We start from the raw sequence: 115343 nt of genomic DNA on the forward strand, positions 1-115343 counted from the left end.
CGATTCTCATCTTCTTTGACCCAGGCCAGCAGCTCGCCGACCGGCGCACCATAAATCGACTCCCAGGTTTTGGTCAGCTCACGAGCCAGCACGACGTAGCGCTCAGGCCCCAGCTCACTCACCATATCCTGCAGGCTGTCGATTAAACGATGGGTTGATTCATAGAAAATCAGCGTGCGTGGCTCCTGCACCAGTGCTCGCAGGGCATCGCAACGGCCTTTGGTTTTTGCGGGCAGAAACCCTTCGTAACAGAAACGATCGGATGGCAGTCCTGCGGCGCTCAATGCGGCAATGGCGGCACAGGCGCCCGGTAGCGGCACTACACGAATGCCCGCTTCACGGCAGCGGCGCACCAGATGGTAGCCCGGATCGTTAATCAGCGGCGTGCCAGCATCGGAAACTAAGGCTATGCTTTGACCCTCTTGCAGCTTCGTCAGCAGCAGCTCAGCCTTATGCTGCTCGTTGTGGTCATGAAGTGAGAAGAGTCGCGCATTGATGGCGAAATGTTGTAGCAACAGCCCGGTATGACGTGTATCTTCCGCAGCGACCAGATCGACGCTCGAAAGCACCGTCAGCGCCCGCTGGGTGATATCACCCAAATTACCAATCGGGGTTGGAACGATGTAGAGCGTGCTGGCAGAAATCTCTGCCCGATCGAGTTGTTTCATTGTTTCATCCGAATTGCCGATTTAATATTGAGCATCTTGAAAAAAACATCACTGGATACAGTATGCTTCCTTCAAAAGTCGTTCGTCATAAAGCAGGACGCTTTCTGCCTGTCATTCTTGCCGGGCTGATTTTAGCCGCATGTAGCGGTCAGGCGCCGCAAACCTCAACCGTCAATATTCAGGGGCCAGCCACCGCCAGCTCCGCTTACTATCTGCAGCAAGCGCAGCAAAGCAGCGATGATAGCAAGACCGACTGGCAATTACTCGCAATCCGCGCCCTGTTGAAGGAAGGAAAGTATCCCGAGGCCACTCAGCAACTGAGCCAGTTGCCGCAGCAGCTCTCTGAGACGCAGCAACAGGAATCTCTGCTGCTGAAAGCGCAGTTGTTGATTGCCCAGCAGAAATCCAAAGACGCTGAACCGCTGTTAGCAGCGGTAAAGACCAGCGCACTGTCGCAGGATCAGCTGGCGCGTTACTACAGCCTGCAAATTGCCAGCGCGCAGGGCCGCCCTTCACTCTCACTGCTGCGCAACTATATTGCTCAGGAACCGCTGCTGAAAGACGCCGATCATCAGAGCAATATTGACGCTACCTGGCAGACCCTGACGCAGATGTCGCCACAGGAAGCCAGCAACCTGGTGATCAATGCCGACGAAAATGTGCTGCAGGGCTGGCTGGATCTGCTCGCGGTCTGGCGTGCTAATGCCCAGGATGCAGAAATGCTGAAGTCCGGCATCAAAGACTGGCAGACTCGCTATCCGCAGAACCCGGCGGCCAAAACGTTGCCGACGCAGCTGAGCCAGATGCAGAACTACACCAAAGCCTCTACCAGCATCATCGCGCTGCTGCTGCCGCTGAATGGCCAGGCACAGGTGTTCGCGAATGCCATCCAGAAAGGCTTTAACGACGCGAAGAACGGCGTATCCGCGCCGGTCGCACAGCCTGCGGCGGCAACTGCCCAGCCTGCCGCTGCGGATGCAACAGCCAGCGCGCAACCTGCCGCCGCTGCGGGATCGTCTGCCGATCCGATCAGCGCACCGCAGCAGTCTGCCGCCACCACACCACAGCCACAGCCTCAATCTCAGCCTGCTGCTGCCGCACCGGCCAGCAACGCTCAGATCAAGGTCTATGATACCAGCAGCCAGCCGATTGAGCAGGTGATGCAGCAGGCACAGCAGGATGGCGCCACTATCGTGGTTGGCCCACTGCTGAAGAGCAACGTTGAGAAGGTCGCCAACAGCCAGACCCCCTTAAACGTGCTGGCGCTCAACGAGCCGGAAAAGATCCAGAACCATCCGAATATCTGCTACTTTGCGCTTTCTCCTGAAGACGAAGCACGCGATGCCGCGCACCATATCTGGGACCAGGGCAAACGTCAGCCGCTGCTGCTGGTTCCGCGCAGCGGCCTGGGCGATCGCGTTACCAACGCTTTTGCACAGGAGTGGCAGACGCTGGGTGGCAGCACCGTCATGCAGCAGCGCTTTGGCTCGACCGCTGAGCTGAAACAGGGCATTAACAGCGGCGCGGGCATCAGCCTGTCAGGTACGCCGGTCAATGCGGCACCTGCTGAGCCGCAGGGCGTTTCCATTGCGGGCCTGACCATTCCGGCACCGCAACAGAGTACGCCTGATGTGGTCAGCACCAGCAGCGGCGGTGGCATCGATGCGGTCTACATCGTCTCGACCCAGGATGAACTGCAGCTGATCAAACCGATGATCACCATGCGCACCGGCAGTCGCAGCAACATCTCGCTCTACGCCAGTTCGCGCAGCGCGCAGGCTGGTGCCGGCCCGGACTTCCGGCTTGAAATGGATGGCCTGCAGTTCAGCGATATTCCGCTGCTCTCCGGCAGCAATCCTGGCCTGATGCAGCAGACATCGAAGTCATTCAATAATGACTACTCGCTGGTGCGCCTCTATGCCATGGGTATGGATGCCTGGACGCTGGCGAACCACTTTAACCAGATGCGCCAGTCACCTGGCTTCACGCTGGATGGCAATACCGGCAAGCTCAGCGCCGACACGGATTGTGTGATCAACAGGAAGTTGACATGGAACCAGTATCGCCGGGGCGAAATCGCACCGGCCAACTAAATCGCCGTCAGATTGGCGCCGGACATGAAGAAGATGCCCGGCGCTATCTGGAGCAGGCTGGCCTGATATGGGTCGCCAGTAATGTTCACTTTCGCAATGGTGAACTTGACCTGATTATGCGTGACGGGCACTGTTGGGTGTTTGTTGAAGTCCGCTACCGACGCGATGCGCGTTATGGTGGCGCGCTCGCCAGCGTAACCCGGAATAAACAACAAAAGCTGCTGCGCGCTGCCGCTCTCTGGCTGGCGCAACGCGGCGGCAGTTTTGAAACAGTGAATTGCCGTTTCGACATCATCGCCATTACCGGCACGGCGCTCGAGTGGCTGCCGAATGCCTTTAATGCAGACGTTTAGAACCAGGTGGTCGTGTGCAGGAAAGAATTAAAGCGTGTTTTACCGAAAGTATTCAGACTCAGATTGCCGCAGCCGAGGCGTTGCCCGATGCCATCTCCCGCGCGGCCATGACGCTGGTGCAGTCGTTATTGAATGGCAATAAAATCCTGAGCTGTGGCAACGGTGCCTCATCCGCCAATGCCCAGCACTTCGCCGCCAGCATGATCAATCGTTTCGAGACCGAACGCCCCAGCTTACCGGCGCTGGCGTTAAGTGCCGACAACGTGATGCTGACCGCGATTGGGAATGATCGTCTGCACGATGAGATCTATGCCAAGCAGGTACGCGCGCTGGGACACGCAGGTGATGTGTTACTGGCCATCTCGACCCGTGGCAACACCCGTGACATCGTTAAGGCCGTAGAAGCAGCGGTGACACGCGATATGACTATCGTTGCGCTTACCGGGTATGATGGCGGAGAGCTCGCCGGACTGCTGGGTCCGCAGGATGTGGAAATCCGCATTCCGTCGCACCGCAGCGCCCGTATTCAGGAGATGCATATGCTCACCGTGAATTGCTTATGCGATCTGATCGATAACACTCTCTTTCCCCATCAGGAATGACTGAAGGAGCACGAATGAAAGCATTGAATGCTATAGCTATTCTGTTAACCGCCATGCTACTGCAGGGCTGCGTGGCGGTCGTCGCTGGCGGCGCAGCTGTTGCCACCAAAACGGCCACGGATCCCCGCTCGGTGGGTACACAGGTTGATGACGGCACGCTGGAGCTACGCGTCACGAACGCGCTGGCAAAAGATCAGCAGATTAAAACCGATGCCCGCGTTGTCGCCACCGCCTATCAGGGCAAAGTGCTGCTGACCGGTCAGGCGCCTTCGCAGGAGATCGCCAATCGTGCCAAACAGATCACCATGGGCGTTGATGGCGCAACCGAGGTCTATAACGAGATCCGCATCGGCCAGAAAGTGACGCTGGGCACCACGTCGTCAGACACCTGGATTACCACCAAAATCCGCTCGCAGCTGTTGGGCAGCGATCAGGTGAAATCCTCCAACGTGAAGGTGACGACGGAGAATGGCGAAGTGTTCCTGCTGGGTCTGGTGACACAACAGGAAGCGCAGGCCGCGGCTGATGTCGCCAGCCGCGTCAGTGGCGTGAAACACGTCACCACCGCCTTTACCATGCTGAAGTAACACGCTAAAACGCAAAAAGGCGGCTATGGCCGCCTTTTTTATTGCCCGATTTTCAGACCGGAATATCGATGACCAGCGCGCGGGTCGCGGTTTTCGCCTTCAGCTGCAACAGCTTCTCTTCCTGCAAAAACGCACCATCGCCACAGCCCAGCTTTTCCTGATGATCCGTGCCGGACATCGCCTCCAGCGAACCATGAATTGACTGCAGATAGGCGCGTGGCCCCTGTATCCGCAGCGAGTGCTGTTCGCCCGGCGCCAGCTCAACCTGATGAATCCACACCTGCTGACGCAACTGCAGACTGTCATCTATCCCATCCGGCGAGGCGATCAGCTGAGACAACCGGCCTTCCGTCAGGGCAATCTTTTGCATCCGCGGATTTTCGCGCTCAGGACAGGCTGACAGCCATAGCTGCATACGTGTCAGTGGACGATCTTTGCTCAGGTTAATTTCGGTGTAACTTACCCCCTGCTGGGCAGAGAGCAGCAGCGCCTCTCCTTCCCGCACGCTGATGGTGTTGCCTTCGCTGTCGCGGTATTCAGCTTCACCCTGCAGCACGATGTTCAGCACATCGACCTGAGGATAGGTACGCGGCTGAAAAGCCGCACCCGGTGCCAGCACTTCCTGGTTCAGAACACGCAGCGATGCGTAACCCATCAGTTTAGGATCAAAATAGTGGCCAAAAGAGAAACTGTAACGCCCCTGCAACCAGCCGAAATCGGCCTGACCACATGCGGACGCACTGCGTGTCGTTATCATTATTTACCTCCGGCATCCGGTGACGAGGATCGGCCACGGACTTTATGCACCCATGGTAAAAGTCTGGACGCCGGATTGTTAGCCAGTTAATCTGCCCGGCATGTTCAAATTTCCTGACAGAGAACCGGGATGGCCAAAGAGCGTGCATTAACCCTTGAATCTTTACGCGTTATGGATGCGATTGATCGACGTGGCAGTTTTGCAGCAGCAGCAGATGAACTGGGGCGTGTCCCTTCAGCCCTCAGCTACACCATGCAAAAGCTGGAAGAGGAGCTGGATGTGGTGCTGTTTGACCGCTCCGGTCACCGCACTAAATTTACCAACGTGGGACGCATGCTGCTGGAGCGTGGCCGGGTACTGCTGGAAGCGGCCGATAAGCTCACCACCGATGCGGAAGCGCTGGCGCGTGGCTGGGAAACCCATCTGACCATCGTTACTGAAGCGCTGGTGCCCATTGATGCACTGTTTCCGCTGGTGACAAAGCTGGCTGACAAAGCCAATACACAATTTTCGCTGGTTACCGAAGTATTGGCAGGCGCGTGGGAGCGGCTGGAACAGGGCCGTGCCGATATCGTGATCGCCCCCGATATGCACTTCCGTGCCTCCACCGAGATCAATACCCGTAAGCTCTACACCATGATGAGTGTTTACGTCGCCAGTGCTGACCATCCAATCCATAACGAGCCTGAACCTCAGTCTGAAGTGACGCGGGTGAAATACCGGGGCATTGCAGTGGCAGATACCGCGCGTGAGCGCCCGGTGCTGACCGTGCAGTTACTGGATAAACAGCAGCGCCTGACCGTAAGCAGCATGGATGATAAGCGCCGTGCCCTGCTGGCGGGGCTGGGTGTCGCAACCATGCCCTATTCACTGGTGGAGCAGGATATCGCGGAAGGCCGTCTGCGCGTGGTGAGTCCGGAATACACTCGCGAGGTTGATATTATTATGGCGTGGCGGCGCGACAGCATGGGCGAAGCCAAATCCTGGTGTCTGCGCGAGATCCCCCGCCTGCTGGCGAAGAAAAACTAAAAGCCTATGGCCGACTCAGGCAATCCATCGCCACCGCCCTGAAGCAGGTGAAATCGGTGCAGTCCCGCAGCCGGGTCATCGCCCTTTCACGCAGGAACGTCACAAACAGATCGTATATCGCCATCGCCTCTTCATATTCACTTTTGCTGATCGCCAGCAGGAAGATGACATAGGCGGTATCGTCTCCCCAGGGAATACCGTGTGGGGCCAGCACGGTATAGACCACGGTTTTCTTTGCCAGGAGTCCCAGCGAGTGCGGCAGCGCAATGCCTTCGCCCAGCATCGTGCTGACAATCGCTTCACGCTCTTCGACCGACGGATAGAACGCCTCATCCACAAACCCCTCCTCCTGCAGCTGATCGCTCAGCTGGCGAAACAGCTCAGACCGGGTTATTGGCTTGTCGACGATATGAAAGTGCTGGGCATCAAAAAATTTCGCCAACATATAGGGCCGGGTACGATCGACCAGCACCAGCTTGCCAATCTGCTCCAGCTGAAAACCGGTGGGAAACGGTGACATCACCACCACGGGTTTCTCTTTTTCGCTGAGCCGGATGGTTGAGATGACAAAATCTTCGTCAATGCGACTGCGCGCCTCATACTCGCGCTGTGACAGGCGGGCCGTGACCTGCAACTGCGGATATTTCCGCAGCAACATCGCTTCAATCATGCGCAGCGTGGAGTTACCGCTGTCGCACACCAGCAGCACCTGTGGATGACGCTGATAGCCCACGTCATAGTGGCGCTCCAGTCCGACACCAATATGCAGCACCAGAAAGCCAATCTCATTCTCGGTAATGACGTAAGGCGTATATTTTCCCCAGCTGGTCACCGCCGCCAGGGTGACATCATAGGCCATCGGATAGTGCTGCTTGATGTTGCTGAGCAGCGGGTTAGGGATGTGAATCTGATAGCGCACCCGGGTAATCATGGTTTTGATGTGGGTAAGCAGATCGGCTCGCAGCTGTTGATCGTTTTGCAGATTGAAGTTGTAGTGCGTGTTGATAAAGCTGAGCAGGTAATCCACCAGCGCGTCGGCGTCATCGGCATTGATGGCGCTGGGAGCGATCGCCTGAATGCGCCGCGCGGCAATGTTAACCCGCAGCCAGTTTTCTTCAGCGGGTGAAATTGGTTTGCTGACCAGGGGACGCATCAGATTAATCAGCTGATGTGCCGCTTCACGCACCTCATCGCCAATCTCCTCAGCACCGGGATCGTTAAGCGGATAACCTTCGCTGATGCGACGCACAGCAACGGCGCAATAGAGCCGCAGATAGCGCTCGCCCTCATCACTGAGGCGAATGTTGTGCTGCGCAAAACAGCTTTGCAGCAGCGGACGCAGCGTCTCCAGCATGCCGCTGTTCAGCGCTTCAATAGTCAGCAGCGGACTCTCTGGCATCGCCTGATCGATTTGCCATAACAGGTCGGTGAGACAGGTCCGAATCGCCACTTCGCTGCCAAATAGCTTCATGCCGTAGTGCGGTTTACTCTCAATGGTGAGGTGATAGCGACCCAGCCACTCGCGCACCTCGGCCATATCGTTCTGCAGGGTCGCGCGGCTGACAAACCACTCTTCCGCCAGCTCTTCAAGTTTCAGTGAATAGGCAGCGGTAAGAAAACGGGTCAGGAGGTAGCGAACCCGGTCCTGCGAGGTACGCGGCACCCGCAGCGGCGACGCGGTATGCTGCTGCAGATGCTGAAAGCGCTGAGCATCCTCGATCTTCAGCTGATAACCTGCGCCACGGCTCAGGATAAACTGCGCACCATGATCTGCCAGCAGCGCATTCAGCGCCGTAATATCGGTACGCACGGTGCGTGTCGAGACGGCAAAACGCCGCGCCAGCTCATCCTGAGGCAGCGTTTCGTTTTGCAGGGCATCGAACAGTTGCGCAAGGCGCTGATTGGGAAATCTCACAAGCGTTACCTGTTTGCTGACAGAGAGTGAAAACTTCAGCCTACGGCGTTCGTCACGCAACGTCCATGCTGCACGATCTGCCTGTCAAAGGCAGATCGTGTCGATCACCGGGCCAGTACTGTTTTACAGATGGCCAGCAGCTGCTTCACATCGTCAATGCGGGTCTCTCCGCTGGCTTTGTCAATGATCGAACTGTAGACGTGCGGGATCACTTTGCTGACGCCCGCGTCCAGCGCAATGCGCATGATCTCGCCGACGTTTTCCAGATCGATGCCGCCGGTGGGCTCCAGCCAGAAATCCTGTTTTGCACAGGCTTCCGCCACAGCGCGGTACTCATCCACCGCCTGCAGACCGCCCATCGGGAAATATTTCACCGAGCTGCCGCCCATATCCTGCAGCATCGCAATCGCCGTTTCGATGGACACAATCCCATCCTGCCGTTTTGCGCTGCGCGGTCCGGTAGAAATTTTTACCTGACCTGGCGTGCCGGTTGGCGAGACCAGACCGTTCACAATAGTCTGTGACTGACCCAACAGCGCACGACTGGTGGCGACACCGGTAAAGACCTGATTCACATGCTGCGGTTGCAGCACCGCCGAAATCTCACTGACCATCTGTGACTGATTTGGATCGCCCGCGCCCAAGCCCACCGAGAGTGCATTATCGATCAGCGCAGCATATTCACGCATATCAGCGATAGCGGCGTCATTGCTGGTGTAGTTTTTTGACAGCACGCCGACCAGCACGTGCCCTTCTGCTGCCTGCCAGATAGCGCGCGCATTCTCTTTTGATCCCGCAAGGACGTTAAGGCAGAGACGATCCTGATAAAAATTAGGTGTCAGCGTCATGCGTGTTTCTCCCCGTTTAACAGTGCCTGAATGCGGGTAAAAATAGTGTGCAGTTGATCGGCGCTGACGCTGCGCACATCCGCTTCAATGATTCCTTCGTTGGCTTTATAGCCGCGGAAATAGATCGCTATATCGCCCTTTTTCAGCGCCTGCACCAGATCGCCGGTGCGTTGCTGGATCGCGGCTTCATCGAACTTAATTTCAGCGCGGGCGATATCGCGTCCGGCACTGTCCCACACGACGCGGGCTGTCACGCCGTTCAGGCTGTTAAGCTGTTCAATAAACGGCGTCATTTTTTCCACCATCTGCGCGCCGCTGATTTTTGGCTGTGACAGATAATTTTCAATCGCCTGGGTCAGCCCCAGAATCCCCTCTTTGCCCACTTTCATTGCGCGGCCAATGCCGTTGGTCTGGCGTTTGACCCACTCAACGTAGTGGTGTCTGCCAATCACCAGCCCGCTGGTCGGCCCTTCAATCGCTTTTGCGCCGCTGTAGATCACCAGATCGGCGCCCGCCTGGTAGTAGCATTGCAAATCCTCTTCTGCTGCCGCATCGACGATAAGCGGGAGGCCATGCTCACGCGCAACCGTCGCGGCCTGCGCCACATCAAGATGGCTCTTCTGTACGCAGTGGTGCGATTTCACATAGAGGATCGCCGCCGTCTGTGGCGTGATCGCCGCCGCCAGCTGGGCAGGTGAGCATTCGTTGCTGTAACCCGCTTCCACCAGTTGCCCGCCACCCAGCGCCACCATGCTGCCGACCGGCGCGCCATAGTTCACGTTGTGCCCTTTCGGCACCACAATCTGGTGCGGAACGGTCAGCGGCGCGGCGTGCAGGTTATCCACCAGCCAGTCGTTGTCTTTTACAATCACCGCCGCCACGCACTGGGCGATTCCGGCCGAGGCGCAGGAGACCACCAGCGCGTTCTCCACTTTCAGCAGACCGGCGATATACGCACCGGTCTTATCCACCAGATCTTTCATTTCGAAGTAGTGATCGAGGCCATACTTCACCGTATCGACCACGTCACTCGATGGGGTCGATACGCCGAGGATCGTCATACGGCCAGAGGCGTTAATCACCGGCTTCAGGCCATACTTTTCATAAACCGAGGTCATGCGCTATTCCTTCTTCAGTGGCGATCCACGTACCAGCGACCACCGCCGCCAGCGGAACCAGTTGCTTCTCACCGGCGACCTCTTCACCTTCGGAATCGATAAAGGGCCGGGTTTCCTCTTTGATGCTAAAAACAGTCAGATCGGCGTCGTAGCCGACTTTCAGCTGGCCTTTACGCAGCAGGCGCAATCCGGCGGCCGCGTTTATCGTCACGCAGTCGATGACCTGCGGCAACGTCATGCCGACGCTGAAAAATTTCGACATCACATGCGCCAGGCTGTGAACCGGCCCGGCCAGACGATTGCGGCAGTAAATGTCAGAGCTGATGGTGTCGGGCAGAATGCCCTGCGCAATCGCCACCCGGGCGACCTCAAAGCTGAAGCTGGCGCTGCCGTGGCCGACATCAAGTTTTACGCCGCGCGCAATGGCATGTTTAACCGCTGCTTTGAGTTCACCCTGCGGCGTCAGAATGCGGTTGGGTTTGCCATTAAAGCAGTGCGTGATGATGTCGCCCGTGGTGAGCAGATCGGCAATCTGGTCAAGATTGGGCGGATTATTGCCAATATGAACCATCAGTGGCAGACCGCCGCTCGCCTGTTGAATAGCCTTCGCTTTTATCAGTGGCTGGACGCCGTTCTGACCGACCACGCTGCTGCTGATGCGCGCCTTAAGGCCGACGATAAAATCCGGCAGTCGCGCTACAGCCTGCTTCACCGCCTCCCCGTCGATCTGCGTCATGTCGGCCAGCTCATTCTGAGTGACGATGCCGGTGCGGGCGATATTAATCAGCGCATACACCTGGGTCTGTGCTGCGCGCGTCAGCTGGTAGAAATCATCGATGTGCTCTGCGCCGGTGCTGCCTGCATCGACCACCGTGGTGACACCGTGCGCTACGCCAATCGCGTCCGCTTCATCATGATAAAGGGGAGATTTGGGATAGCAGTGAACGTGGGAGTCGATCCAGCCCGCACTGAGGTAGAAGCGAGCCGCCAGATCGCGCTCGCGCCGTGCCGTGCCCTGCACGTTGCCCACGGCGGCGATGCGGCCATCCTGCAGCGCAATGTCGACCACCTGCTCATCGCTAAGGCGCGCATTGCGGATAATCAAGTCGTACATGGTTTCTCCTTAACGGCAGCCCGCTGCCGGGCTGCCGGTGAGATCAGAGAGCAATCGGGAACAGTGCACCCAGGATCATCGCGCCGAGAATCGCACCGCCGGTGATCGGCTTGTTCCAGAGATAGAACAGCAGCGCACCCAGCAGCGAACCCAGACCAATCGGAATCGAGGCCGCCATGGCGGACAGGATAATCAGCGGACCCAGAAAGCGCCCTGAGGCATTACCGGCTCCCATCATCACGTCTGCGCCGTAGGTGGAGTCGCTCTGATTGATGGTGAATTTACGCGCCAGAATAATCAGGTAGCCAATCGCCACACCAATCACCAGGCCCGTCACCAGCGAGGCCGCAAAATTCGCTACCGGAAAGACGATGCCCGCGCCCAGCAGCAGTGCCGGCACGCCCAGGCCGACGCCGGTCTGAATCGCCCCGCCGATATCCAGAATGCCCACCAGTGAACCTTCAATAATGCGGGCAAACAGGAAACTGGCACCAAAAGCGGCGACTGCGCCGTAGACGCCGGTCTCCATGCCTGCGCGCAGCATCGACACAAATGCCACTTCGTTGAACGCGCCGATGCCGTAGAGGTAATACATGTGCGTCCCGGCAAAGACACCCGAGGAGAGCAGGCCAACAAAGATCGGGAAAGACCAGTCGGCATACCAGAAGCCTTTATTTTCGTTCATCGCATCGCCTCTTATTTGCCGCTGACTGAGTTGTGGATCATGTCGAGCCAGCCGGGAATGCCGAGCTGGAAGGACTGCAGCAGCTTCATATCGAAACCACGGAAGAAGCCGCTCAGCACAAACAGCAGCACGATAGCGGTCATCATCACTTTGGTAACCCGATTCCAGCCGCTCTCTTCCACCCCTTTGCCGATCAGAATACCCAGCACCAGCCCAGGCACGGCGTTGCCCATGATTAGCTGTGCCAGACCGCCAAAAATGGTGGCCCAGAAGCCTGACTTTTTACCTGCGTCGATTGCTGCCAGCCAGAAGATTACCGGCATCACCGTGTTCACCAGCAGGTTAGCGGCGGGCACCAGCACTTTGACTGCGGTAACCTGCAGCGCAGCGGGAACAGCTGACGCGGTAGAGTTGAGAAAGGCAACGACGATCATGCCGATAATGCCGCAGGCGATGGCCATTTTTTTCGGGTCGTGCAGCGTCTCTGCCACATTACGATTCTTCACCATCAGCGCGGCCGCGCCCCAGTTTGGGATGATGCGGTGATCGACATCCTGCGTGAATGAACCGGCTGCAACCGACGATGCCCAGGCATTGAAAAAGAAGCCAAGACCAAAGGAGAAATGAGAGGCCGGATCGCCTTCGCACGAGTTCAGCTCGCCCAGCGTACGAAAGGCGCCCATGCCCTGGGTGGTGGGCGCGTGGAACATGCGTGCAGCACCCGCCCCCACACCCACACCGACCAGTCCGCCAATGATCAACGACTTAAACAAAATGATTAAAAACATGTTGTTGTACCTTGTTGTCGTTTTTACCCATCCTGCCTCAGCGCCCGCGTCGCTCCGGTCTTAGCGTCGCGCTATCGCGACAGCTGAGATTCGGTTCAGTAGCGGGCTGATGTAAACAGGTTCTGTTTTACGATGCCGCCGTAAACGTCACCCGTTCGGTGTCGAAAACGGTGACGCTGACAGTGATCTCCAGGGTGACGCTGAAGCTTCGCCGCTGACGTGCCAGAAAGAAGAAGAGAAACTTCTCGGTTTTGACGCTCTCCTGCGCGCACAGCACCCGGACATCCTGCGGTTCGATGCGCAGCAGAATTTTTTGCGTCGCGCGCAGAACCTGGTTTTGCACCCGACTCAGCGCGTCTGCAAAGGCTTTCGCTTTGGTATCGCCTTTGCCTTCGACCGTCACCTGAGTAACGTATTGTTCTTTCATAATCAGCTGCCGTGCTTCTTGTTCCAGGCCTGCACCAGCCGCTCGCCTAACTCTTCTTTATCCATGAAACCAAAACCCAGTACCGTGGCACCTTCATTAATGGCGGTGACGCCCTCATCGATAGAGCGCATACCATGCTTTGCTTTGTAGCCATATTTGTTCTGGGCGGTAATGGCGCCAGCGCCGCCGCTGCCGCAGAAGGAGATACCGAAATCGGCATTTTCTGCCTTCATCACGTCACCCAGTTTCATATCAGCCGCCACACCGGGTACCACAACAGCACGGCCACCTGCTTTTTCGATGCCAATAGCCACTTTCTGGCCTTTACCTAAACGATCGCCAATCACTACTGTTACCATGTTGGCTTCCTCTCTAGTTGTTGGATCGCGCGACTTCAATATGCACTGACAGCAGCCAGGCCTCTTCCCGGGGCAGATTGCCAAACAGATCGACCACCTGCTGCGCCAGTGCCACGGTTTCCGGTGGAATATCTTCAAACAGCTCCGCTTCCACGTCCGGCAGCGGCTCTCCGCTCAGCGAGCGTGACGCCATGGCGCCGACATGGGATTGCAGCATCTGCTGCTGGACCGCGTTGGGCTGAATGCCATGCTGCTGATAGAGCGCCGCAATCTGCGTCATTACGCTGTCAGCCAGTTGCTGCACTTTCTCCGGTGACGCTTCATACACCGGGACGCCCTTATTGCTCACCTTGCTACTCCTGTTAAATCGGATAATTCGCGTTAAAAATAAATTAACGGTCATCACCCCGACTGTGGAGAGGCAACATTTCCAGCAGTAAGTGGAAATTGACGTGAAGGTTGTGCGTCAGATCGCAGCCTGCACGCTTTGTGCGACAGGCGTCGCATAATGCGCAAAATGCGGGTTTTAACAGGTAAAGGCGACGATGTTGTGCGGCGACAGGCGCGTTGCAAGAGGCTTTACGGCGCGGTAATAAGCAGAAGTGATGGTAAAAATCGCCGGTCAGGGTGACCGGCGATCTGATTAACGGAATTTCTTATGGTTGGTATTGCGGATGTCATCAAATTTAGCAGCTTCGCGCTTAGCGCCATCCACGTTGTTGGCTTTCGCCAGTGCACTGACCACGTCGATCTGCGCAATCAGCGAATCGAGGCCCGCCTGATAATCTTTGACCTGCGCGCTGTCAGCAGGCTGACCTTCCAGCTTATCCGGCGTTGATTTTTTGGCATCCTGCGCCGCGGCACGCATTTTGGTTAACGCCTGCTGCATCTCCTGAGCATTGTCACTTTTCTTGACGATTTTCAGGTTCGCATTCAGCGTGTCCATATCCTTTTCCAGATCCGCCGCATAGAGGCTGACGCTGGAGAACAACAGAGAAGCCGACAACATTGCAATCACATGCTTACGCATCATTATTTCCTTTTTATTGTGATGAAAAAAAAGCAGCCTGCAGGCTGCTTCAGAAATCCATCTTATTGTCCCGCTATTTTCATCTCAGGCAGTAACACGGAACCGCACTGGATATTACTGCGGGTTTCAATATCGTCACCAATGGTCACCATGTTGCGCCACATCTCTTTGAGATTTCCGGCGATAGTGACTTCGCTGACCGGGTACTGAATAACGCCATTCTCGACCCAGAAACCGGCTGCACCGCGTGAGTAGTCCCCAGTAATGGCGCTGACGCCCTGGCCCATCAGTTCAGTCACCACTAATCCGGTGCCCATCTGCTTCAGCAGTTCGTCAAAGCTGTGGCCCTGGCCCGCAATGCGCCAGTTATGGATGCCACCAGCATGACCGGTGCTGGTCAGGCCCAGTTTACGGGCTGAATAGCTGGTCAACAGCCAGGTCTGCAGCACACCATTTTTGATGATGTCGCGCGCCTGAGTCCGCACCCCTTCGCTGTCGAATGGCGTGGAGGCGAGCCCTTTCAGCAGATGCGGCTGCTCATTAATAGTGAGCCACTCCGGCAGGATCTGCTGCCCCATGGAATCCAGCAGGAAGGTCGATTTACGGTACACGCTGCCACCGCTGATCGCGCCCACCAGATGACCAAACAAGCCGGTCGCCACTTCAGAAGCAAAAATCACCGGGGCTTTCATGGTCGGCAGTTTACGCGGAGCCAGACGGGAGAGCGTACGGCGTGCGCACTCTGCACCCACCCACTCCGGGCTTTTCAGATCCTCAAACGCACGGCCAATGGTATAGGCGTAATCACGCTCCATATTGCCATCCTGCTCGGCAATGACGCTGCTGGAGAGCGAGTGGCGGCTTGAGCAATAGCTCTGCAACATACCGTGGCTGTTGCCAAAGACTTTGATGCCGACGTGGCTATTGAAACTGCCCCCTTCGGTGTTCGTAATACGCTTGTCTGCACGCAGCGACGCCTGCTCCGCCTGTGCCGCCAGTTCAATGGCGCGGTCGGCGTCAATCTCCCACGGATGGTAGAGATCCAGGTCCGGCGCATCATACGCGAGTAACTCCGCGTCAGCCGGGCCGGCAAACGGATCGGGCGACGTGTAGCGCGCAATATCAATCGCCGCCTGCACGGTGCGTTTGATGGCGTCCGGACTGAGGTCGGTCGATGAGGCGCTGCCTTTACGATTCTGATGATAGACGGTGATGCCCAGCGCACCATCGCTGTTGAATTCGACGTTTTCCACTTCGCCATAGCGGGTGCTGACCCCGATGCCGGTAGTTTTACTTACTGCCACTTCCGCGCTGTCAGTGCTTGCTTTAGCCAGTTCAAGTGCCTGCGCAATGGCCTGCTCCAGGACTTTTCGCTGTTCTGCAACCTGAGTAGATACGTTCATCGACCTGCCCATAATCTTATGTGTGAATGATTTGAGTCTATCAGAGTCAGAGAACAATTTCGCAGTCACCCGATAAACTGGTACGATTAGCCTCTTTTTTTTGGGAGCCCGGAAATGACCAAACAGCCCGATGAGTGGCTCGACGATGTGCCAGATAATGACGAAGAAGAAGATGAAGAGATTATCTGGGTCAGTAAGAGTGAAATTAAACGCGATGCAGAAGAGTTAAAGCGCCTGGGTGCCGAACTGGTTGATCTGGGTAAAAACTCGCTGGATAAAATCCCGCTGGATGAGCGCCTGCGTAACGAAGTTGAACTGGCGCAGCGCATTAAGAAAGAGGGTCGCCGCCGTCAGCTGCAGCTGATCGGTAAACTGCTGCGCAGTATAGATGTGGAGCCGATTCGTGTTGCGCTGGACAAGCTCAATAATCGCCACAATCAGCAGGTTGCGCTGTTCCATAAACTGGAAATGTTGCGCGATCGTCTGATTGAGCAGGGCGATGAGGCGATGGGCGATGTGATCGCGCTCTATCCCGAAGCCGATCGTCAGCAGTTACGCAGCATGATTCGTAACGCGCAGAAAGAGAAAGCGGGCAATAAGCCGCCGAAGTCTGCACGTCAGATTTTCCAGTATCTGCGCGAGCTGGCCGAAGCGAAGTAATGCCATGGCAGACGTGCTCAGACGGCGCACGGCCAGGGCAGGAAGTCTGAGCGGATTTGTAACGGCAAGAGATGAAAGGATTTACCAGGATTTTCCTGCAAAATAAGCGCCCTGTCGGGCGCCTGTCATATCAGGCCAGCCTGTCCAGCAGCTTCTGATGAATACCGCCGAACCCGCCGTTGCTCATGACCAGAATCGTGTCGCCTGGCTGAGCGGCTTTGACCACCATTTCGACCAGGGTATCGATATCCGCACTCCAGTGCGCAGGCGGTATACACGCTTCTGCCACGTCTGAAACCTGCCACGGAATATGGTGAGGCTGGAACAGGAAGACCTCATCAGCCCGCGCCAGAGACGGGGCCAGATCGTTTTTGCTGACGCCCATCTTCATCGTGTTGGAGCGTGGCTCCAGTACCGCCAGGATACGTGCTCTGCCGCCCACTTTACTGCGCAGCGCAGCCAGTGTTGCCAGAATCGCGGTCGGATGATGCGCGAAGTCATCATAGACTTTGATGCTGTTCACTTCACCGCGCAGCTCCAGCCGGCGACGTGCATTAATAAAGGTGTTCAGCGCCTGGCCTGCATCTTCCGGCTTCACACCGACATGCCGCGCGGCCGCAATCGCCATCAGGCCATTGTGCATGTTGTGTTCGCCAACCAGGCCCCAGTTCACTTCCCCGACTTTTTCGCCGTCGAGCCAGATTTCCCAGTGAGAGGCATCGTTGGTCAGCTTCTTCGCCTGCCAGCGCCCGTGCTCGCCAACGCTCTCCTGCTCACTCCAGCAGCCCATCGCCATTACCTGTTTGAGGTTAGGATCATGTTCCGGCAACAGGATCTTGCCCTGACCCGGCACGATCCGCACCAGATGGTGGAACTGCTTCTGGATCGCCCGCAGATCATCAAAGATGTCAGCATGATCAAACTCAAGGTTGTTGAGGATCAGGGTACGCGGACAGTAATGGACGAACTTGGAACGCTTGTCGAAAAACGCGCAGTCATACTCATCCGCTTCAATGACGAAGAATGGACTTTTTCCTAATTTTGCTGAGACATCGAAGTTTCCTGGTACACCACCAATAATGAAGCCGGGTTCAAGGCCGCATGCCTCGAGAATCCACGCTGCCATGCCTGCTGTGGTGGTTTTACCGTGGGTTCCGGCCACTGCCAGTACCCAGCGATCGCGCAGCACAAAATCGTGCAGCCACTGTGGGCCAGAGAGGTAGGGAATGTTGCGTTCCAGTACGGCTTCCACGCAAGGATTACCCCGCGTCATCGCATTGCCGATGATGACTAAGTCAGGCATCGGATCCAGCTGGCTGGCGTCATAACCTTCCGTTAATTCAATGCCTTGCTGTTCGAGCAGGGTACTCATTGGCGGATAAACGTTGGCGTCTGAACCGGTCACCTGATGACCAAGTGAACGTGCCAGCATCGCCAGACCGCCCATAAAAGTGCCACAAATCCCGAGGATGTGAATGCGCATAACATGATCCATTACTCAAAAGTTCGGCGCACAGTGTAACGCCGCTCGCAGACGGAAGAAACGGATTAGGACTATGGTTTTTGAAGTTCATTCGGCTAAACTGCGTACGCATCCGTTGGCAGACTGTTACGCGTGCTGCCACTCCATCGAAGATTCAGGGAATGTGTTATGAAAACGTTGGGCGAATTTATCGTCGAGAAGCAGCACGACTTTCCGCACGCCACAGGTGAACTGACGGCGCTGATTTCAGCTATCAAGCTGGGTGCCAAAATTATCCACCGCGACATCAACAAAGCCGGTTTAGTGGATATTCTCGGTGCCAGCGGCGTGGAGAATATTCAGGGTGAACAGCAGATGAAGCTTGATCTGTTTGCCAACGAAAAACTGAAGGCAGCACTGAAAGCACGTGGCATCGTCGCCGGTATCGCTTCTGAGGAAGAAGACGAGTTCGTTATCTTTGAAGGTGAGGAAAACGGTAAGTACGTGGTGTTAATGGATCCACTGGATGGTTCTTCTAACATCGACGTTAACGTTTCCGTCGGCACCATTTTCTCTATTTATCATCGCGTTAGCGAACCCGGCACGCCAGTGGTTGAAGCGGACTTCATGCAGCCAGGCAACAAGCAGGTTGCTGCCGGTTACGTGGTCTACGGCTCATCCACCATGATGGTTTATACCACCGGCGCAGGTGTGCATGCGTTTACTTATGATCCGTCACTGGGTGTATTCTGCCTCAGTCACGAACGTATGACCTATCCGCCAACCGGATACACCTATTCGATCAACGAAGGTAACTACATTCGTTTCCCGCAGGGTGTGAAGAAATATCTGAAGTTCTGTCAGGAAGAGGATCTGCCAACGCATCGTCCTTATACCTCACGTTACATCGGCTCGCTGGTTGCGGATTTCCACCGTAATCTGCTGAAAGGCGGTATCTACCTCTATCCAAGTACCGCCAGCCATCCTCAGGGCAAGCTACGTTTGCTGTATGAGTGCAACCCGATGGCGTTCCTGGCCGAGCAGGCGGGCGGTAAAGCGACCGACGGTCAGAGACGTATTCTGGATATTCCACCGGTCACGCTGCATCAGCGCTGCCCGTTCTACTGCGGTAACGAGGCGATGGTGAACGACGTTGAGCGTTTCCTGGCTGAGTTCCCGGATTGCCGTCAGGGTTAATCCGGAAGTAGTATAAAAAGTCATGTAGAAAGGGCGCGATTTCGCGCCCTTTCTGTTTTTTACGCCGTCTGCAATCTGAACTGCGCCATCGTTGACTGAAGCTGGTCGGATTGTGCTTCCAGCGACTGAGTCGCAGCCGTTGCCTGCTCCACCAGCGCGGCGTTCTGCTGAGCTGCCGCATCCATCTGCGTGACGGCCAGATTGACCTGCTCAATACCACGGCTCTGTTCGTCGGAGGCCATCGAGATCTCTTTCATCAGTGCCGTGACGCGCATCACCTCACCAGAAATCTCATCCATGGTTTCCCCGGCGCGCGTCGCCATCTCACTGCCCTCTTTCACCCGAGACTGGGAGTCACTGATCAGCGTGCGGATCTCTTTGGCTGCGTTAGCACTGCGCTGTGCCAGCGTGCGCACTTCATTTGCCACCACCGCAAAGCCACGGCCCTGCTCGCCTGCACGCGCCGCTTCCACGGCGGCATTGAGCGCCAGGATGTTAGTCTGGAAAGCGATGCCATCAATCACGCTGAGAATGTCGCCGATACGATTGGCGCTTTCGGTGATCTCATTCATTTTTTCCATCACGTAGCTGACGACCTCAGCGCCGCGATCGGCAGTATCGGAGACCGCGCTTGCCAGCTGGTTCGCCTGCTGAGCATTTGTGGCGTTAAGTCGCACGGTGGCTGTAAGCTGCTCCATACTGGCCGCCGTCTGCTCCAGCGAGGCGGCGGACTCTTCGGTGCGCTGAGACAGATTGACGTTACCGGCCGCCAGTTCACGGCTGCCGATGTCGATCTGCATACTCGCTTCACGCACCTGACTCACTGAGGTCCGCAATGAGTCCTGCATCCCGCTCAGTGCATGGTTAAGCCGGCCCAGCTCATTGTTGCTGGACGGTGGCAGCGCCTGCGACAGATCACCCGCCGCGATCTGCTCAAGATGGACAATCGCCTGGTTCAGCGGCTGCAGCAGCATCCGGCGCAGCAGTTGCCAGGCAAGCACCAGCAGCAGCAACGTTAATATCCCTGCCACACCGATCAGGATTTTCATTTTGGTTTCGTTTTGGGCCGCCTGCACCAGCTGAGCCTGCGTGACCTGGTCAGCAAACTGGCTGAAGTCAGTGACCGCCTTATCGTAACTGGCCGCCAGTGTTGCCAGGTTGCCTTCCAGCAGCTGGTAATATTCGTCGGTATATTGCTTATCCAGCGCGTCCATCATCGGTTTGATGCCCTGGTCGAGATAGGCTTTGTAACTGGCTGAAACCGCATCCGCCAGCATCTTACCGTGCGCCGTCACCGTTCCTGCGTCCACAAAGCGCTTCAGGTTGAGTTGTGATGACACCACATCCGCCTGTGAGAGTTTTGTAACTGCCGCGCCCTCTTCCAGCATACCAATTTCAATTTTACGCACTGCCAGCGCCGCGTTAGCGCGGGCACGCATCAGATCTGAATTGCTCTTATAAAGACTGTTCAGCTCGATCCCCTGAATGCGGTTAACCACATCCAGCGAGCGGTTTCCTTTGTTAATTGCCACGATACCCATAGAACTCACCGCCAACAGCAGCAGTGTCATAAATGCCAGCAAAGCCAGCAACCCCGTGCGAAGTGATAACTGTTTCATCCTGATAGTTTCCGTGTATGTGAAAAGGCGAATTTCAAGCGGCCTCAAAGCGGAGGAATTATCGGCAGTAACGGTCCGAAACTTTAACGCTGATTAGTGTTAACAACTTGATCATCACAGAAACATCCATCAAGCTGATTGCCGCCCATCCGTTATCCGGAGAAAAGAATGAAACCAGGTTTGTTTCTGATGCTGATCTGCCTCAGCACATCGGCGCTGGCAGAGGATATGCCGTCAGACGCTTCGCCTGATCGCTGCCTCAATAATGCCTCAACGACTCTTGCAATGAATCAGTGCTACGCGGCAGCAAGCAAGGTCTGGGATCAGGCGATGAATAAGCAGTACAACAAGCTGATGAAAACGCTCTCCGGCGAACCGAAGAACAAACTGCGTGCCGCTCAGCGTGCCTGGCTGAGCTACCGCGACAGCTGGCTGGAGGCGAGTCGCAGTCAGCTCAGTTCTCAGGGAACACTGGGTAGCGTGGCCCTGAGCGCGCAGCATCTGAGCCTGGTACGTAATCAGGCGCTGATGTTGCAATCACTTTCTAAAGGCAGTTGTGCGAATCCCGATGACTGCTGATCGATAACTGGCTTTTGCACTGGCGGAAGTCAGTGCGTTCCATAACCTTCAGGGAGAAACCATGGCTGCTTACGCCTCGACCATCATTCTGATTTGCCTCGCCGTGCTGAGTTATTTCGTACACAACAATGCGGTCACAATTTCGATTCTGGTGCTGCTGGCGATTAAAATTACCCCGCTGGCGCAGTTCTTCCCCTACGTCGAAAAACAGGGCATTACCTTAGGCATCATTATTCTTACTGTGGCAGTCATGGCGCCGCTGGCCAGCGGCTCATTGCCCGCCTCCGCCTTAATCAAATCCTTTGCCAACTGGAAGTCGATTGTGGCGATTCTGGTGGGGATTTTTGTCGCCTGGCTGGGCGGTCGTGGCGTGAATTTTATGAGCGTACAACCCTCTGTAATCGGAGGTCTGCTGATTGGTACGGTGATAGGCGTCGCGTTCTTTCGTGGCGTGCCAGTAGGGCCACTGATTGCCGCAGGCATTGTTTCACTGTTTGTGGCAGCTAAGTAGCGTTTGGGCGCATTCCGAAACGCCAAAAAGGGGGCATACATTCAGAGTCAGTTGGCTATAATAGCCGACACTCAACATACGACTACTGAAGGAATACCAGATGAGTTTGAACCAGGTGCCAGCAGGTAAAGACCTGCCAGAAGATATCTACGTTGTCATTGAGATCCCAGCGAACGCTGATCCGATCAAATATGAAGTTGATAAAGAGTCTGGTGCCCTGTTTGTAGACCGTTTCATGTCTACCGCCATGTTCTATCCGTGCAACTACGGTTACATCAACCATACCCTTTCTCTGGATGGTGATCCGGTTGACGTACTGGTTCCAACCCCGTATCCACTGGTCCCAGGCTCCGTGATCCGCTGCCGTCCGGTTGGCGTGCTGAAAATGACCGACGAGTCTGGTGAAGATGCCAAACTGGTTGCCGTTCCGCACACCAAGCTTTCTAAAGAGTACGATCACATCAAAGATGTGAACGACCTGCCAGAACTGCTGCGTGCACAGATCACCCACTTCTTTGAACACTACAAAGATCTGGAAAAAGGCAAATGGGTGAAAGTGGATGGCTGGGATAACGCCGAAGCCGCTAAAGCTGAAATCATCTCCTCTTATGAGCGCGCACAGAAGAAGTAATTCTGCTGCCGGTTTGTAAGTCGAAAAAAAAACACCGTCCAAATGGACGGTGTTTTTGTTCAGGCCTCTGGCTCCTCATCACGCTTTAGCCAGTCACCACTCATAATGCGCAGGCGTCCTGCCACTGAGCGTTGATAGACATAAAGCCATGCACTGCCAAACGGCGTCTGAGTCAGAAATCGTTTGTACTCTCCCCCTTTGGTGCGAAGCGCATCCAGCTCCGCCAGGGTTGAGGCATCAATGCGGTACACCTCACAATGTACCGCTCCATTGCCCTCTATTACGCCGGGATAATGGCCCAGACTATACAGCTCAAAGCCTTCAATCTGGTGATCACCCAGCCACTGCGCATTGGTCATCCAGTGACTGTTTCCCTGTTTGCGCCGTAAACTGCCGTAGACAATTATTCGCATTGCTAAAACTCAAACTGATAGAGCAAATCGAGAGCCTGATCCACACCGGACACGGCTTCCAGATAGAGCTTAGGCATCAGGCGGTAACGCAAGGTTAACGTCGCCAGTGAATCAAATATGCCAACACCGTATTTTACCTGCAGACCCGGTAGCACGTAGCCGCTGACCTGCACCTGCTGGCTATCGCCAACACCGGCAGTATCAACGGCGAGATTGCTGACACCGAAGGTCTCTCCGATTTTACCCACAACCTGACCACTTTGTGCAACCCCTAAGCCAACAAGTGCCGACGTTAGAGCGTTACTGTCGCCGTCGCTGCCTAATCCCTGACCACGCAGCAGGTAGGAAAGCGCTTCCTGTTGCGACATCGCCGGATCGGAGAAGACTTCCGCTTTAGGTTCATCGGCAAGGCCGGTCACGCGCAGACCGGCAGTGACGCCATCTTCCGTCGCATCCGGGTTACGAATGGCTTCCAGGTTAACGTAAGGCTGATCAGGCGGCCCGGCAAACTGCAGCTCACCTTTACGCACAATCAGATCCTGACCATAGGCGTGGAAGCGACCGGATGGAATGTTGATCTGGCCGTTTAAGCCCAGTCCTGACTTATCCTGCACCATTTTCAGATCGCCATTCAGCTTCGCTTTCAGACCAAATGCAGACAGGCGCACATCGTTGCCGACGTGGATCACCAGGTTACTGTTAATCGGAATCGCAGCGGTTTGCGGTGCAATTGGCTTCAGCTGTTTATCCAGCATCACCTCATCTGACGAGACGCCCGTCGCGCTTTCCGGCACTTCCTGCACCGTGATGCGCGCCCACGGAATATCGACGCTGCCATCAAGGTTAAAGGCGGCTGGCGTCGCTTCAAATACCAGATCCGGCGAGACATCCATACGCACCATCGGCGGAACGGTGACGCGAACCCGACTGCCCTGCGCCGCGATGCGCGCACGCCAGTTATCGAGCTGGCTCCAGTCGGCGTTACCGCTAAGATTAATGTTGCCCTGTGCAGTCTGGACCAGTCCGTTCAGGGTCGAGCTCATACCGTTGAACACCAGATTCAGGTTGGCGGCGGTCAGATCGACCGGCATAAAGTTGCCATCCACATCCACACCCGTCAGACCCAGCTGCCCAAACACCTGCGGCTGCTGCACACTTCCCCCCAGGCGAAGGCTGCTGTTCAGGCTGCCTTTGATCTTCTCGCCCTGCATCAGCGCAGGATTGATCATCGCCAGCGAGATATTGCGGATGTTCACGTTACCGCCCAGCGTGCGGCGATTTTGCGGATCGTCGATCTGCACGTTGCCATCCAGCTGCCCGTTTTTGGCAATGCGGATCAGCCAGTCGAGCTGTGCGCGACCGTTTCGCAGTGCGGCATTCAGGTTAAGCGTGTCAAAGGCGATCGGCAGGCTGTTGCCCTGAACATCCTGCACCACTTTTACGCCGTTACCCTTCAGCGCCACAGTACCGGTTGGCAGGCTGCCATCCGCCGTCCAGTTAACGCGTACATCGCCACTGAACAGGCCGCTGAGCTGGGTTGCCTCCGGCATAAATGGCTTGACCATCGCAAGGTCAAAACGGTTCAGCACCACATGCGCCTTACCTGCCGGGCCCGCTTCAATCGGCCCCGGTACACAAATTTGTGCATTGGGGTTCTGCCAGCAATGCGGCCCGATGGTCGCCGTCTGACGGCTGTTCAGATAGTCGATGGCCATGGCGCGGGTCAGACGCCACTCGCCCACGGGCGTGTCAAAGCGGGTATCGTTTAGCGAGCCTTTCCAGCGCTCGGTCTGGCGATCAAAGCTGCCGTTGAGCGCCAGCTGACCCGAGACCGGTTTGCCCTGCACAGTCAGCTTCATCTGATGCTGACGCTCATTCCCCTCTGCATTCAGCGTCAGCAGGCCGATGTTCAGCGCATCCTGCTTCAGTTGCTCAACGCGAAGTTGCAGTTTACCGGCGACCTGTTCGCCGGAGCGGACATCGCCATTCAGGGTGACGCGATTAATCTGCATCTGCTGCCAGCGCAGACCACGGGCATTGAGATCGGCCAGCAGCTGCGGTGCCTTCAGAGTGCCACGCGCTTTAATCGTGCCGTTGACCACGCCGCCCAGACCCGGCAGCGCATTGTCGAGCTGTGGCGCATCAATACTGGCATCAAGATCCAGACTGTCGCCCAGCGCCCCTTTGACATCCAGATGGTTGCGTCCCAGCGCCAGCTTAATACCCGGCACCGTCCACTGGTTGTAGCTGTTACCGGTCAGTGAGCCGTCAGCGGTTACGGCATTCTTTTTCACGTTACCTTTTAGCTGAAGCTGCGGCACGCTCAGCTGCCAGGTGCCGCCATACAGACTGCCGCGCGTGGTGATTTTGCCATCCAGCCGCGCGGGCCAGTCAGGATACTGTTTCGCAGTATTGATCCCTGCCAGCGTCAGCTCACTGCGCCAGCTGATTGCCTTACTCCAGTCCACCAGCGCGGTGAGATCGATATTGCCCTGCAGCGCGGCTACGCGCAGGCGATCGAGGCTGAACTGCTCAACGTTACCTTTACCCGTCAGCGAGACATTGGCCGGTGGCACAGATTCGCCCTTCACGGCGGTCTGCAGTGACATCACATAGTCGGTGGCTTTGCCTTTGAACTGATAGTCCAGGTTATCGGCCTGATACTGTATCGGTCCGGTCAGCGGCCAGCGCAGTTGCGGACTGGTCAGCTGCAGTGACAGCGGCAATCCCGCAACAGCCAGTTGGGTCGTCGCATCCAGCTGCGCATTGACCGGACCTGAGAGATTCAGGCCCAGCTTCAGCGTGTCGCGCATCGCGCCGTTAAGTTTCAGCGCCAGCTTTTCGCCTTTAATCGGATCGGTATTGACCGTGCCATTCAGGGAGAAATCGACCGGCCAGTTATCCGCCAGCGTCGCCTGCCCACTCCCCGTCAGATTGCCCAGATTCGAGTCCACTTCCAGCGTCGTTAACTGCATCTGCCGATCGGCGGTTTTGGCTTTCAGCAACAACCGGCTGACAGCGATATCGGTGTCGCCGGTCACGCGCAGCTGCTCGCCCAGAATCTGCTGTACGTCAATATCCAGCGGCAGACGGAAATCAGGCAATGCCGGTAGCAGCGGTTGCGCAAACATCGCCTGCAGCGTTTCGCCCAGCGGTTTCTCAGCGGGATGCGGCTGCTGAACTTTCGGATCGACCACCTCTTCCTTCACCACTTTTGCCGCTTTTGGCAGCGCAATCAGCAGGCTTTGGATATGGGTCGGATTCAGCGTCAGCGCGCGATCCTGCCACTGCAGGCCCGTGGTGAAATCGAGCAGCGAGATCGCGGCGTCATCAACCTTCACATTGATGTTGTGCAGGCCAAGATGACGCAGCGTGATGGGGTATGGTGTGCTGAGGTTAGCGTTGCTACTCTCCTCTTCCGGTGCGGCGGCGGCAGGTGCCATTTTCTTGCTGTCGACGACCACGCTGATATCGCGCAGGGAGACATCGTTGACGCACACGGAGGAGTGCAGCAGGCAGTTGAGATCCACCGCCAGGTGAATCTGCCCGGCATCAACACTGACGCCGGGCATCTCAAAGCGCAGACCGTTAAGGGTCAGGTTACGCCAGCCGCCATCGACCTGTTTGATCGACAGGCCAGGCACCCAGCGCGATGCACCCTTGAGCACTAAATGCAGTCCCGGCGTGGTCCCGATTAAAAATGCCACGCCACCCAACAGCACAACCAGAAAGATCAGAATACCGATCAGGACCTTTTTCCACAGCTTCATAGTTCAGGCCCCAGTCCTACGTAAAATTGCAATCCATGCTCCTCGTCATCCCCGATAGGTCTGGCAATATCAAATTTGATGGGGCCAACCGGTGAAGACCAGCGCACACCGACACCTGCACCGGTTTTGATATTGCTCTGTTTAATGTCGTTAACCGCTTCGCCTGAGTCGACAAACACCGCGCCCCACCATTTACCGGTGACGTTATACTGATATTCCAGCGATCCGGTGGCGAGTTTTGATGCCCCGGTGAGTTTGCCGTCGTCGTCACGCGGTGAAATATTTTTGTATTTGTAACCGCGAATACTGCGGTCACCACCGGCGAAGAAGCGCAGATCCGGTGGCACCTTGTCGAAGTCGTTGGTTTCAATCCAGCCAAGATTGCCGCGCGCCACAAAGCGATGACTGTCACCGAGAGTGCGAATCCAGACGTTTTGCGCCTGCAGAATCAGGAAGTCGACGTCGGAGCCCCATGTCGTATCGGAAACGTCGACGGAGTAGCGCTGTGAGTCGCCCCAGGTCGGCATCAGACCGCCGCGCGAGCGGGTGCGGTTTACGCTGACGCCGGGATAGAGCAGCATGGTGGTATTGGTCACACTGCCCTGCGTAAAGTGATCCAGGCTCCAGCGCAGGTTGACCGCCTTCTGCCAGCCGCTGCTGCTGTCCCAGTTGCGCGACATCGCAAGCGTGGTGGTGTCGGCTTTGGTGTCGTTAAGGTCGGTACGCTTGAGGCCTCCGGAGAAGGTGTAGTACTGCTCCAGTGGGCTCTTCAGTAACGGGACTTTATAGCTGAGGTCGACCTGCTGTTCCGGCGCAGACACGTAGGCGCTGGCTGTCAGGCTGTGGCCGCTGTCGTTGATCCACGGTTTTTTCCACGTTCCTTTCAGCCGCGGACCGACGTCAGTTGAGTAGCCGACGCCGGTTTCAATGGTGTTTTCGGTGCGGGGTGACATCACGGCACTCAGCGGCAGCACTTTAGTCTGTCGTCCCTTGCTGAATTCCGGCGCGACCACCACCGAATTAAACCAGCCGGTGGCGGAGAGGCGGCGATTCAGTTCGGCCAGATCGCGTGAGCTGTAGTAATCCCCTTCTTTAAAGGGCACCAGATTTTGCAGATACTCTTCACGAATCTGCGATCCCTGAAAAGTGACGTCACCAAAGCGATAGCGCTCGCCGCTGTCGTAGTCGATATCCCAGAACGCTTCATGGCGCTCAACCGAGACGCCGAGCTGGCTTTTTTTAAAGGTGCCGTCGAAGTAGCCGTTACGCAGCGCAAGATTAGAGAAGCCGCTTTTAAATTTGTCATACTGCCCGTGGTTAAGCTGCGTGCCCACTTTGGGCCGTCCCTGCTTCACCCAGGCTTTGTAATCAGGATCATTGCGCGCATCACCTTCCACCACAATGGTGCTGCCGCCAATTTTGACAGCCTCGCCCGGCGTCACATGTGCGACTAATACCGGCCGTCCTCCCTTCGCAGGCGCGGGGCGGGATTCGAAATCGATGGTCGGCTCGTAATAACCAAGGGCGCGCAGCCCCTCTTTTATTGCAACAGAGACACGTGCACGAAAACGGCCATCATTCGAGACCTCGTCGCTGCCGATGGTGGAAAGGCGCGCTCTGACATTCTTTTGCAGATCCCCGGTTAAGCCATCTACCTGTAATCGCACGGTCGCCGCCTCAAGGGCGGGCGCGGCAAGCAGCAGGCCAGCTATGCAATAAACATAAAATCGTGGCACCTGTACTCCTGTTAATCATGCCGGCCCCTTTTCCGCGGGGCACTTATTAATCATCTTTGCCCGCACTACCGCAACGGCAACATCCTCATCATAGCCGCACTTTATGGCAAACGGCGGCGCAAAATCGACTTCTAACTCAAATAACGCGGCTATTGTCGGTAAATGGGGGGATTGATACAACTCCTGCAGGCGGGAATGAGCGGTCCAAAATGATTCACTCAGATAAATCTGAGTCGATAACGTACCGTTCTGCCTGCTAATCCTGAGGGAAGCGGCAGATTGCCCTCTGGCGGCCCGATGAGCGCTCCTGCTATAATCTGCCACCACAGGCATTCCGCCTGTTTTCATTTCTGCCCCGACATGTACGTTGTCGAACTGGCGCAGACATTTTTGGCACGGATAGCTCTGTTTCACGGATAAACCAACTCTGTTTGCGCTTACCCACGCTGCCCAGGCCAAAAATGACAAGTGGATAACCCTTTGGATCTCATATGTTAGATAGCTTGCTTGTCATTTTATTGCTGATTGTAATCAGTGCCTTTTTCTCCCTGTCGGAGATCTCGCTGGCGGCCGCCCGTAAGATCAAACTGAAACTTCTGGCCGACGAAGGCAACGTCAATGCCCAGCGTGTGCTGAAAATGCAGGAAACGCCGGGCATGTTCTTCACCGTGGTGCAGATTGGCCTTAACGCTGTCGCCATCCTGGGCGGTATTGTCGGCGACGCGGCATTTTCACCGGTTTTCAGCGGCCTGTTTAACCGCTTTGTTTCGCCGGAACTGGCGGAACAGCTCAGCTTTATCTGTTCATTCACCATCGTGACCAGCCTGTTTATCCTGTTTGCCGACTTAACACCAAAGCGGGTTGGCATGGTCGCACCGGAAACCATCGCGCTGCGCATCATCAATCCGATGCGTTTCTGCCTGTTAGTGATGCGTCCGCTGGTATTTCTGTTTAATGGCCTGGCCAACGTCTTCTTCCGTATTTTCAAGCTGCCGATGGTGCGTAAAGATGACATCACCTCCGACGATATCTACGCGGTGGTGGAAGCCGGTGCGCTGGCGGGCGTTCTGCGCAAGCAGGAGCATGAGCTGATTGAAAACGTGTTTGAGCTGGAGTCACGTACCGTTCCCTCTTCAATGACCTCACGCGAGAATATTGTCTGGTTTGATCTGCACGAAGATGAGACCAGCCTCAAGACCAAAATCGCCCAGCATCCTCATTCGAAGTTTCTGGTCTGCAGCGGCGACATCGATCATATCGTTGGCTATGTCGACTCAAAAGAGCTGCTGCTGCGCGTACTCGGCAATCAGAGCATGGCGCTGAACAGCGGCCTGCAGATTCGCTCTGCGCTAATCGTGCCGGACACGCTGACGCTCTCAGAAGCGCTGGAAAGTTTTAAAACCGCTGGTGAAGATTTCGCGGTGATCATGAACGAATATGCGCTGGTCGTGGGCATCATTACGCTGAATGACGTCATGACCACACTGATGGGCGATCTGGTCGGTCAGGGCATGGAAGAGCAGATCGTGGCGCGCGATGAGAATTCATGGCTGGTTGAAGGCGGCACACCGATTGATGACGTAATGCGCGTGCTGGACATCGATGATTTCCCGCAGTCAGGCAACTACGAAACCATCGGCGGCTTTATGATGTATATGCTGCGTAAGATTCCAAAGCGTACCGATTTTGTGAAGTTTGCTGGCTATAAGTTCGAAGTGGTAGATATCGATAGCTACCGTATCGATCAGCTGCTGGTCACCCGCATTGATGAACGACCACCCGTGCTGAACCTGACCAAAACCGAAGAAGAGTAAATGACTCAGAGCGTGTCCCGGCGGCTATTATTGTCCCAGGCAGTCCTGGATACAGAGCGCGCGGAACAACCGGAACGTTTACGTAGCAGTTGGAGATTGTGGGCACCGTCCGTGTTCGGACAGGCAAAGGGAATAGCCTGATAGGTCATACACTAAGGGCGCCATCGGCGCCCTTGTTATTAGTTGAACTCAAGTTTGAGACGAACGACCTGGCGGTTAATTTCTGACATCACGCTCAGGTGCTGTTTGTCTTTGACGCGAGGGATTAATACTTTCCCTTTATCGAACTCGAACGCGCCCACGTCCTTGATATACAACCTTCCTTTGAACAGCGTTTTTACATATTTCGCTATTTGTAGCGGATTATAGCGCTGGAAGATCTTCATGCTGTTTAACTCCTGTACATTTTTAAGCACGCTTCGCCGTTTCCAAATTTGGTTCCAGCCCATGAAGCGCGAATTCGCGATAACTATAGAACACTAAAACTGACTGATGTTCCTAAAAGTGAATTTTTTTACTGAATTGACACATCATTACAGAACACTCTGTTATCAGGCTCACACAACACAGTATAAACCTTCATTGATTAAGGAATTGTGGCGGCCATAACAAACCTGACACCTTTCCAGGACAGGCGCATCATCCCTGCTTACTATTGCAGTAAAATGACTGACTGGTCTGATCACCTAAGGAAATAACAATGCGTATAACCCTGGCAGCTGTGGCGTTGTCTCTGTTGATACCGGCAGGCGCGATGGCTCATAACCTCAGACTGGATATGCGGGTACCGGCTGTAGGCGTGAATGACAAAGGCGAGCTGTTATTGCAACAGGAGAAGTTTAGCTACAAAAACTGGAATAGCGCGCAGCTCAGCGGAAAAGTTCGCGTCATCCAGCATATTGCGGGTCGCTCATCTGCGAAAGAGATGAACGCGGCACTGGTAGAAGCGATCAAAGCCGCGAAGCTGCCGCATGATCGCTATCAGACCACCACCATCGTCAATACCGATGACGCGATTCCGGGCACGGGCATGTTTGTGCGCAGCAGCGTCGAGACCAACAAGCAGCAATATCCCTGGTCTCAGTTTGTCATAGACAGCAAAGGCAACGTGCAGCACAGCTGGCAGTTACAGCCTGGTGGTTCCGCCATAGTGGTGCTGGATAAGCAGGGCAAAGTGAAGTTTGTGAAGGATGGTTCGCTGACGCAGGATGAAGTGACAAAAGTTATCGCGCTGGTCAACTCACTGCTGAAAGAGTAATGCTGAACACCCGGGAGCGAGAGAATCGCTCGCCGGGCATTTATGCCAATACCGTCTTAAAAGAGCGAAACGCGGAAGCCGGGATTCAGGAAGGATTCGCGCGGCGCATAGTCCAGGGTTTTGCCCTGCCAGTCATGTACATGCGCACCCGCGGCCATCGCCACGGCATGACCCGCGCCGGTATCCCAGATATTGGTTGGCCCGAAACGGGGATAGAGCTGAGCTTTACCTTCTGCCACCAGACAGAATTTCAGTGAGGAGCCGGTCGCAACGGTCTGATGCTCACCCAACTGCTTCAGGTACTCTTTCATCTCGTCGTCGTCACCATGTGAGCGGCTGACCACGACCAGCGGAGGACGTGCGTCACGGACATGAATCTGTTCGCGATGACCGCCCTCTTCTTTCCACGCTTTACCCTCTGCCGCGGAATACATTACGCCCAGCACTGGCGCATAGACGACGCCCATCACCGGCTTGCCCGCTTCAATCAGCGCAATATTGACGGTAAATTCACCGTTACGCTTGATGAACTCTTTGGTGCCATCCAGCGGATCAACCAGCCAGTAGCGTTGCCAATGCTGACGGACATCCCAGGCTGGCGGATCTTCTTCTGAAAGTACCGGTATGTCAGGCGATAGCTGTTTCAGTCCCTCCATGATGACTTCATGCGCCGCGATATCCGCAGCGGTCACCGGCGAATCGTCCGATTTGTGAGAAACGTCAAGCGGCGCGGCACCGTTATAGACCTGCATAATCGCGTCGCCAGCTTCGCGTGCCAGTTGGCAGATTTGCTCTAACATTTTTCACCTCGTTTTTGTCTGTCTGCTGCAGGATCAGCCCATCTTCAGATAGTGACATTTTAGCAGTTCCGCCTGACCAGCCTGTTTACTGGTCCGGCGGCGATTCAATTTATAGATATATCAATATCATAGTTACGTGCTTATCGCCATGCTGACGCCAGTGACCCTTTATCGTATAAGAATGAGTCGCAGGTCGATGCGTCAAAACGTTATACCCATCACGATTTAAAATGACTATCTGTCATGCTTTTACATTATTTTGAGAGCCTGAATTTAATTTGCAGCAGGAGCAAGCATGTTTAAGCCCGGAATGATGTTACTGGCCCTGAGCGTTTCCGTCGCCGCCCAGGCCGCGACGGTCGATTTACGCGTACTGGAAACCACCGATCTGCACAGCAATATGATGGATTTCGACTACTACAAAGATACGCCAACCGAGAAATTTGGTCTGGTGCGCACCGCCACGCTGATTCACGCCGCCCGGCAGGAGGTGAAGAACAGCCTGCTGGTTGATAACGGCGACATCATTCAGGGCAGCCCACTGGGCGACTACATGGCGGCTAAAGGGCTGCGTGAGGGCGAAATCCATCCGGTCTACAAGGCGCTTAATACGCTGGATTACGCTGTCGGCAACCTCGGTAACCATGAATTCAATTATGGTCTGCCCTACCTGAAAAAAGCGCTGGCGGGTGCGCGCTTCCCTTATGTGAACGCCAACGTGATTGATGTGAAGAGCGGCAAACCGCTGTTTACCCCTTACCTCATCAAATCCACGACGGTGGTTGATCGCGAGGGCAAATCGCAGACCCTGAAGATTGGCTATATCGGCTTTGTGCCGCCGCAGATCATGGTGTGGGATAAAGCCAATCTGCAGGGCAAGGTACGGGTGGATGACATCACCGAAACAGCTCGCCGCTATGTGCCTGAGATGCGCGCGCAGGGTGCCGATCTGATTATTGCTATCCCTCACTCCGGCCTGAGCAGCGAGCCGTATCACGCAATGGCAGAAAACTCGGTTTACTACCTCAGCCAGGTGGAAGGTATTAACGCCATCCTGTTTGGTCATGCGCATGCCGTCTTCCCCAGCAAGGAGTTTGCTGGCATCAAAGGCGCAGACATTGCTAACGGCACGCTGAACGGGGTTCCGGCGGTGATGCCAGGCATGTGGGGCGATCATCTTGGCGTGGTCGATCTGGTGCTGAACAATGAGGGCGGACGCTGGCAGGTGAGCAGCGGCAAAGCAGAGGCGCGACCGATCTACGATACTGCCGCGAAGAAATCGCTGGCGGCGGAAGATCCGGCGCTGGTGAAGGTGCTGGCTGACGATCACCGCGCCACGCGGGAGTTTGTGGCGAAGCCCATCGGCAAGTCGGCTGACGTAATGTACAGCTATCTGTCGCTGGTTCAGGACGATCCAACGGTGCAGATCGTCAATAATGCGCAGCGCGCTTATGTGGAGCATTTCATTCAGGGCGATCCGGATCTGGGCCGTTTGCCGGTGCTCTCTGCTGCCGCGCCGTTTAAAGCGGGCGGACGTAAAAACGATCCTGCCAGCTATGTCGAAGTGGAGAAAGGTGCCCTGACCTTCCGTAATGCGGCCGATCTCTATCTCTATCCCAATACTCTGGTCGTGATGAAAGTCACGGGTGCGCAGGTGAAAGAGTGGCTGGAATGCTCAGCAGGCCAGTTTAACCAGATCGATCCGCACAGCAGCAAAACGCAGTCGCTGATTAACTGGGATTTCCGCACCTATAACTTCGATGTGATTGATGGAGTCAATTATCAGATTGATGTGACCCAGCCCGCGCGTTATGACGCAGAGTGTCAGTTGATCCATCCTGCCGCCTCACGCATCCGTCAGCTTACCTGGCAGGGTAAACCCATCGATCCGCAGGCTCTCTTCCTGGTGGCGACCAATAACTATCGCGCATATGGCGGCAAGTTTGCCGGCACCGGAGATAAGTACATCGCCTTTGCCTCGCCAGATGAGAACCGTTCGGTGGTAGCAGCCTACATCAGCGCGGAAACCAAAGCGCATGGCGCAGTTCAGCCGAAGGCGGACAATAACTGGCGTCTGGCACCGATTACCTCATCCACTCCGCTCGATATTCAGTTTGAAACGGCACCGGGCGATAAAGCGACCGGATTTATTAAGCAGCATGCGCAATATCCGCTTCAGCCCAAAGGAACAGATGCGATTGGCTTTGCACTGTGGCAGGTAAATTTACAGCAGAAATAAGGCGGGAGAAAACGCTGCAACCGGGGTGGTTGCAGCGTCTTATCTTACAGGATTTCCAGCAGCTCAACTTCGAAGAGCAGCGTGCTGAATGGTGGGATAGAGGCACCCGCACCGCGCTCGCCATACGCCAGGTTCTGTGGGATCACCAGTTCCCATTTTGAGCCAACCGGCATCAGCGTCAGCGCTTCAATCCAGCCAGGGATAACGCCGCTTACCGGGAATTCTGCCGGTTCGCCACGGGCAACTGAGCTGTCGAAGACGGTGCCGTCGATCAGTTTGCCGGTGTAGTGAACGCGTACGCGATCCTGACGTGATGGGATTGGACCTTCACCCTGAGTAATCACGCTGAACTGCAGACCTGATTCGGTGCTGCTCACGCCTTCACGCTGCGCATGTTCCTGCAGGAATGCCTGACCTTCTGCGGCCATAGCTTCGGTACGCTCACGACGCACGCCTTCCGCGCGTTCGTGCACTTCACGCAGTGCGCGATGAACCACATCAACCGGTACGGCCGGCGAGTTCCCTTCCAGCGCGTCGCGCAGACCCGCGAGCAGTGCTTCTGGTTGCAGACCCTGCAGACCAGATTCCAGCAACTGCTGGCCAACCTGTAAACCAATACCGTAACTTGCTTGTGCTTCGACGCTGTCGAAAGAAGGGGTAGTCATCTTCGTTCCTTTCACTCTCGGATAAATTCGAACCGGCAGCATAGCAGCGCAGGCCGCTGACGTAAAATGCCCTGCGTCGCAGATGACTTTTGCTGATGAAAGAGAAACAATAGCCACGTCAAATTTATCAATGCTGGCAGGCACTTCGCGCCGGTATTGCCCATACTATAACTATCGATGGGGATCACCTCATCTGTAGCACCTGAATAAGAGAGCAAACATGGGCCAGATTGCCCCACGCCGCCGCAGGATGCGTGCAAAACAAATGGTATCCCGGCTGCAGACCTGGCTGGCCGCACGCAGGCTACAGCAAACTGCCGGAGAGGAGGAAACCCGAATGGCTTCAGACACGTCATCCCGCCTGCCGACATGGCTTCAGCGTATCTGGCATTTTACCGACCATATTCGCTGGATGGATCCGCTGCCTGCGCCGCACCGTCGTGGCATTGTGGCGGCACTGCTGGTGATGCTGGTGGCGTTTCTCTGGCCCACCAGTACCCTGCGTTATCCGGTCGAGCAGTCTTCGCCTTCTGCGGAGAAAGAGGTGCCGATGCAGGCGGATATTTATGATAACAACCGTGCCCGTCAGCCTTCATCCTCAGCGTCTCAGCAGACGCCAAAAGCTGATTCTCAGGGCGAATGGCGCAATATGACCATTGCGTCGGGTCAGACGCTGGCGCAGCTGTTTCGTGACAACAGTCTGCCGGTCAATGATGTGTTTGCGATGGCGCGGGTGGAAGGCAGTGACCAGCCGCTCAGCTCACTGAAAAGTGGTCAGCAGGTGAAAATCCGTCAGGATGCGCAGGGTGTGGTAACCGGTCTGACCGTTGATGGCGCAAATGGCCCGGTGCTGTTTACGCGTCAGCCAGATGGCAGCTTTATTCGCGCGCAGTAAGGCCAACAGCAGTTTATTGAAAGGCATAAAAACAAAAACGCCGGCACAAGGCCGGCGTTGATGTCGTGCTCAGTTAATAAAATTAACCAGCAACAACTTTCACGTTCAGTTTAGCGAAGACTTCGCTGTGAACCTGGAAGCTTACTTCATGCTCACCGGTAGTGCGCAGAACGCCGTTCGGCAGACGAACTTCGCTCTTAGCGACTTCAACGCCAGCTGCAGTAACTGCATCAGCGATGTCGCGGGTACCGATTGAACCGAACAGTTTACCTTCATCGCCCGCTTTAGACGTGATGGTTACAGTGCCCAGTGCATTGATTTTCTCAGCGCGTGCAGTTGCTGCAGACTGAACGTCAGCCAGTTTGGCTTCCAGTTCAGCACGGCGTGCTTCGAAGAACTCAACGTTTTTCTTGGTAGCAGGAACAGCTTTGCCCTGTGGTACCAGGAAGTTACGAGCATAGCCCGCTTTAACGTTAACCTGATCACCCAGGGTGCCAAGGTTTGCTACTTTATCAAGCAGAATAACTTGCATTACCTTATCCTCTTAAAGTCGTTAATGGACAGTTGCCGATTACTGATGACGATCAGTGTACGGCAGCAGAGACAGGTAACGCGCACGCTTGATGCAGCGAGCCAACTGACGCTGGTATTTTGCACGAGTACCGGTGATACGGCTCGGGACAATTTTACCGCTTTCGGTAATGTAGTTTTTCAACGTTGCGATGTCTTTGTAATCGATCTCAACAACGCCTTCCGCGGTGAAACGGCAGAACTTGCGACGACGGAAATAACGTGCCATTAGGCTAGTCTCCAGAATCTATCAATTCAATCTGCTCGGCATGGAACACCACTTTGCTCTGGCCATTTCGTGCCTGATGGCAACTAATGAAACCGTCGAGTATGAGTTGCGTGCCGACCGTTATATGTTGAGTAATCACCTGATGGGCGCTGCCGCTAATAATAACAGGCATACGACACCAGGCTTGCCGGTGAAACCCGGCCTCCTCCTGCACTGAGCGGTGCTCAAGCACAAACTGACAGTGAGGAATTCCTGACGGGCTAACTCTTCGAACCGGTGTCTTGCACACAGTGCCAGACAGGCGAAGTCGATTGACCGTCACGATGGATTACTCTTCAGAATCCCCAGCATCTGACTCATCAGCGGATTCGTTAGCAAAATCTTCGCGACGATCACGACGCTCATCTTTCGCTTTAACCATCGGTGATGCTTCAGTTACCGCGTTTTTAACGCGCATAACCATGCTACGGATAACGGCGTCGTTGAAGCGGAAGTTCGTTTCCAGCTCATCGATCGCTTCCTGCGGCGCTTCAACGTTCATCAGAACGTAATGCGCTTTGTGCAGTTTATTGATCGGGTAAGCCAGCTGACGGCGGCCCCAGTCTTCCAGACGGTGAATCGTGCCTTCAGCACCAGTGATAGCACCAGTGTAACGCTCGATCATGCCAGGAACCTGTTCGCTCTGGTCAGGATGAACCATAAATACGATTTCGTAATGACGCATCGAAATTGCTCCTTACGGATTATTCAGCCTCCTGTCGGGGTCAACCGCGGCCCATGGAAGCAAGGAACGTTATAGGCTGTGTCCCACAAAGGTTCGCAGTGACGAGCGTTTGTGGGACACAGCCTGAGAATGCGGCTGAAAAATTGACGCGTAATCATACCGGCGAAGGTGCCTGAACTCAAGCGCACATTTAAACAAATCGCAGGCGTCGTGCCAGATATCGGGGCTTTTTGTGCTAATGACGTAAATACAGCAGGTTGGGCGGCGAAGGTTCAAAAATGCTGACAAAGAGGTTCAGGTGGATGATCTGGCGATAATTTACTCAGTCGCTAAACTGATTAGAGACGTCACGGTTCGCTTAGTGGCGTCACGCAGAGTGTGTTCCCTGAAGTGAGGAGTCGGGCATGAAAACGTTCGTCATCGCCACTTTACTGGGTCTCTTCCTGTCTCCACCCGCTCTTGCCAGCCATGCTGACTGTGCGCAGCAGATGAGAAGTCACAGCAGCGAAGCGGCATCGGGTTATGTTTACGTTAACCGGCTGGATACGCCGGAAAGAAACCCGGTTAATGCGCCTGCCAGCGCAGCAGAAAAAGCGTCTGCGTTCTGGTAAGTGCTGGTAACTTTACGGGCGGCAGAGTCCTTCTCCGCCCGTTCATTATTTATAACTGCTGTCTAAAAAAGCTGACCAGCGCCGTTAATGCAGAGGGCGTGATCTTATGCCCGATCTGTTTTTCCGACAGTGAGGTCAGATGCTGCGCCAGTCCATTGTCACGCAGCGCCCTCTCCAGCCGGACACTCTCCGCCCAGGGCACAACCTCATCCGCTTCGCCATGCCACAGCAGTAGCGGACGGTTAGCCAGTGCCTCCAGATGGTTGCAGGGATCATAGTCCGTCAGGGGAGCCATGCGGGCCGCAAACTGCGCTTTCTGCTCCGGCGTATCAGCCACCAGTGGTGGAAACAGCGATTCGCTCAGTTGCATAAAATAGCCCGATCCCATCATACAGGCGACGCTCTGGATCTGCGGATAACGCGCCATCGCGCCCAGTGCTGTCATGCCACCCATCGACGCACCCGCCACTGCGAAACGCCTGTCAGCGATCAGATTGTCTCTACGCAGCGCAGCCTCCAGCCATGGCAGCTCATCAATGTTCTGTTTCAGAATCTCCCAGAAGCGGCCCAGGCGTGCATTGGCATCACCGTGATAACGCGCGCCGTGCAGCTCCGCATCCGGCATCACCGCCCGAAACCCCGCCTGTGCCAGCGCCACGGCGAAATAGGCGTAGACCTCTTTTGATGAGGTAAAGCCGTGATACAACAGCACGGTTGGCAGTGGCTGATGCCGTTGTCCGGCAGGCGTGGCGTGCAGGCATTCGATACCGGCCAGTGTTTCTGTAGTGAGTTCAATCATGGTCTCTCCTGAGAGGCGGCAAGGCATGCCGATCAAGTCTGTGTTCTGCGGGTTGATTTGCGAAATCACCCGCTCCGCTTAGCTGTCTAACTTCTCCCTAAACTTTTCCCGCACTCTGCCGTTGATCGTGTATGCCCCTAACATGATCAAAGGTAATTTATGAAGCGTCTCTCTCTCAGCGGCCTGAGTCTCGGAGTTAAGCTGTCTGTACTGACGTCTCTCAGCGTTGCACTGCTGTTGCTGGTGCTGACACTGACTCAAAGCCACAACGCCTCGCGCCAGCTGGAAAATCTCGCCATCGATGACATGCACAACCAGGTGCAGGGCATCAGTGAAATGGCCACTATGTTTAATGCCACCCTCACCGAAGAGGTGGCTCACTATACCGATCTGTTTACCAGCTTCCTGCCTAAGCGCTTTAGCCTGGATGAAAGCTCGCGGGTGCAGGTCGGTGCCTTTTCGACGCCAGTGCTGCGTGCCGGGTTGAAAACACTGAATCTCGATCAAACTGCCGTAGACGATTTCACCGAGCGCACCGCCGCCGTGGCGACCATTTTCGTGCGCGATGGCGATGACTTTGTCCGTGTTTCAACCTCGCTGAAAAAAGAGGATGGCAGTCGCGCAATCGGTACGCAGCTTGACCGCACCGGGGCGGCCTGGAAACGTGTTCACCAGGGCGAAGTCTACCGCGGGCTGGCGACGCTGTTCGGCCATCGCTATATCACACAGTATCAGCCGATAAAAGATGAGAGCGGTAAAGTCGTTGCCATTCTGTTCGTCGGTGTGGGTATTGATAAACAGTATGCGCTGATGCGAGAAAAAATCCTGGCGCGTAAGCTGGGTGATAGCGGTCATTTCTTCGTGCTCAACGGCACGCCCGGTAAAACGCAGGGAGCGTATCTGTTCGATCAGCACGACGAAGGAAAACGCCCCGACTGGGATGATGCAACGCTGAAACCGCTGCTGACGGAGCCGAAAGGTATGCAGCAGGTGGAGATCAATGGTGAGATGCAGATTCTGGCCTGGGAGCAATTGCCGGACTGGAACTGGGTGATTACCGGCGAAGTTAACCGCGACAGCCTGCTTGCGCCCATTACGCATAGCCGTAACCTGTTCCTGATTACCGGACTGGTTCTGGTAATCGTCTTTGCGCTGGGCTTTGTCTGGTACAGCCGTCGGGCGATTACCCGTCCGCTGCAGCAGGTGATTCATCTGGCGGAGCAGTATGCCGCCGGCAACCTGCAGGTCCATATGGATACGCTTCGTCGCGACGAAGTTGGCCAGCTGATCATTGCAATTAACGGCATTGGCGATGGCCTGGAGAAAATTGTCGGCCAGGTGCGCGGTGCGGCGCAGGAGATCAGCGACGGCACGGACACCATCGCGGCCAGCAGCCATAACATCAGCGAGCAGATCGGGCGTCAGGCCAGCAGCGTCGAGCAGACCTCTGCCAGCATGGAGCAGTTTGGTGCCACGGTTGAACACACCGCCGAAAGCCTGCGTCAGGCGATGTCACTGGTGGCCGAAGCCAGCAATATCGTCAGTCACGGCAGCAAAACCGTGGTGCGCTCTGTCAATACCATGTCAGCCATTAAGGTTTCATCGCAAAGCATTGCGGATATCACGCATGTGATTGAGTCGATCGCCTTCCAGACCAATATCCTGGCGCTGAATGCTGCGGTTGAAGCGGCGCGTGCTGGCGAACAGGGCCGGGGTTTTGCCGTGGTAGCCGCCGAGGTGCGTGCGCTGGCTCAGCGTTCCGCGCAAGCCGCTAAAGAGATCGACGGACTGATTGCGACCTCTATCAGCAACGTGGCAGAGGGCCATCAGCTCTCTGAGCAGACGCGCGATGCAATGACCAACATTGTGACGCACATCGAGCAGGTGCAGGCACTGATGGGCGAGATCAACGTGGCGGCGCAGGAGCAGGCGGCAGGTATCGGTCAGGTTAATATTGCGATGAACCAGATCAGTCAGGCGACGCACCAGAACAGCGAACTGGTGGCACAGGCGGAAAACAGCGCGCAGAACCTGAGTGATAAAGGGCACCACCTGACCCAGCTGGTCAGCGTATTCAGCCTGAAATCCTGACGTCTTTCAGGGCGATGACGTACACTCATTGTCTCGTCCTGAAAAAGGGTTTTGCTATGCGTTCTGCTTATTTACTGGTGTTCAGCCTGCTGCTGGCAGGCTGTTCGGCGTTTGACACCACGCCAAAAGCCCCGCCTGCGCCGACTCAACAGGCACAGGAGATTTCACGGGCGCAGAGTGGCGGTTTGCCGAAGCTGGGCAATATTACCGTTAACGTACACGGCTCACCGGATGATGCCCAGCGTGCCGTTGCCGCCCAGGCCAATCAGGCCGGAGCCGCTTACTATCAGATCGTGATGGTGAGCGAAACGGTCATGCCGGGCTTCTGGTACGCCAGTGCGATTCTGTACGGCGCATCACCTGCCGCAGGCACGGTCCAGTAAACGATCGGTAATCGCGGCCTCAAGCGGGCGCGAGCCACGCTGGTCGAGCCACTGCTGGCACCATGCATCCGCCAGCGGAGGTTCGGCATATTTCAGTAGCTGTGCACCCATTGCCAGCAGCAGCAGCGTGCGGGTAACCTCACGCGCCTGCTCTTCAGGAACGTGGTTAAGCCTCAGACGCAGCTGACGCCAGCGCGTATCAAAATGGCGGTTACTCCCTTTCACTGCTTCAAATTCCTGACTTAGCATCGCGGTAACCTCTGCCTGACGGGCAAGCACGCGCAGCACATCAAGGCACATCACGTTGCCCGATCCTTCCCAGATGCTATTGACGGGCATGTCACGATAGAGGCGCGGGAGCTCACTGGCCTCGCAATAGCCGATCCCTCCCAGCACCTCCATCGACTCCGCAACGAACGGCGCACCCGCTTTGCAGATCTCATATTTTGCCGCGGGCGTAAACAGGCGGGCAAAAGTGACTTCATGCGGTTTTGCCGGTTGTGACCAGGCGCGCGCCAGCCGCATCAGCAGCGCAGTTTGTCCCTCCAGCTGCAATGCCTGCTGAGCCAGAACCTGACGCATCAGCGGCTGCTCCACCAGATTTTTCCCCATTACCTGACGCTGATGGGCATGCGAGACGGCTACCGAGAAAGCGCGGCGCATCTGACCGTGACTGCCAAGGGCGCAGTCGAAACGCGTCATGCCGCCCATCTTCAGGATCAGCCGCACGCCTTCGCCCTCCTCACCCAGCAGCCAGCCAGTCGCGTCGCGAAACTCCACTTCACAGCTGGCATTGGAACGATTGCCCAGCTTATCTTTTAGCCGCTCCAGCTGGATGGCATTGCGTGACCCATCGGGTAACAGCCGCGGCAGGAAGAAACAGCTTAATCCGGCAGGCGTCTGAGCCAGCACCAGATGCGCATCACTCTGTGGCACGGAGAAAAACCATTTATGGCCCGTCAGGCGGTAGGCTTCACCCGCGCCACGCGCACCCAGCGGTTCAGCGTGGGTGGTGCTGGTGAGCAGATCGCTGCCGCCCTGCTTTTCCGTCATACCCATTCCGATTAGCAGACCCCGCTTCTGGTCGCCGGGCTGTGCATGGGTGTCGTAGCGATCGCTGAGCAGCGGATCGAGCCAGCCTTCAAAGGCGGCCGGCAGATAAGTCTGTAGCAGGGGAATGGCCGCGTGTGTCATGGTCACCGGGCAGAGCGTGCCCGCCTCAACCTGCGCATGCAGAATAAAGCGCGCAGCGCGCGCCACGCTGGCCTGTTCACGAACCGTGGGCTGCCAGCTCAGGTTGTGCAGGCGACTGGCGCAGACACCCTGCATCAGCAGATGCCAGGCGGGATGGAAACGAACTTCATCCATGCGTTCACCACGGGCGTCGTAGCGCAGCAGTTCAGGCGGCTCAGCATTGGCGAGTCGGCCCAGCTCCAGAGACTCGGCGCTGCCCAGCTGACGACCTACCGATGCCAGCCATTCCCGATCCCATCCGGCACCTTCGCGTGACAGTGCCTCGCCAAGCGGCGTATCAGACAGAAACAGATTGCTGTTGCTCAGAGGATGAGGCTGATTAAAAACAGTGTGTGTTGTCCAGGTCATAACGGCTCCTCGCGGATGTCACTCAGTAAGTATACCCGTCGTCTTTCAGGCTGCATGTTTGTTGGCTGCGTTCGCTCACCCGAATCACTTACTCATGTAAGCTCATCGGGATTCGTTCTCTTGCCGCCTCAATGCAACCCGAAATTCTTTGGGTATATACGAATGACGTGCAGTTATGCCTGGTACAGAAACTAATTTGTGGCGAGGATCACATCGGGGATCAGGCGTTGCGCTGACGCACCGCTTCAAACAGGCAGACGCCGGTGGCGACCGAGACATTCAACGAAGAAACGCTGCCCGCCATCGGAATGCTGATCAGCTCATCGCAATGCTCACGGGTCAGACGACGCATGCCTTCCCCTTCTGCGCCCATCACCAGCGCCATCGGGCCGGTCATTTTGCTCTGGAAGACGGTATGGTCCGCTTCACCTGCGGTGCCAACGACCCAGATGTTATATTCCTGCAGCAGACGCAGAGTACGCGCCAGGTTGGTCACGCGGATCAACGGCACATTCTCTGCCGCGCCACTGGCCACTTTTTTGGCGGTGGCGTTCAGGGGAGCGGAACGATCTTTCGGCACGATGATCGCGTGAACACCGGCAGCATCAGCGCTGCGCAGGCAGGCACCCAGGTTATGGGGATCGGTGACACCGTCCAGCACCAGCAGGAACGGTTTGTCCAGGCTCTGCAGCAGATCCGGCAGATCGCCTTCCTGATACTGACGGCCCGGTTTCACCCGGGCTACGATACCCTGATGCACACCGCCTTCAACCTGGCTGTCGAGCCACTTGCGCTCGGCCAGCTGAATAACAATCCCCTGAGCTTCCAGCGCGGCGACCACGGGTTGCAGGCGACGATCGTCGCGGCCTTTGAGGATAAAGACTTCCTGGAAACGTTGTGGGTCACGTTCCAGCAACGCCTGCACGGCATGGATACCAAAAATAATTTCGCTCATCGATCTGCTCAGTGTTTGGAAATGAATAAATGACCGCCCTTTCTCAGGAGAAAGGGCGGGTGCGCGCATCAGTCAGGCTGCGCCTTTTTTCTGGCGCGCTTCGCCCGGGTGGCGGCGGCGATTTTACGGGTTTTTTCCGAGACATTTTTACTTTTATTCGCGGAATCCGCAGCGGCGGGCTTGCCTTTATCACCCCGGAACGCAGAATCCGGCTCGAAGTTAGACTTCCTGCTCGCATTGCGACGGCGTTTCGTTGGGGCGTTATCGTCACGTTTTGCCCGGTCACGCGCGGTTTTACCTTCACCACGGACCTGACGCTGGCTGGAGATCAGAGCAAAGTCGATTTTACGCTCGTCCATGTGGACCGCTTCAACACGCACTTCAACCGTGTCACCCAGACGATAGGTGCGACCGCCCGATTCACCAATCAGACGCTGACCAACCGGATCAAAACGGTAGTAATCGTTGTCGAGCGTTGAAACGTGCACCAGACCGTCGATGAACAAATCGCTTAAGCGGACAAAGAAGCCAAATCCGGTGACGCTGGAGATGACGCCGTTGAAGACATTGCCAACCTGATCCTGCATAAAGTCACACTTGAGCCAGTCCGCGACGTCGCGGGTCGCTTCATCCGCACGGCGCTCGGTCAGGGAGCAATGCAGACCCAGCTGCAGCATCTCCGGCATCTCGTAGTGATAGCCGCCGGTTGCCGTAGTGAGATCTTTGGCATTTTTATCTTTAGGCATCAGGTACTTGATGGCACGTTGAACCAGTCCCTTGCCTTCACCCTGCTCTTTCGCCAGCAGATACTTGATAGCGCGGTGCAGCGTCAGATCCGGGTAGCGGCGAATCGGCGAAGTAAAGTGCGCATAGGACGAGAGTGCCAGACCAAAGTGACCGCGGTTTTCCGGATCGTAAACGGCCTGCTTCATCGAACGCAGCAGCATGGTTTGCAGCATTTCCGCATCAGGACGATCGGCAACCTGCTTCAGCAGCGCTGCATAATCAACCGGCTGCGGTTTATTGCCGCCAGGCAGCGTCAGTCCCAGCTCATTAAGCACGGTACGGAAGCTCTTGATGCTCTCGTCGGTCGGGCGATCGTGATCGCGGAACAGTGCCGGTTCCTGATTTTTCTCAACGAAGCGTGCCGAGGCGATGTTCGCCAGAATCATGCACTCTTCAATCAGTTTGTGGGCGTCATTACGTGATGCACGCTCAACACGTTCAATACGGCGCTCGGCGTTGAAGATGAACTTCGCCTCTTCCGTTTCAAACGAGATTCCGCCACGCTCTTCACGGGCAGCTTCCAGCGCATGATAGAGGTTATTCAGCTCTTCAAGGTCTTTGACCAGCGGTGCATACTGCTGACGCAGCTCTTTGTCGCCCTGCAGGATATTCCAGACTTTGTTATAGGTCAGACGCGCATGGGAATTCATTACCGCTTCGTAGTGCTTAAAGCCTGTCAGCTTGCCCTTGGTCGAAATGGTCATCTCGCACACCATACAGAGACGATCGACCTGCGGGTTAAGCGAACATAAGCCATTCGACAGTACTTCGGGCAGCATCGGAACAACCTGCGACGGGAAGTAAACTGAGGTGCCGCGCTGATGCGCTTCGTCATCCAGTGGCGTGCCAGGACGGACGTAGTAACTCACGTCGGCAATCGCCACCCACAGACGCCATCCGCCACCGCGCTTCTTCTCACAGTAGACAGCATCATCAAAGTCACGGGCATCTTCACCATCGATGGTGACCAGCGGCAGTTTACGCAGATCGACGCGGCCTTTTTTGGCCTCTTCCGGCACCTCTTCTTTCAGCTTACTGATCTGCGCTTCCACTTCTGGCGGCCAGGTGTGCGGAATTTCATGGGTACGCAGCGCCATATCTACGGCCAGGCTGGTGCCCATATCATCGCCCAGAATCTCTGCAATTTTACCGATCGCCTTGCTGCGACGGTTCGGACGCTGGACCAGCTCAACCACCACCACGGAACCCATACGGGCATTCATCGTCTCTTCAGGCGGGATGAGAATATCAAAACTCAGGCGACTGTCGTCCGGTACCACAAAACCTGCGCCAGCGTCGGTAAAGTACCGGCCAACGATCTGATTATTGCGGGGTTCCTGCACGCGAACCACACGCGCTTCGCGGCGGCCTTTGCGATCGGCACCCAGCGGCTGCGCCAGGATCACGTCACCGTGCATACAGAATTTCATCTGTTCTGCGGAGAGGTAAAGGTCATCTTTCTGGCCTTCTGCCCGCAGGAAGCCGTAGCCATCACGATGGCCAATGACTTTACCGCGCAGGAGATCAAGGCGTTCTGGCAGGGCATAACACTGACGGCGGGTGAACACCAGCTGACCATCACGCTCCATAGCGCGAAGGCGGCGACGCAGCGCCTCAAGGTGCTCTTCTTCCTGCAGATTCATCTCTTCAGCCAGCTCTTCACGGCTGGCCGGTTTTTCACGTTTTTCTAGCAGAGCCAGAATAAATTCACGGCTCGGAATAGGGTTTTCGTATTTTTCAGCTTCTCTATCCTGAAATGGATCTTTTGACATAGCGGTTCCTCCGATGTCATTTAATATTTATTGCCACTGGCGATCTGGACAAGATGATCTCATAAAGTGGTGTATTGCCTTCGACCAGGTCTGCCAGGGTATAGTTATCCAGCTCCTGCAAAAATCGCTGCACTGCATCATGTAATGCCTGCTTCAGACGACAGGCTGGCGTGATGGAACAGGAGGCGCAGTCAACCAGTTGTAGTGGCTCCATCTTACGTACCACGTCGCCAATGACAATCTGGCGCGCTGGCATACCCAAACGAATGCCGCCGTTTTTACCACGCGTGGCGGCGACATAGCCCGCCCGGCTCAGCTGATTGATGATTTTGACCATATGATTGCGGGACAAACCATAGGTGTTTGTCACTTCCGTAATATTGGTCTGCTGACCTTCTGGCAACGATGCCAGATAAATCAGGGCGCGTAAGCCATAATCAGTAAAACTCGTGAGCTGCACAGTAACCTCGGTGAACCTTCAGGCGTGCCATTAGGTTATTCGCCTTACGATTGATGTCAGGATTGAATCGGATCGCCATTCGATTAACTACGATGATAAACCAGAGTCTGATCAGCCGTGCGTTTTTTTAGCCAGCACAAGGTTTGACAAGCGAAGGGAGATTAAGTGGCATCTGAGAGTGGAAAAACAAGGGCCGGACAGTGTCCGGCCTGAATGATTATGCGTCAAACGGGTCGCGCAGAATCATCGTTTCACTACGATCGGGACCGGTTGAGATGATATCAATCGGCACACCTGTTACCTCTTCAACACGCTTGATGTAATCACGTGCGGCCTGAGGCAAACCTTCCAGCGTCTTCACGCCAAACGTTGTCTCGCTCCAGCCTGGCAGGGTCTCGTAAACCGGCTCAATGCCTTCCCAGTTCTCTGCCGCCAGTGGCGTGGTGGTCACTTCGCGACCATCAGGCATACGGTAAGCCACACAGATTTTCACCTCTTTCAGGCCATCCAGCACGTCCAGCTTGGTCATGCAGAAACCTGACAGAGAGTTGATCTGAACTGCGCGGCGAACCGCTACTGCATCCAGCCAGCCGGTACGGCGGCGACGACCGGTGGTCGCACCAAACTCATTACCCTGCGCACAGAGGAATTCGCCGGTTTCGTCGAACAGTTCGGTCGGGAACGGGCCTGCACCAACGCGGGTTGAGTAAGCTTTCACAATACCCAGAACGTAGTCGACATAACGCGGACCAATGCCTGAACCGGTTGCAACACCACCGGCGGTCGTGTTGGATGAGGTCACGTACGGATAAGTCCCGTGATCGATATCCAGCAGCGTACCCTGCGCACCTTCAAACATAATCAGATCGCCACGCTTACGCGCGACATCCAGCAGTTCAGAGACGTCAACCACCATGCCAGTCAGGATGTCAGCGACTTCCATCACATCGCTCAGCACTTTATCGAAGTCGACTGCCGGCTCTTTGTAATACTCCACCAGCTGGAAGTTGTAGAAATCGACGACTTCTTTCAGTTTGGCGGCAAATGTTTCTTTATTAAACAGGTCGCTGACGCGCAGTGCACGACGGGCAACTTTATCTTCATAAGCAGGACCGATGCCACGGCCAGTCGTACCAATCGCTTTGGCACCACGGGCACGTTCACGCGCCATATCCATCGCAACATGATATTGCAGGATCAGCGGACAGGCTTCAGAAATCAGCAGACGCTCGCGTACCGGAATTCCGCGCGCTTCCAGGCCTTTCATCTCTTTCATTAAGGCTTCAGGAGAGAGCACTACGCCGTTACCAATGATGCTGGTCACGTTATCGCGCAGAATGCCAGAAGGGATCAGGTGGAGGACGGTTTTTTCACCGTTGATGACAAGCGTGTGGCCCGCATTGTGGCCGCCTTGATAACGCACAACGTAATTCGCGCGCTCAGTCAGAAGGTCTACAATCTTACCTTTACCTTCGTCACCCCATTGGGTGCCCAGTACGACGACGTTCTTACCCATTTCTCAAAATCACCGATTGCTTAAAAAAGGATTCTACCATCTGATCCTATGCTTTTCAGCACTTTTAGCATACGATTGCGCGCTTTTTTGCCTGCGTTTTGCTCACTACAACATATTGGGGATAACGGCGCAAAGAGGCACAATTTAGCCGATCTTCTCCCGGTTTACAGGTTGCCGTGCAGACTCAGCATGCAATAGATCACCATGCCAGCCACCACCAGTCCACCACCAAATCGGTGCAGCAGGCGATCGGGTAAACGGCTCATCGTCAGGATCATGCGTCGCCAGGCGCGTGGCATAAACATCGGTCCCAACCCTTCCAGCACTAATACCAGCGCCAGTGCCATCCAGATGCTCGTTTTCATTCTGATACCCAAAAAAAAGGCCGACAACATTGTCGGCCTACAGGTTATATCAGTTCTTAACGTGTCGCGTTAGAGGGCGCCTTCATATATCGGAAGAAGTCGCTATCCGGACTTAACACCATCACATCCTGATTTTCACTGAAGCTGTTTTCATAGGCGCGCAGGCTACGAATGAAAGCGTAGAAGTCAGGATCTTTGCTGAACGCATCGGCAAACAACCGCGCCGTTTCCGCATCACCATCACCACGTGTAATCAGCGCTTCACGCTGGGCTTCAGCCAGAGTACGTGTCACCTGATAATCGGCCTGAGCACGCAGTTTTTCAGCCTCTTCCTGACCCTGCGAACGCTGGCTACGCGCTACCGCTTCACGCTCGGCACGCATACGGTTGAAGATCGCATCGGAAACCTCAGTCGGCAGGTTGATCTGCTTGATGCGCACATCCATCACCTGAATACCTAATGCCGCCATACTGTTCGGATTGGGTGCCGGCTCGCTGCTGTTGGTTTCACGCTCTACACGAGCCGCTGCACTGGCAATAGCGTCATCGGCCGCAGGCGTTGCGATTTCATCATCGCTGCCAGCAGAACCGGTGTTCAGCGCATCACGGACATCCGTCGTCAGGCGACCACGAGAGTCCGTTACGATATCTTTCACATCCAGACGGCCCATTTCAGAACGCAAGCGGTCACTGAACTTACGTTTCAGCAGCACTTCCGCCTGAGAGACATCGCCGCCGCCGGTAGCCAGGTAGTAGCGACTGAAGTCGCTAATACGCCACTTGATGTAAGAGTCGACGATCAGATCTTTCTTCTCTTTAGTGACGAAGCGATCGGCCTGGTTATCCATGGTCTGAATGCGCGCATCCAGCGTTTTAACCGTTTCCAGGAATGGGATCTTGAAATGCAGGCCCGGCGCAAACACCTGCGGTTTGTTTTCACCATCGCGCAGGACTTTGCCGAAGCGCAGAACAATGCCTCGCTCCCCTTCCTGCACCACAAACAGCGACGCATAGAGCGCCACCAGCACGACAATGATCAAAAATACTATTGGCTTACGCATCGATTACTCTCTCCCTTCGCGCTGGCTGTCGCTGCGCTGAGCATTGGCCCGACGCTGATCCATGATGTTGTCCGGACTGTATGACGACGTGTCATTGCGGCTGGCGCCGCGATCGGAGATAGCCGGCAGCGAAGAACTGTTACTGCCCTTCTGACCGCTCTGGCCCGGTGCAGCCTGGGTGCCACGCATCAGTTGATCCAGCGGCAGCACCATCAGGTTATTACCCCGATCGTTAACCAGGACTTTGCGGGTATGGCTCAGCACACGTTCCATCGTCTCGATATAAAGACGCTCTTTGGTGATTTCAGGCGCGGCTTTATATTCCGGCAGAATTTTGGCGAATCGCGCCACTTCACCCTGGGCTTCCAGAACGGTACGCTCTTTGTATGCACGCGCCTCTTCCAGAATACGTTGCGCACGGCCGTTAGCTCGAGGCTGAACTTCGTTGGCGTAAGCTTCTGCTTCACGGACGTACTGCTCACGGTTTTCGCGTGCCGCAATCGCGTCATCAAAGGCAGACTTCACTTCTTCCGGCGGACGGGCAGCCTGGAAGTTAACGTCCACAACCGCGACGCCCATGTTGTAAGGGCGAATCGTCTCATCGATTTCACGCTGGGTTTCGCTACGCACCACGGTACGGCCTTCAGTCAGAATGCGGTCCATGGTGGAACGACCAATCACGCCGCGCAGCGCGCTGTCAGTTGCCTGACGCAGGCTGTCGTCCGCGCTGGTGACTGCATAAAGATAACGTTCCGGATCGGTCACGCGGTACTGCACGTTCATTTCGACACGCACAACGTTCTCGTCCGAAGTCAGCATGACACCTGAAGCCGCCAGTTCACGTACTGATTCAACGTTAACCGCACGAACCTGATCAATGAATGTAGGTTTCCAGTTCAGGCCGGGTTCGACCAGGTGACTGAACTTACCGAAACGCGTCACTACGCCACGCTCCGCTTCTTTGATGGTGTAGAAACCGCTTGCAGCCCAGATGACTACAGCAGCAACAGCCACGATGCCAACAATTTTGCCACCGCTGCCGGAGCCGCGTTGACCGTTGTCGCTCTGTTTGCCACCGCCCAGTCCACCAAGCTTCTTGCTCAGCTTACGGAAGATATCATCCAGATCAGGAGGCCCGGATTCCCGTCCTCCCTTATTTCCCCCAGAGTTGCCGCCTTGATTATTGCTGCTTCCCCACGGGTCGCGGTCCTGTCCGTTATTTCCGGGCTGATTCCACGCCATGTCTCTACTCCATTTATTGTAATTACGGTTTTTACCCTTCATCTTTCGGATTGCAGCGATGTTGGCTGCCTTCGCTCACCCCGGTCACTTACAGCAGTAAGCACCCAGGGATTCACTCAGTTGCCGCCTTGCTGAAATCCGAAATACCCGGGTAAATCCTGCGTATCTGGCCTGCAACGAAAATGCGACAATCTTCAATTTTGAGGTAAGTGCGTCGGGCAATATCAAACGATGTAACTGGTCAGCGACGGTTCCTGCTTACATAAACGCATCCATTCAATGATGGGCATACGTATCTGCAATCCTACACTGCCGTCTTCTTCATTCCACTCTTTCTCAATCGCCTGCAACTGATAGAAACGGCTACGAAGTCGCCCCGCTTCCGGTGGCAGACGTAACGCATGCTGGGCAATTTCACCCGCCAGACGTTCAGAGAGCGCCTGCCATAGCAGCGGAATACCCACACCGGTCTGAGCGGAGAGCCAGACGCGAATGGGCAGATTCTCTTCGTTACGATCGATACGCGGTTCAAAACCGTCAAGCATATCGATTTTATTCATTACCAGTAACGTCGGGATTTCATCCGCTTCAATCTCTTCCAGTACGGCATCAACAGCGGCGATATTTTCTGTCACGCGCAGGTCCGCGCCATCAATCACGTGCATTAACAGCGTCGCCTGACGCGTCTCCTGCAGTGTGGCTTTAAAAGCGGCAACCAGATCGTGAGGAAGATGGCGAATAAAGCCGACCGTGTCTGCCAGCACCACATCTCCGACATCGGCAACATTCAGGCGGCGCAGTGTGGGATCAAGGGTCGCAAACAGCTGGTCTGCGGCAAAGACGTTGGCAGAAGTCATGGCGTTAAAGAGGGTCGACTTGCCGGCGTTGGTATAACCCACCAGCGAAACCGTTGGCACATCCGCTTTGGCACGAGACTGACGTCCCTGCTCACGCTGTTTTTCAACCCGCTCAAGACGAGACAAAATCTGACTGATTCGTCCGCGCAGCAGTCGTCGGTCTGTTTCTAACTGTGTTTCACCCGGACCACGCAAACCGATCCCGCCTTTCTGGCGTTCAAGGTGAGTCCAGCCACGTACCAGACGTGTCGCAAGATGGCGTAACTGTGCCAGCTCAACCTGCAATTTACCTTCGTGGGTACGTGCACGCTGGGCGAAGATATCCAGAATTAAACCAGTGCGATCTATGACGCGGCATTCGCACAGGCGCTCGAGGTTTCTTTCCTGAGCGGGCGTGAGGGCATGATCGAATAACACGACCGATGCTCCAGTTGTTTTTACCGCATCGGCAATTTCAACGGCCTTTCCTTCACCGACAAAATACTTGGGGTGCGGCGCTTTACGGCTGCCAGTAACCACTTGCAGCGCCTCAACGCCAGCAGAAGAAACCAGGGTTTCAAACTCCTGTAAATCTTCTACTTCTTTGTCTTGGGAGAACCAGATGTGTACCAGTACGGCCTGCTCACCGGCTTCATAACGGTCAAACAAGCTATAACCTCGCTAAATAAAGACCAGGACGGAAAACGTTTGTCTTCCGTGCCTGGCTGTACGATGACGCGTTATTCTGCGCTATCACCGTCTTGTTGTGGCTGTGGCTGCGCAGTTGTGTTGCTGCCGCCCTGATGATAATTGTTGCTGCCGCCGCCGCCGGTATTATTGCTATGGTGAGAAACCGGGCGCGAAGGAACAACGGTAGAAATGGCATGCTTATAAACCATCTGACTTACCGTGTTTTTCAACAAAATGACGAACTGATCAAATGACTCAATCTGACCCTGCAGCTTAATACCGTTAACCAGATAAATCGAAACCGGAACACGTTCACGACGCAGTGCGTTCAAAAACGGGTCTTGTAATGATTGCCCCTTAGCCATTCTATCTTTTCCTTATATGCTTGTTGTTTGTTGCTAGTAGAACCTATGGTTCGAAAAATACTGCGTAAAAATTTGCGCACGATAACCCATCAATTGTACACAATCACCCATGCTTCGCACTAAGAACCTGTAACACTGTATCAAGCGCCAGCCGGGGCTCGTCACTGTCAAGCCAGTGAACATTTTCCCAACCGCGTAACCAGGTTATCTGTCGCTTAGCAAGTTGCCGGGTCGCGCAAATTCCCCGATAAACCATTTCGCTGTGATCGATTTCGCCCGATAAATAAGACCACATCTGACGATAGCCAACACAACGAATGGAAGGCATGTCCGTATGCAAATCACCTCGTGCAAACAGGGCCCGAGCCTCCGCTTCAAATCCTGACGCTAACATCTGCTCAAAACGCAACGCGATACGCTGGTGCAGCAATTCGCGGCTCGCGGGGGCGATGGCAAACTGTTGCACGTCGTAGGGTAACGCTTCACCGGATGTTTTTGTCAGTTCCGTTAAAGTTTTACCCGAAATAAAAAAAACTTCCAGTGCTCGCGAAAGTCTCTGCGGATCATTCGGATGAATACGACTGCCGGCAACCGGGTCGATTTCACACAGCTGGCGGTGTAAAGCATCCCAGCCTTTTTCACGCGCCGTTTGCTCTATCCGCTGACGAACATCAGGATCGGCCGAGGGCAACGGCGACAATCCTTCAAGTAACGCCTTGAAGTAGAGCATGGTTCCACCAACAAGCAACGGTATTCGTCCGGCTGCAACGATTTCCGCCATTTCTGCTAAAGCATCCCGCCGGAACTCCGCTGCCGAATAGGCTTCTGCGGGATCGCGGATGTCGAGCAGACGATGGGGCGCCACTGCTAACTCTTCAGCCGACGGTTTCGCCGTACCAATATCCATCTGACGATAAATAAGGGCAGAATCAACGCTGATAAGTTCCACGGGTAAGTGCTTACGCAACTCAATCGCTAAAGCGGTCTTACCCGAAGCTGTAGGTCCCATCAAAAAAATAGCCTTTGGCCGGCCAGCCTGGTTTAATTCACTCATGCTTCAACGCGTTGACCGCGCTCTCAATCTCTATGGGCTGTAATAAGCCTGAAGGCGGCGATTTCAGCAGCTGTGGGCAAAGCCGTTCAAGCTCTGCCAGCAGGTTGATCGCCTGTGAGTGATTCCAGTCGGAGGACGCTGTTTCCTGACGCTGCGCCAGCCACTGGGCCAGTTGCGTCGCAGTGTTCTCCTGCTGCCGGGCGAGATAGCCTAACAGCTCAGGAATCAAGATTTGTAAATTTTGTGTTCGTAACGGTAAAGGCACCGCGCGCAGCGTCACGTGGTCGCCGTCGATCTGAAGATCAATACCCATCTGATTGAGCAGACTACTGTTTTCTTTTGCTGCCTGTCGTTCACCTGGCGCAATTTTCAGCCTGACCGGAATCAGTAGCGGCTGCGGCTTAAGCCCCTCTTCACCCGGTTCAAGCTGAGCCAGTTTCAGCCAGCGTGCCGCAACCGGCAGCGACATCAGCATTAATGTCTGGTCCTGCTCCAGCAGCGCAAAGTGATTGTGCAAAATCGTCAGCACCCGGCCAAAACTCTGGGCATGGGGGGCCAGCGGCGAGGGTTTCGGGGCCGGACGCGGTGCTGGCTCGCGGGCGCTCAGCAGCGGTGTGGTGCCGGACGAGGGGGTGCCGGAAGGGGTTTTCAGCAGTTGCTGATAAACCGCACCTTCACGCTGACGATAAACATTCTCTTTGTTTTGCCAGGCAGGCGGTGTTTCACGCGCGGACGAGGGTTTTGTCTCACTGGCAGACGCTGCAGGCTGCGCAAAATGATTTCCCCCGGCCGCCTGACGATTTTCAGGCTGCCAGCGTGGCGCGGGTTGTTCGGCCTGCAGCGCGGGTAAGGTGGGTGCCGCCATCGCCTGAAGCGCGCTGACCACGCCCTGATAAATAAAGTCATGTACCAGACGTGACTGGTGAAAACGTACTTCATGCTTGGCCGGGTGAACGTTGACATCCACCTGATGCGGATCGATCTCCAGATAAAGCACGTAAGCGGGCTGCTGGTCATCCTGAAGCTGTGTCTGGAATGCCTGACGGATAGCATGATTGATCAGCTTGTCGCGCATCATCCGGCCATTGACGTAGCAATACTGCAGATCGGTGACCTGTCGCGACCCTGCGGGATCGGCGACCCAGCCACGCAGCGAGAGGTCATCATGTTGCCAGTCAATTCGCAGCGCATGCTGCATAAAGGTGGTGCCGCAGATTGCCGCCAGTCGCCGTTCACGCTGACTCTCCTCACTGACAGCACGGTACTGACGCATCATTTTACCGTTGTGACTTAATGATATCGCCACGTCAAAACGTGCCAGCGCAATACGACGAATCACTTCGTCGATATGGCCGAATTCGGTTTTCTCCGTGCGCATAAACTTGCGGCGTGCCGGGGTGTTATAAAAAAGATCCAGCACTTCCAGCGTGGTGCCGCAGGGATGCGCTGCCGGTTTAACTGTCACCGTCATGTCACGCCCTTCCGCATAGGCCTGCCAGGCTTCAGTTTGATCGGCGGTACGTGAGGTTAAGGTCAGGCGGGAGACCGAACTAATGCTGGCCAGCGCTTCACCGCGAAAGCCCAGACTCATAATCGCTTCCAGGTCATCCAGTGAGGCTATTTTGCTGGTAGCGTGCCGGGCCAGCGCCATCGACAGCTCAGCTTTAACGATGCCGCAGCCGTTGTCACGGATCCGGATAAGCTTTGCGCCACCCTTTTCAATATCAACTTCAATGCGCGTAGCGCCAGCATCCAGACTGTTCTCCACCAGCTCTTTGACCACCGATGCAGGACGCTCAACGACTTCACCCGCCGCAATCTGGTTAGCCAGTTGTGGCGGTAAAATTTGAATCGGCATGGTTTTCCTTTTAACTGGTAGCCCGGCGCAGCGGCCGGGCAAGCAATCAGGATGCAGGAATTTTCAGGTTCTGCCCCAACATGACGTTGGTCGACTTGAGATTATTAGTCTGCATTATCGCTTTCGGGCTGACGCCGTAATGTGCGGCAATGCCAGTCAGCGAATCACCGACCACCACTTTATGGCGTACTACACCGCGTGGTGCCGCGCGCGCAGTTCGACTGGCCACTGCACTGGCCGGGACTTTTAATCGCTGTCCGACCCAAACCACATCACGCTTCAGCGCGTTCATCCCACGCAGCGTGTCCATGCTGACACCATACTTTGCGGCAATGCCGGAAAGTGTCTCACCGCGCGTCACCGTATGACGCTGTGTCACACCGGTGTATTGCGGTACACCGGTCGCCGGATTACTGGCTACGCTGACCGCTGGCGACGAGCCCAGCGGCCGGTTTTCCTCCTTTGGGATGGATTGTAGCGGGTGCGCCAGGAAATAAGTGCGCAGACCTCTGTAGATCGACTGCGCAATCTTATCCTGGTGTGCGCTACTGCCAAGCAGTCGCTCCTCCGAGGAATTACTGATAAAGCCGGTTTCCACCAGCAAAGAAGGGATATCTGGCGAACGCAGCACGCCCAGGCTGGCATGCTCAGGCAGACGTTTATGCAGCGACGTTACGCTGCGTAGCTGCTGTAACACTTTCTGGGCGATGTCATAACCCACGCGCTGCGAGTGACCAAACTGCAGGTCCAGTACCGCCTGGCTGAGGTAAGGATCGGCCTGACTGTTGGCCAGCAGGTCACCTGCGCCGCCCAGCAGCTCAGACTGTTTCTCTTTCTGCTCCAGCCAGTTAGCCATCTCGTTATTTGCGCGACGGTTGGATAATACCCAGACCGATGCGCCAGTGGCCGCATGGCTCGGCGCGGCGTCAGCGTGAATTGACACCAGCACGTTGGCATTGGCTTTACGCGCGACATCAGAGCGGCCCATGACCGAGATAAAATAGTCGCCATCACGCGTCAGCACGCCTTTGAACATCGGATCATTGTTTAGCAACACTCGCAGTTTGCGGGCAATGGCGATTGTGACGTTCTTCTCTTTCAACCCGCGCTGCCCGATAGCGCCCGGATCCTGACCGCCATGTCCGGCATCAATCGCCACAATCACGGTGTCATTCTGGCTGACCGCACGACCTGGACGTACGGTGCTGGCCGTGCTGGTCACTGAGGTCACTGGATTGGAATTAAATGGGTTAACCGCGTCGGCACTCTGTGTCGGCACAGGTCTCGGGGCCGTGACCGGCGCAGGCGCACTGCGCGTAATAGCAGGCGCCTTACCGGTAATGGTGAAGACCACGCTATAGCTATTGCCATTGCGCTGGGTGACCGCTCGGGTTTTACCCGCCTGCGTCAGTTCAAACACCAGCCGCACACTCTGTTTATCTTTAGGGGTGCTGGTACGAATCCGCTTTACGATATTTTCGCCGCTGAAATTGAGTGGCAGTCCCTGAACCACGCCGCTTTGGTTAACATCAAGCACCACACGATTCGGGTTGTGCAGTGAGAAAAAGGCATAGGCAGGCTGTCCTGCAAAGTTCAGGGTGATGGTGGCCTGACTGTCGCCATTGGCCACTTTGATATCTGACAGAGTAGCGGCAAAAAGAGGCGTACAGACCAGCAGCAGCAGCAGTGTTACCAGCGCTATTTTCATCCGTGACATCATGTCTTATCCCTGCTCTGATCAAACAGTTCCAGCCATTTCTGGCCCGATGCCGACTGTGCCGTCAGCTCTGCCTCACGCGCTTCGCCCACGTAGCGCAGCGTTAACGTAAGGTCGGGCGAGGGCAGAAAACCGGCACCCTGCTGCGGCCATTCCACCAGACAGATGGCATCGCCACTGAAGTAGTCACGGATGCCCATGAACTCAAGCTCTTCAGGATCGGCAAGTCGATAGAGGTCGAAATGATAGAGCGTATGGTTGTTAAGCGAGTAAGGCTCAACCAACGTATAAGTGGGGCTTTTGACGTTGCCCTGATGGCCCAGCGCCTGCAGAAAGCCGCGGCTGAAGGTGGTTTTACCCGCCCCCAGATCGCCATAGAGATAAATGACTGCCGCGCTGCCACAGGCGCGCGCCAGTTGAGCGCCCAAATCGAGCGTAGCCGCCTCATCGGGCAAAGAAATAACACAGGTCTTCATGCTTCTTTATTCATCTCAGGATTAACAAATTGCCACAGCAGATCCAGTAAATCAGTTGCCAGCATACCGCGTGTTCCGCGTTCTGCAGCCACCGCATCGGCCGCTGCACCATGTGCCACGCAGCCAGCGCAGGCTGCATCAAACAGCGTGAGTTTCTGACCCACCAGCGAGGCGATAATTCCACTCAGGAGATCGCCCATACCACCAGAAGCCATGCCGGCGTTGCCCACATCCGCAAAGGCCAGTTCGCCCCGCTCACTGGCAATGATCGTGCCGGCACCTTTCAGAACCACTACGCCACCATAATGCTGCGCCAATGTCTGCGCTGCATGTAAGCGGTCACTCTCAATTTCACTGGTCTCGATATTCAGTAAACGCGCCGCTTCTCCAGGATGCGGCGTAATAATGCGATTCTGACGTTTCTCCGCACTGATTGCCAGCAGGTTAAGCGCATCCGCGTCCCAAAGCATCGGCTTTTCACTAAGCGCGACCTGCTCCAGCGCCCGCTTGCCCCATTCACGCTGACCCAGACCAGGCCCAATCGCAATAACATCGGCCCACTCCAGCGCCTCAGTCAGCCGTTCATCGGTCAGCTCATCGACCATAACTTCGGGCCGGGCGGTAAGAATCGGAATGATATTATCTTTGTGAGTAAGTACTCGCACTAATCCGCTGCCGCTGCGTAGCGCGGCTTCTGCGGTCATTCGTACCGCGCCCGCGGTACCGGCATCGCCCCCGACGACCAGCAGCCGCCCATGACTGCCCTTGTGCGAGGTCGGCTTACGCGGTTTTAGCCAGCGGGTTAATGCACTGGCGTCATAACGCGCGATGGGCGCCGCTTCGCCCGCCAGAAAGGTGGCCAGGCCGAGATCGGCATAGCAGAGCTGTCCGATGTAGTCTCGCGCCTTGCCGGTGATCTGACCCGGTTTCAGTGCGACCATACTCAGCGTATGGCTGGCATTAATCACCTCACCAGGTGCGGTGCCGTTGCGGGCGGATAAGCCGGAAGGCATATCAATGGCGAGTATGGGTGCAGCGTGGGCGTTGGCCCGCTGGATAAGTGAGACATAGGGTTTCCCAGGCGCACGATTACAGCCGGTTCCCAGCAGCGCATCAACAATCACATCCACCCGCTCTGGCCAGGCGGCATCGGCCGCATGAATTTCACCGCCCGCATCCAGCCATGCCTCCCGCGCGCGCTGCGCCTCTTCCGGCAACGCTTTTTCACTTTCGCACGCCAGCAGCGTAACGGTTTTCCCAGCCGCCTGCCCCAGCCGCGCCACGACATAACCGTCACCACCGTTGTTGCCGTGACCGCACAGAATCAGCCAGTGGCTGGCATCAGGCCAGTACGCATTCAGATGGTTATAAGCAGCCTGCCCGGCTCGCAGCATGAGCTCATACAGGGTAATTCCGAGTACATCGGCGCCCTGTTGCTCAAGCTTTGGCACAGCCTGCGCAGGCCAGACAGAATATGGTAAACTACGGCTGTTTTTCTTCGAATCCTGGTCACTCATGTCATACCCTCTCGATCTTCATCAACTCGCACAACAGATTAAACAATGGGGATTGGATCTCGGCTTTCAGCAGGTCGGCATCACCGACACCGATCTCAGCGCAGAAGAGCCGCGCCTGCAGGCGTGGCTGGACAAACAATATCAAGGCGAGATGGCGTGGATGGCGCGACACGGCATGATGCGGGCGCGTCCTCATGAACTGCTACCCGGCACGCTGCGTGTCATCAGCGTTCGCATGAACTACCTTCCGGCCAAAGCCGCCTTTGCCAGCACGCTGAAAAATCCTCAATTGGGCTATGTCAGCCGTTATGCACTCGGTCGTGATTACCACAAAGTATTGCGCAATCGACTGAAAAAGCTCGGAGAAATGATCCAGCAGCATTGTGGCGAGCTGAATTTTCGACCGTTCGTGGATTCGGCGCCGCTGCTTGAGCGCCCACTGGCGGCTAAAGCAGGACTGGGGTGGACGGGCAAACATTCTCTGATTCTGAATCGGGAAGCGGGCTCGTGGTTTTTCCTCGGCGAACTGCTCATCGATATTCCGCTACCGTTAGATGCCCCGCAGGAGGAGCAGTGTGGTCGCTGTGTCGCCTGCATGACCATCTGCCCCACCAGCGCTATCGTTGAGCCTTACGTCGTCGATGCCCGTCGCTGTATCTCCTATCTCACCATTGAGCTGGAAGGGGCTATCCCGGAAGAGTTTCGTCCGCTGATGGGCAACCGGATTTATGGCTGCGACGACTGCCAGCTCATCTGTCCGTGGAATCGCTATGGACAACTTAGTGACGAAAGCGATTTTTCACCGCGAGCGGCGTTACATGCACCGGAACTGATCGATCTGTTTCAGTGGGATGAGGCGAAGTTTTTACGCATAACAGAAGGCTCAGCGATTCGTCGCATTGGTCATTTACGCTGGCTGCGTAACATCGCTGTCGCGCTGGGCAATGCGCCCTGGTCACCCGAAATTATTCAGATTCTGGAGCAACGATTGGGTGAGAGTGAACTACTGGATGAACACATTCTGTGGGCAATCGCACAGCAGCAGCAGAAACGCGAGCAAATCGTGGTTGAAGTGCAGCCTGCCCAGCAGAAGCGGCTGGTCCGTGCAGTAGAGAAGGGATTACCGCGTGATGCGTGATTGTACAGCCCGATCGTGAATTATCGTTTTCCACATGCTGTGAATAAAAATAAAAAGCTGTTGTCATTCAAATGCAATAACACTGATTTCGCTGCGAAATAACACATTGAAATATCTTCATTTATCTAAATATCAATAACTTATGTAAAAGTTGTGTTTATTTGATAATGAGGCTATCGCTTCGGTTAAAGCACAAAGCTGTGGATAACTCTGTTCAAAAACAATTTACAGATCGCCGTAAAGGGCGCAGATGATGGGATGCAGTGTTGTGGATAACCTTCAGGAAACAATCAAAACCCCGCGGCGTAAAACAGCCGGAAAACGGACTGAAACAGGGTGATGTAAATCTGGAGCGGGAAACGAGACTCGAACTCGCGACCCCGACCTTGGCAAGGTCGTGCTCTACCAACTGAGCTATTCCCGCATAGAAGGGCACTGCTTAATCAAAACTGGAGCGGGAAACGAGACTCGAACTCGCGACCCCGACCTTGGCAAGGTCGTGCTCTACCAACTGAGCTATTCCCGCAAAGAGGTTACTGCTTACATTTTAAAACTGGAGCGGGAAACGAGACTCGAACTCGCGACCCCGACCTTGGCAAGGTCGTGCTCTACCAACTGAGCTATTCCCGCGCCTTGTACCGTTAATAAATTCTTCACCGGTACGGGGTGCGCATTATACGAGAAATCGTTGCTGCTGCAAGCGTCTGAAAGCAAATATTTTCGCTTTCAGCGCGTTTGATGATTAAAACAGCAAACTGGTGATTTCATGCGCACCCTCAGTGGATTAAAGCTGCAAAAAGTGTTCGCGGTAGTAAGCCAGCTCCGCGACAGACTCACGGATATCATCCAGCGCCTGGTGCGTACCACCTTTTTTGAAGCCAGGCAGGATCTCCGGTTTCCAGCGACGTGCCAGCTCTTTCAACGTACTGACATCCAGATAGCGATAATGGAAATACGCTTCCAGTTCAGGCATGTACTTAAACAGGAAGCGACGATCCTGCCCGATACTGTTACCACAGATAGGCGACGTGTTCGCCGGAACCCACTGTTTCAGAAACTCAATGGTCGCCAGCTCTGCTGCGCGATCGTCAATCTGACTCTCCTTCACCCGCGCAACCAGACCGCTGTTGGTATGGGTGCGGACATTCCACTCATCCATCAGCGCCAGCTGCGCATCGGACTGATGGACCGCCATGACCGGACCTTCTGCCAGAATGTTCAGGTTGGCGTCAGTCACCAGGGTTGCAATCTCAATAATGCGATCGTGCGTCGGATCCAGTCCGGTCATCTCAAGATCAATCCAGATCAGATTCTGTTCATTTCCAGTAGCCATGCTTTTTCCTGCGGTTGCTGTAGTCGTCATTCACGATGAATAAGGTGTATCATAGACGTTTTGCCCAGCCGGGCGAAATCTGGCTAACGCTGTGAGGGTGAGTGAGTAAAAATAAACTGTCGAAGGGCCAACAACGTCGCGTAAGCGCTAACCACGATCGCCGTCTCAACCAACGCAGAGAGCGTCCGGAAGCGGATGACAACATGTTTGGTGAAGCTGCAGATGGGGTCGTTGTCAGTCGTTTTGGCATGCATGCTGATGTTGAGGATAGCGCAGGCGTCACCCACCGCTGCAATATCCGCCGCACGATCCGTTCTCTGGTAACGGGCGACCGGGTGATGTGGCGTCCGGCCACCAGCGGCGGCAAAGGCATTGTTGAAGCGGTGCATGAGCGCACCAGCGTATTAACCCGCCCCGATTTCTACGACGGCGTGAAGCCCATGGCGGCGAATATCGATCAGATCATTATCGTCTCTGCGATCCTGCCGGAACTGTCGCTTAACATCATCGATCGCTATCTGGTCGCCAGCGAAACGCTGGACATCGAACCGTTACTGGTCCTGAACAAAACCGATCTGCTGGATGACAAGGCGCGCGCCTTTGTCGATCAACAGATGGATATCTATCGCAACATTGGCTACCGCGTAGTGATGGTCTCCAGCCGGGCAAAAAACGGCCTGGACGATCTGAAAGCGGCCCTGACCGACCGCGTGAGTATTTTTGCTGGTCAGTCCGGTGTGGGTAAATCGAGTCTGTTGAATGCCCTGCTCGGCTTCGACAAAGAAGAGCAGGTCGCGATTCTGACCAACGAAGTGTCGGATGGCTCTGGCTTAGGCCAGCACACCACGACCGCATCGCGGCTGTATCACTTCCCGCACGGCGGCGACGTGATCGATTCTCCTGGCGTCCGTGAGTTTGGTTTGTGGCATCTGGAGCCGGAACAGGTAACACGCGGCTTTGTCGAATTCCGACCCTTCCTGGGCTATTGCAAATTCCGCGATTGTAAACATGACAGCGATCCGGGCTGTGCCATTCGTGAAGCGGTCGAACAGGGAAAAATCAACCGGTCCCGTTTCGCTAACTACCACCGCATCCTGGAGAGCATGGCGCAGGTAAAAACGCGTAAAAATTTCCCTGATAGCGAAAATTAATCGGTATAACCGCGTCTGAACGGATAAGCCGGCGCTTTTTGCGAAGTGCGTTCCAGTGGTGCGTTCAGGCCGTGCAGCGTGCCGGAAATCGCGTATAGTCGCCATCTGAACGGGGCGCTGCTACAATCCGTCCCCTTTTTTACAACGTCCTGAAATAGCCAGGAGGCTAAGGTGTTTGATCGTTTAAAACTCGGCTTGAATCATATTCTCCCGAAGAAATGGCTGACTGAACTTGCCGGTTGGGGCGCCAGTCGCCGCGGTGGTTGGTTGACCAAACTGGTCATTGACATCTTTGTCTGGTTTTACAAAGTCGATATGGCGGAAGCGCGTAAGCCTGATACCGCAAGCTATCGCACGTTTAATGACTTTTTCGTTCGTCCGCTCAAAGACGATGCGCGTCCGCTGGATGCTGACGCCAGCCTCATTGCCCTGCCTGCGGATGGTGCGATCAGTCAGCTCGGCCATATTCATGGCGATCAGATTTTCCAGGCTAAAGGTCATCACTACACCATTGATGCCCTGCTGGCCGGCGATGAGCGGATGGCCGCTCAATTTGTGGAGGGTGAGTTCGTCACTACCTATCTGGCTCCACGCGATTATCACCGCGTCCACATGCCGTGTAACGGTATCCTGCGTGAGATGATTTACGTGCCCGGAGACCTCTACTCTGTAAATCCGCTGACCGCGCGTAACATTCCTAACCTGTTTGCCCGTAACGAGCGCGTTATCTGCTACTTCGAAACCGATATCGGCCCGATGGTGCAGATCCTGGTGGGTGCCACCATTGTCGGCAGTATTGAGACCGTCTGGGCTGGCACGATAACGCCGCCTCGTGAAGGCGTAATTAAGCGCTGGCATTATCCGGCTGCGGACGACGAAGGCGCCGTGGTGTTGCTGAAAGGTCAGGAAATGGGCCGCTTTAAACTCGGCTCTACCGTCATCAACCTGTTCGCGCCCGGTCGCGTCAAGCTGGCGGAAAGCCTGGAAGCAGAAAGCAAAACCCGTCTGGGTCAACCGCTGGCGATTGCGCTGCCGGTCGCCACAGACATTTCCGACGTCATTGTCGATTAAATTGAGTGTCCTCTGTGCGTTCGATTCTCCTCCTGCTGCTGAGCCTGTGGCTCAGCAGCCCGGCCTTTGCGGCCAGCCTTCCTGACGCCAGCCAGCTCAAACAGCAGCTGGAAGAGATAAAATCGGCCAAAAGTTCTCCGGCTCAGGCCGAACAGATCCAGACAATTGAAGCCGCCTTAAACTTCCTCTCAGAACGTGATGATTCCCTGGAGCGCGCGGCGCAATATCAGCAGGTGATTGATGACTTCCCGCGTCTGGCGCGCGAATTGCGTCAGCAGATTGCTGCGCTGAGTGACAACGGAAAAACGGTGCGAAGCAACATGAGCAGCGCCGAGCTGGATCAGGAGATCCTGCAGGTTAGCAGCCAGTTGCTGGAAGAGGGCCGTCAGGCGCGCCAGGAGCAGGATCGTGCGCGGGAGATCAGTGATTCATTGTCGCAGCTTCCACAGCAGCAGACGGAAGCGCGTCGGGCGATGACGGAGAGTGAACGCCGGCTGCAGGGCGTCAGCAGCAGTTCACCGCAGGGCCAGTTGCAGCTGGCAGCGCGTCAGGCTGAAAGTGCCGCGAATAAAGCACTCGTCGATGAACTTGAGCTGGCACAGCTCTCTGCCAATAATCGCCAGGAACTGGCGCGGATGCGGGCTGAAGCCCACCAGCGCAAAGCCACTCAGCTCGACAACTATCTGCAGGCACTGCGTAACCAGCTCAACGATCAGCGGCAACGCGAAGCGGAAGTTGCACTGGCCCGTACCGAGCAACTGGCGGAAAACAGTGGCGATCTGCCCCCAGAGATTAGCGATCAGTTTCGGGTTAACCGTGAACTCTCGGTTGCCCTGAATCAACAGGCGCAGCGCATGGATCTGGTGGCATCGCAGCAGCGGCTGGCGACTAATCAGATTATTCAGGTCCGTCAGGCGCTCTCTACACTGCGCGAGCAGTCCCAGTGGCTGGGGGCTTCTAATCTGCTGGGCGAAGCGCTTCGGGCACAGGTTGCGCGCCTGCCGGAGATGCCTAAGTCGCAGCAGATTGACAATGAGATGGCACAGCTTCGCGTACAGCGTCTCTATTATGAAGATCTGCTGGAGCGCCAGGAGACGCTGCGCAAGGGACGACAGGCCGATGGTCAACCCTTTACTGCTGAACAGAAGCGTATTCTTGATGCACAGCTACGCACCCAGCGGGAGCTGCTTAATTCGCTGATATCTGGCTGTGACACGCTGATTCTGGAGATTACCAAGCTCAAAGTCGGCAACACCCAGTTGCAGGATGCGCTGACGGAAGTCAAAGACGCGACCCACCGCTATCTTTTCTGGACCGCCGATGTCAGTCCGATCGGTTTAAGTTATCCGCTGGATCTGGCCAAAGATCTTTCCCGTCTGCTGTCGCTGGATACGCTGGGTCAGCTTGGCAAAGCGATGGCGATGATGTTTACCAGCCGCAATTCGGTGATCCCCATTATGGGTGCCTTGCTGCTGGTCGGCTTCAGCATCAGTTCTCGTCGTCACTTCAATGCTTTCCTTGATCGCTCCGCCAGCAAAGTCGGCAAGGTCACCCAGGATCGTTTCCGCCTGACCATCCGCACCGTGTTCTGGTCGATCCTGGTGGCGCTACCGCTACCGGTATTGTGGGGGGCATTGGGTTATGGTCTGCAGAACGCCTGGCCCTACCCTATCGCCGTGGCAATTGGTGATGGTATTACCGCCACGCTGCCGCTGCTGTGGGCGTTTATGATCAGCGCCGCCTTTGCCCGTCCCAACGGACTCTTCATTGTGCATTTCCGCTGGCCGCAAAATCGGGTGGCGCGCGCCATGCGCTACTACTCGCTGAGTATCGGCCTGATTGTGCCGCTTATTATGCTGCTGATCGCCTTTGGCAATCTGGAGGATCGACAGTTCTCCTCGTCACTGGGCCGTCTCTGTTTCATCCTGATTTGCGGGGCAATCAGCATTGTTACCGTCAGCCTGAAACGTTCCGGCATTCCGCTTTATCTCGATAAAGAAGGAAATGGCGAGAACATGGTGAACCGGATGCTGTGGAACCTGATGATCGCCATGCCACTGATGGCTGCCCTCGCCTCTGCTGTGGGTTATCTGGCTACTGCGCAGGCGCTGCTGGCGCGACTGGAGACCTCCGTCGCCATCTGGTTCCTGCTTCTGGTTATCTATCACATCATCCGCCGCTGGATGCTGATTCAGCGCCGCCGTCTTGGCTTTGATCGCGCCCGTCAGCGCCGTGCCGATATGCTGGCTAATCGTGCGCGCAGCGAAGAAGAGAAGGAGCAAGGCTCTCTCAATACCGACGCGATTGAGATCGAAGAGCCTGTGATCGATCTGGATGCGATCAGTGCGCAGTCGCTGCGGCTGGTGCGCTCGATCCTGACGCTGATCGCTCTGGTCTCTGTGATTGTGCTGTGGTCAGAGATCCACTCGGCCTTCGGCTTCCTGGAGAATATTCAGCTGTGGGATGTCAGTACGTCCGTACAGGGCGTCGAGTCGATTCAACCCATCACGCTGGGGTCAGTCCTGATCGCTATTCTGGTGTTTATTATCACCACGCAGCTTGTGCGTAACATGCCCGCACTGCTTGAACTGGCGTTGTTGCAGCATCTCAATCTGACGCCTGGCACAGGTTATGCCATCACCACACTGACCAAATATCTGCTGCTGCTGATTGGCGGACTGATTGGTTTCTCAATGATCGGCATTGAGTGGTCGAAACTGCAGTGGCTGGTTGCCGCACTGGGTGTAGGACTGGGGTTTGGTCTGCAGGAGATTTTTGCCAACTTTATCTCTGGCCTGATTATCCTGTTCGAAAAGCCCATTCGTATCGGCGATACCGTGACGATCCGTGACCTGACCGGCAGTATCACGCGGATTAATACCCGTGCGACCACCATTACCGACTGGGACCGCAAAGAGATCATCGTGCCCAACAAGGCCTTTATCACCGAGCAGTTTATTAACTGGTCGCTGTCAGATTCCGTCACGCGCGTGGTACTGACTATTCCGGCACCGGCGAAAGTGAGTAGTGAACAGGTCACAACCATTCTGATTCAGGCGGCTGAGCGCTGCAGCTATGTGCTGGACACGCCGCAGCCAGAAGCCTTCCTGGTCGATCTGCAGCAGGGAATTCAGTTGTTTGAACTCCGTGTGCATGCTGCGGAGATGGGACACCGAATGCCGCTGCGCCACGAGCTGCATCAGTTGATTCTGAGCGGATTTGACCAGCACGGTATTGAGATGCCGTTCCCGCCATTCCAGATGCGTATGGAGACCCTGGGCAAGAAGGTGCCTGCCAGCAACGGGGCACCTGCAGCCCGCGCCTATAAATCTGGCGGCCTGTAATGCAAAACGCCCGGCAAAGCCGGGCGTTATTACAACTCTGAGCCGTCAGTTACTGCTTAACGAACTCTTCGCCCTGAGCGATATCTTTCTTCAGCGTGTCCAGCATGCCTGACAGCGCCTGCTGTTCGAACGCGCTGAGAGTACCAATTGGCATGCGTTCAGCAATGCCGTTTTTACCTAACAGCAATGGCTGAGAGAAGAAGCGGGCATGTTCACCCTCACCTTCCACGTAAGCACACTCCACCACATTCGCCTCACCCTTCAGTGCACGAACCAGTGATAAACCGAAACGTGCAGCTGCCTGGCCCATCGACAGCGTGGCCGAACCGCCACCCGCTTTGGCTTCCACCACTTCGGTACCGGCGTTCTGAATGCGTTTGGTCAGATCAGCCACTTCCTGATCGGTGAAGCTGACACCTTTGACCTGCGACAGGAGCGGCAGAATGGTTACACCAGAGTGACCGCCAATGACCGGTACTTCAATCTGATCTGGCTGTTTGCCTTTCAGCGCTGCCACGAAGGTATTGGCACGGATGATGTCCAGTGTGGTGACACCGAACAGGCGATTTTTGTCGTAAACGCCATGCTTTTTCAGCACTTCTGCCGCAATCGCAACGGTGGTGTTAACCGGATTGGTAATAACACCAATCAATGCTTCAGGCGCCGTGGTAGCGACCTGTTCGATCAGGTTCCGAACAATACCAGCGTTAACGTTAAACAGGTCTGCGCGATCCATACCAGGTTTACGTGCGACACCCGCGGAAATCAGTACCACATCTGCACCTTGTAAGGCGGGGGTGGCATCTTCTCCACTGAACCCCTGGATAGACACTGCAGTAGGAATATGGCTGAGATCGACGGCAACGCCCGGTGTAACCGGCGCGATGTCATACAGTGAGAGTTCTGAACCTGCGGGAAGCTGGGTTTTGAGCAGAAGTGCGAGCGCCTGGCCTATGCCGCCAGCGGCACCGAGAACGGCAACTTTCATTCTTAACTCCTTATTAAGGTGGGGCAGAGATGGGCCGAAATTCTATCTGTGTCAGACCTTAATCAACTGCTCAGGCGATGATAAATATCCGCTGTTAATTCTACGTGTTTTCACAGTTAATCGCCGGATTCAAAAGTTACTTATCATTGCGCCTGAATGACCGACAACTTTGCCGTCGTCAGACAGAGAACGGCTGTGAGCGTTTTCTGTTGCTATTTCTGTTACTACACCACCAATAATATAACAACTTTGCAACCTTCGCCTTCCGGGGCTGTGACGGGGGTTTTGGTCTGAGCGTATTTATTTGCTATTATCGCCGCCCGCTAGCCGCCCGAACCCTGCTCATCAATCGACCGATTGCATAAAAATGCATTAAAATGCATAATCACCACTCTGCCGCAGGCGGCTGCGCGGTTATTCTCTCTATTTATTGGTAACCTATGCGAAACCCATCGAAACAAGACGATCTGATCAAGGCTTTTAAAGCCTTATTAAAAGAAGAAAAATTCAGTTCCCAGGGCGAAATTGTTCAGGCGCTTCAGGATCAGGGCTTTGAAAATATCAATCAGTCCAAAGTCTCGCGCATGCTAACCAAGTTTGGCGCTGTGCGCACCCGCAATGCCAAGATGGAGATGGTCTATTGCCTGCCTGCTGAGCTGGGTGTGCCGACCACGACAAGTCCGTTAAAAAACCTGGTACTGGATATCGACTACAACGATGCCCTGGTGGTAATTCATACCAGCCCGGGCGCAGCACAGCTGATTGCACGCCTGCTGGATTCACTGGGTAAGTCGGAAGGGATTCTTGGCACCATTGCTGGCGATGACACGATCTTTATCACCCGTGCGCGCGACTTCACGGTTAAGCAACTGCACAGCGCAATCCTGAACCTGTTTGAACAGGAACTGTGATTGCTGACTGACGGCCTGCACTCCCGTGCCAGGTCGTCAGTTTGTTTTCTCTTCTCACCGTGTTACATCACACTGTTCCGCTGCTTAATATGTCATAAGCCCGCTTTCATGCGCCTTACCGTCAGACATATCGCTTACTCTGCTTCACTATTTGCGCTATTTTACACTGCTTTACATCACCGATCCGGTAACATTGCCCGGATCCAGATCAAACTCCAGTCCAATCCCCGCCAACTTTCGCACTAAACGTTAAAGTGATCTATCTCACTGTTTTTGTGATTATAAAACCCTCAAAGGCTACTTTTTAACCCGTTTTTATAACGTTAAGTTATTAAAAGTAGCCATAAGGATAAAGAATCACAAAAAAACATTATTAGCGGAGTATTAATTTCTGTCGTTATTAGTTCTATACTTCTTTTCGTGATGCAAATCACACTAACTAAAAAGATAAAAATAGACGACGAGGAAATATCTATGAACGTAAAAACTACCATCGCTGCCCTGAGCATTCTCTCTGCCCTTTCATTTGGTGCAGTTGCCGCAGAATCTATCGATGCCTCTCAGGCACAGGATCTGCAGGCAGTCGGCACCATCAGTGTCAGCGGCGTTGCCGGTTCACCGATGGATATTAAGCAGCAACTCAGTGACAAAGCCGATCAGCAGGGCGCAAAAGCCTATCGCGTGATTGAGGCTTACAACAACGGCAATTATCACGCTACCGCCGCACTGTATAACTAAGGCGTAGCCCGATAATGCCAGTGGTTCTCCGTCTGACGCGCCCTTTGCGCTCCGGAGTGAAGCAAATAATTCAGGAGATTTGACCATGAAAACGAAATTAGCGATTGCCGCACTGAGTCTGGCTTCACTGTTCTCAGTAGGTGCCAGTGCTGCAAGCCTGGTGTCCAATGAGCAGGCACAGGGCCTGCAATCAATGAATCAGACCATCAGTATTGGTGGACGCAACGGTGACCAGACGCATGTCCGTCAGGTCCTGTCTGAGAAAGCGGACGCACAGGGTGCAAGCCACTATCGCATCATCGAAAACAACCAGGATAACACCTGGCATGTCACCGCTGAGCTTTATAAATAATTAACCGTGATGGCGCCTGAAGGCGCATGAAAATATCGACGACCCGCCTTTATGAGTAACCGCAGGTTGTTGATTGTATTGAGGAGATAATCATGAATATCAAAACAACCATCGCTACAGTCAGTCTGCTTTCCGTTATGGCGTTTGGCGCATCTGCTGCGCAGCTGGTAACCGGCGATCAGACGCAGAACCTGCAGCCTGCGGGCACCGTAAGCATCAGTGGAACCGCGGGTGCACCAATGGATTACCGTGCAGCGCTTTCACAGAAAGCGGATGAACAAGGTGCCAGCGCCTATAAAGTCATTGAAGCGCGCACGGGTGATAACTACCACATCACCGCACAGCTTTATAAGTAATTCCTCGTCAGATTTATGACGAACCCTTTGGCCCCGCTCGCCGGGGCCTTTTTTTATCTGACGTTAAAGTGCAGCCTGCCTTCCAGCTCCTCTTCCGCTTCATCAAATAACAGAATCAGCGCACCATAGCGACGCCGCTGTCCCCTGCCGAGATTTATAAATTCAATCTCCAGTGGCATGGGTAACAGATCGCTCGTCACGACATCCCATAATCCATCCAGGTCGCAGATGCGGCGTTCCTCCAGCGTAAAACGCTCGCTGAACTGGCGGAAAAAATGGGCCTGATCGACAATTTCATTAAAATCAAAACGCTCGATTTTCATGCTGACGGCTCCCATGCTCCGTCTGCGGGCGGCCTTTGCCGCCCCCGTTCATGTCCGCTAGTCCAAGCCGCCCAGATGCAGCGCTTTGACCTCCAGATACTCCTCCATGCCAAGTACCGAGCCTTCCCGACCCAGACCCGACTCTTTAACACCACCAAAGGGTGCCAGCTCGGTTGAAACAGCACATTCATTAATACCGATCATGCCACTTTCCAGCGCCGCTGAAACACGGAACACCCGTTGCAGATTTTGAGTGTAAAAGTAAGCGGCAAGACCAAACGGCGTATCGTTGGCCCGGCGGATGACATCCTCTTCGTCATCAAAGCGGAAACAGGCGGCCACCGGACCAAACGTCTCTTCCTGGGCGAGTTGCATACCTTCGTGTGCCTCGGTAATTACGGTCGGCTGCCAGAAGTTGCCGCCCAGTGCATGACGTTCGCCGCCCGCCAGTAATTTGCCACCTTTCGCTACCGCGTCTTTAACGTGTTGCTCAACCTTCTCCACTGCTGATGCTTCAATTAAGGGGCCGACAATGACGCCCTCTTCCATCCCGTTGCCCACCTTCAGCGCGTTCACTTCGGCGGCCAGTTGTTGTGTGAAGCGGTCATAGACGGCGTTGTGAATGTAAAAGCGATTAACGCTGACGCACACCTGGCCCGCATTGCGAAATTTGTTGGCAATCGCACCCTGAACGGCAGCCTCAATGTCGGCATCGTCGAACACGATATAAGGGGCATTCCCGCCAAGCTCCATCGATACTTTTTTCATGGTTTCGGCGGCATTGCGCATCAGCAGCTTGCCCACCTGGGTAGAGCCGGTAAACGAGATTTTGCGCACCCCTTTGCTGGCCATGATTGCATCGCTGATAGCATGAGTATCACCCGCGACCGCGTTCAGTACGCCATCTGGCACGCCTGCCTGCTTCGCCAGTGCCAGCAAGGCAAAGGCGGAAAGTGGCGTGTTGTTGGCGGGTTTAATAATGCCGGTACAGCCTGCTGCCAGAGCCGGGCCCAGTTTGCGGGTCAGCATTGCCATCGGAAAATTCCACGGCGTGATGGCAGCCACTACGCCAATCGGCTCGCGAGTGGCCAGAATACGGGAGCCTGGTTTTGCGGGTGGAATGATCTCTCCATTAGCTCGTTTCGCCTGCTCGGCAAACCACTGGATAAAACTGGCGGCATACTCGACTTCCCCTTCCGCCTCTTTCAGGGGCTTGCCTTGTTCGGTCGTCATTAGCTGTCCAAGCCAGCGCTTATTCTCAATGATCAACTGATACCAGCGAGTGAGAATGTCAGCGCGCTCTTTCGCCGTCTTCGCCCGCCAGGCAGGAAAGGCTCGTTCTGCGGCGGCGATTGCCTGTTCCGTTTCAGCTTTCCCTGCTTTTGCCACCTGTGCAATCACCTCACCGGTTGCCGGGTTAGTGACGTCAAAAGTGGAGGCAGCCTGATGCCACTGACCGTCCGCTAAATAGCCGGTCCGGAACAGTTCGCTCTCTTGCAGTGATTTCATTGATTCGCTCCTGTCAGTTTTACGCTTCCGTCTGAAGAGTATAGTTGGCAAAAGCGACAGATTTTGTGTCAGGCGGGGATTGCGCTGGCCGCTGCAGGTGACAGCGGCCAGTTTCAGATTTGGATGAGCGTGTTCTGATACTTATCCAGCATCATCGCCAGTCGTTTTACGGGTTCTGTTACGCTGACGGGTGCATCGTAATGGACCAGTTTCTCCTGATAGACATCCAGCTCCTTCAGCAGACGCTCAAAGTAGTAACGGCGCTTGTCGTCGCTGCTGGCGGAGATCACCCGATCTGCGGTGTAACGCAGTTGTCGGTGATACGCAGAGAGGTCTGCGTTAACCGGCACGTCTGCATCACGTAAGCGCTGATGGCCAATGATCAGTGTCAGCGCGATGCGATATTTATTGATATCGCCTGGAAACAGATTCAGCAGCAAAAACAGTTGCTGATAGAGCGCTGGCAAATGGTTTTCACGTCGCCGCGCCTGATTGGTGGTCATGGCGGAGACGGCCGCATACATAAAGCGATTCAGCAGCTTGCGTCCGGTACGCGCCTTTGATTTATCACGAATTAACAGGATCACCATCATCGCCACAAAGCAGCCGATAACCTGTCCGAGCACGTTGTCCAGAAAGACATTGGTGTGAAATTGCATCGGATTATCAAGAACCACGACGTTGAGGGTACCAATTAACGCGCCCAGCGTGCCGATCTGACGCCGCTGAATAAAGATGCCAGCGATAAAGCCCAGCACGCCAATTGCGATGCAGAGCAGCAATGCGCTCTGCTGAGTAGCAGGGAGAACATACATAAAGTAGAGCGCACCCAGCGGAACCGCGACTGTCATGCCGTAGAGAAAATCTTTGGCCATCATCAGTGGATTAGGCATACGCATTGCCAGTGCGGTGATTACCGCCAGCATCACCATACAGCCACTGCCTGAGGTCCAGCCGGTATAAAGCCAGAACAGTGAACCCAGCGCAGTCGCAACGAAGGTACGAATACCGTTGATCATCGCATGATGTGTTTCAGCGGAACGCGCCTGAATCACCACTTCCCGCTGTAAAATCTCCTCTTCCAGCGAGGTGATTCGGCTGTTGCTTTTGATACCATTGAGCAGCAGGAGATATTCGGTGGCAGTGCTAACCCAACTGGCCAGCGTGACCGGCGTCGATTTGCCACTGGCACCGATCACCCGCCGCATCACTTTCATCCGCTTGTGCACCTCTTCAACCGTCGACGCGGGCTTTTCAACCATCAAACGATATTGAGGCGGAATGTAGTCAGGGCGAGAATTCTGAATGAGGAAGGTTTCAGCAGCCTGCGTAATCAGCGTCAGCGACAACGTGTTCAGCATCTGCAAACGGCGGTGACTGTTCTTCCAGCGTGACGACTCCATCATCAGCTGGCTGCGCATGCTGTTCAGGGCTGAAGTGCGACGCACCAGGGCTCCCCATGCTTTGTCGACCTCTTCTTTATCACCATGTGCGACGCAGAGTTGCAGCAGGTGATAATGCGCCACCAGCAGCGAATCCACTTCGGCGTCGATCACTTTTTTGATTGAACGTGGCGAGAAGATCATGTCGGCCAGAATGGCACACAAAATACCGAGAACGATTTCACTGCAACGCTCAACGGCGTATTGCGGTACCAGTGTCAGACCGCCGCTGGCGTTGGCCGTGACCACAATAATGAGCGCCGTGTAGCCCGCCAGTCCCAGTGCGTAAGAGTTTTCAACTTTGATCAGCGACGAGAGCCAGACGCAGAGCCCTGCCCAGATGCAGCACAGCAGCAGCATCACGACCGGCGCACGAACGGTGGCAATCATGATGGTCAGCGCGGCAATACACCCAATGAATGTCCCGATAATACGCAAAACACCGCGATAACGCAGCGCCCCGGAATAGGGATCGCCACCGGCCGCAAACGCGGTGCCGCCCGCCACGATCCCGGCGGTCATTACTGCCCAGCGTGGCGTTTCAAGGTTCAGGTGGAACCCCACCATCAGCGCTAATACCAGCGCAAAGGTGAGTTTTACCGGGAAACGCAGAAACTGGATCATATCGCCCTCTTAACCAAACTCACGCAGGCGATTAAACAGTCGGATCATCGGTGACACCTGTTCAGGCTGACGATCGACCTGGCCCGTTATCACCACCGTTGCCGTGGTTCCTGCCGGGAAGCGATTACCTGGCTGGTCATCCAGCCGAATTCGCACAGGCACACGCTGCGCCAAACGGACCCACTCCAGGTTGGAGTCCACTGTTGCCATACCTTTACTGTCGACCGAGCTGCTGCTATTGGTCACGCCAGCCGCCACACTATCGACCGTGCCACGCAATACAATGTTGCTGCCAAGCGGCGTAACTTCCGCACGGTAACCCTTCTCAACACCGTGCAGCTTGGTCTCTTCCAGGTAAGCCAGTACATAGAAGGAGTGCTGCTGAACCAGCGCTACTGCCACAGAACCGCGGGTAATAAACTCACCCTGGTAGACATTAAGGTTAGTGACCCAGCCGTCGGATGGCGCTTTTACAGTGGTGCGTTCAAGGTCAATCGCCGCCAGATCGCGTGTTGCCACCGATTTCGCCAGCTGATGCTCACTGGTTTGCAGATCGTTATTGGATTGCTCGATAGCCTCGCGCGACATCGCGGAGGTGCCAAGCTGATTTCGTCGTCCGGCTTCGCGACGTTTCTCACTCACCAGTGCCTGATAGTACTCAACATCCGCCTGTGCCTGATCAAGCGCTTTCTGATAGCGCGGCCGATCAACCACAAACAGCGTATCGCCCTTTTTAACCAGCTGATTGTCGTGTACCGGAACATCGGTAATGAGGCCGGTGACGTCAGGCGAAATCGCCACCACGTCTGCCGCGAAACGTGCATCCCGGGTCCAGGGCGATTCGGTGTAGAACACCCAGGCGCGGAAAATGATTACCACAGCGATGATGACCAGCAGAATAGTGATCGCGTAGCGCGCGATTTTTCTTATGAGTGCTTTCACTTCAACCTCAGACTAATAAACGGGAGACAAGGTAAAACACACAGCAGTAAAGCGCTGTATTAAAAAGTGCCGGATGCCAGACAAGATCGTAGATACCGCTCGGCGTGAGCACACGTTTCACTAACCAGAACAGCATCAGTGAAATAATAAGTTCGATGAAAACGGGCGGAAAAGAGAGCCCAAACATGACAAATACCGGAAGCACACTCATCAAAAATCCTTAGTTCGACCTTGCCGGGATACTCCTTTGCCTTTTCAGATTTCGCGGGAAAACCATCTGGCAGCGCTATCCGAACCGCAGCTGGCTTAATAATAGCGTATCATCGAAGGGTATCAGGCAATGAAGAATCACCGGGAAATATCCCGGCGCGCATATAGTAACGCGCCTGACTATACGTTTTCTACAGAATGTGATCTAAATCACTTTTAAGCCAGAGTAAATAATGGAACGACTGAAAGGCATGTCTGTCTTCGCCAGAGTGGTCGAACTGGGTTCGTTTACCGCCGCGGCACGCCAGCTTCATCTTAGCGTCTCATCAATTAGCCAGATTGTCGCGAAACTGGAAGATGCATTGCAGGTTAAGCTGCTGAATCGCAGCACCCGCAGTATCGGGCTGACCGAAGCGGGTAAAATCTATTATCAGGGTTGTCGCCGTATGCTGGCCGAAGCGACGCAGGTGCACGAGCAGCTCTACGCGTTTAATAACACGCCCATTGGCGAGCTGCGAATCGGCAGCTCCTCAACCATGGCGCAGAATGTGTTAGCCGGCATGACCAGCGACATGCTGCGGGAGTACCCGGGACTGAGTGTGAATCTGGTTACCGGTGTACCGGCGCCGGATTTGATTGCGGATGGTCTGGATCTGGTGATTCGGGTGGGCGCACTAAAAGACTCCAGCCTCTTTTCACGTCGTCTTGGTGCCATGCCAATGGTGGTGTGCGCTGCAAAAAGCTATCTGACGCAGCATGGCACGCCCGAGAAACCAGCTGACATCGATAATTTTTCCTGGCTGGAATATAGCGTACGGCCCGACAACAATTTCGAGCTGATTGCGCCGGAAGGCCTGGTGACCCGCCTGTCACCGCAGGGACGTTTCGTGACGAATGATTCTCTGACGCTGATCCGCTGGCTGAAGTCGGGCAATGGCATCGCCTATGTGCCAATGATGTGGGTGATTAATGAGATCAACGCGGGTGAGATCGATATTCTTTTTCCGCAGTATCAGTCCGATCCGCGACCGGTCTACGCACTCTATACCGAGAAAGATAAGTTGCCGCTTAAGGTGCAGGTCTGTATCGATTACCTGACCGGCTATTTTGAACAGGTGGCTGAACAGTATCAGCAGCACCGTAAAAGCTAACAACCCGCCAGGTGGCGGGTTGTTGAGGTCACATCAGGCGGTGCCGCCGATGGTCAGTTTATCCAGCTTCAGCGTAGGCTGACCGACACCGACCGGCAGGCTCTGGCCCTCTTTACCGCAGACGCCCACGCCTTTATCCAGCGCCAGGTCGTTACCCACCATCGAGATCTGCTGCATCGCTTCAATGCCGGAGCCAATCAGCGTGGCGCCTTTCACCGGTTTGGTGATTTTGCCGTTCTCAATCAGATAAGCCTCTGAGGTTGAGAAGACAAATTTGCCGGAGGTGATATCCACCTGACCGCCACCAAAGTTCGGCGCATAGATGCCGTACTCAACACTTTCAATAATATCCTGCGGTGATGATTTGCCTGCCAGCATATAGGTGTTGGTCATGCGCGGCATAGGCAGATGGGCGTAGGATTCACGGCGTCCGTTACCGGTCGGGCTGACGCCCATCAGTCGCGCATTGAGCTTGTCCTGCATGTAGCCTTTCAGCACACCATTCTCAATCAGCATGTTGTACTGGCCGGGAACACCTTCATCATCCACCGCCAGTGAACCGCGCAGCCCTTCAAGGGTGCCGTCATCCACCACGGTACAGAGTTCAGACGCAACCTGCTGACCGATTTTACCGCTGAACACTGAGGTGCCACGGCGGTTAAAGTCGCCTTCCAGACCGTGACCAACTGCTTCATGCAACAGGACGCCAGGCCAGCCCGCACCCAGCACCACCGGCAATGCGCCGGCAGGTGCCGCTACAGCAGAGAGATTAACCAACGCCATGCGCACCGCTTCACGCGCCCAGGCATCAGCGCGCACTTCGCCATTTTCATCTTCATGGAAGAACGTATAACCGGTACGCGCACCGCCGCCGCTTGCGCCGCGTTCACGCTTGCCCTGATCTTCAACCTGAACGCTGATAGAGAGGCGAACCAGCGGACGAACGTCAGCCGCCAGTGTGCCGTCAGTCGCGGCCACCAGCACCTGTTCGTAAACACCGGTCAGGCTGGCATTGACTTCCTGCACGCGCGGGTCAGCCGCACGGGCCACTTTATCAACGCGATGCAGCAGGGCAATTTTATCTTCACGTGTCAGGCTGCTCAGCGGATCGACCGCAGAATAGAGCGAACGGTTCATTACGGCAGAGAGCGTGTGTGCCTTGCCATTTCCCTGTTCACGTACGATGCTACGTGCCGCTTCAGAGGAGAGACGCAGTGCATTCAGTGTGATCTGGTCTGCATAGGCGAAGCCGGTTTTCTCCCCGCTGACCGCGCGAACGCCCACACCCTGATCGATATGGTATGAGCCATCTTTAATAATTTTATCTTCCAGCACCCAGGATTCGTGAAAGCTGGATTGAAAATAGAGATCGGCATAATCCAGACGACGTTCTGAAAGCTGCCCTAACAGGGAAAATAGGTCCTGCTGATTAATGCCGTTAGCAGTCAGTAACTGCTCACTTACCAGGTTCAGAGTCATCGTTTCTCACTCATTATGTGCTCAGATAATCATAGCCTGCGGTAATTCCGGTACGGCGTCAAATTCACTTGTTGTCAGTTTCACGCGGTTTACGCAGTACTTCATTGATTTCCGGCTTATCCAGTGGGCCACTGATGTGATAACGCAGCAGCGATATCTTGTTCCAAAGGGGTCCCAGAACTTTACTGGCGGCAAACACCGCGGCACCAATCACCGGATTGATGGCAAAGGCGGTTGCCACGCCGACTGAAGCGGATATTTCCGGCGCCACCACCGCTTCCATGTCAATCTGACGTTTGACCAGGTCGAGATTGCCCTGCATGGCGATATCGGCTTCCAGCCCATCCACCAGCAGGTTATCGGTGCGCATCCTGCCGTTTTCGATCCAGGCGGTGCCGTTAATCGAATCGAAATAGAACGAGTTGGTAAAGGTGTCGCTGAAGTCGAAGCGCAGCTTGCGCAGCAGCGCATCAAAGCTCACCAGTCGCAGGATTTTTCCCGCTGTGCCTGTGTTGACATCCGCAATCTGGCCTTTGCCAAAGTGGGTCTTCAGGGTACCGCTCAGCGTCTCTGCGGAGGGCTGCCAGGGGGCAGAGCGCCAGTGCAGATCGTAAGAAATATCAAATGGCGCATCGCGCAGCGGCGTGTTGACACCAAACCAGTTGGTCGCGTTATTGACATTCGGGCCTTTAAGCGTCCCCTTCAGCGAGGTGCGCTGGTCATCGGGACGGTTGATCCACTCACCGTTAATTTTAAGCTGCGAACTGCCGGTATCCACTTTACCATTAGTAAGCGCTAACTTATCTCCTTCAGGTTGCAGCGCCGCAGATATCTGACCATATTTTTGGCCGAGCACCCAGCATTCTTTACAGCGTAATTGCAGAGCGGGCCACTGGCTGAAATTAATGTTTTTGGCTTGCTGAGGAGACGCTTTGCCGCCTTTATCGGCATCACCTGCATCATTACCCCACTGCGGATTGTAGTAGAGGTAATCCAGGTTCACTTGCCACGGCGCTTTAGGTGCCATTAGCAGCGCACCACGCAACTCTTTCGCATTGACGCTGACCTGGCTATTGCCGCCTGAACCCTGCGCCAGCGTCGCCTCAACATCATGCCATTGCTGCCCGGCCAGCGTGACTGCCGGACTGCGCAGCGTGATGTTACCCGGCAGCGTGACGCCACCCGTCTGGAAATCGCTACCGCCGCCTGATGCACGTGTCCCGGAAGAACCTCCGGCAGCCATCATCGCCACCCAGGCCTCGCCATCCAGCGCAGGCAGGTTCAGCACCATGCCAGCATGATCGGGCAGAGCCGGCGTTTTCCGGGCATCATTCAGCCAGATGCCGCGGTCAACACGCAACGTCGGCTCCAGCAACCAGCGGCTGTTAAAACGGTGGTCTTCATCAATGCTGCCACTGAGATCGAAATGGTTCAGGTCACCGCTGGCCTGAATGGCAATCGGCATTGCCTCACCGGCATTTTTATCGAGCGGTGCAGGTAAGTGACTACTTACTTCTTTGGCATTACCGTTCAGTACCACGTCATAACGCGCCCCGCCATGATGGGGCAGCGTGATATTCACGTCGCCCTGCCAGGGGAGATGCCCGCCCAGTTGCTTACTGACAGCTGCCGGGACCTCGCTGATTTTAGCGGGTTGCCAGTCGCCCTGAAGTTTGACGTTCACGCCAAAGTCGTCCGGGTTCTCTTTGGTGCTGAAACGGACGCCCATCGGCTGACCAAACCAGTTTGCCCGCAGATCCTCACTCTCCAGATTGCCATTATCGTAACGGAAGCGGCCTGAAAGGTTGTTGATCGTGGTTTTTAACGGCTTGATAAACAGTGAATTATTGTTCAGATCGACATTGCCGCGGGCGTGCACCTGCTGGCCATCCAGTGGAATATCCAGATTCAGATGGCCACCGACGCGGCCTTTGATTTCCAGCTCCGACAGCGCGGCACCCAATGAAGGTTTCAGCGGCGTCTGATCGAAATAGTCAGCGATCTGCGGACCTTCGCCGCTGATATCCCCGTCGATGATCAGTTTTTCTTTAAGATAGTCCGGGATCACCGCCGTGACATTATGCGCGTCCACCTCGCCCAGTCGGGCAATGGGTGCTTTCATCCACAGACCGTCATTCAGGAAGTTAAGGTCAATATCGAGATTGCTCAACGCCGGCCATTTGGGCTGAAACGCATAGGTCGCCTGGCGAAGCGGCACCCAGACCTGGAACATGCCATCATTGTGCTTAAACGGGAACAGCGCCGGGTTACCTGCAAACAGCAGCGTGGCATTGTCCACCCTGCCACCCTTCACTGCCCCACTCAGATAGTGCGTCAGGCTATTGCCCATCAGCGGTACCGGGAAGTAGCGCCAGGCATCGCCCGCATCGGTAAGCCGGATTCCGGCCAGAATATCCAGACGGGGTTCACCACCGCTATTCTGCTGATAGCTGAAATCCCCACGCGCCCAGAGCGAGCGAGCCTGCAGGTCAAGGTTTTCACCCGCCAGCGTGAGGCCATGTTCATCACGCAGCCACCGCACCGCACCGGTCACGCGCTTAATCTCTAAAGGGGCCTGGAACATATCGCCATAGGGAACGGTTGCCGCCCCCATATCTACACTGACCTGACCATTGCTCAGGCTGCCGCGCGCTTCACCGCTTAAATGGCTGATGCCCGGCAACAATTTCCAGTGCTGCCAGCTGAAATCACGCCACTTTACCTGGACGCGGGTTTTTTCAGGCTGCTGTAAGGGAATATCCAGCGCCAGGCCATCGACGGTGCCTTGTGGCTGCAGCGTCTGCCAGTTTTCAAACAGCGCCGGAGAGAGCGGCGCAAACAGCGGAACGATAGGTGCAATATGGCTCAATACCAGTTGTGTCGCGCGAACACGTACTTCCGGCTGACCTTCCGGCCCCAGCAGCTGTTTATCCTCAGGACGCCATAACAGAGAGAAGTGGCCGGCGGGCCATGACTGGCCGTCAGTGCTGAGCCGCGTGTGCGGCACATTGACGACCCAGCCATTCTGGAAGCGTGACAAATGCGCGGTCAGCCCATCGACGTCTATGCGGTGTCGGCCGGTCTCGCCCTGCCAGCTGGCGCCCCCCTTGCGCAGCAGCAGATCACCGGCATAAATGTCGCCATCACGCAGGTTGACCCAGGCTGCCAGGCTGAAGCGGGCGCTGTCCAGGCGGGTGTTATCGCGCACCCAGCGGCCCAGCCATGGACGCATGTCGACGTCGTCGGCCTGCATCCAGATGCGACCATCATTGAGTACGCCGTTGCTGTCATTGAGATCGAGCCGCACCTGAACTACGCCGTGCTGGCCGGTAAAGCTCGACAGACTGACTTCACCCTCGGCCCGGTGGCGGTTGTCTTCGTTGACCCAGGAGAGTCGCGGAATCGCCAGTTCAGCATGCTGGCCGGAAGGGGTGCGGAAACGGATGGTGCTATCCCGCAGGTCGAAGTGGTCAAACTGACGCAGAAAGAGTTCATTAATCTGCGCCGGACGGAAGCTGTTTTTCTCTTTGTCGTTGTCGAGTAAAGGACGATTAGTCTCGAGGTGCAGCTGCCAGAAGGTCAGATCGCGAAACTGCCAGCGCCAGTGCAGCAGGGATTGCCAGACGTCGAGCGCCAGGTTGATGCGATTGATCGAGAGTTTACCGTTCTCATTAAGATCAACGTTGAGATCGCGTACCTGCAGAGTCGGGCCAAAGTTCTCCCACTTGCCCTCTAACTGGCTGGCGTTAACCGGCACACCTGTGCGGTCAGAGATGAATTGCAGAAGGTTGCTGCGATAGCTGTCGAGATGCGGCATCACCAGACGCAATCCGCTGACCAGCAGCGCGACAATCACGATGATTGCCGCGACCAGCAGTAACAAAATCCTCGGCAACTGCCTCACGCACGCCTCTCCTTGTGTTCCGTAAACGACGGATAGTTGGTTCTTAATACCCGACCGTCTTCAGATGAAAGCGTTAAAAGCGCGCATTTTATCTCAAACAAGGGCGATTTTTCAGCCCGATTTCCGAAGAAACCGGTATTCGGACTGGTGTTACATCATCACCACGTCGAACTGCTCCTGAGTGTAGAGCGCTTCGACATGGACTTTGACCTGCTTGCCGACAAAGATTTCAACTTCAGCCAGTGCATGAGACTCGTCGGTTTTTAACGCTTCACCGACCGTCGGTGAAACATAGACCAGGAAACGGTCAGAATCATAGGCGTGGTGAACCCGGACAATTTCACGCATGATCTCATAGCAAACCGTTTCAACGGTTTTCAGCGTGCCGCGCCCTTTGCAGACCGGGCAATCCTGACATAGAACGTGCTCAATGCTTTCACGGGTACGCTTACGCGTCATTTCCACCAGACCCAACGTCGAGAACCCATTGATACCGGTTTTAACCCGATCTTTACTGAGTGCGCTTTCCAGCGAATGCAGTACCCGGCGCCGGTGGTCTTCATTGCTCATGTCAATGAAGTCGATAATGATAATGCCTCCCAGATTACGCAGTCGCAGCTGACGCGCGATCGCCTGAGTGGCCTCAACATTGGTATTAAAGATCGTCTCATCCAGATTGCGATGGCCGACAAACGCACCGGTGTTGATATCGATAGTCGTCATCGCTTCGGTCTGATCGATGATCAGATATCCGCCTGACTTTAGTTCGACTTTGCGATCCAGCGAACGCTGAATCTCATTTTCGACATCAAACAGGTCGAAAATAGGCTGTTTACCGTTGTAAAGCTCCAGCTTGCCGGCCATTTCCGGGATATATTCACCGGTAAATTCCACCAGCATGTCGCAGGTCAGACGGGAGTCGACCCGGATGCGATCCAGCGCAGCGCCGGCAAAATCACGCAGAATACGCTGGGCCAGCGCCAGCTCGCCGTAAAGCAGGCAGCGGGTCTGGTTGCGCTTTTTACGTTCGCTGACTTTGGTCCAGAGACGTTTGAGAAAAGCCGCGTCCTGCGCCAGCTCCTCTTCTCCAATTCCCTCTGCGGCGGTGCGGATGATAAAGCCACCGAGGTCGTCGCAGTAGTCAGCCACCACCGCTTTAAGCCGATCGCGCTCTTTCTCACTCTCAATGCGCTGAGAGACACCAACATGCGATGCGCCCGGCATAAAGACCAGGTAACGCGAAGGCAGGGTAATGTCCGTCGTCAGCCGGGCACCTTTAGTACCCAGTGGATCCTTGACGACCTGAACCACCAGATCCTGTCCCTGACGCACCAGCTCAGCGATATCACGCACGATGAAGTTTTTCTTTTCGTCGCCCGCCACACATTCAGTATGCGGCATGATGTCAGAGGCGTGCAGAAAGGCCGCTTTTTCCAGACCGATATCGACAAAGGCGGCCTGCATGCCGGGCAGAACACGACTGACACGTCCTTTGTAAATATTGCCAACAATGCCGCGCCGCGCTTCACGCTCAATATGTATTTCCTGAAGGATGCCGCCGTCAATATAGGCAACACGCGTTTCAGAAGGCGTGACGTTAACCAGTAATTCAGCCGTCATGTTGACCTCTTACAGCACGCAGTGACTGGAAATGGCTGATCAGCTCCGCTGTCTCAACCAGAGGTAATCCGACCACTGCATGGTAGCTTCCATTAATTTTTCGGACAAAGTTTCCTCCCCTGCCCTGAATACCGTATGCACCCGCTTTATCCATCGGTTCGCCGGTAGCGATATAGTCGTCGATGTCGGTCTCCGTTAAGGTGCGGAATGTCACATCAGTGGTCACAACGCAATCCAGCGCCTGCTGGCTGTCGGCCAGCGCTACCGCCGTCATCACCTGATGTGTATGGCCCGAGAGTTTGCGCAGCATCGCGTGGGCATGGGCGGCATCGCGTGGTTTTTCCAGCACGTCGCCATTCAGCACCACGATGGTATCCGCGCCCAGCACCGGCAGATCCTGCGCGGCCAGTCTGACACCTGCCTGCGCTTTGTCGTTTGCCAGACGGCGGACATAAATTTCCGCCGCTTCATTTGGCTGACGTTGCTCTTCAACGTCAGTCACGATGCGCTCAAATGTCAGGCCAAGTTGAGTTAACAGCTCACGACGACGCGGTGAACCGGAAGCAAGATAAAGGGTTACCATAAATTTCCTTATTGAACAGCGAACTGACGACGAATTTTTCTCATTAATAAGAATAGCCAGGGCCAGAGAATACCGTCGACGACACTGCTCCAGAAAATTTCAGGTCGGAATGAAACGTTGATTACCAGGAACTCTGCCCAGAAGACAATCACATCCATCGCCAGTGACAGCACCATAACCATTAACGCTTGCTGCCACAACGCTAAGTTGCGGAATAACTGGAACTTAAAGGCAATCAGGTAGGCGATGATACTGAGCGCCAGCGCACGCACGCCAAGCGTCGATCCGGCAACCAGATCCATGATGGCACCCAGCACAAATCCAGTACCGACATTGACCCGATGTGGCAGTGCGAGAACCCAATAGATGAGGATCAGTAGCAGCCATGAGGGCCGGAACATATAAATCTCTTCCGGCCACGGCATGATTTGCAGGACTAACGCAACCAGGAAAGAGAGCCAGATGACCCAGCGTCCCTGGCTACGATATCGACTCAAGGCTGGCCCCCGCGTGAACGCGAGGAGTTGCTCTGTCCGCTGCTGCTGGCAGACGGAGCAGGCGGTCCCATCTGAGCGGCTGGCGCTGGCGGGCCCATTTCACCGGCAGGCGGTAAAACCTGCGGCATCATCTGCATCAGACGCTCGTTCGCAACGCGGTGCACTTCATCCTGCGGCAGTGGCATATCGCCATTGCGGTCAGCGCCCCACAGCAACAGCAGGTAACGCAGACGCTGCAGACCGGCGGTCGGATGGGCCTGAATCACCGTGTAAGCGCGCTGGGTGTCCACTTTCACAGAGGAAACCACACCCACCGGATAACCTTCAGGGAAACGACCACCAATGCCAGACGTCACCAGCACATCGCCGACACGAATGTCAGTATTACCCGGCAGATGCTCAAGCTGAAGATCTTCATTACAGCCGTTGCCGGCGGCAATCACACGAATGTCATTACGCAGCACCTGAATCGGCAGGGCATGAGATGCATCACAGATCAGCAGAACACGGCTGGTGAGTTGTCCGACCGCGATGACCTGACCCACCACACCTTTGTCGCTGATGACCGGCTGACCTTCATAGACACCGTTAACGCTGCCTTTGTCGATCACAACCTGGTCGGTGTAAGGATCGGTGCCGGTGGAGATCACCTGCGTCACCATCTTTTGCTCATCCTGACGCAGCGGTGAACCCAGCAGTTCACGCAGACGTGCGTTTTCCTGCTTATATTGCCCCAGCATTAGCAGGTTACTGTTTTTCAGGAAGAGTTCACGACGTAACGCTTTGTTTTCCTGCTCCAGTTGCTGACGCGATGCCAGCGACTCGGACACGCCATCCAACAGCTGACGTGGTCCATTGGCCAGGAAGTAAAACGGACTGACCGACGTATCCAGATAGTTGCGTATTTGGGTAAAAGAACCCACACGGCTGTCGGCAATAATAATGGCAATCGCCACAATTACCGCCAGAAAAAGACGCAACTGCAGGGAAGGCCCCCTGCTAAAAATCGGCTTCATATAATCTGCGTGATCCTCGACAACAGGAGAGGAAGCGACGGCAAAAAACCGTGCTTCCCTGGGCTGAACGCACTGTACCGGCACAGATATCGCCGGTTCACATGCCACTCCCTCGCATGATCATTGCGTTCTCAGCCGGTTGAGGCAATTATTCTTCGCTGAACAAATCGCCGCCATGCATGTCGATCATTTCCAGCGCCTTGCCGCCACCGCGAGCCACACAGGTCAGCGGATCTTCAGCAACCACAACCGGAATGCCCGTCTCTTCCATCAGCAGGCGATCCAGGTTACGCAGTAATGCACCACCACCGGTCAGCACCATGCCACGTTCCGAGATATCTGAAGCCAGCTCAGGCGGACACTGCTCAAGGGCAACCATCACCGCGCTAACGATGCCGGTTAATGGCTCCTGCAGCGCTTCCAGAATTTCGTTGGAGTTCAGCGTAAAGCCGCGCGGTACACCTTCTGCCAGGTTACGACCACGGACTTCAATTTCGCGGACTTCATCGCCCGGGTACGCTGAACCGATCTCATGCTTGATGCGTTCTGCGGTCGCTTCGCCAATCAGTGAACCGTAGTTACGACGCACATAATTAATAATAGCTTCATCGAAGCGATCACCACCAATACGGACTGATGAGGAGTAGACCACACCGTTCAGGGAGATCACGGCCACTTCTGTTGTACCACCACCAATGTCGACGACCATTGAACCGGTTGCTTCAGAAACGGGCAGACCTGCACCAATCGCCGCAGCCATCGGTTCTTCAATCAGAAAGACTTCACGCGCGCCTGCGCCCTGAGCCGATTCACGAATCGCACGGCGTTCTACCTGGGTTGCGCCAACGGGCACGCAGACCAGCACACGTGGGCTGGGACGCATAAAGCTGTTGCTGTGAACCTGCTTGATGAAGTGTTGCAGCATTTTTTCGGTCACGAAGAAGTCAGCGATAACGCCATCTTTCATCGGACGGATAGCTGCGATATTGCCTGGCGTACGGCCGAGCATCTGTTTGGCGTCATGACCCACGGCCGCGACACTTTTCGGCGAACCGGCACGGTCCTGTCGAATAGCGACCACGGAAGGCTCGTTCAGCACGATGCCCTGTCCTTTTACGTAAATCAGGGTATTCGCGGTACCCAGGTCAATGGACAAGTCGTTGGAAAACATGCCACGAAATTTTTTAAACATACTAAGGGATAATCCTGCAAGCTGGGGGCGGAAAATAAAATCCGCTTACTTTACCAACCACACGAAGCTGCCACAAGGCGCAAAAACGTTCTGCTTCGGTGAAAAAAGACGCCTGATTGCGTTTAAGTCATCTGAACCGACGATCTGCAACAGCAGAATGCCGACCAGACGCCATCAGCACTGCTTTTCCCGCGTTTTCCCTGCGCCATGCCCGACATAAAATCTAACATTTCCGGCAGCAAGGTCAGGGATTCAGATGCGGCTAAACATTAAAAAACACCGCAAATTGTCGCTGTTACGACGGCAATTCATTAAATACGGTAACGTTGAGAATATTTCTTCACGTTACTGTTTACCGGAAGCGAAGAGGCAAAAAAGTCTCCCTGTCCGCCTGCGACACCCAGCGCCACTAATGTCTGCCACTCCGCCTTTGTACGAACACCCGTTGCAAACACCTGAATGCCAGTACATTTACAGACTTCAAGCAGGCTCTGCACAAACAGCTGGTTTTCTGTTCGCCGCTCAATATTACGGACCAGACCCGCATCAAGCTTGATCAGTTCCAGCGGCAGCTGTCGTATATAGGCGCTGCTGACCACAGTCAGACCCGCCTGATTGACGGCAACCCGGCAGCCAAAGGCTTTAAGTGCGCGGAATACTGGCGCTAAACGGTTGATGTGTTGACATACATCTGCCTCGGCAAGTTCAAATAAAAATCGTTTTCTTTGTGCTTTCGGACACTGCAACAGCATATTCTGTAGCCAGACGACAAATGGACGCTGCAGGAGCGAGGTTATTGTCACCGGGATGACCAGCGTCTCTTCCGGCCAGAGTTCTGAGAGTGCGGCAATGCGGGTCATCAGTTGGCGATCCCAGGCATCAGCCATCCCCAGTTGCTGAACCAGCGGCATATATTCTGCGGCCAGCACCTCTTTATCGCCATCGAAGATGCGGGTCAGCATCACCCGATGCTGAACTTTACCTTCAATATTAACGGTGGGTTTGTGGTAAAGCCTTGGACCACCCCGGCTGAGTGTGTTCTCCAGCAAGGTTCGCCAGCGCACACTTCCGCGTCCGGCATCCTGAGGATTTCCAGCACCGTTAGTCCAGTTGTTACCGCCCAGCAGTGCCGCTCGTCGGGTGGCCATTTCAGCATTTTCAATGACCTGCGGCACGGTCTGCCCGCTGTGCCAGGCACTGATACCGATGTGGATCAGATCATCACGATTCACCATGCGCATCGGCGGCAGAGAATCGACAGCATTAATAAGTTGATCAGCAATACTGTTAGCCTCTTTGAGGCTGCGATGCGGCAGTAATACGGCAAAATCACTGCGGAAATAGCGTGCCAGTAAAGCGCCAGGGTAGCGCAGCACAAAAGTAGAGAGCATGTTGACGAAATTAAACAGGTACTCCTCAACCAGTCCCTGCTCCAGCCTGTCTTTCAGTGTGTCCAGATCGGGCAGACGCACCATCATCACAACACCGTGAGTGCCGACATTTTCCTGATCCTCCAGCAAAGTCGCGAGCTGGTTGTCAAAGAAAAGTCGGTTATTAAGACCGGTACGCCCGTCCTGTGCGGCAAAGGTACGGATTAGCGTGTCGATACGCAGGCGCTGTTCGCCCGCTTCCTGCAGATCCGCCAGCAAGAGATCCATGGCACGGCTCGCCCTGGGAGGCCACTCATCCGCACCACGGTCTGGCATGATTCCACGCTCACCGTTAATAATCGCCTCTGCCCGTGCTTCAAAATTTTCCATGCCGCGCCACTGCCGACTGAGCCAGCGATGCATCATCAGCAACAACAGACTCATCACCAGCACAACGGTAAACAGAATGCCCAGCGTGTAAGTTCCGGTGATAGAACGTAGCCAGGTTTTAGCAGGATCAAGGGTAACGACCCGCAGCTGTAATCCGGTTTGATGCATTAAAGGCACATCGACCTGAAAAAAACGATTGGGCTCGTCTTCCAGCATCTGATTTTCGTGTCGGGAGAGAGTGAGAAAAGTCTGTTTGCCGTCGTGAAGAGAAATCTGCTCAGCATTCATTATCGGCATCATACGCGTAAGCCAGCCGTGCAACGCTGCAGGCGACTCAGTGAACATCGCCTGATCGACCTCCGTCGCCAGCACCTGCGCCCGATGCTCAACCCGCTGATGGCTGAACCAGAAAACACTTAATGCGCAGCCAGCCAGCATCAACGACATTGCCAGCAAGCTTAAAAAGGTAATAAACGCAGATAATTTTGTGGTTAATCGCATCCCTGTGCCTGTATTACTGCGGTGATAACCGGATCATCCGACCTTGTACCCTTAGCCTGACGAAAACGCGAGCAAAATAGCATAATTTGCCCCTGCCGACAGCGCCTGGACGCATGAAGCCGAAGTATATCCCCGGGATATCATCGCAGGTGTTAATCCCGGCAACTTTCAGTGCATTCTCATCGCCGTGCTCAGCCAGGAAATTTCACATTTTCACAGCGAAACTGGCTGATATCAGCGATAGTCATCATGCTGGATGATGACATCCTGTCTGGAGAAGCCAAATGAAACGCATATCCCACCTGACCGAAGCCGACGTAACGCCGGAAAGCATTTTTAACCTGAAGCGCCGCCAGGTGCTGAAAACGCTGGGACTGAGCGCGGCGGCAATGGGTATGCCGGGCGTGGCGAATGCCGATATTCTCAGTTGGTTTAAAGGTAATGACCGTCCACCCGCGCCCGCTGGCCGGGCGCTGGACTTTACTAAACCGGCGAAATATCAGGCCGATCTGACCTTAACACCTGAGGATAAAGTCTCTGGCTACAACAACTTCTATGAGTTCGGGCTGGATAAGGCCGATCCGGCTGCCAATGCAGGTACGCTAAAAACTGCCCCCTGGAAGCTGACCATTGATGGCGAAGTGGCTAAGCCTGTGACGCTGGACATGGATGACATCTTTAAGCGGTTTGCTATGGAACAGCGAATCTATCGCATGCGCTGCGTAGAGGCCTGGTCGATGGTCGTGCCCTGGATAGGCTTCGAGCTGAATAAGCTTCTTTCGCTGGCGGAACCCACCAGCAAAGCGCGCTTTGTCGCCTTCCAGACGTTGTACGACCCGGAGCAGATGCCCGGCCAGAAAGATCGCTTTATTGGCGGCGGACTCAACTATCCCTATGTAGAAGGTTTACGCATTGATGAAGCGATGCACCCGCTGACGATACTGACCACCGGTGTCTATGGCAAAGCGTTGCCGCCGCAAAATGGCGCACCGATTCGTCTGACGGTACCGTGGAAATATGGTTTTAAAGGCATCAAGTCGATTGTGAAAATCACGCTGACCGACAAACAGCCGCCAACGACCTGGAATCAGATTGCTGCCGACGAGTATGGCTTTTATGCCAATGTGAATCCCCATGTTAATCACCCTCGCTGGTCGCAGGCGACAGAGCGATTCATTGGCCCTGGCGGCAGTCTGAAGGTCGAACGCCAGCCAACGCTGTTGTTTAACGGTTATGCCGAACAGGTAGCGTCACTCTACCGAGGCATGGATTTACGGGAGAATTACTAGGTGGTCCGCCTGTCGCTAAAACAGATCACATGGCTCAAGGTGATCCTGCATCTGGCGGCCCTGTTGCCGCTGGTTTATCTGATTCTGGCCGCAATGCAGGGTGGACTGAGTGCGGATCCGGCAAAAGATATTCAGCATTTTACCGGCCGCATGGCGCTGAAACTGCTGCTGGGGACGCTACTGGTTTCACCGCTGGCACGTTACGGCAGGCAGCCGCTTCTTATCCGCACGCGTCGTCTGCTCGGCGTATGGACCTTTGTCTGGGCGTCCCTTCATCTGCTGAGCTATTACCTGCTGGAGCTGGGCGTGGACAATCTGCGTCTGCTGGGCAGCGAACTGATCTCCCGTCCCTACCTGACGCTGGGTATTATCAGCTGGCTGATATTACTGGCCCTGGCGGTAACCTCTTTCCAGCGCGCTCAGCGCAGACTCGGTAAGCGCTGGCAAACCCTGCACAACGCGGTCTATCTTGTCGCGATCCTTGTGCCGATTCACTATATCTGGTCGGTGAAAATCCTGTCACCCCAGCCACTTATCTATGCCCTTCTTGCTGCGATACTGTTAGCGTGGCGTTACAAAAAATTTCTCAAATGGTGGTCCCGCTAGCGCTTCACCCGTTGTTTTCCTCTGCCGTTTTCTGATAAAAGATGTGGCCCTCAGGCTACATCCGATCATCTTCGCAGATAAGACCAGTATTTTGCTGCGAAATGACACGAAACGGATATAATGCCCGGCTTTATTGCTCGTCGGGTCTTCTTTTTAGCCCCGAAAGGTGACAAATGAAGATTCGCAAGGTATTTTACGCGATGCCTCAATGATTGCGGGAGATGGCAGCACGATGGCGCATAAATTACATATTCTGCTTTTGAACGGGCCCAACCTTAATCTGTTGGGAACACGTGAGCCTGAGAAGTATGGTCATACCACGCTTAGTCAGATCGTGGACGATTTGACGCGTCAGGCAGACCAGCTGAATGTGGAGTTGAGCCACCTGCAGACCAATGCTGAATTTCAGCTGATTGATCGCATTCATGAGGCCAAAGGCAATGTGGATTACATCATCATTAATCCTGCCGCGTTTACCCATACCAGTGTCGCATTACGTGATGCCCTGCTGGCGGTAGAAATACCGTTTATCGAGGTTCATCTCTCTAATGTGCATGCCCGCGAGCCCTTCCGCCATCACTCCTATCTTTCTGATGTTTCTGCTGGCGTGATCTGTGGGCTTGGCGCTGACGGCTACACATGGGCTTTACAAACGGCAGTAAAACGCCTGTCTCAATCTCATTAATCAAACTGAGTACGGAACCCCACTCATGGATATTCGTAAAATTAAAAAACTGATCGAACTGGTTGAAGAGTCTGGCATTTCTGAGCTGGAAATCTCTGAAGGTGAAGAGTCCGTTCGCATCAGTCGTGCCCCTGTCAATACGGGTTACCCGATGATGCAGCAGGCTTACGCTGCGCCGGTTCAACAGCCTGCTCTGGCAACCGCTGTCGCCCCTGTTGCAGCGGCTGCCGAAGCGGCACCGGCTGAAATCAGTGGTCACATCGTGCGTTCACCGATGGTAGGGACCTTCTACCGTACGCCGAGCCCGGATGCGAAAGCCTTTGTGGAAGTTGGCCAGAAAGTGAATGCTGGCGATACCTTGTGCATCGTCGAAGCCATGAAAATGATGAACCAGATCGAAGCTGATAAGTCAGGCGTAGTGAAAGCTATCCTGGTTGAAAGCGGTCAGCCGGTCGAATTTGACGAGCCACTGGTTATCATCGAGTAACGGGGCAGATCATGCTGGATAAAATTGTTATTGCTAACCGTGGTGAGATCGCACTGCGCATTCTGCGTGCCTGTAAAGAGCTGGGCATTAAGACTGTCGCGGTTCACTCAAGCGCGGATCGTGACCTGAAGCACGTGCTGCTGGCAGACGAAACTGTCTGCATCGGCCCGGCGCAGTCAGTTAAAAGTTACCTCAATATCCCGGCGCTGATCTCTGCTGCAGAGATTACCGGCGCGGTGGCGATTCACCCAGGCTACGGCTTCCTCTCTGAGAATGCCGATTTTGCCGAGCAGGTTGAGCGCTCCGGCTTTATCTTTATCGGCCCGAAAGCAGATACTATTCGCCTGATGGGCGACAAAGTCTCTGCGATCAATGCGATGAAGAAAGCAGGCGTCCCAACCGTACCGGGTTCTGACGGTTCACTGACCGATGATATGGACAAGAACCGTGCCTTTGCTAAGCGCATCGGTTATCCGGTCATTATCAAAGCCTCTGGCGGCGGTGGCGGTCGTGGTATGCGCGTCGTGCGCAGCGACAAAGATCTGGAACAATCCATCAACATGACGAAAGCGGAAGCCAAAGCGGCATTCAGCAACGACATGGTTTACATGGAGAAGTATCTGGAGAATCCACGCCACATCGAGATTCAGGTACTGGCTGATGGTCAGGGCAACGCGATCTATCTGGGCGAACGTGACTGCTCAATGCAGCGTCGTCACCAGAAAGTGGTTGAAGAAGCGCCAGGCCCAGGTATTACTGAGGAACAGCGTCGCTTTATCGGCAATCGCTGTGCTAAAGCCTGTATTGAGATTGGCTATCGTGGCGCAGGTACGTTTGAGTTCCTGTATGAAAACGGTGAGTTCTACTTCATTGAGATGAACACCCGTATTCAGGTGGAACATCCGGTGACCGAGATGATCACCGGTGTTGATCTGATCAAAGAGCAGCTGCGTATCGCCGCAGGCCAGCCGTTGTCGATCAAACAGGAAGATGTGATCATTCGCGGACATGCGGTCGAGTGCCGTATCAACGCCGAAGATCCCGTGACCTTCCTGCCAAGCCCGGGTAAAATTACTCGCTTCCACGCGCCAGGCGGTTTTGGCGTGCGCTGGGAGTCGCATATTTATTCAGGCTATACCGTGCCGCCTTATTACGACTCCATGATCGGTAAGCTGATCACTTACGGCGAATCACGCGACGTGGCCATCGCCCGCATGAAAAATGCACTGGCGGAACTGATCATCGACGGTATCAAAACCAACGTTGAACTGCAGATGAAAATCATGTCCGACGAAAACTTCCAGCACGGTGGAACCAATATCCACTATCTGGAGAAAAAACTCGGCCTGCACGAGAAGTAATCGCAACGCTGAGTAGTCAGAGGCCGGTTAATCCGGCCTTTTTCTTTTTCCGCTGGCGTTAAGGTTGAATCATGGACGCTCGTTTTATACAGGCTCATAAAGAGGCGCGCTGGTCGCTCTGGCTCACGCTGCTCTGGCTCGCGGCCTGGGGGCTCTCTGCCTGGCTGGGTGGCAGTGAAATCGGTGTCACCGGTCTGCCGCGCTGGTTCGAACTCTCCTGCCTGTTTGCTCCCCTGTTGTTCATTTTCCTGTGCTGGATGATGGTGCGGGTCATTTTCCGCGACATGCCGCTGGAGGATAAAAGTGAACAGTGAAATCATCCTGCCATTGCTGATTTATCTTGTCGTCATTGCCGCGCTGTCGGTATTTGCCGTTCGTAAAAGACGTGAAGGCAGTTTCCTGACGGAATACTTCCTTGGCAGCCGCTCCATGGGCGGGTTTGTGCTGGCAATGACGCTTACTACCACCTATATCAGCGCCAGCTCGTTTATTGGTGGCCCCGGTGCTGCCTATAAATATGGGCTGGGATGGGTATTGCTGGCGATGGTACAGGTGCCCGCCGTCTGGCTGTCGTTAGGTGTACTGGGGAAGAAGTTTGCCATTCTGGCGCGTAAGCATAATGCGGTGACGCTGAATGACATGCTCTACGCCCGCTATCAGAGCCCGCTGCTGATCTGGCTGGCGAGCCTGAGCCTGCTGATCGCCTTTATCGGTGCCATGACAGTGCAGTTTATTGGCGGGGCGCGGCTGCTTGAAACCGCCGCAGGTATCCCCTATGACACCGGTCTGCTGATTTTTGGCGGCACTATCGCGCTTTACACTGCGTTCGGCGGATTCCGTGCCAGCGTGCTGAATGACGCGATGCAAGGCATTGTGATGCTGATTGGCACCTTTCTGCTGCTGTTCGCGGTGATTCATCAGGCTGGCGGCCTGAGCACGGCCGTGCAGAAACTGCATGACATCGATCCTGCTCTGCTGTCGCCGCAGGGGCCAGGCGAAATCATTACACCCACCTTCCTCAGCTCGTTTGTCGTGCTGGTCTGCTTTGGCGTGATTGGCCTGCCGCATACTGCGGTGCGCTGCATCTCATATAAAGACAGCAAAGCCGTACATCGGGCCATTATTCTCGGCACTATTGTGGTGGTGATTCTGATGCTGGGAATGCATCTGGCCGGTGCGCTGGGCCGGGCAATTCTGCCTAACCTGACTGTGCCGGATAGTGTTATTCCTGTCCTGATGATTACCGTACTGCCTCCGTTAGCCGCCGGATTGTTTCTGGCAGCACCGATGGCCGCGATCATGTCGACCATTAATGCCCAGCTGTTACAGGCCTCGGCCACGCTGATTAAAGATCTCTATCTGCGTGTCGCACCGCAACAGCTGGAAAATGAGACACGGCTGCGACTGTTATCTGGCACCATTACCTTCGCACTGGGTCTCCTGCTGCTGATGGCGGCATGGAATCCACCCGATATGATTATCTGGCTCAACCTGCTGGCATTTGGCGGCCTTGAGGCGGTTTTCCTGTGGCCGCTGGTTCTGGGCCTCTACTGGGAGCGCGCTAATGCCGCTGGGGCCATCACCGGCATGGTGGTGGGGGGAGGCTGCTACGCTTTTCTGGCGAGCCTTAACCTGCAGATACTGGGTTTTCACCCCATCGTGCCCTCACTGCTTTTGAGCCTGCTGGCATTTTTAGTGGGCAACCTGTTTGGACGCGCGCCGCAAGCGGTCGACGCGCCGCAACACTGACGGAAAGAGAGACGTTATGCCGTGGATTCAAATCAAAATTAACAGCTCAGGTGAACATGCGGAAACGCTGAGCGATGCGCTGATGGACATCGGTGCGGTTTCAGTGACTTTTCAGGATACCCATGACACGCCGGTGTATGAGCCACTGCCAGGCGAAACGCGTCTGTGGGGTGATACTGATGTGATCGGCCTGTTCGATGCTGAAACTGACATGGCTGTCATTACTGCCGAACTGGAGCAGCATCCGCTGCTGGGCGCCGGTTTTCGCCACCGGATCGAGCAGATCGAAGACAAAGACTGGGAGCGCGAATGGATGGAAAACTTCCACCCAATGCGCTTCGGCGAACGTCTCTGGATCTGCCCAAGCTGGCGTGACGTGCCGGATCCCGATGCCGTCAACGTGATGCTTGACCCGGGTCTGGCGTTTGGAACGGGTACCCACCCCACTACCTCACTTTGCCTCACCTGGCTTGACGGTCTGGATCTGGACGGCAAAACAGTGATCGATTTTGGCTGTGGATCGGGGATCCTGGCGATCGCCGCATTGAAGCTGGGTGCAGCTCAGGCAATTGGCATTGATATTGATCCGCAGGCCATTCAGGCCAGCCGGGATAATGCAGAGCGCAACGGCGTCTCTGACCGCCTGTCACTTTATCTGCCCCACCAGCAACCCGACAACCTGCAGGCTGACGTGGTGGTCGCGAATATTCTGGCCGGTCCGCTACGTGAGCTGGCACCGCTGATCAGTGTACTGCCCAAGTCTGGTGGACACCTGGGCCTTTCGGGCGTTCTGGAGAGCCAGGCTGAGAGCGTATGTGAAGCATACGCCGGCGAGTTCACACTCGACCCGGTTGCCGTTAAAGAGGAGTGGTGCCGAATTACCGGGATTAAATCCTGAATCTGGCGCCTGTCTACCCCTTCTGATATCGCACTGGCCGGCCCGCAGTGCCTTAACAGAACATTCAACCAGCCCGCAGCGTAAGCTGCGGGATTTTGCGATTTGAAATGGATGCTTGTATCGTTAATCACGTTATGTGACGTTTTTTATCTGGTGAATTGACGTACTTTTCTGGAAAAACTTTTGTTCACAATTTCAGCATAAAAAATTAACTGACTGATATTTAAGGTGAATAATCATAATCCCCGATCATCATCCGGATTTCATTGATCTTTCTTGCTGATTGTTCAAAGTTTGGCCTTTCATCTTCCTGCAAAAATGCGTAATATACGCCGCCTTGCAGACACAGTATGGCCATTCTGACTTCATGCGTATTGGAAACCTCCAGCTGAGAAATCGACTGATTGCAGCACCGATGGCCGGTATTACCGACAGGCCGTTCAGGGCGCTGTGTCACGAAATGGGTGCAGGTATGGCAGTTTCTGAGATGTTGTCTTCTAACCCGGAAGTGTGGGCTAGCGACAAATCCCGATTACGCATGGTTCACAGTGATGAGCCAGGCATTCGCGCCGTGCAAATTGCCGGTTGCGATCCCAGTGAAATGGCGCAAGCTGCACGCATTAATGTTGAGGCTGGTGCACAGGTCATCGACATTAATATGGGATGCCCTGCCAAGAAGGTTAACCGCAAAATGGCGGGTTCAGCCTTGCTGCAATATCCCACCGTGGTGGAGTCTATCCTCTCCGCAGTGGTTAATGCAGTGAATGTGCCGGTTACGCTGAAAATTCGTACTGGCTGGGATCCTGAAAACAGGAACTGTGTCGCGATTGCCCAATTGGCTGAACGCTGCGGTATACAGGCTCTGACGATACATGGTCGCACTCGTGCCTGCCTGTTCAACGGAGAAGCTGAATATGACAGCATTCGGACAGTTAAGCAGAGTGTCTCCATTCCGATTATCGCGAATGGAGACATAACTGACCCGCATAAAGCCAGAGCGGTGCTCGACTATACAGGGGCCGATGCTCTGATGATAGGACGCGCTGCTCAGGGAAGACCGTGGATCTTCCGGGAAATCCAGCATTATCTGGACACTGGGGAGTTGCTTGCCCCGCTGCCAATGGCAGAGGTCAAGCGCTTGCTTGTTTCGCATATACGTGAGCTGCACGACTTTTACGGTTCAGGCAAGGGATACCGTATAGCGCGAAAGCACGTCTCCTGGTACCTGCAGGAGCACGCCCCGAATGACCAGTTTCGGCGCACATTCAACGCCATTGAGGATGCCAGCGAACAGCTGGAGGCGTTGGAGGCATACTTCGAAAATCTTGCGTAACGAAATAAAGAGCTGAAAGAACTATGTTCGAACAACGCGTAAATTCTGACGTACTGACCGTTTCTACCGTTAACTCACAGGATCAGGTAACTCAAAAACCTTTGCGTGATTCGGTTAAACAGGCACTGAAGAACTATTTTGCTCAACTGAATGGTCAGGATGTGAGCGACCTGTATGAGCTGGTTTTGGCTGAAGTCGAGCAGCCTCTGTTGGACATGGTGATGCAGTATACCCGTGGCAACCAGACCCGTGCTGCCCTGATGATGGGTATCAACCGCGGTACGCTGCGTAAGAAATTGAAAAAATACGGCATGAACTGATTTTTAGTTCTGTCTGTTAATCACGCCAGCCTTCGGGCTGGCGTTTTTATTTGTGCCTGTTCACACAAATTCATCGCCAGACCAGTGAAACATTTGCGGGTAATATGGTAACTATAGTTGCAATTGCTGGCGTGATATTTCACCTTCTCGCTTTTGCTTGTGCTGATTTGACTTAATCTCTCTTCTGAAAATCACCCAGCCCAAACCCCTGCCAGTGCTGGGGATGTGACTTTCTACGCATTAAAAAAGCAATACTATCCCTTCGTACATATATGCATGAGCGATTGCTCACACTGCTCCCATATAGTGAAACTATTTGCACTAATTGTGATCGAGTCGACTCGCATTGCTTCCTTTTGGTGCGCCATATTAGCGAAACTTTCTAAGTACTTCCGAATATTAACCGTTCTTTCATATGAATTCAGGATTCTGCAAAACTGGCATCAGCTTTGCAGAGTCGTGGATGGCTGACCGCCATAGACAGGAAAAAACGCACATTAAAGTGCGCAAACATAACAACATGATCCCGCCACACAGGATGCTTTATGAAAAAGATGATGCTCTCTACACTGATCGCCGCCGCCTCACTGGTTGGCCTTGCTCAGCAAGCACACGCAGGCACCACTCTGGATGCGATAAAGAAAAAAGGTTTTGTTCAATGTGGTATCAGTGACGGCCTGCCGGGCTTCTCCTACGCAGATGCGGGTGGCAAGTTTACCGGTATCGATGTAGATGTGTGTCGTGCGACGGCTGCCGCTGTGTTTGGCGATGCGACCAAAGTGAAATATACCCCGCTGACTGCGAAAGAGCGCTTCACCGCGCTGCAGTCAGGCGAAGTGGATGTGCTCTCACGCAATACCACCTGGACTTCATCGCGCGATGGCGGCATGGGCTTTCTGTTTGCGGGCGTGAACTATTATGACGGTATCGGCTTCCTGACTCACAAGAAAGCCGGCCTGAAAAGTGCGAAAGAGCTGGATGGCGCGACGGTCTGTATTCAGTCAGGTACCGATACCGAGCTGAACGTGGCGGACTATTTTAAAGCCAACAAAATGCAATATACGCCAGTGACCTTTGACCGCTCTGATGAATCTGCGAAAGCACTGGATAGTGGACGCTGCGATACGCTGGCATCTGACCAGTCTCAGCTTTACGCCTTACGCATTAAGCTCGGCAAGCCTGACGACTTTATTGTTCTGCCAGAAGTGATCTCCAAAGAGCCGCTGGGGCCATTGGTACGTCGTGGTGATGATGACTGGTTCACCATCGTCAAATGGTCGCTCTATGCCATGCTGAATGCGGAAGAGATGGGTATTAACTCGAAAAACGTCGACCAGATGACAGCCAAACCAACGACACCAGACATGGCACACTTCCTGGGCGCCGAAGGTGATTTTGGTAAAGATCTGAAGCTGGATAATAAGTGGGCCTACAACATCGTTAAGCAGGTAGGTAACTACCAGGAAAGCTTCGATCGTAACGTCGGTAAAGATAGCGCACTGAAGATCGCACGTGGCCAGAATGCGTTGTGGAATCAGGGCGGTATCCAGTACGCACCACCGGTACGTTAACAGACCTCACCAATCGGGCACCGTATTCTGCGGTGCCCTGCCCCAGCTCTCGTATTGAGGTTTCAACATGTCACAACGCCCAACCGTGAAAAGGGATTTTTCATTTGGTAATCCCACGGTTCGCGCCTGGATTTATCAGCTCATCGCCGTCGTCGCGGTGCTTGGTGTGGTGGGTTATCTGGTGCATAACACCATTATTAACCTGGACAATCGCGGCATTACATCGGGGTTTGGATTTCTTGAACGCACTGCCGGTTTCGGCATCGTTCAGCATCTTATTGAGTACACGGAGGGAGATACCTACGCGCGCGTGTTTCTGGTTGGATTAACCAACACGCTGCTGGTCTCTGCGCTCTGTATTGTTTTTGCGTCGATTCTCGGATTCGCGGTCGGTCTTGCCCGCCTGTCTGACAACTGGCTGCTGCGGAAGCTCTCAAATATCTATATTGAAACTTTCCGTAATATCCCGCCTTTGCTTCAGATTTTCTTTTGGTACTTCGCGGTTTTACGCAATCTGCCAGGCCCACGCCAGGCGCTGAATGCGTTTGATCTGGCGTATGTCAGTAATCGCGGACTTTATGTGCCGTGGCCGACCTATGCACCTGGCAGCTGGCCGTTTGTTATCGCACTGCTTCTGGCGGTAGCGGTGAGCTATGCTCTGTACCGCTTTAACCGCCAGCACCAGTTAAAAACCGGTGAGTTACGTCGCACCTGGCCCGCAGCCGTTGGAATGCTGATTCTCTTTCCTTTGCTTGCGCATCTTGGGTTTGGCGCAGCGATGCACTGGGATGTGCCGCAACTGCGTGGATTCAATTTCCGCGGCGGCTCGGTGATGATACCGGAGCTGGCGGCACTGACGCTGGCACTGTCGATCTATACCTCGTCGTTTATCGCTGAAGTGATCCGCTCAGGAATTCAGTCTGTGCCGCATGGTCAGCATGAAGCCGCCCGGTCGCTGGGTCTGCCGAATCCGGTAACGCTGCGCCAGGTCATCATCCCTCAGGCCATGCGCGTCATTATTCCGCCGCTGACCAGCCAATATCTGAACATCGTAAAGAACTCCTCACTCGCCGCCGCTATCGGTTATCCCGATATGGTGTCGCTGTTTGCCGGATCGGTGCTCAATCAGACTGGTCAGGCCATTGAGACGATCGCTATCACGATGGGCGTTTACCTGATTATCAGTCTGCTGATATCGATGCTTATGAACTTCTATAACCGCAAAATTGCGCTGGTTGAGCGTTAAGAGAACGGGATAACTATGTCTGTGACTACGCATGAAACGCCCCCCGTCCCGACGACGCCTGTCAGTCGCGCCTGGCTTTGGGCTCGTAAAAATCTATTTTCCAGCTGGTTTAACACCTTACTGACGCTGTTCTGCATCTGGGTAATCTGGCACGTTATTCCGCCCGCGCTGAACTGGCTGGTCTTTCAGGCAAACTGGATTGGCACCACGCGCGCCGATTGCACTAAAGAGGGAGCCTGCTGGGTGTTTATCCATGCGCGTTTCGGCCAGTTCATGTATGGGCTTTATCCGCATGAGCTGCGGTGGCGTATTAATCTGGCGCTGGTGATCGGCCTGGTGTCGATTGTGCCGATGTTCCTGAAGAGCCTGCCGTATCGTGGACGCTACATTGCGGCATGGGCCGTGATTTATCCGGTGATTGTCTGGTTCCTGCTGTATGGCGGGTATCTGGGGCTGGAGCGTGTCGAAACACGTCAGTGGGGCGGATTAACGCTGACGTTGATTATCGCGTCGGTCGGTATTGCCGGTGCGCTGCCGCTGGGTATTTTGCTGGCGCTTGGCCGTCGTTCACGTATGCCGGTGGTCCGCACGCTGTCGATTATCTTTATTGAGTTCTGGCGTGGCGTGCCGCTGATTACGGTGCTGTTTATGTCATCAGTGATGCTGCCGCTGTTTATGTCTGAAGGTACTAACATCGACAAGCTGGTGCGCGCACTGGTGGGCGTCATTCTGTTCCAGTCCGCCTATGTGGCCGAGGTGGTTCGCGGTGGTCTTCAGGCACTGCCTAAAGGCCAGTATGAAGCAGCCGAGTCTCTGGCGCTGGGGTACTGGAAGACGCAGATGCTGGTGATTCTGCCGCAGGCGCTGAAACTCACCATTCCCGGTCTGGTTAACACCATTATTGCACTGTTTAAAGATACCAGCCTGGTCATCATCATTGGTCTTTTCGATCTGTTCAGCAGCGTCCAGCAGGCAACGGTCGATCCGACCTGGCTGGGGATGTCGACTGAAGGTTATGTCTTTGCTGCACTGGTCTATTGGATTTTCTGTTTTAGCATGTCGCGCTACAGCCAGTATCTGGAAAAGCGCTTTCACACCGGGCGTACATCGCACTGAGGTTTTACATGACTGACTCTATGACACACACTTCCGACGCGTTGATGATTTCGCTTGAGAACGTGAATAAATGGTACGGGCAGTTTCACGTACTGAAAGACATCAACCTGCAGGTCAAACCCCGTGAACGCATCGTGCTGTGCGGGCCTTCCGGCTCCGGCAAATCGACGACGATCCGCTGTATTAATCATCTGGAAGAGCATCAGCAGGGTCGCATTGTTGTTGACGGTATCCACCTGAACGATGATGTGCGTAACATTGAGCGCGTGCGCACCGAAGTGGGCATGGTATTTCAGCACTTTAACCTCTTCCCGCACCTGACCGTATTGCAGAACTGTACGCTGGCACCTTCGTGGGTGAGAAAGATCCCTAAGAAGGAAGCAGATGAACTGGCCATGCATTATCTGGAACGCGTGCGCATTGCCGAGCATGCCCATAAATTTCCAGGCCAGCTCTCTGGTGGACAGCAGCAACGTGTCGCCATCGCCCGCTCACTCTGTATGAAGCCTAAAATTATGCTGTTTGATGAGCCAACGTCAGCACTGGATCCTGAGATGGTTAAAGAGGTGCTGGATACGATGATTGGTCTGGCTGAAGACGGGATGACCATGCTGTGCGTCACCCATGAGATGGGCTTTGCCCGCACCGTGGCTGACCGGGTGATCTTTATGGATCGGGGTGAGATCGTCGAAGTTGCGCCACCGCAGGAGTTCTTTGCGAACCCTAAATCGGAGCGCACACGGGCGTTTTTATCGCAGGTTATTCACTGATTACTGGCTCAGTGATCTTACAACCCGGCCTGGTGCCGGGTTTTTTATAGCCTGAAAACTGTCTGAATGCGCTCATTCTGCTGATGCACTGATGCACTGATGCACCGATGATAAACGTGAAGAGTGATGGGCTGCTATGAGGGCGTTTTATTGCGGACTTCCACAACGAAAGTGGATTGCCACAACGAAAAAAGCCCTTCGCATACGCGAAGGGCTCTCTCTTATTTGATGCCTGGCAGTTCCCTACTCTCGCATGGGGAGACCCCACACTACCATCGGCGCTACGGCGTTTCACTTCTGAGTTCGGCATGGGGTCAGGTGGGACCACCGCGCTACAGCCGCCAGGCAAATTCTTTTATTTACCGAACTCGTGTCTTAACTGGTGCTGATACCCAGAGTCGAACTGGGGACCTCACCCTTACCAAGGGTGCGCTCTACCAACTGAGCCATATCAGCACACTAAATTTGATGCCTGGCAGTTCCCTACTCTCGCATGGGGAGACCCCACACTACCATCGGCGCTACGGCGTTTCACTTCTGAGTTCGGCATGGGGTCAGGTGGGACCACCGCGCTAAAGCCGCCAGGCAAATTCTTTGTGCACGAAACGAATCTTTTACGTCATGACCGCGTTGCCATCGCTCAGCCACACCGGTCACATACTTCAGTATGCTCCCGCTGATGTCTTCGCTCTGCGCCTCGTCACGCCGCAAAATCTTTCGTTTCCGCAAATTATTATCCGGTAACAGGCTGAAAATCGTGTCTCTCAAAAACGCCTCTGGCGTTGTAAGGTTAAGCCTCACGGGTCATTAGTACCGGTTAGCTCAACGCATCGCTGCGCTTACACACCCGGCCTATCAACGTCGTAGTCTTCAACGTCCCTTCAGGACTCTCAAGGAGTCAGGGAGAACTCATCTCGGGGCAAGTTTCGTGCTTAGATGCTTTCAGCACTTATCTTTTCCGCACTTAGCTACCGGGCAATGCCATTGGCATGACAACCCGAACACCAGTGGTGCGTTCACTCCGGTCCTCTCGTACTAGGAGCAACCCCCCTCAATTCTCCAGCGCCCACGGCAGATAGGGACCGAACTGTCTCACGACGTTCTAAACCCAGCTCGCGTACCACTTTAAACGGCGAACAGCCGTACCCTTGGGACCTACTTCAGCCCCAGGATGTGATGAGCCGACATCGAGGTGCCAAACACCGCCGTCGATATGAACTCTTGGGCGGTATCAGCCTGTTATCCCCGGAGTACCTTTTATCCGTTGAGCGATGGCCCTTCCATTCAGAACCACCGGATCACTATGACCTGCTTTCGCACCTGCTCGAGCCGTCACTCTCGCAGTCAAGCCAGCTTATGCCATTGCACTAACCTCACGATGTCCGACCGTGATTAGCTGACCTTCGTGCTCCTCCGTTACTCTTTAGGAGGAGACCGCCCCAGTCAAACTACCCACCAGACACTGTCCGCAGCCCGGATCACGGGCCTACGTTAGAACATCAAACATTAAAGGGTGGTATTTCAAGGTTGGCTCCACGCGAACTGGCGTCCGCGCTTCAAAGCCTCCCACCTATCCTACACATCAAGGCTCAATGTTCAGTGTCAAGCTGTAGTAAAGGTTCACGGGGTCTTTCCGTCTTGCCGCGGGTACACTGCATCTTCACAGCGAGTTCAATTTCACTGAGTCTCGGGTGGAGACAGCCTGGCCATCATTACGCCATTCGTGCAGGTCGGAACTTACCCGACAAGGAATTTCGCTACCTTAGGACCGTTATAGTTACGGCCGCCGTTTACCGGGGCTTCGATCAAGAGCTTCTCCTTGCGGATAACCCCATCAATTAACCTTCCGGCACCGGGCAGGCGTCACACCGTATACGTCCACTTTCGTGTTTGCACAGTGCTGTGTTTTTAATAAACAGTTGCAGCCAGCTGGTATCTTCGACTGGCTTCGGCTCGGGGAGCAAGTCCCTCCACCTACGCGCCAGCGTGCCTTCTCCCGAAGTTACGGCACCATTTTGCCTAGTTCCTTCACCCGAGTTCTCTCAAGCGCCTTGGTATTCTCTACCTGACCACCTGTGTCGGTTTGGGGTACGATTCTGTGTTACCTGATGCTTAGAGGCTTTTCCTGGAAGCTGGGCATTTATCACTTCAGCACCGTAGTGCCTCGTCGTCACGCCTCAGCGTTGATAAGGGACCGGATTTACCTGGACCCTCCGCCTACACGCTTAAACCGGGACAACCGTCGCCCGGCTGATATAGCCTTCTCCGTCCCCCCTTCGCAGTAACACCGAGTACAGGAATATTAACCTGTTTCCCATCGACTACGCCTTTCGGCCTCGCCTTAGGGGTCGACTCACCCTGCTCCGATTAACGTTGAACAGGAACCCTTGGTCTTCCGGCGAGCGGGCTTTTCACCCGCTTTATCGTTACTTATGTCAGCATTCGCACTTCTGATACCTCCAGCATGCCTCACAGCACACCTTCGACGGCTTACAGAACGCTCCCCTACCCAACAACACATAGTGTCGCTGCCGCAGCTTCGGTGCATGGTTTAGCCCCGTTACATCTTCCGCGCAGGCCGACTCGACCAGTGAGCTATTACGCTTTCTTTAAATGATGGCTGCTTCTAAGCCAACATCCTGGCTGTCTGTGCCTTCCCACATCGTTTCCCACTTAACCATGACTTTGGGACCTTAGCTGGCGGTCTGGGTTGTTTCCCTCTTCACGACGGACGTTAGCACCCGCCGTGTGTCTCCCGTGATAACATTCCTCGGTATTCGCAGTTTGCATCGGGTTGGTAAGCCGGGATGGCCCCCTAGCCGAAACAGTGCTCTACCCCCGAGGATGAGTTCACGAGGCGCTACCTAAATAGCTTTCGGGGAGAACCAGCTATCTCCCGGTTTGATTGGCCTTTCACCCCCAGCCACAGGTCATCCGCTAATTTTTCAACATTAGTCGGTTCGGTCCTCCAGTTAGTGTTACCCAACCTTCAACCTGCCCATGGCTAGATCACCGGGTTTCGGGTCTATACCCTGCAACTTAACGCCCAGTTAAGACTCGGTTTCCCTGCGGCTCCCCTATACGGTTAACCTTGCTACAGAATATAAGTCGCTGACCCATTATACAAAAGGTACGCAGTCACCCCCATAAAGAAGGCTCCCACTGCTTGTACGTACACGGTTTCAGGTTCTGTTTCACTCCCCTCGCCGGGGTTCTTTTCGCCTTTCCCTCACGGTACTGGTTCACTATCGGTCAGTCAGGAGTATTTAGCCTTGGAGGATGGTCCCCCCATATTCAGACAGGATACCACGTGTCCCGCCTTACTCATCGAGCTCACAGCATATGTGCTTTTGTGTACGGGAGTATCACCCTGTACCCTGCGACTTTCCAGACGCTTCCACTAACACACATGCTGATTCAGGCTCTGGGCTGCTCCCCGTTCGCTCGCCGCTACTGGGGGAATCTCGGTTGATTTCTTTTCCTCGGGGTACTTAGATGTTTCAGTTCCCCCGGTTCGCCTTGCAGCACTATGTATTCATGCTGCAATGATGCACAGAGTGCACCGGGTTTCCCCATTCGGACATCGACGGCTGTAGCGGTTCATATCACCTTACCGTCGCTTTACGCAGATTAGCACGTCCTTCATCGCCTCTGACTGCCTGGGCATCCACCGTGTACGCTTAGTCGCTTAACCTCACAACCCACAGGCGTTTTACAACGCTGCGAGCTGCAAGCATTTGAGAGACTCGAACATGTCGCATTTTTCATTCTTATTACGGAGAATGAAAACGACACGTCGTTTCAATTTTCAGCTTGTTCCGGATTGTTAAAGAGCAAATATCTCAAACGCGCCACGGCTGCTTACGCAACCAGAACGGTTTTGAGATACTGTATGGAGACACCTTTCACCTGTCACCAAGCAGGTGGCGTCCCCTAGGGGATTCGAACCCCTGTTGCCGCCGTGAAAGGGCGGAGTCCTAACCGCTAGACGAAGGGGACACGATAGTGTCACGACTTCGCAGCCGTCCTGCTCATTACTTTTTATCAGACAATCTGTGTGGACACTGCGCGGGAAGGTATCTTCAGGTAAGGAGGTGATCCAACCGCAGGTTCCCCTACGGTTACCTTGTTACGACTTCACCCCAGTCATGAATCACAAAGTGGTAAGCGCCCTCCCGAAGGTTAAGCTACCTACTTCTTTTGCAACCCACTCCCATGGTGTGACGGGCGGTGTGTACAAGGCCCGGGAACGTATTCACCGTGGCATTCTGATCCACGATTACTAGCGATTCCGACTTCACGGAGTCGAGTTGCAGACTCCGATCCGGACTACGACGCACTTTGTGAGGTCCGCTTGCTCTCGCGAGGTCGCTTCTCTTTGTATGCGCCATTGTAGCACGTGTGTAGCCCTACTCGTAAGGGCCATGATGACTTGACGTCATCCCCACCTTCCTCCGGTTTATCACCGGCAGTCTCCTTTGAGTTCCCGACATGACTCGCTGGCAACAAAGGATAAGGGTTGCGCTCGTTGCGGGACTTAACCCAACATTTCACAACACGAGCTGACGACAGCCATGCAGCACCTGTCTCACGGTTCCCGAAGGCACTAAGGCATCTCTGCCGAATTCCGTGGATGTCAAGAGTAGGTAAGGTTCTTCGCGTTGCATCGAATTAAACCACATGCTCCACCGCTTGTGCGGGCCCCCGTCAATTCATTTGAGTTTTAACCTTGCGGCCGTACTCCCCAGGCGGTCGACTTAACGCGTTAGCTCCGGAAGCCACTCCTCAAGGGAACAACCTCCAAGTCGACATCGTTTACGGCGTGGACTACCAGGGTATCTAATCCTGTTTGCTCCCCACGCTTTCGCACCTGAGCGTCAGTCTTTGTCCAGGGGGCCGCCTTCGCCACCGGTATTCCTCCAGATCTCTACGCATTTCACCGCTACACCTGGAATTCTACCCCCCTCTACAAGACTCAAGCCTGCCAGTTTCAAATGCAGTTCCCAGGTTAAGCCCGGGGATTTCACATCTGACTTAACAGACCGCCTGCGTGCGCTTTACGCCCAGTAATTCCGATTAACGCTTGCACCCTCCGTATTACCGCGGCTGCTGGCACGGAGTTAGCCGGTGCTTCTTCTGCGGGTAACGTCAATCGATGCGGTTATTAACCACATCGCCTTCCTCCCCGCTGAAAGTACTTTACAACCCGAAGGCCTTCTTCATACACGCGGCATGGCTGCATCAGGCTTGCGCCCATTGTGCAATATTCCCCACTGCTGCCTCCCGTAGGAGTCTGGACCGTGTCTCAGTTCCAGTGTGGCTGGTCATCCTCTCAGACCAGCTAGGGATCGTCGCCTAGGTGGGCCATTACCCCGCCTACTAGCTAATCCCATCTGGGTTCATCCGATAGTGAGAGGCCCGAAGGTCCCCCTCTTTGGTCTTGCGACGTTATGCGGTATTAGCCACCGTTTCCAGTGGTTATCCCCCTCTATCGGGCAGATCCCCAGACATTACTCACCCGTCCGCCACTCGTCACCCAAGAGCAAGCTCTCTGTGCTACCGTCCGACTTGCATGTGTTAGGCCTGCCGCCAGCGTTCAATCTGAGCCATGATCAAACTCTTCAATTTAAGTTTGATTTGCTTAAACAAGTTAAGCGGTGCTCATCTGTAAAACGTCATAATGAATTTCATTATGTGTTCACTCGTGAGGCTTTGATATTTTGTTGCGTCCTAAGACGCTGATATCAATCCTGCGAGTGCCCACACAGATTGTCTGATAAATTGTTAAAGAGCAGTGCGAACAGTGCGTTAGCGTCCTGTCGCGAGGTGGCGTATATTACGCTTTCCTCCTGCAGAGTCAACCTCTATTTCAGAAGTTTTTCTCCGGCGGCGCAGTCTCCTGTGCCTCTCAACCCGCTTCCCGTTGCCGGTGTTCCGTGTCGATGGAGGCGCATTATAGGGATCCCGTTTCAGAGCACAACCCTTTTTTTGGATCTTTTATCTGAACGGTTATAAATGATCCAGATTGATGAGATCACCAGCGATCCGGGTCAGAATTGGCTTGTCAGCTGTGTAAAATCGCATCAGGCTGCAGTGAAAACAGAACAAAGGAGAACATGATGACTTCCGCCCTACGCCCCTATAAAGATCTTTTCCCGCAAACTGGCCAGCGCGTTATGGTCGATTCAAGCAGTGTTGTCGTCGGTGATGTGATTATGGAGGATGACGTCAGCATCTGGCCGCTTGTTGCGATCAGGGGTGACGTGAATCAGGTCCGGATCGGTGCCCGAACCAATGTGCAGGATGGCAGTGTTCTGCACGTTACGCATAAATCTGCAGCCAATCCGCAAGGCTTCCCTCTTATTATTGGCGAGGAGGTCACGGTCGGCCATAAAGCGATGCTGCACGGCTGTACCATTGGCGATCGCGTGCTGGTCGGAATGGGATCGATTTTGCTTGATGGCGTAATAGTAGAAGATGAGGTGATGATTGGTGCCGGCAGTCTGGTGCCGCCAGGTAAAAGACTGGAGAGTGGCTATCTCTATCTGGGGAGTCCGGTGAAGCAAATCAGGCCGCTTAATGACAGCGAAAAAGAAGGGTTACGCTATTCCGCTAACAACTATGTGGGCTGGAAAGATGATTACCTGGCTGACGCTAACCAGACCCAGCCCTGAGCATCAACGTTATCCTGACGGATAGCCTCTTCCGCCTCATCCTCCAGATCCCAGCGATGGTGCTGAAACAGCGCCATCGCCTCTCCTTCACCAAAACGTGATATCAACGACTCACAGCTGATTGCACAGTTCAGCCGCATGCCGTTGACCAGTACCGGGAAACAAACCGCCTTGAGTTCAGCATCATAGGCTTCATCATCAGGGAACTGTATCGCCTGATTCACGACTGCATGGCCTGCTTAAGCTGAGCAATGACCGGAGCAATGTCTGGCATTACTCCGTGCCATATATAGAAGGCATGAGCAGCCTGCCCCACCAGCATACCCAAACCATCTGCCAGATGATTCGTGCCATGCCCCTGACACCAGCGCAGGAAAGGCGTCAGCCCGCTTTGGTAAAACATGTCATAGCACTGCACGCCGGAATGGATCACGTCAGAAGGTAAAGGAGGCGTTTCTCCATTCACACCGCTTGAAGTGGCATTAACGATCAGATCGAAGTGCTGACCCGTCAGCTGTTCAAAACGACATGCCCGGATAGGCCCATTCTCTCCAAACAGCGTCGCCAGCTCTTCAGCGCGTGCAGCTGTACGATTGACGACGGTCAGTGTCACGCCCGCTGAAAGCAATGGCAGAATGACGCCGCGAGCAGCCCCGCCCGCGCCCACCAGCAATACATTGTCGCCAGCGTTGATCATCTTAAGCCGCTCAAGGTCACTTAACAGGCCAATGCCATCCGTGTTGTCCCCCAGGATCTGACCATCACTGAGTTTTTTCACCGTGTTTACCGCGCCGGACAGGGCTGCACGTTCACTCAGCTGATCGGCAAACTCCCATGCCTGCTGTTTAAAAGGCAACGTCACATTGGCACCACGACCTCCCTGTTCAAAAAAGGCAGAGAGCGCCTGGGGAAAACCATCAATCGGGGCGCAGATGCGACCATAGCGATGTTCAATACCCGTCTGCTCAGCGAAAGCCTGATGGATCAGCGGTGATTTACTGTGGCTGATGGGATTACCGAAAACGGCGAATTGATCCATGAATTAACCCTGACGTATAAGTTCGCCGCTAATCACATCGCGGATTTCAGAGGGATTAAGGCGGCCACCGGTTTTTCCCGACAGAACCGGGAAGTGCTCACCAAACTGTTGCTTCACTTCTTCCGCCGTGCGGCAGGGAGGCAGACCCGACAGATTTGCGCTGGTTGAAACCAGCGGTTTACCAAATGCGCGGCAAAGCGCCTGCACATCGGGATGGTCACTGACGCGAATGGCCAGCGAATCAAACTGCCCGGTCAGCCAGCGAGGGGTTTGTGGTGGAACGGGGACGACAAAGGTCACAGGACCGGGCCAGCATGCAAACATCCGCTCACGCTGCATCACCGAAAGTTCGCGTGCGGAGATATAAGGTTCAAGCTGGGTGTAATCAGCGGCAATCAGGATAAGTCCCTTTTCTACCGGACGCTGTTTCAGCGCCAGCAAGGCCATGACGGCAGATTCACTGTCAGGGTCACAGCCCAGACCAAATACAGCTTCAGTTGGATAGGCGATGACCGCCTGACGATTCAGATGCGCTAAGCAATTTTCAAATGAATCGGCGAGGTGTTGATTTTCCATGATCTATGAATTCTCTTCAGCGATGGCTTTGCCACAACTCTTACTGGCACAGAATCGTTTAATGCCCTGCGCCGTCTTTTTTTCAACTAACAGTGGATACTCACAATAAGGACAGATTCCGGCAACGGGTGTCAGATTCACAACAAACTGGCAGGCGGGATAGCGATCGCAGGAGTGAAACGTTTTGCCGTAACGGGAACGCCGCTGAACTAACCGGCCTTCATGGCACTGAGGACAGGCCAGCGAGGTTTCATCCGGTTTATCGATGGTTTCGGTGTATCCGCATTCCGGATAGCAGCTGCAGCCGATAAACATGCCAAAACGTCCCTGCCGCAGCACTTTATCCGCACCACATTCTGGACAGGCGTGGCCTTCCAGCACTTTGACCACGTGGCCATCGGCCTGACCTTTTAAAGGTCGAATGTAGTCGCAAGCCGGGTAGTTCGCGCAGCCCAGAAAAGGACCATGTTTACCGGAGCGAATAACCAGTTCTGCCCCGCAAGCGGGGCAGGGATCCTGTTTACGCACGGTGAAGAGTGCAGCTTTACTCATAGCGATCAATGCATGAAAGGAAATTTAATGCAGCATACCTTCATTGACGTCGAATAGCAGTTCTTCCATCTGCTGATAGGCATTTTCACATCCCGGGATGTTGAACAACACCATCAGCACCACCCATTTGAGATCCTCCAGGTCAAACTCAGAGGTATCCAGCGCCATGATACGTTCGATGACCATTTCACGGGTTTCCAGGTTCAGCACCTGAATCTGCTCCAGGAACAGCAGAAAACCACGGCTATCAGCATCTAAACGCTTGCTCTCTTCGTCGGTATAAATACGCATGGAGAGCGGATCACTTGTCAGTAAAACTGGCTCAACCAGCCCTTCCTGATAATCAGCCAGTCTTTCCAGCCAGTTCAGCGCACTGTAAACATCTTCACGATGGAACCCGGCATCCGTCAGGTCGTCTGTCAATCTGTCCTGATCAACACCCATTTCTGCTTCGTTGTGGATATATGTCTCAAACAAATACATCAGTACGTCGAACATGGCATGCCCTCCTCAATCGGACATAGCCGCCGGGTACAGCTGCGATCCATCCTGCTAACTCCAGTTCCAGCAACTGAGCTGAGATAACTGGCACAGATTGGCCGGCACGTTCAGCGACAACGTCAACAGGTGTAACATCATCACCTACGTTAGCCAACACATCAGCAAATGGCAATGGAGCATCGTCACTCACCTCAGAATAAATTTCGTCGGCCTGTGTCGCTGGCAGCCAGTTCAGCGCACCAGCCAGATCTTCCACGATGTTATTGGGGTGGGCCACCAGCAGCGCACCCTGCTGAATCAGCCAGTTAACGCCTTCACTTAATGGATTGCCGATCGCGCCAGGTAAGGCATAGACATTGCGATTCTGCTCCAGCGCATAGCGGGCCGTCACCAGCGAACCACTCTTCAGCGAGGCTTCTACCACCAGCACCCCATGACTCAGACCGCTGATGATACGATTACGGCGTGGAAAATTCGCCGGATGCGGCAGGGTCGCCAGCGGAAATTCAGAAATCACAGCACCACCCTGCTCAACAATCTCTGCGGCAAGGTCGGCATGATTTTTAGGATAGAGATTTTGTAACCCACTGCCCAGCACAGCCACCGTTTTGCCCTTCACGTTGAGTGCTGCCTTATGTGCAACACCATCAATACCCCGGGCCAGTCCGCTGGTAATGGTCAGACCGCTGAGGCTTAAGTGCTGAGTAAACCAGTCGCACCAGTAACGGCCATTATGTGAACAGTTTCGACTCCCCACCACCGCTAACTGAGGAGTACTTATCACAGCAGGATCGCCATGAATATAGAGCAGTGGCGGAAAGCGGCTCGTTTCTTTGAGACGGGCTGGATAGGCCGCGTCCAGCGCAGTAATCAGATGATGAGCCGGACTCTGTGCCAGCCAGTCATACAATTCTGGAAGTTTTTTTGCACTGAAATCATAATATTGCTGGCGCTGACTGGCATCTAACCCTAATCGGATAAGCTGCTCCTTATCTGCTACCTGGCCACCTGTCTGCTGTGCGACGTCAATCCAGCGTTTCCCTGTCATTCCAGTGACGGCTGCCAGCCGCACATACTGCGCTATTTTGTCCATCTCAGACTCCCTGATCGCCCTTGCTTCCTGCTGCACAATGCTGTCAATCAGGCCTCGAAAAGTCTACAATATGAGGTAGTAATCTTTTCTTAACCGAATACAGATCTGGATATTTATGTCAGTTTTGCAGGTATTACATTTCCCTGACGAGCGTCTTCGCAAAGTCGCTGCGCCCGTTAAAGAAGTTAACGCAGACATTCAGCGTATCGTTGATGATATGTTCGAGACGATGTATGCCGAAGAAGGTATCGGTCTTGCCGCTACGCAGGTCGATATTCATCAGCGCATTATCGTGATTGATGTCTCTGAAAGTCGTGAAGAGCGTTTAGTTCTGATCAACCCTGAGCTGCTGGAAAAAAGCGGCGAAACCGGTATTGAAGAGGGTTGCCTCTCAATTCCGGAACAGCGCGCATTTGTTCCACGTGCCGAGCGGGTTAAAGTCCGTGCACTTGATCGTGACGGTAACAGTTTCGAGCTGGAAGCCAGCGAGTTACTGGCCATCTGTATCCAGCATGAGATCGATCATCTGGAAGGCAAACTGTTTATCGATTATCTGTCGCCTCTGAAGCGGCAACGAATCAAAACTAAGTTAGAGAAACTGGCGCGTCAGAACGCCCAGGCTTCCTGAGAACTTAAGAAGGGATACACGTGTCTGCCCCGCTAAAAATCATCTTTGCCGGCACACCTGACTTTGCAGCGCGTCATCTTGACGCGCTGCTTGCTTCTGAACATCAGGTTATCGGTGTATTCACCCAACCCGACCGCCCGGCGGGTCGCGGTAACAAATTAACCCCAGGCCCGGTCAAAACGCTGGCGATGGCACATGACATTCCTGTGTATCAGCCTAAGTCACTGCGACCGGAAGAGAATCAGCAGCTGGTTGCTGACCTTAAGGCTGATGTGATGGTTGTTGTGGCCTACGGATTAATTCTGCCAAAGGCCGTGCTTGATATGCCACGTCTGGGCTGCATCAACGTTCATGGTTCACTGCTGCCACGCTGGCGTGGAGCCGCACCGATTCAACGTGCGCTCTGGGCTGGCGACAGCGAAACCGGCGTGACCATCATGCAGATGGATGTGGGGCTGGACACCGGCGATATGCTGCACAAGCTTGCCTGTCCGATTACTGCCCAGGATACCAGTGCAACGCTATACGATAAGCTGGCTGAACTTGGACCACAGGGACTGCTGGATACGCTGACCTTACTGAGCACTCAGCAGGCTACACCTGAAAAACAGGATGAAGCGCTGGCCAACTATGCTGAGAAGCTCAGTAAAGAGGAAGCTCGTCTTGACTGGACACTCTCAGCAGAACAGCTTGAACGTTGTATTCGCGCGTTTAACCCGTGGCCGATGAGCTTTTTCACCATTGATGATCAACCGGTGAAAGTCTGGCAGGCAAGCGTTCTGCCTCACAGCGATCGTTCGCCGGGTGAAATTATTCATGCGGATAAACGTGGCATCCAGGTGGCGACCGCTCAGGGTGTACTGAATCTACTGCAGTTGCAGCCCGCCGGTAAAAAACCGATGTCGGCTCAGGATCTTCTCAACTCGCGCCGGGAATGGTTTGAACCTGGAACCCTTCTGGACTGACTCTCAGGCCCGGTCACTCACCGGGCCTTTTGTTTGATGACAAAA

105 protein-coding genes, 5 tRNA genes and 4 rRNA genes (1 of these 114 cut by a window edge) are annotated in these 115343 nt (G+C 54.8%); 43 read left to right on the forward strand and 71 right to left on the reverse strand.

Annotation, left to right across the window (positions count from 1 at the left end):
- Positions 1 to 668, reverse strand: partial view of a 16S rRNA (cytidine(1402)-2'-O)-methyltransferase gene (rsmI, locus tag AC6I77_RS16605; RefSeq protein WP_039659404.1) — the 5' portion only. It extends 199 nt beyond the left edge of the window; 668 of the gene's 867 nt are visible here — the first part of the coding sequence; its start codon is at positions 666 to 668; the stop codon falls past the left edge of the window.
- Between the two features lie 62 nt (positions 669 to 730).
- Between rsmI and AC6I77_RS16610 the strand changes: the two genes are divergently transcribed.
- The 4 genes from AC6I77_RS16610 to dolP are packed head-to-tail and all read left to right on the forward strand — an operon-like array spanning position 731 to position 4303.
- The gene (locus AC6I77_RS16610; RefSeq protein WP_078805003.1) at positions 731 to 2761 is read left to right on the forward strand and encodes a penicillin-binding protein activator; all 2031 of its coding nucleotides are present in this window, start codon (positions 731 to 733) and stop codon (positions 2759 to 2761) included.
- Entirely contained in the window at positions 2719 to 3114 is a 396-nt protein-coding gene (locus AC6I77_RS16615) for a YraN family protein (RefSeq protein ID WP_003855539.1), read from the forward strand. Before AC6I77_RS16610 ends, AC6I77_RS16615 begins: the two co-directional genes overlap by 43 nt.
- 14 nt (positions 3115 to 3128) lie before the next feature.
- Positions 3129 to 3716 carry a DnaA initiator-associating protein DiaA gene (gene diaA, locus AC6I77_RS16620; protein WP_003855538.1) on the forward strand — a complete coding sequence of 196 codons (588 nt, stop codon included), beginning with the start codon at positions 3129 to 3131 and terminating at the stop codon, positions 3714 to 3716.
- 14 nt (positions 3717 to 3730) lie between these two features.
- Complete coding sequence (dolP, locus tag AC6I77_RS16625; protein ID WP_008925774.1) at positions 3731 to 4303, forward strand: division/outer membrane stress-associated lipid-binding lipoprotein; 573 nt, start codon at positions 3731 to 3733, stop codon at positions 4301 to 4303.
- A gap of 52 nt (positions 4304 to 4355) precedes the next feature.
- On the opposite strand, the gene AC6I77_RS16630 is transcribed toward dolP, so the two are convergent.
- Positions 4356 to 5060 (reverse strand): pirin family protein, encoded by a 705-nt coding sequence (locus AC6I77_RS16630; protein WP_003855536.1) that lies wholly within the window; start codon positions 5058 to 5060, stop codon positions 4356 to 4358.
- 129 nt (positions 5061 to 5189) lie between these two features.
- Here AC6I77_RS16630 and AC6I77_RS16635 point away from each other — a divergent pair, with 129 nt between their 5' ends.
- Positions 5190 to 6089 carry a LysR family transcriptional regulator gene (locus AC6I77_RS16635; RefSeq protein WP_003855535.1) on the forward strand — a complete coding sequence of 300 codons (900 nt, stop codon included), beginning with the start codon at positions 5190 to 5192 and terminating at the stop codon, positions 6087 to 6089.
- 4 nt (positions 6090 to 6093) lie between these two features.
- On the opposite strand, the gene AC6I77_RS16640 is transcribed toward AC6I77_RS16635, so the two are convergent.
- The 11 genes from AC6I77_RS16640 to pmbA form a co-directional block, all read right to left on the reverse strand.
- Complete coding sequence (locus AC6I77_RS16640; protein ID WP_008925775.1) at positions 6094 to 8004, reverse strand: BglG family transcription antiterminator; 1911 nt, start codon at positions 8002 to 8004, stop codon at positions 6094 to 6096.
- A gap of 104 nt (positions 8005 to 8108) precedes the next feature.
- Positions 8109 to 8852 (reverse strand): 2-dehydro-3-deoxy-phosphogluconate aldolase, encoded by a 744-nt coding sequence (dagF, locus tag AC6I77_RS16645; RefSeq protein ID WP_039659409.1) that lies wholly within the window; start codon positions 8850 to 8852, stop codon positions 8109 to 8111.
- Positions 8849 to 9970, reverse strand: a complete 1122-nt coding sequence (locus AC6I77_RS16650; RefSeq protein ID WP_039659410.1) for a DgaE family pyridoxal phosphate-dependent ammonia lyase — start codon at positions 9968 to 9970, stop codon at positions 8849 to 8851. The genes dagF and AC6I77_RS16650 overlap by 4 nt, the downstream gene beginning before the upstream one ends.
- Positions 9954 to 11084: an amidohydrolase/deacetylase family metallohydrolase gene (locus tag AC6I77_RS16655; RefSeq protein WP_110410969.1), complete on the reverse strand. Its 1131-nt coding sequence runs from the start codon at positions 11082 to 11084 to the stop codon at positions 9954 to 9956. Before AC6I77_RS16655 ends, AC6I77_RS16650 begins: the two co-directional genes overlap by 17 nt.
- 43 nt (positions 11085 to 11127) lie before the next feature.
- Positions 11128 to 11769, reverse strand: coding sequence for a DUF4310 family protein (locus AC6I77_RS16660; protein ID WP_008925779.1), 642 nt, complete (start codon positions 11767 to 11769; stop codon positions 11128 to 11130).
- 11 nt (positions 11770 to 11780) lie between these two features.
- Entirely contained in the window at positions 11781 to 12557 is a 777-nt protein-coding gene (locus AC6I77_RS16665; RefSeq protein WP_008925780.1) for a DUF4311 domain-containing protein, read from the reverse strand.
- A gap of 127 nt (positions 12558 to 12684) precedes the next feature.
- Complete coding sequence (locus AC6I77_RS16670) at positions 12685 to 12984, reverse strand: DUF4312 family protein (RefSeq protein WP_003855530.1); 300 nt, start codon at positions 12982 to 12984, stop codon at positions 12685 to 12687.
- A 2-nt stretch (positions 12985 to 12986) separates the two neighbouring features.
- A complete protein-coding gene (locus AC6I77_RS16675) occupies positions 12987 to 13343 on the reverse strand; it encodes an SFCGS family glycine-rich protein (RefSeq protein WP_003855529.1) in 357 nt (118 codons plus the stop codon).
- A gap of 13 nt (positions 13344 to 13356) precedes the next feature.
- Positions 13357 to 13692 (reverse strand): glycine dehydrogenase, encoded by a 336-nt coding sequence (locus tag AC6I77_RS16680; RefSeq protein WP_003855528.1) that lies wholly within the window; start codon positions 13690 to 13692, stop codon positions 13357 to 13359.
- A gap of 294 nt (positions 13693 to 13986) precedes the next feature.
- Complete coding sequence (gene cybC, locus AC6I77_RS16685) at positions 13987 to 14373, reverse strand: cytochrome b562 (RefSeq protein WP_003855527.1); 387 nt, start codon at positions 14371 to 14373, stop codon at positions 13987 to 13989.
- A gap of 62 nt (positions 14374 to 14435) precedes the next feature.
- The gene (pmbA, locus tag AC6I77_RS16690) at positions 14436 to 15776 is read right to left on the reverse strand and encodes a metalloprotease PmbA (protein WP_039659416.1); all 1341 of its coding nucleotides are present in this window, start codon (positions 15774 to 15776) and stop codon (positions 14436 to 14438) included.
- A gap of 114 nt (positions 15777 to 15890) precedes the next feature.
- Here pmbA and yjgA point away from each other — a divergent pair, with 114 nt between their 5' ends.
- Positions 15891 to 16436, forward strand: coding sequence for a ribosome biogenesis factor YjgA (gene yjgA / locus AC6I77_RS16695; protein WP_003855525.1), 546 nt, complete (start codon positions 15891 to 15893; stop codon positions 16434 to 16436).
- 130 nt (positions 16437 to 16566) lie between these two features.
- Here the strand turns inward: yjgA and mpl are convergent, their stop codons facing one another.
- Positions 16567 to 17919: a UDP-N-acetylmuramate:L-alanyl-gamma-D-glutamyl-meso-diaminopimelate ligase gene (gene mpl / locus AC6I77_RS16700; RefSeq protein WP_003855524.1), complete on the reverse strand. Its 1353-nt coding sequence runs from the start codon at positions 17917 to 17919 to the stop codon at positions 16567 to 16569.
- A 168-nt stretch (positions 17920 to 18087) separates the two neighbouring features.
- Here mpl and fbp point away from each other — a divergent pair, with 168 nt between their 5' ends.
- Positions 18088 to 19095, forward strand: coding sequence for a class 1 fructose-bisphosphatase (gene fbp / locus AC6I77_RS16705; protein WP_003855523.1), 1008 nt, complete (start codon positions 18088 to 18090; stop codon positions 19093 to 19095).
- A 59-nt stretch (positions 19096 to 19154) separates the two neighbouring features.
- Here the strand turns inward: fbp and AC6I77_RS16710 are convergent, their stop codons facing one another.
- A complete protein-coding gene (locus AC6I77_RS16710; RefSeq protein ID WP_003855522.1) occupies positions 19155 to 20714 on the reverse strand; it encodes a methyl-accepting chemotaxis protein in 1560 nt (519 codons plus the stop codon).
- Positions 20715 to 20882: 168 nt separating this feature from the next.
- Between AC6I77_RS16710 and AC6I77_RS16715 the strand changes: the two genes are divergently transcribed.
- The 3 genes from AC6I77_RS16715 (at position 20883) to ppa (ending at position 22435) form a co-directional block, all read left to right on the forward strand.
- The gene (locus AC6I77_RS16715) at positions 20883 to 21293 is read left to right on the forward strand and encodes a lysozyme inhibitor LprI family protein (RefSeq protein WP_039659418.1); all 411 of its coding nucleotides are present in this window, start codon (positions 20883 to 20885) and stop codon (positions 21291 to 21293) included.
- A gap of 61 nt (positions 21294 to 21354) precedes the next feature.
- A complete protein-coding gene (locus AC6I77_RS16720) occupies positions 21355 to 21804 on the forward strand; it encodes a DUF441 domain-containing protein (RefSeq protein ID WP_003855520.1) in 450 nt (149 codons plus the stop codon).
- 100 nt (positions 21805 to 21904) lie between these two features.
- Positions 21905 to 22435: an inorganic diphosphatase gene (ppa, locus tag AC6I77_RS16725; protein WP_003855519.1), complete on the forward strand. Its 531-nt coding sequence runs from the start codon at positions 21905 to 21907 to the stop codon at positions 22433 to 22435.
- Positions 22436 to 22494: 59 nt separating this feature from the next.
- Here the strand turns inward: ppa and AC6I77_RS16730 are convergent, their stop codons facing one another.
- Genes AC6I77_RS16730 through tamA form a run of 3 tightly spaced genes read right to left on the reverse strand, consistent with a single transcriptional unit; the run spans position 22495 to position 28354 of the window.
- Positions 22495 to 22848: a gamma-glutamylcyclotransferase family protein gene (locus AC6I77_RS16730; protein WP_497817158.1), complete on the reverse strand. Its 354-nt coding sequence runs from the start codon at positions 22846 to 22848 to the stop codon at positions 22495 to 22497.
- Positions 22849 to 22850: 2 nt separating this feature from the next.
- Positions 22851 to 26618, reverse strand: a complete 3768-nt coding sequence (gene tamB / locus AC6I77_RS16735; RefSeq protein WP_497817159.1) for an autotransporter assembly complex protein TamB — start codon at positions 26616 to 26618, stop codon at positions 22851 to 22853.
- Positions 26615 to 28354, reverse strand: a complete 1740-nt coding sequence (gene tamA / locus AC6I77_RS16740) for an autotransporter assembly complex protein TamA (protein WP_008925786.1) — start codon at positions 28352 to 28354, stop codon at positions 26615 to 26617. Before tamA ends, tamB begins: the two co-directional genes overlap by 4 nt.
- Positions 28355 to 28845: 491 nt before the next feature.
- On the opposite strand from tamA, the gene paeA reads away from it, so the two are divergent.
- Positions 28846 to 30168, forward strand: coding sequence for a polyamine export protein PaeA (gene paeA, locus AC6I77_RS16745; RefSeq protein WP_008925787.1), 1323 nt, complete (start codon positions 28846 to 28848; stop codon positions 30166 to 30168).
- A 179-nt stretch (positions 30169 to 30347) separates the two neighbouring features.
- On the opposite strand, the gene AC6I77_RS16750 is transcribed toward paeA, so the two are convergent.
- Positions 30348 to 30554, reverse strand: a complete 207-nt coding sequence (locus AC6I77_RS16750) for a DUF1107 domain-containing protein (protein ID WP_003855513.1) — start codon at positions 30552 to 30554, stop codon at positions 30348 to 30350.
- A 314-nt stretch (positions 30555 to 30868) separates the two neighbouring features.
- On the opposite strand from AC6I77_RS16750, the gene AC6I77_RS16755 reads away from it, so the two are divergent.
- The gene (locus AC6I77_RS16755) at positions 30869 to 31426 is read left to right on the forward strand and encodes a YtfJ family protein (protein ID WP_003855512.1); all 558 of its coding nucleotides are present in this window, start codon (positions 30869 to 30871) and stop codon (positions 31424 to 31426) included.
- Positions 31427 to 31482: 56 nt separating this feature from the next.
- Here AC6I77_RS16755 and cysQ read toward each other — a convergent pair whose 3' ends face one another.
- Positions 31483 to 32226, reverse strand: coding sequence for a 3'(2'),5'-bisphosphate nucleotidase CysQ (gene cysQ / locus AC6I77_RS16760; protein ID WP_003855511.1), 744 nt, complete (start codon positions 32224 to 32226; stop codon positions 31483 to 31485).
- A 295-nt stretch (positions 32227 to 32521) separates the two neighbouring features.
- On the opposite strand from cysQ, the gene AC6I77_RS16765 reads away from it, so the two are divergent.
- The gene (locus AC6I77_RS16765; protein ID WP_497817160.1) at positions 32522 to 34465 is read left to right on the forward strand and encodes a bifunctional 2',3'-cyclic-nucleotide 2'-phosphodiesterase/3'-nucleotidase; all 1944 of its coding nucleotides are present in this window, start codon (positions 32522 to 32524) and stop codon (positions 34463 to 34465) included.
- Between the two features lie 44 nt (positions 34466 to 34509).
- On the opposite strand, the gene bamJ is transcribed toward AC6I77_RS16765, so the two are convergent.
- A complete protein-coding gene (gene bamJ, locus AC6I77_RS16770; protein ID WP_003855508.1) occupies positions 34510 to 35130 on the reverse strand; it encodes a BamJ family beta-barrel-assembly machinery protein in 621 nt (206 codons plus the stop codon).
- A 220-nt stretch (positions 35131 to 35350) separates the two neighbouring features.
- On the opposite strand from bamJ, the gene AC6I77_RS16775 reads away from it, so the two are divergent.
- Positions 35351 to 36025 carry an OapA family protein gene (locus tag AC6I77_RS16775; protein ID WP_152333568.1) on the forward strand — a complete coding sequence of 225 codons (675 nt, stop codon included), beginning with the start codon at positions 35351 to 35353 and terminating at the stop codon, positions 36023 to 36025.
- 82 nt (positions 36026 to 36107) lie between these two features.
- On the opposite strand, the gene rplI is transcribed toward AC6I77_RS16775, so the two are convergent.
- Genes rplI through rpsF form a run of 4 tightly spaced genes read right to left on the reverse strand, consistent with a single transcriptional unit; the run spans position 36108 to position 37548 of the window.
- Positions 36108 to 36557 carry a 50S ribosomal protein L9 gene (gene rplI, locus AC6I77_RS16780; protein ID WP_003855506.1) on the reverse strand — a complete coding sequence of 150 codons (450 nt, stop codon included), beginning with the start codon at positions 36555 to 36557 and terminating at the stop codon, positions 36108 to 36110.
- Between the two features lie 39 nt (positions 36558 to 36596).
- On the reverse strand, positions 36597 to 36824 hold the full coding sequence (gene rpsR, locus AC6I77_RS16785) for a 30S ribosomal protein S18 (protein ID WP_002210155.1): 228 nt from the start codon (positions 36822 to 36824) through the stop codon (positions 36597 to 36599).
- Positions 36825 to 36828: 4 nt separating this feature from the next.
- Entirely contained in the window at positions 36829 to 37146 is a 318-nt protein-coding gene (gene priB / locus AC6I77_RS16790) for a primosomal replication protein N (RefSeq protein WP_283543879.1), read from the reverse strand.
- A 6-nt stretch (positions 37147 to 37152) separates the two neighbouring features.
- Positions 37153 to 37548, reverse strand: coding sequence for a 30S ribosomal protein S6 (gene rpsF, locus AC6I77_RS16795; protein WP_003855334.1), 396 nt, complete (start codon positions 37546 to 37548; stop codon positions 37153 to 37155).
- Positions 37549 to 37952: 404 nt separating this feature from the next.
- Between rpsF and AC6I77_RS16800 the strand changes: the two genes are divergently transcribed.
- Positions 37953 to 38159, forward strand: coding sequence for a hypothetical protein (locus AC6I77_RS16800; RefSeq protein WP_003855333.1), 207 nt, complete (start codon positions 37953 to 37955; stop codon positions 38157 to 38159).
- Between the two features lie 49 nt (positions 38160 to 38208).
- Here the strand turns inward: AC6I77_RS16800 and yjfP are convergent, their stop codons facing one another.
- Complete coding sequence (yjfP, locus tag AC6I77_RS16805) at positions 38209 to 38958, reverse strand: esterase (RefSeq protein WP_497817161.1); 750 nt, start codon at positions 38956 to 38958, stop codon at positions 38209 to 38211.
- Positions 38959 to 39117: 159 nt separating this feature from the next.
- On the opposite strand from yjfP, the gene AC6I77_RS16810 reads away from it, so the two are divergent.
- A complete protein-coding gene (locus AC6I77_RS16810; protein ID WP_008925792.1) occupies positions 39118 to 41049 on the forward strand; it encodes a methyl-accepting chemotaxis protein in 1932 nt (643 codons plus the stop codon).
- 56 nt (positions 41050 to 41105) lie between these two features.
- On the forward strand, positions 41106 to 41432 hold the full coding sequence (gene bsmA / locus AC6I77_RS16815; RefSeq protein WP_003855330.1) for a biofilm peroxide resistance protein BsmA: 327 nt from the start codon (positions 41106 to 41108) through the stop codon (positions 41430 to 41432).
- On the opposite strand, the gene AC6I77_RS16820 is transcribed toward bsmA, so the two are convergent.
- The 15 genes from AC6I77_RS16820 to nnr all read right to left on the reverse strand — a co-directional run bounded on the left by AC6I77_RS16820 (position 41406) and on the right by nnr (position 59704).
- Positions 41406 to 43034 (reverse strand): isovaleryl-CoA dehydrogenase, encoded by a 1629-nt coding sequence (locus AC6I77_RS16820; protein WP_039659428.1) that lies wholly within the window; start codon positions 43032 to 43034, stop codon positions 41406 to 41408. The genes bsmA and AC6I77_RS16820 overlap by 27 nt on opposite strands.
- Positions 43035 to 43254: 220 nt before the next feature.
- Entirely contained in the window at positions 43255 to 43989 is a 735-nt protein-coding gene (rlmB, locus tag AC6I77_RS16825) for a 23S rRNA (guanosine(2251)-2'-O)-methyltransferase RlmB (RefSeq protein ID WP_003855328.1), read from the reverse strand.
- Positions 43990 to 44057: 68 nt separating this feature from the next.
- Complete coding sequence (gene rnr, locus AC6I77_RS16830) at positions 44058 to 46547, reverse strand: ribonuclease R (protein ID WP_039659429.1); 2490 nt, start codon at positions 46545 to 46547, stop codon at positions 44058 to 44060.
- 16 nt (positions 46548 to 46563) lie between these two features.
- A complete protein-coding gene (nsrR, locus tag AC6I77_RS16835) occupies positions 46564 to 47007 on the reverse strand; it encodes a nitric oxide-sensing transcriptional repressor NsrR (RefSeq protein ID WP_003855325.1) in 444 nt (147 codons plus the stop codon).
- 217 nt (positions 47008 to 47224) lie between these two features.
- Positions 47225 to 48523 (reverse strand): adenylosuccinate synthase, encoded by a 1299-nt coding sequence (locus tag AC6I77_RS16840; RefSeq protein WP_008925795.1) that lies wholly within the window; start codon positions 48521 to 48523, stop codon positions 47225 to 47227.
- Positions 48524 to 48687: 164 nt separating this feature from the next.
- Positions 48688 to 48888, reverse strand: coding sequence for a DUF2065 domain-containing protein (locus AC6I77_RS16845; RefSeq protein ID WP_033743145.1), 201 nt, complete (start codon positions 48886 to 48888; stop codon positions 48688 to 48690).
- Between the two features lie 56 nt (positions 48889 to 48944).
- Positions 48945 to 49949, reverse strand: coding sequence for a protease modulator HflC (gene hflC, locus AC6I77_RS16850; protein WP_003855319.1), 1005 nt, complete (start codon positions 49947 to 49949; stop codon positions 48945 to 48947).
- 3 nt (positions 49950 to 49952) lie between these two features.
- Positions 49953 to 51191, reverse strand: coding sequence for an FtsH protease activity modulator HflK (gene hflK / locus AC6I77_RS16855; protein WP_008925797.1), 1239 nt, complete (start codon positions 51189 to 51191; stop codon positions 49953 to 49955).
- 224 nt (positions 51192 to 51415) lie between these two features.
- On the reverse strand, positions 51416 to 52696 hold the full coding sequence (gene hflX, locus AC6I77_RS16860) for a ribosome rescue GTPase HflX (RefSeq protein WP_003855317.1): 1281 nt from the start codon (positions 52694 to 52696) through the stop codon (positions 51416 to 51418).
- Between the two features lie 71 nt (positions 52697 to 52767).
- Positions 52768 to 53082, reverse strand: coding sequence for an RNA chaperone Hfq (gene hfq / locus AC6I77_RS16865; protein ID WP_003855314.1), 315 nt, complete (start codon positions 53080 to 53082; stop codon positions 52768 to 52770).
- A 103-nt stretch (positions 53083 to 53185) separates the two neighbouring features.
- Positions 53186 to 54136, reverse strand: a complete 951-nt coding sequence (gene miaA / locus AC6I77_RS16870; RefSeq protein WP_033743148.1) for a tRNA (adenosine(37)-N6)-dimethylallyltransferase MiaA — start codon at positions 54134 to 54136, stop codon at positions 53186 to 53188.
- A complete protein-coding gene (gene mutL / locus AC6I77_RS16875; protein ID WP_497817162.1) occupies positions 54129 to 55994 on the reverse strand; it encodes a DNA mismatch repair endonuclease MutL in 1866 nt (621 codons plus the stop codon). Before mutL ends, miaA begins: the two co-directional genes overlap by 8 nt.
- 46 nt (positions 55995 to 56040) lie before the next feature.
- Positions 56041 to 57714: an N-acetylmuramoyl-L-alanine amidase AmiB gene (gene amiB, locus AC6I77_RS16880; RefSeq protein WP_497817163.1), complete on the reverse strand. Its 1674-nt coding sequence runs from the start codon at positions 57712 to 57714 to the stop codon at positions 56041 to 56043.
- Entirely contained in the window at positions 57711 to 58187 is a 477-nt protein-coding gene (gene tsaE, locus AC6I77_RS16885) for a tRNA (adenosine(37)-N6)-threonylcarbamoyltransferase complex ATPase subunit type 1 TsaE (RefSeq protein WP_003855306.1), read from the reverse strand. The genes amiB and tsaE overlap by 4 nt, the downstream gene beginning before the upstream one ends.
- The gene (gene nnr, locus AC6I77_RS16890; RefSeq protein ID WP_497817164.1) at positions 58184 to 59704 is read right to left on the reverse strand and encodes a bifunctional ADP-dependent NAD(P)H-hydrate dehydratase/NAD(P)H-hydrate epimerase; all 1521 of its coding nucleotides are present in this window, start codon (positions 59702 to 59704) and stop codon (positions 58184 to 58186) included. The genes tsaE and nnr overlap by 4 nt, the downstream gene beginning before the upstream one ends.
- Here nnr and queG point away from each other — a divergent pair.
- Positions 59703 to 60842, forward strand: a complete 1140-nt coding sequence (gene queG, locus AC6I77_RS16895; RefSeq protein ID WP_033743149.1) for a tRNA epoxyqueuosine(34) reductase QueG — start codon at positions 59703 to 59705, stop codon at positions 60840 to 60842. The two genes, nnr and queG, sit on opposite strands and share 2 nt — an antisense overlap.
- A gap of 348 nt (positions 60843 to 61190) precedes the next feature.
- Here queG and AC6I77_RS16900 read toward each other — a convergent pair.
- The 4 genes from AC6I77_RS16900 to orn form a co-directional block, all read right to left on the reverse strand.
- Positions 61191 to 61266 (reverse strand) — tRNA-Gly (locus AC6I77_RS16900).
- A gap of 26 nt (positions 61267 to 61292) precedes the next feature.
- A tRNA-Gly gene (locus AC6I77_RS16905) sits at positions 61293 to 61368 on the reverse strand.
- A 28-nt stretch (positions 61369 to 61396) separates the two neighbouring features.
- A tRNA-Gly gene (locus AC6I77_RS16910) sits at positions 61397 to 61472 on the reverse strand.
- A gap of 154 nt (positions 61473 to 61626) precedes the next feature.
- A complete protein-coding gene (gene orn / locus AC6I77_RS16915) occupies positions 61627 to 62175 on the reverse strand; it encodes an oligoribonuclease (protein ID WP_003855299.1) in 549 nt (182 codons plus the stop codon).
- A gap of 101 nt (positions 62176 to 62276) precedes the next feature.
- Here orn and rsgA point away from each other — a divergent pair, with 101 nt between their 5' ends.
- From rsgA to mscM, 3 genes are all read left to right on the forward strand, one after another.
- Entirely contained in the window at positions 62277 to 63326 is a 1050-nt protein-coding gene (gene rsgA, locus AC6I77_RS16920; RefSeq protein ID WP_008925804.1) for a small ribosomal subunit biogenesis GTPase RsgA, read from the forward strand.
- A gap of 171 nt (positions 63327 to 63497) precedes the next feature.
- Positions 63498 to 64397 (forward strand): archaetidylserine decarboxylase, encoded by a 900-nt coding sequence (asd, locus tag AC6I77_RS16925; protein WP_003855296.1) that lies wholly within the window; start codon positions 63498 to 63500, stop codon positions 64395 to 64397.
- A 14-nt stretch (positions 64398 to 64411) separates the two neighbouring features.
- Positions 64412 to 67741: a miniconductance mechanosensitive channel MscM gene (mscM, locus tag AC6I77_RS16930; RefSeq protein WP_039659456.1), complete on the forward strand. Its 3330-nt coding sequence runs from the start codon at positions 64412 to 64414 to the stop codon at positions 67739 to 67741.
- Between the two features lie 49 nt (positions 67742 to 67790).
- On the opposite strand, the gene mdh is transcribed toward mscM, so the two are convergent.
- Positions 67791 to 68729 (reverse strand): malate dehydrogenase, encoded by a 939-nt coding sequence (mdh, locus tag AC6I77_RS16935; RefSeq protein ID WP_497817165.1) that lies wholly within the window; start codon positions 68727 to 68729, stop codon positions 67791 to 67793.
- Between the two features lie 440 nt (positions 68730 to 69169).
- Here mdh and argR point away from each other — a divergent pair, with 440 nt between their 5' ends.
- From argR to yhcN (AC6I77_RS16955), 4 genes are all read left to right on the forward strand, one after another.
- Positions 69170 to 69640, forward strand: coding sequence for a transcriptional regulator ArgR (gene argR, locus AC6I77_RS16940; RefSeq protein WP_003855293.1), 471 nt, complete (start codon positions 69170 to 69172; stop codon positions 69638 to 69640).
- Positions 69641 to 70114: 474 nt separating this feature from the next.
- Positions 70115 to 70378 carry a peroxide/acid stress response protein YhcN gene (gene yhcN, locus AC6I77_RS16945; RefSeq protein WP_003855290.1) on the forward strand — a complete coding sequence of 88 codons (264 nt, stop codon included), beginning with the start codon at positions 70115 to 70117 and terminating at the stop codon, positions 70376 to 70378.
- An 85-nt stretch (positions 70379 to 70463) separates the two neighbouring features.
- Positions 70464 to 70730 (forward strand): YdgH/BhsA/McbA-like domain containing protein, encoded by a 267-nt coding sequence (locus AC6I77_RS16950; protein ID WP_003855289.1) that lies wholly within the window; start codon positions 70464 to 70466, stop codon positions 70728 to 70730.
- Between the two features lie 92 nt (positions 70731 to 70822).
- The gene (gene yhcN, locus AC6I77_RS16955) at positions 70823 to 71086 is read left to right on the forward strand and encodes a peroxide/acid stress response protein YhcN (RefSeq protein WP_003855286.1); all 264 of its coding nucleotides are present in this window, start codon (positions 70823 to 70825) and stop codon (positions 71084 to 71086) included.
- A 53-nt stretch (positions 71087 to 71139) separates the two neighbouring features.
- On the opposite strand, the gene AC6I77_RS16960 is transcribed toward yhcN (AC6I77_RS16955), so the two are convergent.
- From AC6I77_RS16960 to aaeX, 5 genes are all read right to left on the reverse strand, one after another.
- Positions 71140 to 71409 (reverse strand): barstar family protein, encoded by a 270-nt coding sequence (locus tag AC6I77_RS16960; protein ID WP_003855285.1) that lies wholly within the window; start codon positions 71407 to 71409, stop codon positions 71140 to 71142.
- A gap of 57 nt (positions 71410 to 71466) precedes the next feature.
- Entirely contained in the window at positions 71467 to 72918 is a 1452-nt protein-coding gene (locus tag AC6I77_RS16965) for an NAD-dependent succinate-semialdehyde dehydrogenase (RefSeq protein WP_003855282.1), read from the reverse strand.
- A gap of 113 nt (positions 72919 to 73031) precedes the next feature.
- Positions 73032 to 74984: a p-hydroxybenzoic acid efflux pump subunit AaeB gene (aaeB, locus tag AC6I77_RS16970; RefSeq protein ID WP_039659442.1), complete on the reverse strand. Its 1953-nt coding sequence runs from the start codon at positions 74982 to 74984 to the stop codon at positions 73032 to 73034.
- A 9-nt stretch (positions 74985 to 74993) separates the two neighbouring features.
- Entirely contained in the window at positions 74994 to 75926 is a 933-nt protein-coding gene (aaeA, locus tag AC6I77_RS16975; protein WP_008925808.1) for a p-hydroxybenzoic acid efflux pump subunit AaeA, read from the reverse strand.
- Between the two features lie 7 nt (positions 75927 to 75933).
- Positions 75934 to 76137 carry a p-hydroxybenzoic acid efflux pump operon protein AaeX gene (gene aaeX, locus AC6I77_RS16980; RefSeq protein WP_003855277.1) on the reverse strand — a complete coding sequence of 68 codons (204 nt, stop codon included), beginning with the start codon at positions 76135 to 76137 and terminating at the stop codon, positions 75934 to 75936.
- A gap of 232 nt (positions 76138 to 76369) precedes the next feature.
- Between aaeX and aaeR the strand changes: the two genes are divergently transcribed.
- Positions 76370 to 77287, forward strand: a complete 918-nt coding sequence (aaeR, locus tag AC6I77_RS16985) for an HTH-type transcriptional activator AaeR (protein ID WP_003855274.1) — start codon at positions 76370 to 76372, stop codon at positions 77285 to 77287.
- 33 nt (positions 77288 to 77320) lie between these two features.
- Here the strand turns inward: aaeR and tldD are convergent, their stop codons facing one another.
- From tldD to csrD, 8 genes are all read right to left on the reverse strand, one after another.
- The gene (gene tldD / locus AC6I77_RS16990; RefSeq protein ID WP_497817166.1) at positions 77321 to 78766 is read right to left on the reverse strand and encodes a metalloprotease TldD; all 1446 of its coding nucleotides are present in this window, start codon (positions 78764 to 78766) and stop codon (positions 77321 to 77323) included.
- Positions 78767 to 78830: 64 nt separating this feature from the next.
- Positions 78831 to 82670, reverse strand: coding sequence for an AsmA2 domain-containing protein YhdP (gene yhdP, locus AC6I77_RS16995; RefSeq protein WP_497817167.1), 3840 nt, complete (start codon positions 82668 to 82670; stop codon positions 78831 to 78833).
- A 150-nt stretch (positions 82671 to 82820) separates the two neighbouring features.
- A complete protein-coding gene (gene rng / locus AC6I77_RS17000; RefSeq protein ID WP_008925811.1) occupies positions 82821 to 84290 on the reverse strand; it encodes a ribonuclease G in 1470 nt (489 codons plus the stop codon).
- The gene (locus tag AC6I77_RS17005; RefSeq protein ID WP_003855266.1) at positions 84280 to 84873 is read right to left on the reverse strand and encodes a Maf family protein; all 594 of its coding nucleotides are present in this window, start codon (positions 84871 to 84873) and stop codon (positions 84280 to 84282) included. Before AC6I77_RS17005 ends, rng begins: the two co-directional genes overlap by 11 nt.
- Positions 84874 to 84881: 8 nt before the next feature.
- Positions 84882 to 85370 carry a rod shape-determining protein MreD gene (mreD, locus tag AC6I77_RS17010; RefSeq protein WP_003855265.1) on the reverse strand — a complete coding sequence of 163 codons (489 nt, stop codon included), beginning with the start codon at positions 85368 to 85370 and terminating at the stop codon, positions 84882 to 84884.
- On the reverse strand, positions 85367 to 86386 hold the full coding sequence (mreC, locus tag AC6I77_RS17015) for a rod shape-determining protein MreC (RefSeq protein WP_003855263.1): 1020 nt from the start codon (positions 86384 to 86386) through the stop codon (positions 85367 to 85369). Before mreC ends, mreD begins: the two co-directional genes overlap by 4 nt.
- Before the next feature lie 148 nt (positions 86387 to 86534).
- On the reverse strand, positions 86535 to 87578 hold the full coding sequence (gene mreB, locus AC6I77_RS17020; protein WP_003855260.1) for a rod shape-determining protein MreB: 1044 nt from the start codon (positions 87576 to 87578) through the stop codon (positions 86535 to 86537).
- Positions 87579 to 87889: 311 nt separating this feature from the next.
- Positions 87890 to 89839: an RNase E specificity factor CsrD gene (gene csrD, locus AC6I77_RS17025; RefSeq protein WP_003855254.1), complete on the reverse strand. Its 1950-nt coding sequence runs from the start codon at positions 89837 to 89839 to the stop codon at positions 87890 to 87892.
- A 284-nt stretch (positions 89840 to 90123) separates the two neighbouring features.
- Between csrD and msrP the strand changes: the two genes are divergently transcribed.
- The 14 genes from msrP (at position 90124) to AC6I77_RS17095 (ending at position 103270) form a co-directional block, all read left to right on the forward strand.
- Positions 90124 to 91128: a protein-methionine-sulfoxide reductase catalytic subunit MsrP gene (gene msrP / locus AC6I77_RS17030; RefSeq protein WP_003855250.1), complete on the forward strand. Its 1005-nt coding sequence runs from the start codon at positions 90124 to 90126 to the stop codon at positions 91126 to 91128.
- Positions 91129 to 91734, forward strand: a complete 606-nt coding sequence (msrQ, locus tag AC6I77_RS17035; protein ID WP_003855248.1) for a protein-methionine-sulfoxide reductase heme-binding subunit MsrQ — start codon at positions 91129 to 91131, stop codon at positions 91732 to 91734. It begins immediately after the preceding gene.
- A gap of 232 nt (positions 91735 to 91966) precedes the next feature.
- Positions 91967 to 92419 (forward strand): type II 3-dehydroquinate dehydratase, encoded by a 453-nt coding sequence (aroQ, locus tag AC6I77_RS17040; protein WP_008925813.1) that lies wholly within the window; start codon positions 91967 to 91969, stop codon positions 92417 to 92419.
- A 25-nt stretch (positions 92420 to 92444) separates the two neighbouring features.
- Positions 92445 to 92906, forward strand: a complete 462-nt coding sequence (accB, locus tag AC6I77_RS17045; protein ID WP_003855242.1) for an acetyl-CoA carboxylase biotin carboxyl carrier protein — start codon at positions 92445 to 92447, stop codon at positions 92904 to 92906.
- A gap of 11 nt (positions 92907 to 92917) precedes the next feature.
- On the forward strand, positions 92918 to 94267 hold the full coding sequence (accC, locus tag AC6I77_RS17050; RefSeq protein ID WP_003855240.1) for an acetyl-CoA carboxylase biotin carboxylase subunit: 1350 nt from the start codon (positions 92918 to 92920) through the stop codon (positions 94265 to 94267).
- Between the two features lie 71 nt (positions 94268 to 94338).
- Positions 94339 to 94581: a YhdT family protein gene (locus AC6I77_RS17055; protein ID WP_003855238.1), complete on the forward strand. Its 243-nt coding sequence runs from the start codon at positions 94339 to 94341 to the stop codon at positions 94579 to 94581.
- The gene (gene panF, locus AC6I77_RS17060; RefSeq protein WP_003855236.1) at positions 94571 to 96016 is read left to right on the forward strand and encodes a sodium/pantothenate symporter; all 1446 of its coding nucleotides are present in this window, start codon (positions 94571 to 94573) and stop codon (positions 96014 to 96016) included. The genes AC6I77_RS17055 and panF overlap by 11 nt, the downstream gene beginning before the upstream one ends.
- A 16-nt stretch (positions 96017 to 96032) precedes the next feature.
- On the forward strand, positions 96033 to 96914 hold the full coding sequence (gene prmA / locus AC6I77_RS17065) for a 50S ribosomal protein L11 methyltransferase (protein WP_003855234.1): 882 nt from the start codon (positions 96033 to 96035) through the stop codon (positions 96912 to 96914).
- 367 nt (positions 96915 to 97281) lie between these two features.
- On the forward strand, positions 97282 to 98247 hold the full coding sequence (gene dusB, locus AC6I77_RS17070) for a tRNA dihydrouridine synthase DusB (protein WP_008925814.1): 966 nt from the start codon (positions 97282 to 97284) through the stop codon (positions 98245 to 98247).
- Between the two features lie 23 nt (positions 98248 to 98270).
- Complete coding sequence (gene fis / locus AC6I77_RS17075; RefSeq protein WP_003855228.1) at positions 98271 to 98567, forward strand: DNA-binding transcriptional regulator Fis; 297 nt, start codon at positions 98271 to 98273, stop codon at positions 98565 to 98567.
- A 545-nt stretch (positions 98568 to 99112) separates the two neighbouring features.
- Complete coding sequence (locus AC6I77_RS17080) at positions 99113 to 100138, forward strand: amino acid ABC transporter substrate-binding protein (RefSeq protein ID WP_003855224.1); 1026 nt, start codon at positions 99113 to 99115, stop codon at positions 100136 to 100138.
- A gap of 67 nt (positions 100139 to 100205) precedes the next feature.
- On the forward strand, positions 100206 to 101384 hold the full coding sequence (locus tag AC6I77_RS17085) for an amino acid ABC transporter permease (protein ID WP_008925815.1): 1179 nt from the start codon (positions 100206 to 100208) through the stop codon (positions 101382 to 101384).
- A gap of 15 nt (positions 101385 to 101399) precedes the next feature.
- Positions 101400 to 102500 (forward strand): amino acid ABC transporter permease, encoded by a 1101-nt coding sequence (locus tag AC6I77_RS17090; RefSeq protein WP_003855220.1) that lies wholly within the window; start codon positions 101400 to 101402, stop codon positions 102498 to 102500.
- A gap of 8 nt (positions 102501 to 102508) precedes the next feature.
- Positions 102509 to 103270, forward strand: coding sequence for an amino acid ABC transporter ATP-binding protein (locus AC6I77_RS17095; protein ID WP_003855214.1), 762 nt, complete (start codon positions 102509 to 102511; stop codon positions 103268 to 103270).
- Between the two features lie 230 nt (positions 103271 to 103500).
- Here AC6I77_RS17095 and rrf (AC6I77_RS17100) read toward each other — a convergent pair.
- From rrf (AC6I77_RS17100) to AC6I77_RS17125, 6 genes are all read right to left on the reverse strand, one after another.
- A 5S ribosomal RNA gene (gene rrf, locus AC6I77_RS17100) occupies positions 103501 to 103616 on the reverse strand.
- Between the two features lie 34 nt (positions 103617 to 103650).
- Positions 103651 to 103726 (reverse strand) — tRNA-Thr (locus tag AC6I77_RS17105).
- A 14-nt stretch (positions 103727 to 103740) separates the two neighbouring features.
- Positions 103741 to 103856 (reverse strand): 5S ribosomal RNA (gene rrf / locus AC6I77_RS17110).
- 200 nt (positions 103857 to 104056) lie between these two features.
- Positions 104057 to 106964: ribosomal RNA gene (locus AC6I77_RS17115) — 23S ribosomal RNA — on the reverse strand.
- A gap of 230 nt (positions 106965 to 107194) precedes the next feature.
- Positions 107195 to 107269 (reverse strand) — tRNA-Glu (locus AC6I77_RS17120).
- Between the two features lie 88 nt (positions 107270 to 107357).
- A 16S ribosomal RNA gene (locus AC6I77_RS17125) occupies positions 107358 to 108898 on the reverse strand.
- The 16S, 23S and 5S rRNA genes sit together here with 2 tRNA genes alongside, the layout of an rRNA operon.
- A gap of 491 nt (positions 108899 to 109389) precedes the next feature.
- On the opposite strand from AC6I77_RS17125, the gene AC6I77_RS17130 reads away from it, so the two are divergent.
- Entirely contained in the window at positions 109390 to 109944 is a 555-nt protein-coding gene (locus AC6I77_RS17130; RefSeq protein WP_003852332.1) for a gamma carbonic anhydrase family protein, read from the forward strand.
- On the opposite strand, the gene AC6I77_RS17135 is transcribed toward AC6I77_RS17130, so the two are convergent.
- From AC6I77_RS17135 to dprA, 6 genes are read right to left on the reverse strand one after another with little or no spacing between them, the layout of a single operon-like run.
- Positions 109911 to 110168 carry a DUF1488 family protein gene (locus AC6I77_RS17135; RefSeq protein ID WP_003852334.1) on the reverse strand — a complete coding sequence of 86 codons (258 nt, stop codon included), beginning with the start codon at positions 110166 to 110168 and terminating at the stop codon, positions 109911 to 109913. The genes AC6I77_RS17130 and AC6I77_RS17135 overlap by 34 nt on opposite strands.
- Positions 110165 to 110983 (reverse strand): shikimate dehydrogenase, encoded by an 819-nt coding sequence (aroE, locus tag AC6I77_RS17140; RefSeq protein WP_003852337.1) that lies wholly within the window; start codon positions 110981 to 110983, stop codon positions 110165 to 110167. The genes AC6I77_RS17135 and aroE overlap by 4 nt, the downstream gene beginning before the upstream one ends.
- A gap of 3 nt (positions 110984 to 110986) precedes the next feature.
- Positions 110987 to 111559, reverse strand: a complete 573-nt coding sequence (gene tsaC, locus AC6I77_RS17145) for an L-threonylcarbamoyladenylate synthase type 1 TsaC (protein ID WP_003852339.1) — start codon at positions 111557 to 111559, stop codon at positions 110987 to 110989.
- A gap of 3 nt (positions 111560 to 111562) precedes the next feature.
- On the reverse strand, positions 111563 to 112111 hold the full coding sequence (locus AC6I77_RS17150; RefSeq protein WP_003852341.1) for a DNA topoisomerase family protein: 549 nt from the start codon (positions 112109 to 112111) through the stop codon (positions 111563 to 111565).
- Positions 112112 to 112135: 24 nt separating this feature from the next.
- Positions 112136 to 112609, reverse strand: coding sequence for a DUF494 family protein Smg (gene smg / locus AC6I77_RS17155; protein WP_003852344.1), 474 nt, complete (start codon positions 112607 to 112609; stop codon positions 112136 to 112138).
- On the reverse strand, positions 112581 to 113705 hold the full coding sequence (dprA, locus tag AC6I77_RS17160; RefSeq protein ID WP_008927125.1) for a DNA-protecting protein DprA: 1125 nt from the start codon (positions 113703 to 113705) through the stop codon (positions 112581 to 112583). The genes smg and dprA overlap by 29 nt, the downstream gene beginning before the upstream one ends.
- Positions 113706 to 113820: 115 nt before the next feature.
- On the opposite strand from dprA, the gene def reads away from it, so the two are divergent.
- Entirely contained in the window at positions 113821 to 114333 is a 513-nt protein-coding gene (gene def, locus AC6I77_RS17165; RefSeq protein WP_003852348.1) for a peptide deformylase, read from the forward strand.
- Between the two features lie 20 nt (positions 114334 to 114353).
- Positions 114354 to 115298 (forward strand): methionyl-tRNA formyltransferase, encoded by a 945-nt coding sequence (gene fmt, locus AC6I77_RS17170; protein ID WP_110410954.1) that lies wholly within the window; start codon positions 114354 to 114356, stop codon positions 115296 to 115298.
- The last annotated feature ends 45 nt before the right edge of the window (positions 115299 to 115343 follow it).

Source organism: Pantoea sp. X-Soil-ISGK-259 (genome assembly GCF_059730705.1).

What these genes read in the sequence shown, in the direction of transcription:
- AC6I77_RS16610 (WP_078805003.1), top strand. Translation starts at nt 731, where the DNA reads ATGCTTCCTTCAAAAGTCGTTCGTCATAAAGCAGGACGCTTTCTGCCT.
- AC6I77_RS16615 (WP_003855539.1), top strand. Translation starts at nt 2,719, where the DNA reads ATGGAACCAGTATCGCCGGGGCGAAATCGCACCGGCCAACTAAATCGC.
- dolP (WP_008925774.1), top strand. Translation starts at nt 3,731, where the DNA reads ATGAAAGCATTGAATGCTATAGCTATTCTGTTAACCGCCATGCTACTG.
- AC6I77_RS16630 (WP_003855536.1), bottom strand. Translation starts at nt 5,060, where the DNA reads ATGATAACGACACGCAGTGCGTCCGCATGTGGTCAGGCCGATTTCGGC.
- AC6I77_RS16635 (WP_003855535.1), top strand. Translation starts at nt 5,190, where the DNA reads ATGGCCAAAGAGCGTGCATTAACCCTTGAATCTTTACGCGTTATGGAT.
- dagF (WP_039659409.1), bottom strand. Translation starts at nt 8,852, where the DNA reads ATGACGCTGACACCTAATTTTTATCAGGATCGTCTCTGCCTTAACGTC.
- AC6I77_RS16650 (WP_039659410.1), bottom strand. Translation starts at nt 9,970, where the DNA reads ATGACCTCGGTTTATGAAAAGTATGGCCTGAAGCCGGTGATTAACGCC.
- AC6I77_RS16655 (WP_110410969.1), bottom strand. Translation starts at nt 11,084, where the DNA reads ATGTACGACTTGATTATCCGCAATGCGCGCCTTAGCGATGAGCAGGTG.
- AC6I77_RS16660 (WP_008925779.1), bottom strand. Translation starts at nt 11,769, where the DNA reads ATGAACGAAAATAAAGGCTTCTGGTATGCCGACTGGTCTTTCCCGATC.
- AC6I77_RS16665 (WP_008925780.1), bottom strand. Translation starts at nt 12,557, where the DNA reads ATGTTTTTAATCATTTTGTTTAAGTCGTTGATCATTGGCGGACTGGTC.
- AC6I77_RS16670 (WP_003855530.1), bottom strand. Translation starts at nt 12,984, where the DNA reads ATGAAAGAACAATACGTTACTCAGGTGACGGTCGAAGGCAAAGGCGAT.
- AC6I77_RS16675 (WP_003855529.1), bottom strand. Translation starts at nt 13,343, where the DNA reads ATGGTAACAGTAGTGATTGGCGATCGTTTAGGTAAAGGCCAGAAAGTG.
- cybC (WP_003855527.1), bottom strand. Translation starts at nt 14,373, where the DNA reads ATGCGTAAGCATGTGATTGCAATGTTGTCGGCTTCTCTGTTGTTCTCC.
- pmbA (WP_039659416.1), bottom strand. Translation starts at nt 15,776, where the DNA reads ATGAACGTATCTACTCAGGTTGCAGAACAGCGAAAAGTCCTGGAGCAG.
- yjgA (WP_003855525.1), top strand. Translation starts at nt 15,891, where the DNA reads ATGACCAAACAGCCCGATGAGTGGCTCGACGATGTGCCAGATAATGAC.
- mpl (WP_003855524.1), bottom strand. Translation starts at nt 17,919, where the DNA reads ATGCGCATTCACATCCTCGGGATTTGTGGCACTTTTATGGGCGGTCTG.
- fbp (WP_003855523.1), top strand. Translation starts at nt 18,088, where the DNA reads ATGAAAACGTTGGGCGAATTTATCGTCGAGAAGCAGCACGACTTTCCG.
- AC6I77_RS16710 (WP_003855522.1), bottom strand. Translation starts at nt 20,714, where the DNA reads ATGAAACAGTTATCACTTCGCACGGGGTTGCTGGCTTTGCTGGCATTT.
- AC6I77_RS16715 (WP_039659418.1), top strand. Translation starts at nt 20,883, where the DNA reads ATGAAACCAGGTTTGTTTCTGATGCTGATCTGCCTCAGCACATCGGCG.
- AC6I77_RS16720 (WP_003855520.1), top strand. Translation starts at nt 21,355, where the DNA reads ATGGCTGCTTACGCCTCGACCATCATTCTGATTTGCCTCGCCGTGCTG.
- ppa (WP_003855519.1), top strand. Translation starts at nt 21,905, where the DNA reads ATGAGTTTGAACCAGGTGCCAGCAGGTAAAGACCTGCCAGAAGATATC.
- AC6I77_RS16730 (WP_497817158.1), bottom strand. Translation starts at nt 22,848, where the DNA reads ATGCGAATAATTGTCTACGGCAGTTTACGGCGCAAACAGGGAAACAGT.
- tamB (WP_497817159.1), bottom strand. Translation starts at nt 26,618, where the DNA reads ATGAAGCTGTGGAAAAAGGTCCTGATCGGTATTCTGATCTTTCTGGTT.
- paeA (WP_008925787.1), top strand. Translation starts at nt 28,846, where the DNA reads ATGTTAGATAGCTTGCTTGTCATTTTATTGCTGATTGTAATCAGTGCC.
- AC6I77_RS16750 (WP_003855513.1), bottom strand. Translation starts at nt 30,554, where the DNA reads ATGAAGATCTTCCAGCGCTATAATCCGCTACAAATAGCGAAATATGTA.
- AC6I77_RS16755 (WP_003855512.1), top strand. Translation starts at nt 30,869, where the DNA reads ATGCGTATAACCCTGGCAGCTGTGGCGTTGTCTCTGTTGATACCGGCA.
- cysQ (WP_003855511.1), bottom strand. Translation starts at nt 32,226, where the DNA reads ATGTTAGAGCAAATCTGCCAACTGGCACGCGAAGCTGGCGACGCGATT.
- AC6I77_RS16765 (WP_497817160.1), top strand. Translation starts at nt 32,522, where the DNA reads ATGTTTAAGCCCGGAATGATGTTACTGGCCCTGAGCGTTTCCGTCGCC.
- bamJ (WP_003855508.1), bottom strand. Translation starts at nt 35,130, where the DNA reads ATGACTACCCCTTCTTTCGACAGCGTCGAAGCACAAGCAAGTTACGGT.
- AC6I77_RS16775 (WP_152333568.1), top strand. Translation starts at nt 35,351, where the DNA reads ATGGGCCAGATTGCCCCACGCCGCCGCAGGATGCGTGCAAAACAAATG.
- rplI (WP_003855506.1), bottom strand. Translation starts at nt 36,557, where the DNA reads ATGCAAGTTATTCTGCTTGATAAAGTAGCAAACCTTGGCACCCTGGGT.
- rpsR (WP_002210155.1), bottom strand. Translation starts at nt 36,824, where the DNA reads ATGGCACGTTATTTCCGTCGTCGCAAGTTCTGCCGTTTCACCGCGGAA.
- rpsF (WP_003855334.1), bottom strand. Translation starts at nt 37,548, where the DNA reads ATGCGTCATTACGAAATCGTATTTATGGTTCATCCTGACCAGAGCGAA.
- AC6I77_RS16800 (WP_003855333.1), top strand. Translation starts at nt 37,953, where the DNA reads ATGAAAACGTTCGTCATCGCCACTTTACTGGGTCTCTTCCTGTCTCCA.
- yjfP (WP_497817161.1), bottom strand. Translation starts at nt 38,958, where the DNA reads ATGATTGAACTCACTACAGAAACACTGGCCGGTATCGAATGCCTGCAC.
- AC6I77_RS16810 (WP_008925792.1), top strand. Translation starts at nt 39,118, where the DNA reads ATGAAGCGTCTCTCTCTCAGCGGCCTGAGTCTCGGAGTTAAGCTGTCT.
- bsmA (WP_003855330.1), top strand. Translation starts at nt 41,106, where the DNA reads ATGCGTTCTGCTTATTTACTGGTGTTCAGCCTGCTGCTGGCAGGCTGT.
- AC6I77_RS16820 (WP_039659428.1), bottom strand. Translation starts at nt 43,034, where the DNA reads ATGACCTGGACAACACACACTGTTTTTAATCAGCCTCATCCTCTGAGC.
- rlmB (WP_003855328.1), bottom strand. Translation starts at nt 43,989, where the DNA reads ATGAGCGAAATTATTTTTGGTATCCATGCCGTGCAGGCGTTGCTGGAA.
- rnr (WP_039659429.1), bottom strand. Translation starts at nt 46,547, where the DNA reads ATGTCAAAAGATCCATTTCAGGATAGAGAAGCTGAAAAATACGAAAAC.
- AC6I77_RS16840 (WP_008925795.1), bottom strand. Translation starts at nt 48,523, where the DNA reads ATGGGTAAGAACGTCGTCGTACTGGGCACCCAATGGGGTGACGAAGGT.
- AC6I77_RS16845 (WP_033743145.1), bottom strand. Translation starts at nt 48,888, where the DNA reads ATGAAAACGAGCATCTGGATGGCACTGGCGCTGGTATTAGTGCTGGAA.
- hflC (WP_003855319.1), bottom strand. Translation starts at nt 49,949, where the DNA reads ATGCGTAAGCCAATAGTATTTTTGATCATTGTCGTGCTGGTGGCGCTC.
- hflK (WP_008925797.1), bottom strand. Translation starts at nt 51,191, where the DNA reads ATGGCGTGGAATCAGCCCGGAAATAACGGACAGGACCGCGACCCGTGG.
- hfq (WP_003855314.1), bottom strand. Translation starts at nt 53,082, where the DNA reads ATGGCTAAGGGGCAATCATTACAAGACCCGTTTTTGAACGCACTGCGT.
- miaA (WP_033743148.1), bottom strand. Translation starts at nt 54,136, where the DNA reads ATGAGTGAATTAAACCAGGCTGGCCGGCCAAAGGCTATTTTTTTGATG.
- mutL (WP_497817162.1), bottom strand. Translation starts at nt 55,994, where the DNA reads ATGCCGATTCAAATTTTACCGCCACAACTGGCTAACCAGATTGCGGCG.
- amiB (WP_497817163.1), bottom strand. Translation starts at nt 57,714, where the DNA reads ATGATGTCACGGATGAAAATAGCGCTGGTAACACTGCTGCTGCTGCTG.
- tsaE (WP_003855306.1), bottom strand. Translation starts at nt 58,187, where the DNA reads ATGAAGACCTGTGTTATTTCTTTGCCCGATGAGGCGGCTACGCTCGAT.
- queG (WP_033743149.1), top strand. Translation starts at nt 59,703, where the DNA reads ATGTCATACCCTCTCGATCTTCATCAACTCGCACAACAGATTAAACAA.
- nnr (WP_497817164.1), bottom strand. Translation starts at nt 59,704, where the DNA reads ATGAGTGACCAGGATTCGAAGAAAAACAGCCGTAGTTTACCATATTCT.
- orn (WP_003855299.1), bottom strand. Translation starts at nt 62,175, where the DNA reads ATGGCTACTGGAAATGAACAGAATCTGATCTGGATTGATCTTGAGATG.
- mdh (WP_497817165.1), bottom strand. Translation starts at nt 68,729, where the DNA reads ATGAAAGTTGCCGTTCTCGGTGCCGCTGGCGGCATAGGCCAGGCGCTC.
- argR (WP_003855293.1), top strand. Translation starts at nt 69,170, where the DNA reads ATGCGAAACCCATCGAAACAAGACGATCTGATCAAGGCTTTTAAAGCC.
- yhcN (WP_003855290.1), top strand. Translation starts at nt 70,115, where the DNA reads ATGAACGTAAAAACTACCATCGCTGCCCTGAGCATTCTCTCTGCCCTT.
- AC6I77_RS16950 (WP_003855289.1), top strand. Translation starts at nt 70,464, where the DNA reads ATGAAAACGAAATTAGCGATTGCCGCACTGAGTCTGGCTTCACTGTTC.
- yhcN (WP_003855286.1), top strand. Translation starts at nt 70,823, where the DNA reads ATGAATATCAAAACAACCATCGCTACAGTCAGTCTGCTTTCCGTTATG.
- AC6I77_RS16960 (WP_003855285.1), bottom strand. Translation starts at nt 71,409, where the DNA reads ATGAAAATCGAGCGTTTTGATTTTAATGAAATTGTCGATCAGGCCCAT.
- AC6I77_RS16965 (WP_003855282.1), bottom strand. Translation starts at nt 72,918, where the DNA reads ATGAAATCACTGCAAGAGAGCGAACTGTTCCGGACCGGCTATTTAGCG.
- aaeB (WP_039659442.1), bottom strand. Translation starts at nt 74,984, where the DNA reads ATGATCCAGTTTCTGCGTTTCCCGGTAAAACTCACCTTTGCGCTGGTA.
- aaeX (WP_003855277.1), bottom strand. Translation starts at nt 76,137, where the DNA reads ATGAGTGTGCTTCCGGTATTTGTCATGTTTGGGCTCTCTTTTCCGCCC.
- aaeR (WP_003855274.1), top strand. Translation starts at nt 76,370, where the DNA reads ATGGAACGACTGAAAGGCATGTCTGTCTTCGCCAGAGTGGTCGAACTG.
- tldD (WP_497817166.1), bottom strand. Translation starts at nt 78,766, where the DNA reads ATGACTCTGAACCTGGTAAGTGAGCAGTTACTGACTGCTAACGGCATT.
- rng (WP_008925811.1), bottom strand. Translation starts at nt 84,290, where the DNA reads ATGACGGCTGAATTACTGGTTAACGTCACGCCTTCTGAAACGCGTGTT.
- AC6I77_RS17005 (WP_003855266.1), bottom strand. Translation starts at nt 84,873, where the DNA reads ATGGTAACCCTTTATCTTGCTTCCGGTTCACCGCGTCGTCGTGAGCTG.
- mreC (WP_003855263.1), bottom strand. Translation starts at nt 86,386, where the DNA reads ATGAAGCCGATTTTTAGCAGGGGGCCTTCCCTGCAGTTGCGTCTTTTT.
- mreB (WP_003855260.1), bottom strand. Translation starts at nt 87,578, where the DNA reads ATGTTTAAAAAATTTCGTGGCATGTTTTCCAACGACTTGTCCATTGAC.
- csrD (WP_003855254.1), bottom strand. Translation starts at nt 89,839, where the DNA reads ATGCGATTAACCACAAAATTATCTGCGTTTATTACCTTTTTAAGCTTG.
- msrP (WP_003855250.1), top strand. Translation starts at nt 90,124, where the DNA reads ATGAAACGCATATCCCACCTGACCGAAGCCGACGTAACGCCGGAAAGC.
- aroQ (WP_008925813.1), top strand. Translation starts at nt 91,967, where the DNA reads ATGGCGCATAAATTACATATTCTGCTTTTGAACGGGCCCAACCTTAAT.
- accB (WP_003855242.1), top strand. Translation starts at nt 92,445, where the DNA reads ATGGATATTCGTAAAATTAAAAAACTGATCGAACTGGTTGAAGAGTCT.
- accC (WP_003855240.1), top strand. Translation starts at nt 92,918, where the DNA reads ATGCTGGATAAAATTGTTATTGCTAACCGTGGTGAGATCGCACTGCGC.
- AC6I77_RS17055 (WP_003855238.1), top strand. Translation starts at nt 94,339, where the DNA reads ATGGACGCTCGTTTTATACAGGCTCATAAAGAGGCGCGCTGGTCGCTC.
- prmA (WP_003855234.1), top strand. Translation starts at nt 96,033, where the DNA reads ATGCCGTGGATTCAAATCAAAATTAACAGCTCAGGTGAACATGCGGAA.
- dusB (WP_008925814.1), top strand. Translation starts at nt 97,282, where the DNA reads ATGCGTATTGGAAACCTCCAGCTGAGAAATCGACTGATTGCAGCACCG.
- fis (WP_003855228.1), top strand. Translation starts at nt 98,271, where the DNA reads ATGTTCGAACAACGCGTAAATTCTGACGTACTGACCGTTTCTACCGTT.
- AC6I77_RS17080 (WP_003855224.1), top strand. Translation starts at nt 99,113, where the DNA reads ATGAAAAAGATGATGCTCTCTACACTGATCGCCGCCGCCTCACTGGTT.
- AC6I77_RS17085 (WP_008925815.1), top strand. Translation starts at nt 100,206, where the DNA reads ATGTCACAACGCCCAACCGTGAAAAGGGATTTTTCATTTGGTAATCCC.
- AC6I77_RS17090 (WP_003855220.1), top strand. Translation starts at nt 101,400, where the DNA reads ATGTCTGTGACTACGCATGAAACGCCCCCCGTCCCGACGACGCCTGTC.
- AC6I77_RS17095 (WP_003855214.1), top strand. Translation starts at nt 102,509, where the DNA reads ATGACTGACTCTATGACACACACTTCCGACGCGTTGATGATTTCGCTT.
- AC6I77_RS17130 (WP_003852332.1), top strand. Translation starts at nt 109,390, where the DNA reads ATGACTTCCGCCCTACGCCCCTATAAAGATCTTTTCCCGCAAACTGGC.
- aroE (WP_003852337.1), bottom strand. Translation starts at nt 110,983, where the DNA reads ATGGATCAATTCGCCGTTTTCGGTAATCCCATCAGCCACAGTAAATCA.
- tsaC (WP_003852339.1), bottom strand. Translation starts at nt 111,559, where the DNA reads ATGGAAAATCAACACCTCGCCGATTCATTTGAAAATTGCTTAGCGCAT.
- AC6I77_RS17150 (WP_003852341.1), bottom strand. Translation starts at nt 112,111, where the DNA reads ATGAGTAAAGCTGCACTCTTCACCGTGCGTAAACAGGATCCCTGCCCC.
- smg (WP_003852344.1), bottom strand. Translation starts at nt 112,609, where the DNA reads ATGTTCGACGTACTGATGTATTTGTTTGAGACATATATCCACAACGAA.
- dprA (WP_008927125.1), bottom strand. Translation starts at nt 113,705, where the DNA reads ATGGACAAAATAGCGCAGTATGTGCGGCTGGCAGCCGTCACTGGAATG.
- def (WP_003852348.1), top strand. Translation starts at nt 113,821, where the DNA reads ATGTCAGTTTTGCAGGTATTACATTTCCCTGACGAGCGTCTTCGCAAA.